The following is a 111,534-nucleotide window of genomic DNA, read 5'->3' as shown; positions in this document are numbered from 1 at the left end:
CGTCATCTACTACCAGTCGAGCCAGCGCCTCACGGCGTTCGAAACTTCACGTGAGGCAGTCCTTCGGACAGCTCGGGATGCCGGCTTCGACGTCGAGAGCGTTGAAGAAGTTGCCCCGGCTATCGAATCCTTCGACGGCCAGCTGTCACAAGTCCGTGATCGCGTCACGAGGAAAGATCAACAACTCCAAGACGCCGAAGGGGAGCTAAGTGATCTTCGTAGCGAAAAGTCGGACCTAGAATCACAGATTACCGACCAGGAAGGCAGGTTTGAGGATCTATTGGAGGCGGCAGATGTCGAATCGATTGATGAGTACGAAGAACAAGTCGACGCCCGGGAGGAATTAGACTCGGATCGACAAACTGCCAAGCAAAGTCTCGTTGATCGATTCGGCACTCCCGATGCCGATGACCCAGACGCAAAAGCAACGGCGTGGGAGCAAGATCTGGCCGAACTCGTGGCTGACGTAGAAGTTGACGACGTGGATGCGGACACCTATGACGAAAGCAGACTCCAGGAACTCGAAGAAAAGGTTGAGCGTCTGGGTGAGGAACTCGACGACCTTCAGGCACAACTTACGGAGCACGACGACAAGATGGATGGCTTCGACCGGCGTGCCCGAGAGCTCAATACTCAGCCGTTTATCGGCCGGAGTCTCGGGCTGGATTCTCGGTCCAAGGACGGGCTCGAAATGCTCGCATCTGACCTGGATACTGTCGTCGACGAAATTGAGGAGGATGCTGAACTGTCGCGTAAAGCACTGGACGTGTTCAATCGGATCGAAGTGCAAGAGGAACAGAAATTGGCGAACTTGTTCGACCCCGATGGGCCGGCCTCCCAAACGTTCGAGCAGGTGACTGGTGGGCGTTACACCGAGGTCGCGTACGATGCCGAGGAGCACGAGATCGTCGTTGAGCGCCGTGACGGTCGAATACTAACGCCAGAGGTGCTGAGCCAGGGCACGAAAGACCAATTGTACTTTGCAACCCGTGTTTCACTTGCCCAGCAACTCCTCGGCAACGAATCCGGGTTCCTCTTGCTCGACGATCCATTCCTCGCGGCCGATCCAGAACGACTCCGACAGGGGTTCGAGACCCTTCAGCAACTCGCCGATGACGGCTGGCAAATTCTCTATCTCACTGCGAAACAGGAAGTCAGCGAAACGATGGTCAACGAGTACGACCTCGTACACACCCAGATGGAATCTCTATCGTCGGCGACCCAATCAGCAGATATCTCCCGCTAACCACTTATCAGAGAACGATACAACCACTCCTCGAATCTAAGTCCCCCGAAACTTCTAATTGGTTCTTGTTCTATTAGTCACAGAGAATGAGCCAGTTCCTCAGCTCGTTTCCCGTCACTGTCCCGGAGGTCCCCGCGAAAGTCTACAGTATCTCTGCGGAACTCCCCGACGACCCGTACTCGGAACTCGATCACTACGAGAACGTTCTCGCTAGTCGAACCTGGGGAAACGCCCATCGCCTCCGAGGAACGGATGGCGACTGGCATCTTGCAGTCTTCGGTCACGACCACGAACCCGAGGAATTAGACGTCGATGGAATCAAGCTACAGCTAGAAGGAGACGTAACTCTCGATGCAGAGAATCCACGCCATCGAAAGGCGCTTGCTCAAGCCCTCAGGGAATCGTTCGGATCATTCCTGACCTCCGTACTAAACTACTGGGAGTACAACGAGTACGCGAACTTCTACGACGATGAACCACATCGAACAGTCAGGGGAGATGATGCAACATATGAGATGTACCGTGGGGTTCGCACGAATATTGACTATCGTGAAGGATCGGGATTCATGCTCAGTGCGGATCCAACTCGAAAATTCCTCGACGAACGAACCCTCGCCGATCGACTTGCTGACCAAGGCGAGTCAGAGATAATCAATCGATTTGGTGGTGGGAAACGGTACTTCTTCTTTGATCGCCCCGAGCCACAGCCTGTTCGTTTGCATACGATTTCCGATGCGACCGTCTCTGACGAGACGATGACTATCGACGGTGAACCGACATCGGTACTCTCCTTCGTCGAAGAGGAGTACGGAAGCGAATACGCCGGGAAAATTGATCCAAGCGAGCTAATCGCCAAAGTCAAGTACAGTCCTGACGGCCGCACGTACGACGCCGCGCCCTCCTTGCTTCGTTTAATTCCGAATCAAGAAGAGGCAACCACACAGGCCTCGACACTCGATGCTGACGAGCGGTGGCGAGAAGTCAAAGAGTGGAAGCGGCCGATCCACTACATTCAGCTCGGTAACCACGACGCGGACGTAGGAGATGCCCCCATCAGTAACAATATAGACACCTTCGATTTCCCCACTCTTGGTTTCGGAGAAGATGTCGTACTCGAGATTGGGGCTTCCGATTTAACCAGTTCCGGGGAAATCACACGGTCCAACTGGGAATACCGCGTTCTCGACTATCTCAAGGAGTTCGGCCCGAAGCGGAAACCGATGGACGAACCGTGGGTGGCAGTACTCCATACAGACTCCACTCGGGAGACAGCCTTCGAGGCCTTCGAGACAATTAGTGACTACCTCGAAACGTATACCGGCGTCAAGCTGAAGGCACATCCAGGTGGCGCGAGCTTCGAAAGCAGAGGCGAATTTGACGAATGGAGAAACGACTTCGCTGACAAGGTTACCGGTGCCTTCGCGTACATGACAGATGACGGACCCTACTATGACGTTATCAACGCTGTTAACGGCAAACCCGTCCAGCATCTCCGACACGAGAACTATCAAAAGGAGCGCAATCGTGACCAGAGTTATTCGCTCCGAAACACCGCAACGGATCTCGCGTCGAAGTTGGGGATCCGCCCCTTCCTCTTAGAGGAGGGCCTCAACGCTGACGTCGCAATCGGGTTGAGCGTAACCGGGGACCAGCAGACGACCGCGTGCTCCGTCACAATCTCCGGCGAGACGGGTGATGTAATCGATTGGACTGATCGCCCACACGGCCGCGGAAACGATCAGGTGACAGATCACGATCTCGCCGAGAAGTTGATCGGCGATGGGATAGTCGCCGCAACTGAGCAGAGTGATAGTCCCATCAACTCGCTCGTAATCCATAGAAACGGTACGTACGGCAACGAAGAACTCGCGGGTATCGAGTCCGCAATTGAGGGCCTGAAGGAAGACGGATATATCGATTCGGACTTCAGCTGGAGTGCAGTTGAACTCCGGGATAGTACGTCGTATCGGCTCTATTCTGAGGATGGGGATAGAGCCTGCCGGACGGGGGCGTACGCTCGTATCGACGAGTCTACGATTCTACTGTCTCCGTCGGGCGGCGAATACACGTACCAAGGAACCCCGCGAACGTTCCAAATCCGGAGGAAAGCAGGGACGGGTGACTTTGATATCGTTGACGTCGGGAAAGACGTGTTCGATCTGTCCTTCTTGGTCTGGTGGTCGCCCGGTTCCAAAATCAGTGACCCGATTACTATTCGCTACCCGAGTCGAATGCACACTCTATTCGAAAACTGCCCTCAGCTTCGGTTCCTCCCGAGTTAATACTCATCGAGCCAGTATTGATTGGCTTTGAGGCGATACTCGAAGTCCGGTGCTTCGTCATAATCAGTCCCATTGAGTAAGTGCTGGCAGAGGTTATCTAGGTCGTCGTTCACGGATTCGGCGTCAGAAACGACAGCGTCCACCAACTGGTCATCGACCCATTGATCATAGAATGACGGCTTTGAGTTGATGGTTCTCTCTAAATGTTCGGTGTATTCATCGCGGACGTGTTCCAGTGACTCAAGGAGTTCGTCAGGGAGATACTCATCCGCGAGTGTCGTAACGACCTCTGCCCTGAGTGCCTCAGGAGGATGGAGGTATTCGTCTTCGACTCTGACGTTCCGAATGATATTGTAGGGTCGACGCGTGAGGAGGTGGTGGAGTTGCGCGCAAACGTAGCTAGGGCCAAAGGCGAAGAACCCTGCGACGTCACAGAAGAGCTCATCGTACCAGTAATCCCAGTTCTCGTAGAAATCCCGCTCTGCACGGGCAGTACTCATCTGGCGTCGAAGCTCGCCGAAGCGCTCGGTGAAGTCGTCAGAGCGTGCCGATTGTTGGTCAGAGCGGGCTGACCGTTGGTCAAGAATCGCGTGTGCGACCTCGTGGGCGAGAATCGGCGTTGTGGGAATAATGTCCTGCCCCCTCGGAATGTAGATGACGTAGTACTCGTTATCGAGGAGAGGGAGGAGCGAATAATTCTCCCGAATTACTGGGAGGCACGTCGCCGTCAGTCCAAAGGAATCCGTAAGTTCGTCACAAATATTCCGGACATGACAAATACGATCTCGAGAGTGGTCGCGGTGATTGGAATACAGTTCCAAGTGTGTGAGAACTAATTCAAGTTCCGCGATGTTGGCTTCGGCGGACAACACTTTCGAGAGGTACCGCTGATAGAGGGGATCTACATCCGGATTCGCTTCGACGTCAGAACGTCGGCGATCGATATCGTCGAAGATTTCGTCTATCTTCGTGAAGCGCGAATCGAACGAATCACTGACCGAGAGATCAGAGAAGCGAGTTATTTCGTCCTGAAGATGATCGAACCGGGCCGTGAGATCACGCTCCCGGTGATCAATAATCCGACGTGGCAACGTAATCTCGCAACTGTTCCGCGTCTTGTTCCGTCGTCTGTTCAGCTAACTCCTCTATGAGTTCTAACGCCTCAATGACGTCTTCAAGGCCGGAATAATATGTTAGGTCGGCTCCGGCCTTGTCCAAGAGTTCCAAGTGTCGGTTGAGACGCTCAATTGCGTATTTATCGATCTCGCCGTAATGCTCTCGTAGTTGCCGAGCCAAGGCGTAGGTGTAGCTGTCTGCTTTCTCTGGATGCTGAAGAGCGTCACGCAACGCCCTGAACACAGCTTCTCCTTCCTCCAGATCTTCCCGAAGTTCACTCGTTCGAGTCTTCGTTACGGTGCCGTCGCTCTGGAGAAGGGCGAGCGCGTAGAGCGCATCATCAGCTTGCTCGCTGAAACGGCGACCAGTATCGTATCGCCGTTTCGATCTCCAGAGACTCATGCATCCAGTAAATTAACTGGGATGCCAAATCAGTTTTGTCCCGGATAGCCACCCAGACGCAATTAGCGGGCGAGCAACAGCCTCATTTGACCGAATTCAGGTCTGTGGACGAAGTTATCGTCGTGAACGCCAGGTTGGGTTAACACATTTATGTGGGCGGTTTGGCCACTCCGAGAAGTCTGAGGGAAAGCCATGACACTATTTGTCTCTCTGATTCGAGCTACTAGAGATGCCGTTTCCGGGGAGATACTGTCGACGTTGGTCTAGTTTCTCTTTTTTGCTTCGCTGGTCATAGTGTCTGTCCAGTACGCTAGGACCGACATCCATGCGATCACTCACGACTTTTTCTGGTATACCGGATTGAAGTGAGTAGGTAATGGCACCTCTCCGAATCGGATGGGGACTCAGCGACGAAGGACAGGCGTGTGCGTATGCTGTCGGCTGAGCCTCACAGTCCTCGATTTCGCGGTCGTGGGGGCACTGTTCATCATAGATGCAGGGCCGCGTATACTGGTACGCGATAGTCCGAGCCCGATTCTTGCTGAGGCGAGATCTCTGTGTGGCAAACAGCGGCTCACGTCCGTAGTCGTCGACGGTGCCTGGATGATTGACTTCCAGCCAATCGTCCAGCACACTACAGACTCTGTCGTTCAGAGCGACGAACCGCTCGCTTGCTTTCCCGTTCTTTAGCGATGTCCCTTGCTCCGGCCGATGGACGAGTTCGAGAAACTGTTCGTCGGCATTGTAGTCTTCCACATCGGTCCCGACGGCTGCCCCGACTCGGAGGCCTGTGTGCCAGAGCACCTCGAACAGAGTGTGCTCCAATCGAGCGTACCGATACTTCTCGAGGTGTTCGAGTACCTTCTCGACTCTCTCCGCACTAAGCATCTCTTCGCGAGCGTCCTCCGCCGTAGTCGTTGGCAAGATGATCTTCTCGTCGAGTCCTGGCTCCACGGCGTCGATGGTCGCACAGAATCGCAGGAACATCCTGAGCGTAGCCAGTTGGCCTTTCATCGTGGCCGTCGCCAAATCGTCCTCGTTCCGTCGCTTCACCCGGAACCTGTGGACGTCTCGTCCGGAGAGGTCGTTGAGGTTCTCGATGCCTTCCTGGTCGCACCACTGGACGAACTGCTTGAGTCGGTAGCGATGCGATTGAATCGTTGCGTCGGCGAGTTCGTGGCTGCGCTCGTCGAGATACATCTCGCGTCCGGTCGCTGGGTCGAGGGGTTCGAGGTCGGTCGTCATGGGTCTATATGGTGAAGGCGACAGACAACGAAATTCAGACCACGCAGTACAGAGACTGAACCACTCTAGAATCGCTTGCTTGCGGGATGGGAGTTTCTGGATTGGCGCCGCCAGGGCCCATAGTTGGATAATTCATGGCTTTGAGGGCATTTAGAGACAATTTTCTATTTTGTGTGGTAGAATATTAGGGGTAGAGAGTCCAATCATGCTGTGGTTGCGGGTCGGTGCTGTCGTGCCTTCGCTGATGACCGACGGGCGACCGTGAGGTAATCTATCGCCGATTGTGGTGTCTCCCCGTCGAAAACGCGACAATGCTGTGATCGCGCTGTTCACACCATTTGCCGCCGGAATGAGTCTTAATCGAGGTAGTCCACCAACGCGAGGGCGTCTTCGACGACTTCGAGCCCGTTTACGCTGGCGAGACGAACGCTGTCGAGGCCAACGGCGAGTTCGGGGACGAGTGATGACGGCCGCGCTCCCGGACACGAAGGATTCTGTTCGCTAGAATCCCGCGTCGAGAAGCTTTGGATCGGCACTTCTCTTCGACTTCCAAATCACAACATCCCTGTCGAGAATCACTCAACTGTTCTCTGTTGCCCACTCGAGCAGTGGCTCCAGACGTCTCCGGACTTCCTCGCCGTCGTCGGTCACCGCGTACTCGACTCGGGGCGGGATTTCGTCGTACTGCGTTCGCGTCACGAGCCCCGCCTCGACGAACTCGTCGAGGCGTTTCGAGATCGTCGACGAGCTGGCGGTCGGGACGTGGGCTTCGATTTCGGCGAACCGGAGCGAGTCGTGGGCGCCGATGACGCTGATCAGTTGCATCGCGTACTTCCGACTCAGCGTGTCGATGACGCCAGTCAGTGGACAGTAACACGTCCCGTCGACGTCACAGCTGGGCGCGGATGGGGTTGTATCTGCCATAGCTTCGGAGCCTCCAACCTACTCCATAGCTTCGGACTCTACAGTATAATTACTTCGCGCTCTAGAGTAACGACGAGATGGTTTCAGCGCACTCCTACGACCTCGTCGTTCTCGGTGGCGGTGCGGCGGCATTTGCTGCAATCACTGAAGCTAGCAACCGAGGGTTCTCCACGGCGATGGTGAACACAGGGCTGCCGCTGGGTGGCACCTGCGTGAACGTCGGTTGCGTGCCGAGCAAACACCTGCTGGCGGTCGGCGAAAACGCCGTGACACCAGCGGAGAACCCGTTCGACGCCGTCCAGTACAGCGACGGCGAACCGGCGGTCGACTGGGCGGCCGCCCTCGACGGAACCGACGAGCTCGTGGAGGAGTTCCGGCAGTCGAACTACGTCGATGTCGCTGAGCATTTCGAGACCGACATCTACGAAGGCTACGGCCAGCTGGTCGACGACACAACCATCAGGGTCGTCGACGGCGCCGACGAGGGCGCACGAATAACCGGCGAGAAAGTGCTCGTCGCGACTGGGAGTTCGCCGTGGGCGCCACCCATCGACGGGCTCGACGACATCGAGTACTACACGAGCGAGACCATCCTCGAGGAGCGCGACCTCCCCGAGAGCATCGTGATGCTTGGTGGCGGGTACATCGCGCTCGAGTGGGGACAGATCCTCCACCGGGTTGGCGTCGACGTGACGATTCTCCAGCGCTCTGACCGAGTGCTGTCGGGGATGGAAGGCCAGCTAGGGCGAGAGATACAACGCGTGTTCGAGGCGGAAGGCATCGAGGTGGTGACTGGCAACGAGTTCCAACGAGTCCGCACGCCAGCAGGCGACGGAGGAACTGAAACGATGCAGTCGGGCGTCGCGGTCGAGACGGTCGTCGACGGCACCACGCGGACAGTCACGGGCGATGCGCTGTTCGTCGCGACCGGCGTCCAGCCCAACAGCGAGGGCATCGGCCTCGAGTCGGTCGGCGTCGAGATGAACGGCGACGGAACAGTCCGGGTCGACGACCACTTTCAGACGACGAACCCGGACGTGTACGCTGCCGGCGATGTAATCGGCGCACCCGAACTGGAGACGGTCGCCGCCAAGGAGGGCAACCACGCCGTCAAGAACGCCTTCGGCGACGAGGACCTCAGCATCGACTACGATGCGGTCCCCGCAGTCGTATTCACCAGTCCCGAGGTCGCAGCCGTTGGCACGACCGAACTGGAGTACATGGACGAGTACGGCACCTGTTCGTGTCGGACCGTCCAGATGGCGGACGTCCCGCGGGCGAAAGCAGTCGAGAACACGGATGGCCTCGTCCAAGTCGTCAAGCACCACGAGACCGACGAGATCGTGGGCGTCCACATGGTCGGGCCGCGTGCCGCCGACATGATTATGGAAGCGACGCTGGCGGTGAAGTTCGGCCTCACGATTGACGACATCATCGACACGGTTCATCCGTTCCCAACGTTCAGCGAGGCATTCAAGCAGGCCTGCCAGGCGTTCCGGCGGGACACCTCGACGATGAGCTGCTGTGTCGAGTGAGGAGCCACGAATCAGGATTCTCCGGGGGTCCAGCCCTCGCTCGGAGACGCGGATAGTGACGGCGGCCGTGCAACCGCGTTGCCGACCCGCGGTGGGGTTTTACCCCGACCGGACCTACTGGGTGCCAGCTTCGATGCTGGAACTCTATCGACTCCCCGGCTGCCCGTACTGTGCAAAAGTCGAGCGCAAGCTCGACGCGCTCGACCTCGACTACAAGGCGCACAACGTGCTCCCGTTCCGCTTCCTCCGGTTCGAGGTGAAATCGGTGAGCGGGCAGTCCGGTGTGCCAGTACTCGTCGATCCCGAACACGGGATCGATGGACTGGCGGAGAGCGACGATATCGTCGCCCACCTCGAGAACACGTACGCCTGACGTGGCTCCGGACGCCTGTCCAGTGCGAAACGACCCCGAAACGGCTCGACCGGAGCTGCCGGCATGAGTGCGTTCAGCATCGCGTTCGCACTCACTGCCGTCGTGGGCGCCCTCCTGGCGTGGATCCTTCATCGTCGACGCGTCGTGGTGGCCGCGGACGAGATTGCAGCCACGCTCCCGTGGTTCGGCATCGTCGGCGTCGCGGTCGCCGTCGGCCGCACGGCACCGTCGTCGAGCCTGTCTGCTGGGTTCCTCAAGAGTCCGACGGTCTACCTCGCGGTGGGGTCGCTCGTCACGGGCCTGTGGCTCGTACTCGATACCGCCGGCGTCGACGACACCTCGAGATGGACGGTCCACAGCGGCGTCCTCGTAGCTATCGGTGCCGCGAGCGGGACATTGCTCGCGGCAGAAGCCATCCAGATGCACGTCCTCGCGTGGAACGTCGTCGCGGTCGTCTTGGCGGTTGCCGTCACCGGACTCGTCCTGCAGACGGTGCCAGACACACGCTGGTCTACGCACGGCTGGCTCGGAACTGGCGTCCTCTTCGCACACGTCCTCGATGCGACGACGACTGGAGTCGGCCTCGAGCGTCTCGGGGCGACCGAACGCAACCCGGTCTCCGCGACCATCATCCAGCTCGGCGACGGCATCGGCCCGTCCGGCGTCGTTCTCTTCCTGTTAGTGAAAGTGATGGTCGCCTCGTTCGTCCTGACGGTCCTCGATACTGACCCCGACCGCGCCGGTCGTGACACCGTCACGTTCCTCGTCGTCGCGGCTGCCGCAGGCCTCGTCCCTGCCGTCCACAACCTCACGCTGTTCGCACTCACGGTCCGTTAGCCTCGCTGGTTCGCTCAGATTCCGTCCACTCGAGACACCGCGTTCTGCGCGACGGAACCGATGACCCGCCGGCCCTAAATGAACTCGGAGTTCTGCGGACCGTTCGTGATGTGGACCTCGAAGGGCTGGGTGCTGACGTCGTCCTGTTCGACGAGATGCCAGTAGGTCTCGGCCATCTCGTCCGGGTCGAGGAACGTCTCTCCGTCGCGGTCGGGGGATTGCTCGCGGACCCGGGGCGAGTCGATCTGGCCGTCGATGACGACGTGTGCGACGTGGACGCCCTCGGGGCCGAACTCCTGTGCGATGTCCATCGCCATGCCGCGGGCGGCGAACTTCGCGGCCGTGAACCCGATTGTCCCACCGAGACTCCGCACCGCGGAGGTCGCGCCGGTGAACACGACTGTGCCGCCGCCCGTCTCGAGCATGTCGCCGACGGCTTCCTGCGAGCAGACGAACGCGCCGCGGCCGTTGACCGCCCACGCCCGCTCGAACTCCTCGACGCTGGCATCCATGAGTCCATTCCAGGCGGCGGCGCTGGCGTGGTTCACCAGGACGTCGACCGGGCCGAATTCTTCGCGAACCGCCTCGAAGCCGTCCCGGATCTGCTCGACGTCGGTGAGGTCGGTCTGGACCGCGAGCCCTTCGCCGGGGTCCGGGAGGTCGTCGGCCAGGTCCGCGATGTAGTCCCGCGACCGGGCGAAGAGTGCGACCCGGCAGCCTTCCGTTGCTAATTTCCGGGCGAGCGATTCACCGAGTCCGGGACCGACACCAGCGATGACTGCCGTGCGAGTCATACCCGACCATACGAGCCGGACCCGCAAAGCCGTACTGACGGTGTCTCTAATTCCGGTCGACAAACGGTCGCCGCATTCGTCACCGCACCGAATACGGCCAGTACGCAATTACGCAGCTCCCTGGCGACGAACTCCCCGTATTGCCGAGTCTCCCAGCACTCACACTCGTCGCCCGCCTGTGGCACTACTTTCCCGGCTCCTGCTCGGCGACGGCTGCGAGCTTCTGCTCGTCCAACTCGTCGAGGAGTGCCATCGCGTCGGCAACCCAGCCGAGGAGTGCGTCGCGGTGCCGCCGTCGCACCTCTTCGATGGCGTGCAGTGTAGACGTAGCGCTGCCCGCCGTCGTCCAGTGACTCCTCGCGGCGCTCGATGACGCCGAGCGACCGAAGCTGGGTGAGTTGCCGAGAGGCAGTGGTGCGGTTGACGTCGAGCGCAGCAGCGATGTCTTCGATGGTCACCTCGTCGCGTTCCATGAGGAGCACGCAGATGTCTACCCCTGTCTCCGAGACGCCAAACACCTGGGTCACGAGCGTCGCCAGGTCGGGCTCTTTGGCGGCGTCGACGGTCACCGGTTCCATAGGCTCGCCACAGCACTCTCGGTGTCGGTCGTCGAGCGCGACGCCCTCACAGTGGGGACAGGCGTACACGGTTACCCCGTCACCGCCGTCCTCGGGCATGACAGTAGCTACATCGGCGTGGAGAGTCAAAGTTCCCGGGCCCGGTCAAAAAAGTGGAATCGTTCGGAGCGCGGGCTAGTTCAGGACGGCGGGGAACGTGAGGACGTTCCGGATGTGGTTCGTCGTGCCGCCCTCGACCTCTTCGCCTGGAATGACCGTTCCGTTAGCCTTCCCCTCGCCCCATTCGGGGTGGGTGATGACGCAACTGAACGTGAACGGGTCCATTCCGGGGATGATCGGACTCCCGGATTCGTAGTGAATCTCGATCGGGTCGCTCCGGCCGCGGATGTTCTCCGGGTCGATGTTGTAGTCGCCGAAGACCAGGAACGAACCGGCCGGGACCGACTTCCCTTCTTCGCCGCCCCACTCGCCGTGGAGGGTCATCTCCTCCTGTATCGACACGAAGTGGCCGCCGTCGCGCACGAGCGCTCCCTCTTCGGAGACTCCCTCTCCCGATATCATGTAGGCCCGGTACTCGGTGTCGAGGTCCTGCATGAACCGGAAGAACTGCGCGCCACCGCCGACGTCGTCGTCGATGGTTTCGACGTTTCCGTCGCCGAGGTCCTCGCCCTCGAACGGGAGGCCGAACGTCTCCTCGAAGAACGCAGCGGCTTCTCTGTCGAGTTCCTGGGCCTCCTCTTCGCTGCGGCCCATGATCTCCGTCTGGAAGAAGTCCCCGCGTTCGATCCGGTCCCAGTCGCCCGTGGTGACACCTTCCGCGATGTACATCAGCGTCTTGTCGAACCCGGCGAGGTCGGGGCTCGCTAGCGTCAGTTCGCCGCTGTAGCCGCCTTCTCCGTCTTGCCCACCTTCGTGTTCGTCGGAACTACCACGCGAACTGGTGGCCGCGGCGTTGCCGCCGGCCGCTGAGAGCCCCACTCCTGCAACCGTCGACGCGATGGCGCCTCGTCGCAGGACCTCGCGGCGGGACAGGACTCCTTCGAGTACGCTCGGTAGTTTCGATTCTTCGCGCTCACCGTTGTCGTTCCGTGCTGTCTCTTGTGACATGAGAGTGGTGTGCTTCGGTGGGGCCGGTCCCCACCGGGCTGACTAAGACCACGACGTATCCGGTGTTTGTTATAAATCGCGATTGTGCGGTACCCCCGCATTGTCGCAGCGCCCGCTCCCTCCTCCGGAACGAGGCGAGCGAAAAATGTATGCAGGTTCTCACTAAGGCGCGAGCGCTGAATCGCTACTCGCGTCTCCCGTAGCGAACCGACACTCACGACACACCGGATTATTGCCACTGGCACGGGAAGACGAGCGCGAGCACCGCTAGGAGTGGCCTTCTTCTGGGGCGGGGCGTCTTTAGCGAGTTCGCTCATACGAGGTCGACGGCTCAATCTGGGTGACTGATAGGTCTCGGGCTGTACGGTCAGTCATCCTGGATTCGTGCAGTCCTCGACGCGCTTCCCCGACCGGGCGGAGAGCGGGACACGATACAACCAGTCACTGCCTTCCCACATCTGTAGTGCATCTCGCAGCGGTTCGAGAATTGCTCTGTGCACTGGCTCGATTTGAAGTGGCCACGATTCCTAGCTTCATGAAATGAACGACCAGATGAGTGCTGCAGAGGGCGTCTCGACGGCCCGGCTGTACGGCGCGAGCATCGGCGTCGTTTCGGGGGTGTACTCGTTGTTTCAGGCGACGACGGGGGCCGGGATGTCGGGAAGTGCGTGGTTCATGGCGGCGCTCGGCGCAGTCGTCCTCGTCCACGGCGTCGTCCTGGTGACGCCGGCGACGTCGGCGCTCGGGCGGGCGAGCGGCCCGTTGATGATCGCCTATTCGGTCCTGATGCTGGTGAACCAGGCGTGGCTGGCGAGCACGTTCGGAGACGGAATGGCCGGTGGCGGGATGAACGACGGCGGGATGATGGACGGCGGGTCGATGAACGACGGCATGCAGAGCGGGATGGACGCGGCGTCAGCGATGGGCGCCGACGCCGGGATGGTGGCGATTGCGGCGTTGATGCTGGCCAGCGGCGTCATCATGACGCGCCGCGAGTCCGGGATGTGACGGCTGCCGGATGCGACTGTAGACGGTCAGAGGAGCGCGGGGTCGACGCGCCGGCCGATCAACAGCAGCGAGGCGACGAGCATCGCGACGGCGAGGGGGACGAGGTACTGGAACCCCGTGATGACGGTGGCGCTTGCCTGGACGCCGACGACGAGCAGTATCGTCGGTCCGCAGCAGGCCGCGCCGGAGAGCAGTGCGGGGACGCCGGCGAGGACGCCAGTCGAGCTCTCCAGTCCGCAGGCTCGGGGCTGGACGAGTCCGAGGTAGGTGAGCGCGAGGTTCGCGCCGACCAGCACGGAGAGGCCGACCGCGAGCGCGGCGTTCAGCGGCGAGAACAGGTACGTGAGTGGGCCGGCGGACACGACGGCGACCGCGCCGTACCGGAAGAAACCGAGGCTGGCGAACGCTCGCGAGAGGTCGTCGGCGACCCGGATGGAGAGGGGGCCGCGGCCGCCCGACGCGAACGTGAGGTCGCCGACCGTGGCGAGGTAGACGAGGAGATAGCCGACGGTTGCGGCGACGAAGACGAGGCGGGCGTCCCGGCGTCTGGCGACGACGCCGAGCGCGGCGCGCGTTCGGGCGAGGACGCTCGGGCCGGCTGGGGTGGGTGACTGGCGCAACTCAGGCATAGAGGCTGGTGTCGGGGTAGAAGCCGTTCCACGCGAACCACATCGCGTCGAACGCGAGCACTCGGTCGAGCGGGAGCGACGTGGGGTCGTGCGTCTCGCCGTCCGCACTCTCGACGGTGCCGTCGTCACGGAATTCGAACGCGCGGTCCTCGGGGTTCCGGTAGACGTAGCCGGTGTCGAGGGCGTCGTCGTAGACAGCCAGTACCGGGGTTCCCGCGAGGTCGCCCGTGACGAGGTGTTCGTTACGGAGGCGGTGTTTCTCGAAGGCGACCGCGCCCTCCGGCGTTCGGGCGCCGAGCACGACGGTCTTCGTCGCGAGGCGGTCGTCGTCGGCCGGCGAGCTGAACATCGGCGCGGACTCGGGTTCGTAGTAGCCCCGCCGGGGGTTGTACGAGCCGTAGGGGTCGCGGTCGTAGTTCTTCGCGAACCCCGTGTCCCGGGAGAGCACCTCGGTGTCGGGGTGCTGGTCACGCCAGCGCCCCCAGGTCGTCCACACGAGCCGGAACTCCCGGAGCGACCGCGTCTCCTCCGGGGAGTTCCACGGCCCGGGGACGCCGGTCGCGAGCACCTGGGGCCACCAAGTCTCGGTCGCCCGGTCGTACATGACGAGGTTGTTGTTCACGAGGCGGCCGGAGACGCCGAAGGTGGTTTCGCCGCGCTCGAACCCCATCGCGGTGCCGGTCAGCGGGCAGTACGTCACGCTCACCGGCCGGCCGGCGACGACGTCGTTGCAGATCTCGTGGGCGACCAGAATCGATTGGGGATACGCGCGGACGTCGCCGTCGACCGCGAGCCCGAACACCGGGTCGCCGGGGTCGAGGTGGTCGTCGGCGTCATCGGCGGATTCGAAGCTCGGGTCGTCGATGGAGGGGATGCCGTCCTTCGGCGGGCCGCCGGAGACTGCCCGGCCCGCGACGTCGCCTGCCGGCCACGGCAGCGGGAGCGCGTCCGGGCGCGACGGTGGTCCCGTCTGGGTGCCACCTGCCGCCGTCGTCTCCTCGCTGGAGGTCGAGGCGCCGCTGGCGTCACCAGTGCCATTCCGCCCGCCGAGACAGCCGGCGAGCGCCGCCGTCCCCACCCCTACGCTCGCGAGGAACGCCCGTCGGGACGATTCCCTGTTCATGTGGTACCGTACAACGTGTACGGCCAAAAGCGCTCCATAACCGCTCGGTAACCCGAAACGGAGCGAATCACCGCTCTCAGACCCCTGCCGAAACGGCGTCGTCGTCACGCACGGCTCCCTCACCGGCTCACCTCGACCCCTCGGCTGACGAGCGAGGACCAGACTGACCGGTTCGGCGTCGCAGTGGTCCGGGTTACCGCTGTCTCACTGGCTTACGCGAGTGTTGGCTGAGGCTTATATCGGTCCCGGTGGTGCGTACAGGTGGACGCCCACTGCGGGTGTCCGAGCGTTCCGCCAGTGTGTGCCGCGATTCACTGTCGTCACACGCCCCGTCCTCACCGTTCCACCTCTCCCCACCGTTTCGCACTGTCGACACGCACACGACCGACCCGAACACCGAAGCCCCGTGGCTCTGTACCCTGTCACTATGAACGAGGAGTTCTCCGGACTCGTCGACCACCTCCAGGACCACGCGGGCGACGCGCTCCAGGCGGTCGTCGTCTATCTTGGCGACGACCACCGAGACCTCTACCGCCGCGAGGACGTCGTGGAACTCCACGGGTCAGAACTGGACGCCGAGGTGCTGGCGGACATCCGATCGGATAAGCGACGCCGCGAGAGCGAGGCCGCGAAAGCGTACGAGGGCAGCCTGCGGGCGACCGTCCGGGTCTTCGACTATCGTGTTGTTCTCAATCTGCCGCGGGACGACGAGTCGGGAACGGTGGTCGTCCTCGACGTGAGCGCGGCGAGCGACCTCGCAGACTTTGTGACTGATATCCGCGCTGACATCTACGACGGGTAGTCGACGCCGCCGGGTTCGCCGTCGCTCGCTACGTCAGTCGTCGTAGGTGTGGAAGGAGACCGCCTGTTCGAGGAGTTCGTCGGGAATCCCTGGTACCTCCTCGCAACGGACCGGCCCTGCCTCCTCGATGGCGTCCGGTTCCCGTGGGAAGTCCCGGAGCGAAAAGTGGACGTCGATGCCGGCTTTCGCACCGTCCGCGAGCGCGATGGGGACCTGGTTGTGGCCGGGCGTCAGGTCGCCGACGGCGTACACGCCGTCGACGGAGGTTTGACCGTGGTCGCCGACCTCCACGGTGCCGTCGTCGTTGATGTCGACGCCGAGTTCGCGCGCCAGCCCGTTGTTGTACTCGGCGCCGTACATCGCGAACCCGCCCTTGTACTCGCGGACGGTGCCGTCTTCGAACTCGAGGGCCTTCAGCCAGCCGTCCTCGCCGTTCTGCACGCCGGTGACGTCCTCGTGGATCACGTCGATGGGGTGGCCGTCGAGCATCGCCGCGGTCTCGTCGCTCCACTCCGGATCCTCGCCGCGGGTGAGCACGTCCACCTCGTCGGTGAAGTTCAGCATGATGCCGGCGACGTGGGCGGTGCTCTCAGCGTGCCCCATCACGTAGACGGACTCGTCGACGAACATGTGGGCGTCACAGTGCAGGCAGTAGTGGAGGCCCCGTCCCGTCCGGGGCAGCGGGGGCTCCGGGCGCACGTCGTTCATGCCGGTCGCCAGCACGACGTACTCCGCCCGGTAGGCCGTGTCGCCGCCGGACAGCTCGAATCGGCCGTCGTCGGTCCGCGAACACGACGACAGCACGTCCCGGACGATGTCACAGCCGTACTCCTCGAGTTGCTCTTTCCCGACGCCGAGGTACTCGTTCCCGCTGGTCTCCTCTCGGACGCCCAGGACGTTGTGGACCTCCTGCATCATCGCCGCCCGGCCGCCGCCGCGGTCGACGAGCGCGGTCCGGTGGCCGAGTCGCGTGCTGTACAGCGCCGCGGTCTGGCCGGCGGGGCCGCCGCCGACGACGACTATCTCGTACTCCTCGACGGACAGGTCGTCTGTCATGTCGTCCTAATCACGGGGCAGCGAGAAAAGGGTAGTTCCGCCGTGCATTCCCGTTGCAACACGGCGGCGGGACGTAGCTGCTCGCTGAGAACTCCGAGGTGCTCTCGGTTCAGGCGTAGAACGCGTCCTCCCCGTGAGCGTCCTGCCAGGCGAACGCGAACAGACGGCGAGAGGGAACGGGGTCGAGGCGACGACCGTCGCTCGCTCGTCCGGTCGCTGGGTCCCACGTCGCGCCGTCTGCGGCCAGGTCGTCGTCGCGGCGCTCGAACGCGAATCCCGGGTCTTCGAAGGCGGAGATGCCGCCGTCAGCGGCTATCACGACGACCGCCAGGCCACCGACGGTGTCCGCGACGACGCCGCCGGCCGCCTCGACGCGCCGGGCGGGGTACCCGACTGCCTCGCCGTCGGCTTCGACACCCAGAACGACGTCTTTCGGGTCGAGGTCCGCCCGGTTCCAGGACCGCTGGCGGCCCTCGCCGCGCATGCCGTACAGCCCGAACGGTTCGCTCTCCGCGTACCGCTCGTAGGGTTCCATGTCGTAGTGCGTTCGCGGCGACTGGGTTCCATCGCGGCCATGGGTCGGCTGGAGGACGACGCCGTTCGGGTTGGCGTCCCGGAACGCTTCGTAGGGGACGAGCGACGCGGGCAGCACGTCGAGTTTCGCGCCCTCGAGGTCGCCCGCGAACGCCTCGCCCGTCGTCTGCTTCCACTCGCTGTCGGTCTGGCGGTCGTACAGGACGAGCGCGTCGTCGGCGAGCTTCCCGGAGACCCCGAACTCCAGCGTCTGGCGGGCGACTGTGCGGTCGTAGACGACGGCGCTCCAGCAGATCGGACACCACGTCACGGCGATCGGCGTTCGGTCGCCGTCAGCGTCGAGGACGTCGTTGACGACCTCGTGGTAGCTCAACAGCCGAATCGGGTACGCGCGCGGCGGGTCGGCGTCGACCACGACGACCTGGTCGCCGGGGTCGCCGAAGTAACTCGGGCCGAACTCGGGGGCGTCGACGCTCGGAATCGCGTCCCGGGGCAGCACCGACTCGACGTGCATATTGGCGCGTACTCGGCCTGCGAGGATAGCCGTTCGGGAACCCGCGGGTTGGGCCGTTACTGGCGCGCTCCCGGGGAGTCGAATCGGTCGAGCTCGGGAGCCGCGAGGACGCGGCGGCGGGGCGGCCGGACACCGGGACTACGGGCCGGCCGCCCGGCAGCCAACGAGAACTGGGGGAAGGGGTCCCCGGGTCAGGCCGCAGACTGGCGCCCTCGGGGAGCAGACGCCACGCCCACAGACGCGTCGCTCGGACAAAAAGCTGAGACAACGGCCGGGTTACGGAGTGAACGGCAGGTAACTGCGGGGGACGGGGCGGTCACTGTTCTGGGGCGTTCGGCCGGTCGCCGGGACGGATGTTCAGCGCGTCTGCGACGGTGTTCGCGGACACCGCAGTGGCGGCGACGGCGAGGAGGCCGACGATGGCCGGGTCGTCGAACCCCGCGTCGCGGAGCGCGTCCACGTCGCCAGCCGAGACGGCGGACGGGTCGGCGGCCACCTGTTCGGCGAACCCGATGGCCGCGCGCTCCCGGTCGTCGAAGGCGTCGGTGTCGCCGCGCGCGACAGCGTCGACGTCGGCGTCCGGGACGCCCACCTGTTCGACGAGCGCCTCGCGATGGCTGGCGACGCAGTACTCGCAGTCGTTCGCGACCGAGACGGCCAGGTAGACGAGTTCCGCGAGCCGTCGGTCCACGCCCGCCGCGTCGACGACGGCGTCGTGGTACCGCTGGCGGGCCGCGAGGACGTCGGAGTTGGTGGCGACGGCCCGCGCGAACAGCGACGGCTCGCCGTACTGGTCGGCGTCCGCCGCGAGCAGTTCGGCCGTCTCCTCGTCGGCGTCGGCCGCAGTGACGTACTCGAGGTGCATCACTCCGAGGACGCGCCCATCGCCCCCTGAACCTTACTGTCCCAGCGTGGGCTCGTCGATTCGACCGGGCCGCCGCGGTCCCGGCTGTTCGGTCGGGGTAGCGGGCCGCGTCCGTTGGCGAGGCACGTCTCCGCTACGGTTCCGTTACGTGGTTACCGGCTGGTTCGCGCGGCCTTTTATGTTACCAAACACTACTGAGTTACTGTAAGTAACTATGACAGGCGTCGAAATCGACACCGAACGCACGGCAGTACTGATCACGGACCCACAGATCGACTTCCTCAAGCCGGAGAGCGTCGTCTGGGAGAAGGTCGGCGAGACGGTCGAGGAGAACGCCGTCGTCGAGAAGCTGCGGCGGCTCCGAGACGCCGCTCGCGCGGGCGACGTCCCCGTCGTCTACTCGCCCCACGAGTACGAGGACGCCGAGTACGACGAGTGGCAGCACCTCAACACCATCGACGAGATCATGTTCGACACCCGGATGTTCGACGTGGCCGGTGACGGCGCGGACTTCGTCCCTGAGCTCGAACCCGACGACAACACATTCGTCCTCTCCCCCCACAAGCAGCTCTCGGGGTTCTGGAGCAACGACGCGCAGATCCAGCTCCGCCAGCGCGGGATCGACACGATCGTCCTCGCGGGCATGAGCGCGAACCTCTGCGTGGAGTCCCACCTCCGGGACGCCGTCGAGAACGGCTTCGAGGTGCTGACGGTCACGGACGCCACAGCGGCCGCCGGCGAGGACGCCCTCGAGGCCGCGCTCACCAACTACGAGTTCATCGCCCACGAGACCGCGACCACCGGCGATGTCGTCGACCGCCTCGAAGCGGCCGCCGACGGCTCGGCCTGACGTCCGGAACGGCTCCACGCGCGGACTGACGACCGGAGTCGACTGTCCGCCACTGCGGCGCCAGCGCGTCCCTACGGGACCTCGCCGGGCATCGACCCCTCGTACCAGCGGCCGGTCTCGGCGCCGCACTCCTGACAGCGCGCCGCGACCGCCGCCCCGTCACCCGCCTCCTCCAACTCGGACTCCGTCTCCGCATCGCACTCGGCACAGTGCCGGAGCTTCCGCTGCTCGCCGTATTCGAGCGGCGCGCCCAGCGTCAACGCCCGGACGCGCTCGCTGCCCCGGTTCCAGCCGCGCTGGAACTCCCCCGGACCGAACCGCACGATCTCTCCCGCGTCGACAGTTACCGGGCCGTCCTCGGTGTCGAACGTCGCGGTGCCCGACTGCACGTAGAACAGCTCCTCTTGGATCTCGTGGTTGTGATAGGCGAACGCGAAGCTGTCGCCGGGCTCCAGCTCGTAGTAGTTGACCGCGACGTCGGTCGCGCCCAGCGCGTCGGTGAGCTGGCGCATCACCGCCGCCGGCTGCACGCTGTTCTCGACGTCCGCGATGGTGACTCGCTCCATACGGGGCGTCCGCGGGCCAGTCGAATAAAACGCCACCAGCCGGCAGCCGTCCCGCCGCCGTCACCACGGCAGCACGACGAACTCGCCCGTGGCCGCGGCGCGCACGCCGAGGTAGAACGCGGTGCCGAGCGCCGCGCTCGCGACCACGACCAGGTCGGGGTCGCGCCGCGGCATCGCGTGCCCCACGACCGGGATGTCGGCGAGCTCGGGCCGGGTGACGACACGATTCATCACCGTGCCGAAGCCGGCCACCAGCACGGGACCAGCGACAACGCTGTTGACGGCAGTGACGAACTGGCTGGTCGCGGCGTCGCTCAACTCGACGGTGGCGACGGGCCCGACGACGGACGCGGGGGCCGGGAGCACTGCGACAGCGCCGCCGTAGTTCGCGTACAGGAACAGTGTGCTGCCGCCGACGAGGGCGGCGAGCCTGACGCGCCCGCGGTGGACGGTGGGTAGTGCGCGCGGCAGGACGAACACGCCGAGCAGGAACACGGCGTTCATGCCAGCCCACGGGCCGAAGTCCTGCATCGCCAGTGGCAGCCCCGTGGCGAGGATGCCGACGCTGAACCAGTCGAGGCTCAACAGCCGGCTGCTCGGACACGACCCCGCGAGGACTTCGGCGCGGTGTCCCGGGTGGAGCAGGTGGGCGACGACCCGCGTCAGGAGGAACGTCGGCACGAGCAACACGTAGGCCGCCAGCCGGACCTGGAGGCCGGCCGCCGTCCCCGCGGCGCCGATGGCGATCGCCGTCGAGAAGTCCACGACGCCGTTCACGAACCAGAACGTGAGCACGGACGGCGCGAACAGGCAGCCGTTCAGGATGGCCGCGAGGTAGCCCGCCGAGTACGAGAACTCCTGGTCGAGGAGGTCGCGGAACGCGGCCGCAACGTTCCTCGCCGTCCCGATGGCCGACCGGATTCCGGACGCCGGTGGGGCTCGCAGCTCAGTCATCGCTGGACGGAGCCGACGTTCGCCGCGGCCCTGACGGGTCCGGTCGCCCGTTTGTCCCAGCCACGCCGAATCAGTTCGCGGCGTCCTCGAACGCCGACTCGACGACTTTGCTCAGCGTCGGGTGGGAGTGAATCGTGTCGGCGACGTCGTCGACGGTGAGGCCGTGCCGCATCGCGACGACGGCCTCGTGGAGCAGGGCAGACGCGTCGCGACCGAGTGCGTGGGCGCCGAGGATCTCGCCGCTCCCGGGGTCGGCGAGCACCTTCACGAAGCCGGCGTCGAGTTTCTTCGCGCGCCCCATCGCCGAGTCGGCGTGGTCGGCGCGCCCGACGACGTACGGCGCGTCCGCGGCCGCGAGGTCGGCCTCCGTCGCGCCGACACCCGCGACCTGCGGGTCGGTGAACACCGTGTGGGGCATCGCCGAGAGGTCCAGCGCGCGTCGTTCACCGTGGACGACGTTCGCGACGGTGTGCCGAGTCTCGTAGTCGCCCGAGTGTTTGAACATGCCGTTGTCGGCGATGTCGCCCTGCGCCCAGACGCCCCGGGCGGACGTCTCCAGGTAGTCGTCGGTCTCGACGAACCCCCGGTCGTCGACGTCGACGCCGGCCGCCTCGAGGTTCAGGGTGTCGCTGTTCGGCCGGCGGCCGAGCGCCACCAGCACTTCGTCGCCCTCGACAGTTCGGGTGTCGCCGTCCGCGGTTTCCGCGTGGACGGCGTAACCCTCAGCGGCCTCCTCGACGGCCGTCACCCGGTGGCCCGTGTAGACATCGTGCCGGTCGGCTGCAATATCAGTGAACGCTTCGCCCACGGCGTCGTCCTCGCGGGGCAGCAGCGAGTCCTCCATCTCCAGGACGGTCACGTCGGTGCCGAACGCGTCGAAGGCGTACCCGAGTTCGACGGCGATGTAGCCGCCGCCGAGGACAACCATGCTCTCCGGAACGTCTCGGCGGTAAAGCGCGTCCTTACTGGTCATGTAGTCGATGTCGTCGAGACCGTCGATGGGCGGAACCATCGGACGACTGCCGGCGGCGACCACAACCTTCTCGGCACTTACCTCGTCACCACCGAGCTCCACGGTGCGCTCGTCGACGAACCGGGTGTACTCGTCGAACAGCGTGAGGTTCGGTTTCTCTCGGTAGCGCTCCTCCATCCCGTCTGCGATGCCGCCGAGAAGGTCGTCCATCTCGTCGACGACGGCCGCGTGGTCGACGCCGTGCACGGACGCGTCCACGTGAAACTTCCCCGCTGCCCGGACGTCGCTGATGGCGTCCGCAGCCTGGATGAGCATCTTCGAGGGGTTGCAGCCCCGGTTGAGGCACGTCCCACCGAGCGGCCCCGGCTCCACGAGTGCGGTGTCGAGGCCGGCGTCCGCGGCCGCGGCGGCGACGTTGTTCCCGGTCCCGCCGCCGACCACGAGCACGTCGAAGTCTGATGTCATGTCGTCCCGGACGGGGCCGACAGGCAAAACCTCTCAGCGTAAGTGTAAGCCGGTTGCACACACGCGATTCCTACACCACAGCCCCCGCGGACAGCCTGCTGTGCTACCGTGTCAGTCTTCGGCGGAGTCCTCCCAGAAGACGTCGGGGAGGTCGCTGTCGGGGTTCTCGGCGAGGTAGTCCCGCTTGGTGAGGTTCGCGTCCTCGATGAGCTCCGCGGCCTCGCCGGCCCACACGTAGAACCCGACGAGCGTCTCCCGGCGCATCCGGTCGAGGTCTACCGAATGATAGACGTTGACGACGCCGCCGCCCTCGCGGTTGAGCTCGGACTGCTTGAGGAGGCCCAGGTCGACGAGCGTGTTCAGGTACCGGGTCACCGTGCTGCGCTCGTAGCCGAGCTGGTCGGCGACCTCGGTGGCCGACAGCGGCCCCTCGCCGATGACGCACAGGCAGATGTCGAGGCCCGCCTTCGGCAGGCCGAACGCCTCCAGCAACACCTGCTTGACGTCCGGCGGCTCGACCCGCATCGAGACGTCGGTCACGCGCTCCATCGGCGTGTCGTGACAGGACATCGGCGGGTCGTCGCTGCCGATGGTGAGCACCACGTTGTCGCAGTCGCGGCACTCGTAGATGTCGTAGCGGCTCGACGCCGGGTCGTACTCCACCTCTTCGGGAATCTGTGCGGACGGGTCGTCGGTGCCGTCGTCGCCGCGGGGGTTAGCCATCGCTTCTCGAAGCCTCCATTCGTGCGGGAGAACGGACTCACCGGGAATAAATACCCGCCTCGGACCCCGTCACCCAGGAACCCGCCGGGCCGTCCGTTCTCCCTCGCTGCGACCACGAGCCGGCTGTCACGCTCAGCGTCACTCGCCGTTGGCGCGACCACCGACGCCACTAACCTCGAAGCGCGCACCGCCATCCGCGCTGTCGGTCGCCACGACGTCCCACCCGTGGTCGTCGGCGATGCTGGCGACGATTGCGAGGCCGAGGCCGGTCCCCGTGTCGTCCTCGGTGACACCGCGGTCGAAGAGGGCATCCCGTCCCTCGGACGGCAGCCCAGTCCCGTCGTCGGCGACGAAGAAGCCGTCCGGCATGTCACCGACGGTGACCGTCACGTCTTCACCGCCGTGTTCGACGGCGTTTCGGAAGAGGTTCGCGAGTAACTGTTTCACGCGGGACGGGTCTGCCGCGATGGCCTGGCCGGTTTCGACGGATAGCGAAGCCGTAGGTGCGTTGGCTAGCCGCCAGGCTTCCCGGGACTGCGACGCCAGGTCGACCGCCTCGATCGTTTCTACCGTCTCGCCCTGGCGGGCGACGACGAGCACATCATCTACGAGGGCGTTCATGCGCTCGGCCGCGTTCCGGATCGCCTCGAAGTGCTCCGGGTCGCCGGTCTCTTCGGCGAGGTCCACGCGTCCGGAGACGACGTTCAGGGGGTTCCGGAGGTCGTGTGAGAGCACGCTCGCGAACTGGTCGAGGCGCTCGACCTCCGCCTCGAGCTCGCGCTCGTATGCGACGCGCTCGGAGACGTCTCTGAGCATCGCCACCATCCACGTCGATTCGCCCCCACCACCACTACTGACGTCCAGAGACGCTCCCGAGATTTCGGTCGGGACCGTCTCGCCGGCCTTCGTGACGCAGGCCAGATCGTCCGTCCACCCGGAGCCGTCCCTGAGGACGTCCCTGAGGAACTCGTCTCTGACCTCCTCGAAGTCCTCGGGATGGATGTCTTCCGGGTCCAGGTCGAGCAACTCCTCGCGCGTGTACCCCAGTAGCTCGCAGGCGGCGGGGTTGACGTCGACGAACCGTTCGGTGTCGAAGTCGACGACCATCACGGCGTCGTTGCTGTGCTCGAACACCTTCCGGTAGAGTTCGTCGACGGGTGGGCGGGCGGAATTCTCCCGGTCACAGTACGGGTCGGGATCTTCGGACATCTCTGACCAGGCTCTGACTATCTTGACCTGGGAACGCTCATAAAAGCTCTGCGGGTGTGGGAGCCTCCTGCTCACCCGTTCTGGTTCGGATTTTCTCTCGAAACTGTGCCGTCTTGTACGATTCCGGGGCGTGATTGATAATCTGGAATCGTATCAGGGCTAAGTCGGCTGTAGACGGTCAGTTCAGGACTCGGGGACAGAACTCGTGAGGTCAGGCAGTCGAAATAGGGACGAGATGGGGACGTGTTAGTCGTTTTTGATGTCTTTTAGCTGGTTGACGAGGTCGTCCGTGGAGGCTTTCGTCTCGAAGTGGACGTCACCATCGTGGTCGTTTTCGTGGACATTGACTCCCTTGTCCTCGTCTGTATCTACGCTCTGGTCTTTTTGCTCAGACTCGTCGTAGCTACCAAAACCCATACGCCTGCATTCGTGGCTCTCCGCAAAAGTTGAGAGATGTGGATTTTGAGTTCTCCTGGGCTGGGGAAAGCCGAATTTTACTAGTGAATACCTCCTCTCCTACCAAGAACACAGAATCGAGTGGTGGAGAGGTTAGATAAACAACCGCTCCGATATGGGATTGAGCGACCTCGTCGTCTCCTACCAGAGTTGAGTGATATTCCGTCGAAGCGAGACGAGAAGGGAATCCTCGCCAAACTCCTTGATGGTCTCTTGAACTGCGTTGACACTCGGGTCGGAGGCAGAGAGTTTGTTCTGCCGAACCCTTCGCATCAGATGCTTGGCGAAAGATTCAGCCGCTGAAACGGTCGATTCCTTCGATTCGTACGAGTCAATCAGGTAATTGTGGCGGACGTTCGTCGGCGTGTCCGTCGAGAGACGAAGTTGGTGGGCGTTGCTGACTTCCGGATCCGAGACGACTTCGACCGTAAACATCGTTCCGGTAGCTGTCCGGAAGCGGAATTTGATGGCCCCATCCGACTGTTCAGCGTGTTCGGCGACGCGCCAGTCTGGGGGGAGGTCGAACTCGGAATCTCTCATGACTGGAATGTGGTCGTTGACTGGTAGTCGAATACCGGCTTGTCGGCCCCTGACTCCTGAACGCGGAGGACGCCATCGACGTGTTCGGAGAGCGTAGCAATCGTGTCCGTGTCGTGGTTCGTGTAGTCGAGTCCGAACAGACAGAGACCGTCCGATGACCGATGCGCCCGGAAATCGTCGAGAACCGCCGAGAGACGTGTCGGCGGATTCGCATCTAGAAGTGGGGAGAGTGACCGGACGATGAGGTGGCGGCGGCCTGGGGACGATGGTGCGGTGTCAGTGTGATCAGCGAGCGCGACGAGAAGCCGTTCTAGGTCACGCGGTCCGGTGGTCGAACGAACGGGAACTTCGTCGTACGGTGCTCCATACGCGGGACGGTCACCTGTCGTATCTATCAGTTTGAGAGCGGGCCGCTCACTAACGGCTGCCCGACCAGCAAAGGATTTGACTGCCCGTGTTGGGGAGGTGGCTGTTGTGATGATGACCGCAGTATCCGAGCCTGTTCCGAAGGTGGCGAGCGCGTCTAAGGTCACGCAGTACTCAGTCGGTGCCCCATCAGTAAGGACGAGAACCGTTACACCGGTTTCGAATACGTCGGGAAACCGCTTGGCCTGCCCGTCATGAGAGGTAGTGAAGCCGCCCTCCATCGTGCTCACCGACCCCCGCGTAGTTGTTCATCGTTCGTCGGTTGGGCGAGCTTCGCCAATGTCCGTTCCGAGTAGTAGCGCGCTCCATAGGTCAGGCAGCTTGTAATTTCGATGGTGTCGGCTGACGTTGTCAAATGCGGTAGCTCCGTAGAGGGGATCGTTCGTTCGGTGAGTGTGCTACCACAGTCCGAGCAGGGAAGGTCTATTTTGTTCATGGGTGAGAGCGGTTCGGTCGAGTCCCGTCGTAGCACCCTCGGACGAGCCGGAGCGAAGTCGCCGCAATGGGGAGACGACCAGCGGTGGTGAATCCCGCGGCGTGGCGGACCGATAGGGGCGAAGAAAGGCCGGGACGACCCCGAATCATTACTGCTTTGGCAGCCCGTTTTTAAATAGATTTCGTATAATCTGGACGCACATCGACAATCAGGAGGCTGAGTTCCAATATCGCAACGCCTAAGGACGAGAATCGCGAAGGTTGGACTGAGACACACTCCCTAGTTGCGAGACTGGGTAATTATGGTGTCCGATGACGCCAATTTGGCCGAGGACTTCGCCGTCCGCGTTTCGGTGAACGAAGTCATCCACGGCCGCCATCCGTGGACTTGCCTTCCTGCAGGTTCGGCCGGGTGTCTGCTCCCCGGCTCGAGCCACCTGCTTTCTGACCTCAATATTGGCACGAACACAAGCGAATAGCTGCTCAGTGTATGCTGGTAATCAGGGCGACAGTGGCCCTCACTCGTCCGTGGCGCTGTTGAGCCAGGTCAGTGCGAGTGGCTGCCTCGAGTGAACTGGCCGGAGAACGCGCGCTGGACGACCTCCGGGAGCGCGGGGTGGACGTGAATCGACTCCCGGATGTCCTGGACGGTGCCGGAGCCGGCTTTCATCGCGACGACGACCTCCTGGATGAGCGTCGAGGCGTCCGGGCCGACGATGTGGCAGCCGAGAATCTCGCCGTCGAGGTCGATGAGGACTTTCACGAAGCCCTCGGCGTGCATCGCGTCACCGCGGCCCGTATCCTCGAACGCGTGAGTGTTCGTGGCGTACTCTCGGCCCGCTTGCTGGAGCTCTGACTCCGTCGCACCCACACCGGCCACTTCTGGCGACCCGAACACGGCGAACGGCATCGCCGAGTAGTCGACCGGCGTCAGCTCGTCGTCGAATATGTTCAGCGTGACAGTCCTCGCCTCGTGGTTGGCGTTGTGCTTCAGCAGGTACTCGCCGACGATGTCGCCGAGCGCCCAGACGCCGTCGGCGTCCGTCCGGAGGTACTCGTCTGTCTCGACGAACCCCGCCTCGTCCGTCTCGATGCTCGTGTTCTCGAGGGCGAGGGTGTCGGTGTTCGGCCTGCGGCCGGCCGCGACGAGCAGCTCGTCGCCCGTCACGCGCACCGGCTCTGCCTCCGCCACGATCCCCCCGTTGTCGCCGTACTCGTACTCGCGAGCCTCGACGGTGATCTCGCCGTCCCCCTCCGATACACTGGTGACTTCGTGGCCGGTATGGACGTCGAAGCGGTCGGCGTAGCGCTCGGTGAACGCCTCGGCGACCTCCTGGTCGGCCGACGGGAGGAGATTCGGACGCCGACCCACGATGGTCACGTCGGTCCCGAACGTTCCGAAGAAGTGCCCGAGCTCCGCCGCGATGTACCCCCCGCCGACGACGACGAGACTGTCCGGGCGCTCCGTCAGTGTGAGCGCTTCGGTACTCGTGAGGTAATCGACGCCCTCGATGCCATCGATGGGCGGAATCGCGGGGCGCGTTCCTGCCGCGACGAGTATCGTGTCGGCCCGCAGCGTGGCACCGTCGTCCTCACCACCGTGGACCTCGACGGTGTGGTCGTCGACGAATCGGGCTTCGCCGTCGAACAGCTCGTGGGCGTCAGAGGACTCCAGCCCGCGCCGGATCGAGTCCGAGTCGCCGTGGACGTCTTCGGTCACTTCGCGGACGATGTCGGCGAACGCGACGTCCTCGACGGACGCCTCGATGCCGAACTCGCCGGCGCGGTCGATAGTCTCCAGCACGTCGGCGTGATAGAGGAGCTGCTTCGAGGGGATGCACCCCCGGTTCAAACACGTCCCCCCGATGCGTCCTTTCTCGACGATCGCGACCGACTGGCCCTGATTCGCCGCGACGTTCGCCACGTCCAGGCCCGAGCCGGTCCCGATTACGAGGAAGTCAAATTCCTGCATGGCCCCCGGTACGCTCGCTGACGTCATCAAAGACCGGTAACCAGTGGGTTACTCTTCCGCCGGACACGAACTGTCTCGGTCGAGACCGGCCGGCTCCGCTGTGTCCGACTCTCGTCTGTATCCTGTCCGTCTTCTCGGGTGTGCAGTAGGCTCGAACCTACGCGCATGTTTTTATTACGTAGATGCACAACCCAGCGTGGTAGAGATGGGGTCCGTGGGGAAAACTGACAGATCTGGGTCGGAGGCGAAGCACGGCCACGCACAGAGGAGTCGATACCGTGTCCTGCTCGTTCTCGCTGTTGCCGAACTGCTGGCGATGACGCTCTGGTTCAGCGCGTCAGCAGTCGGTCCGGAACTCGCGTCGCTCTGGAGCCTCTCGAGCGCTGAAACTGCATGGTTGACCAACGCCGTGCAACTCGGGTTCGTCGTCGGTGCCGTGCTTTCGGCGACGCTCACGCTCTCGGATACGATTCCGCCGCGGTACCTCTTTGCCGTCTCGGCCGTCGTCGGCGCAGGCGCGACTGCGCTCATTGCGCTCGCCGTGTCGTCGTTCCTTCCGGCGGTTCTCCTGCGATTCTTGACCGGTGCCGCTCTCGCCGGCGTGTATCCGACCGGAATGAAGATCATGGCCGGCTGGTTCCGGGAGGGGCGCGGGTTGGCTATCGGCACGCTCGTCGGCGCGCTCACAATCGGTTCGGCACTGCCGCATCTGCTTCGAGCAGTTGGTGGCGTCGACCGTCCACGCCTCGTCCTCCTGGGGGCGAGTGCCCTCGCAGTCGTCAGTAGTGTGCTCGTGCTCTTCGTCCGCCCCGGTCCCCACCAAGCGCCGGCAGCGCCATTCGACCCCGGCGCCGTTCGTCGGATGCTCGGTGACCGCGGGACGATGCTCGCAAACCTCGGGTACTTCGGTCACATGTGGGAGTTGTACGCCGTCTGGGCGTGGATTCCAGTGTACATCACTGCGAGTTTCGCTGCCAGCGGTGACCCGGCGCCGACACTCGCTGCCCTGCTCGCATTCGCGACGATTGCGATAGGCGGTATCGGTGCCCTGGTCGCCGGTGTGTTCGCGGACCGGATCGGGCGGACGAGTGTCACGAGTGGCAGTATGATCGTCAGCGGCAGTGCCTGTGTCGGCGCCGGCTTCGTGTTCGGTGGGCCCTTGCTCGTTCTCGTGCCGTTCCTGTTGGTCTGGGGGTTCGTCATCGTCGCCGACTCCGCGCAGTTCTCGGCGGCCGTCTCGGAACTCGCCGAGGACAGTTACGTCGGGTCGGCCCTGACGCTGCAGACTGCCGTCGGATTCCTGCTCACGGTGGGGTCGATCCAGGTCACGCCGATTATTGCCGATGCCGTCGGCTGGCAGTGGGCGTTCGCGCCACTGGTCGTCGGGCCGCTCGTCGGGACTGTCGCAATGCTGTGGCTCCGACGACTCCCCGAGGCGGCCGCACTGGCTGGCGGTCGCGGATGATGCTGCGCTCCGCTCGGCTTGCCTGGGTGACTCGACGCTGCTTCCCGAGACGCGACCAGACAGAGAGTGACCCGTGTCCGCTCCGTACGCCACACTGCTCCAGGGGGGCACGCACTCCCGTCAGAGTAGTCCGAGGCCGCCACCGACCAGTCGAACACCAACCACTGTGAGCAGTCCGAGCACGACGAGTCTGCGTGAGCGTTCGCTCGCGATGGTCCGGAGACGTTTCCCGACAGCGACGCCGACGACTGCCGGGAGCGCCGCAGCGATGGACGCTCCCAGAACGGCACTACTCGGATAGAGCCCGAGCACGCCAGCGACCACGACTCGAATCCCGTTGAGTCCCAGGAACACGAGGGCGACAACGCCGACGAACAGCCCGTGTGAGAGGTCGAAGCTCCGGAGGTACGCGATGAGCTGGACGCCGACGTTCGTCCCGCCGAACAGGAGCCCCGAAACACTGCCGACGCCGACCATCCCGAGCCGCGTCCGGCTGACTGCCCCCGCGTTCCCTGAGGACCACTGGGGCAGCGGAATCCGCTGTTGCGTGGTCGCGACGAATCCGAGTGTCAGAACCCCGAGACCGACACGCAGGGGGCTACTCGGGATGCTATTGAGGGCTATCATGCCGACGACCGTGCCGACCAGCGCCGCACCGACGAGTGGCGCGAACCGCCGGCTACAGGTCCGGAGTTCGTCCCCGGAGAGGTCCCCGACCAGCGAAAGGTTGACCGCGAGAATCGGGACGATCATGAACACGACCGCCGTCGCCGGGTCGATCGTCGTCGCGAGCGCCATCGTCCCGACGAGGGCGAACCCGAAGCCGGCGAGCCCGTTCGTCGCCCCGGCGATCACGATGACGAGCGTCAGCAGCGCGAGGGTCGGCCACCCGAGAGCCGAAATCATCCGTCGGCGCTCGCGAATCGCTCGTAGAGGACGGGGAGCGTCCCGTAGCTGACGGCGTTCCGGACGAGCGCCTCGGTCGTCGTGTACTCGTCGGTCCCGTGGGCCGTCTGCGTGCCGAACCCGAACTCGACCGTCGGAATCCCGCTGTGTCGGAGGGCCTTGGCGTCGCCGCCGCCGGTCGCGCTGCGTCGGTAGACCTGCTCGTCGACGACGTGCTCGGCCGCGTTCGCGCTCGCTTCGACGATGGGGCTCCCGAGCGGTTCGTAGGAACCACGGGTCCACGAGATGTCCGTGATCTCGATGCCGTCCATCCCGGTCAAACAGTTCCGTATGCCGCCGAGTGCCGCTCTCGTGTCGACACCGGCAGTCAATCGGATATCGACGCTCGCGGACGCCGACGCCGGTACCGTGTTGATTGCCGTGCCGCCCTCGATGACGCCGAGGTTGATGGTCGGGTACCTGTACAGCCGGCGGGTGGCGTCGGCCCCGGCCTCGGGTTCGTAGAAGCCGACCGACTCTTCGATGATGTCGTCCATCGACGCGTCGACCGGCTGCTCCTGCTGTCCGAAGTCGCCCCGCAACTGGTCGATGGCCGCTGTCAGTCGGTCGATCGCGTTCTCCCCGATCATCGGCCGCGAGCCGTGGGCGGCCGTCCCGGACGCCTCGAGGGTGAGCCAGATGTTGCCGCGGTCGGCGACCGAGACGGAGTACCGACCGTTGCGAGCGGTCGTCTCGCCGACGACGCAGGCGTCGGGGGCGAAGTCGCTGGTGTCCAGGAGCGTCGTGAGGCCGGCGTCGCCGCCCGTCTCCTCGTCGCTCACGAACGCGAACTGGAGTGTCACTGGCGGCTTCGTCCCGGTTCGAGCGTACGCGAGTGCGACCTGTAGCATCGCAGCGACGGCGCCTTTCATGTCGGTCGTGCCGCGCCCGTAGATGCGATCCCCGTCTCTCTCGCCGAGCGGGTCGTACGTCCAGTCGCTCTCGTCGAACGGGACGGTGTCCAGGTGGCCGTTGAAACACAGCGTTCGGTCGGTCCGGCCGGGGAGCGTCGCGAGCAGATTCGGCTTCTCGGGGTCGACCTCGAACCGTTCGACGGCCAACGACGGTTCGTCGAGCGCACGCTTCAGCCACTCGACGATCTCGACCGTTCCTCCGGGTGGATTCTGCGTGTCGTGACCGACCAGTGTCTCGGTGAGCGCGAAGAGCTCACTGCGATTGGCGGAGAGGTACTCGGCGACGGCCGTCGGGAGGTCGGACGAATTCATCGTTGTGGGGGCTGGTTAGCGCTCCTCCCGGACCCACTCCTCGAGCGTGAAGTCGTCGTAGTCGGTGCGATCGACGACCGCCCAGTCGTCCCGGTCCCACTCCGGGAAGTAGGCGTCGCCGTCGTACTCACCCGGGACCCGACTGAGCACCATCCGGTCGACGGCGGACTGGAACAGGTCGTAGATGCCGGCCCCGCCGATGACGTAGGCGCGGTCGAATCCGAGCGACTCGACGACCGCGACCGCGTCGTCTACCCCCGACGCGTGGTGGGCCGAATCGACGTCGTACTCGGATTGCGACCGGCTCAACACGATTTGCGCCGTCCCGGGGAGGTCGGCCCGCATCGAGTCGAACGTCCGCCGGCCGAGAATCACGGGCCAGTCCGCGATCCGGTTCCGGTACTGGCGTTTGTCTGCCGGGATGCTCTGCCAGGGTATCTCGCCGTCTCGGCCGATGACGCCGTTCTCTGCCACCGCTGCGACTGATATCAGTTCCATTGTATGCTGTTGTCGGTCGTCACGCGCAGTCCAGTTCGCAGTCGTAGGACCGGCTGTAGATCCAGTAGCCGTCCGTAGCTGGCGCCATCGGCGACGCGTACTCCAGAGACAGTTTCGGATCGTCGGTGCGGTCCAGCGTCTCGACGAAGCGCCACTGGCCTGCCGGCTCGGCGACGTCGATGCGATACTGCCACACGTGGATCTGCTCGTCCATCACGTGAATCCCGTAACTGTCCGGAATGACGTCGGTCTGGTTCGGGGTGTCGTCCGGGGTGGTCGCGTCACTGCTCATGCGACCACGTACTGCTCGGGTGGGTTTGTCGTCGTCGCACGTGGGACGTCCTCGCACACACCTGCGATAGCTTTATGCCACATCAGTAGTCCCCGACGCCGGCGTACTCGACACCGGTCAGTTCGGCGACGTCCTTCTTCCAGGTCGTCAGGTCGCGGCGGTCGAAGCCGGCGAGGCTGTCGTGGCCACAGGCACGCGCCAGGACCTTCATCAGAGAGACAGTCGCCTCGAAGTAGTTCCGCAGCCCGTCGGCAGCCGACTCCACGACCAGGCGGTCCCGGAGTCCCTCCTTCTGTGTGGCGATGCCGACCGGGCAGTTGTTCGAGTCACAGGCCCGCATCCCGAGACAGCCGATCGCCTGCATCGCCGCGTTGGCGACGGCGACGCCGTCCGCGCCCAGCGCCATCGCCTTCACGAAGTCCGACTCCGTGCGCAGGCCGCCGGTCGCGATCAGGGTGACGTCCGACGCGCCCCGGTCGTCGAGGTGGCGGCGAGCGCGCGCGATGGCGGGCATCGTCGGCACGGAGATGTTGTCCTTGAAGACGTCCGGCGCCGCCCCCGTGCCGCCGCCGCGGCCGTCGAGGATGACGTAGTCGGCGCCCGCCTCGAGCGCGAAGTCGAGGTCGTCCTCGACGTGCTGGGCCGAGAGCTTGAACCCGACCGGGATGCCGCCGCCGACGTCGCGCACGCGGTCCGCCATTTCGGCGAAGTCCTCGGGCATCCGCAGGTCCGGGAACCGGGCCGGGCTGACCGCGTCGGTGCCCGGTTCGAGGTCGCGGACCTCCGCGATCCGCCCCTGGACCTTCTCGCCCGGCAGGTGACCCCCGGTCCCGGTCTTCGCGCCCTGGCCGGCCTTGAAGTGGAACGCCTGGACGTCCGCGACCTTCTCGATGTCCCAGCCGAACTTCCCGGAGGCGTACTCGTAGACGTACCGCGAGTTCGCGTCCCGTTCCTCGGGCAGCATCCCGCCCTCGCCCGAGCAGACGCCGGTGCCGGCGCGCTCGGCGCCCGTCGAGATGGCGACTTTCGCCTCCTCGCTGAGCGCACCGAAGCTCATGTCGCTGACGAAGACGGGGATCTCCAGTTCGAGTGGGTTCTCGGCGTTCGGGCCGACCACCAGACTGGTGTCGACGGGCGCCTCGTCGTCCAGCGGCGTGCGCGCGAGCTGCGCCGTCAACAGCTGGAGGTCGTCCCAGGACGGCAGCTCGTCCCGGGGGACGCCCATCGCAGACACGTCGCCGTGCTCGCCGATGCCCTCCGCGCCCAGCTGGGCGAGTTCCTGGATGTAGTGGGTGTGGGGTTCCTTCTCGGGGTCGGGGTCGCCGTAGAACTCGGGGTTGGTCGCGCTGTCCGCCTCCTCGGGGTCCAGGTCGTCGTACGGCTGGGGGTTGTCCGCGGCCCAGTCGGCGACCTCCGCGGCGTCGACGTAGACGGCGTCGTCCCCTTCGTCGACCCACGCCGTGAACGTCTCGAGCTGTTCGGAGTTGTCGTACTCGCTAATGCCCGTGTCGTACCGGTAGTCCCAGCCGTGGACGCCGCAGATGAGGTTCTGTCCCTCCACGTGGCCGTCGCCGAGCAGCACGCCCCGGTGGAGACACCGGCCGTACAGCACCGATACATCGTCGTCGTACCGCACCACGACGAGGTCGACGCCCGCTGCCTTCGCGTGGGCCGGCTCGCGGTCCGGGAGGTCACTCCAGGTCGCGACCCGCTCGGGGTCGCCGGCGTCCGAAGGCCTCATCGCTGCCTCCGCGCCGCAACTGGCGCGCCTCGATTCGCATGCTGTCGGTGCCGGACGTGGGCGTCGATATCGCGAGTCATGAGTAGTGAACGGGGCGGCTGGGGCGCGGGGGACCGAGTTCCGGCACACGGGGGGTGCCGGGGTGGCCCCAGCCACGTGAGACACGCGACCCCGGACGTAAATCCGTCGCGCGACCGTGCAACCCAGTACCACAGTCGACCCGAAGTTATGTAGGGCTGGTTGCGGAGTGGTAGCCAACACGATGTCACGGCCGCGACCCGCCGCTTCGGCGTCCGCGGAGGGCCGACGACGGTGACCGACTGCACGTACCAGTACGCCGCCGACGGGACCGAGCGGACGTGTCCCCGTCCGTCGGCGGACGGCCACGACCGGTGCGTGTTCCACCTCTCGCCCGCCGAACGCGAGGCCGACGGGCCCGACGCCCCGACGCTCCGCGAGGCGTTCCTGGCGGACGTCGACGCCGACGACCCGGCGCGACGCGAGTACGTCGGCGTGCACGTCCGGGACCTCGACCTGTCCGCGCTCGTCGTCGACGGCCACGACGTCGGCCCCGTCGCGTTCCGCGACGTCACCGTCGAGGGAACCCTCGACCTCTCCGGGGCCGTGCTCGCCCATCCGCTGGTCGTCGAGGACTCCCGGGTCGGTCACCTCGACGCCTCGGACGCGACCTTCGAGATGGACGTCACGGTCGACGAGTCGACGCTCGGCGCCGCCACCGACCTGTCGACGTGCGTCCGCGCGAAACGCGCGTCCTTCGAGCGCAGCCTGCGCCTGCACGCCACCCGGCTCGAGGGGAGCGCCGAGTTCGCGGCGGCCAGCGTCGACGGCTGGCTGAACGTCGACGGCGTTACCGTCGCGGGCCGCGCGCACTTCCCGCGGGTCGTCGTCGACACCGCGCAGTTCGCCGCGACGACCTTCGCAGCGGGCGCCGAGTTCGCGGGGGCCGACTGCGAGACCGCCACCTTCGACGGCGTCACGGTCCCGGAGGGCGCGACACTGGACCTCTCGGCGGCGTCGATCTCGCGGCTGCGGGTCCTCCCCGACGACTCGACCGACTGCCTGCTGGCGGACGCCGACGTCGCGGCCGGGTGGCTCGGGCAGCCCGAGGACACGGCCGCCTTCTACGACCTCACGGACGCGACGGTCGGCGACGTGGACCTGGACTGCGACCCGGAGACGTTCGACCGCTACCGGTTCTACCGGACGCGCTTCGACGGCTTCCCGTTCGCGTCCTACCGCGGCGTCCTCCGGGCGAACCGGTGGCGTATCCACGAGTACGCCGGCGACCCGGCCACCGAGACGGACGTCGAGAGCCTCGAGCGGACGTACCTGGAGGCCAAACAGGGCGCGTCCGGCATCGGCGACGGCGAGACGGCGTCGCTGTTCTTCGTCGAGGAGCTACGCTACCAGCGGCGGCGATACGCCGCCCACGCACTCGACCCGTCGCACTCGACGTGGCATCGTGGGGACGCCGTGGTGCGCTGGCTGACCAACGTTTTCCTGGACGCCGTCGCCGGGTTCGGCGAGCGCCCGCAGCGCACCGTCGCACTATCGGCCGCCGTCATCTTGGCCAGCGCCCTGGTGTACCCCGCGACGGCCGGGCTCGCAGCCGGCAGCGACGTCGTGCGGTACGCGACTCACGGGCCCTCGGCAGTCGTTGACGGCCTCTACTTCAGCGTCGTGACGTTCGCGACGCTGGGGCTCGGCGACGTCCACCCGGTCGGGTCGCTCGGCCGGTTCGTCGCCGCGTCGGAGGGGCTGGCCGGCGCGCTGCTGACCGCCATTTTCGTGTTCTCGCTGGGGCGCCGCGTGACGCGGTAGCGTCGGCGCCGTCAGTCGTCCTCGCCTGTCGTCTCTCCCATCCCGAGCTTGGACAGCACGACCGGCATCAGCAGGCCCTGGACGACGATGCTGAGCGCGGCGACGCCGAACACCATCGCGCGCAACTGCCCCAGGAACGGCACGCCCTCGGGCAGCGACAGCACCAGCGCGACCGGCACCACGGTGTGGAGGCCGCCCCAGACCATGACGTGCTGGCAGTAGCCGGGGACGGGCCGGCTGCCAGCGAGGTTCGTCGCCGTCACCAGCGGGTAGATGGTCGCCGCGCGCGTCGCGACGACCAGCACGGCCGCCAGGGCGACGACGTCGGCGTGCGCGACGAGGCTGTCGAACCCGACCTCGGCGCCGATGAGGACGTAGAGGACGGTGGTCGCCATGAAGGAGGCGGTCGTCCACACCTGCTGGACGTGATACTCGCTGGTGCTCATCTTGTGGTGGGTCTCCTCGTGGGCGCCTGCCAGCAGGCCGGCGCCGACCACTGCGAGGATGCCGCTGACGCCGAGGGCGTGCTCGGCGAGCAGGAAGCTGCCGTAGGCGACCAGCACCGTCAACAGGAGGACGCTCATCTCGTCCTCGAGGCGCCGCATCACGGCGTGGGCGGCGTAGCCGACGGCGGCACCGAGCAGGAACCCGCCGCCGCCGACGACGGCGACCTCGACGAGGACGCCGATGAGCCCCGCGGGCGTCGCGAGGCCGGCGACGGAGCCGGAGGACTCGAAGGCGGCGACCAGCGTGGTGAACAGCACGACCGCGACGCCGTCGTTGAACAGGCTCTCGCCCTCGATGGTGACCGCGAGGCGCTCGGAGACGTCCAGCTCCTCGAAGATCGACAGCACGGCCGCGGGGTCCGTGGGCAGGACGATGGTCGCGAACAGCAGCGACACGAGCAGGGGGAACCCGAACGCGACGGTTCCGGCGGCGCCCAGGATGCCGACCGCTAGCGGCAGGCCGACGACGGTCAGTACCGCGACGAGGCCGGCGTTCGCCCACAGCCGCCGGACGTCCAGCGTCGTCGTGCCGTGGAAGATGACGGCCGGCAGGAACACCATCAGTATCAGGTCCGGCGTGAGCTCGAGGCCGAACGACAGGCCGAGCGCCGACACGGCGACGCCGACGGACACGAGCACGCTCGCGAACGCGACCCGGTCGCGGCCCGCGACGAGCAGGCGGACGGCGAACGCCACCGCGAACACGGCGAGGACGCTCACGAGCGTGGCCGCGAGCCCGCTCATAGTGGCTGCCCGCTGGACTGGGGCGTGGTGCGTTCGGGCGCCCCGAACGCGGCCGACTGGGTGCCGGTCACACCGGGTCGGAGTCGGTCGGGATCTCGACCAGCGACGGGCCGTCGTGGGCGATTGCTTCTCGAAGTGCGTCGTCGAGGTCGTCGGCGTCCTCGACGTAGACGCCGTGGCCGCCGCAGTTGTCCGCGAACTCGGCGAACCCGGGGTTGACGAGGTCGGTCTGCCAGACGTCCCAGCCGCCCGTGCGTTGCTCCTTGCTGATCTTCCCGAGCTCGTCGTCGTTCAGGAGGACGTGCGTGAGGTCCATGTCGTACTTCACGGCGGTCGTGAACTCGCTCATGTACTGGCCGAAGCCGCCGTCGCTGGACACCGAGACCACGTCACGGCCCGCGAACTGCGAGCAGGGCTCCTGGGTGGCCGCCCACGCGCCGAGTGCGGCGGGGAACGCGAACCCGATGGAGCCGAGGTAGCCGGACATCAGGACGGACTGGTCCTCCGGCTCGAAGTACCGACCGAACGCGTACGTGTTGTTGCCGACGTCGACCGGCACGATGGCGTCGTCCGGCACGAGTCGACTCATCGCGTCGAACACCGTGGCGTAGTTGATGCCGCGCTCGGGGGGCTGGGCGCGCCGCGTCGCCTTCTCCTCGCGCCAGATCGCCCAGCGGTCGACGAGCTCGTCGCGCTGGCTCTCGGCGGCGAGGTCCTCGCCCAGGCGCTCGTGGAGCTCGTCGACGGTCACGCCGATCTCGCCCCAGACGGGGACGTCGACGCTGTGGAACTTCCCCAGTGTCATCGCGTCGTAGTCGACGTGGATGGTGGGCTTGTACTCGGCAATCCCCGTGTGGTTCGAGAAGCTCGCACCGAACACCGCCAGCAAGTCCGCCTCGTTCATGAAGTGGCTCGCGATGGGCGTCCCCGACCGGCCGAGCACCCCGCCCGCCAGCGGGTGGGAGTCCGGTATCTGACCTTTCGCCTTGAACGTCGTGACGACCGGGCAGTCCAGGCGCTCGGCGAGCTCGACGACGCCGTCCATATCGAAGCGCGCCCCGTGCCCGACCACGACGACGGGTCGCTCGGCCGTTTCGAGCAGGCCGACCGCATCCTCGAGGGCGTCCTCGGGCGGCGCGATGTCGCGGTCGGTGATGCGGCCCGCCGGGTCGCCGGGGTCGGCGCCTTCGGCGGACTGGGTCTGGATCTCGTCCGGGAAGACGAGGTGGGAGACGCCGTCCTCGAGGATGGCGGTCTTGGCGGCCCGGGTCGCGAGCTCCGCGTGCTGGCTGTCCGCCAGCATCGTCGCTTCGAACTCGGCGACGTCGCCGTAGGCGGCCTCCAGGTCGAGTTCCTGGAAGTTCCCGGTTCCCAAGACCTGTGACTCGACCTGGCCGGTGAGCGCGATCGTGGGGGCGCCGTCGACGTGCGCGTCCCAGAGCCCGGTGAGCATGTTCGTGGCGCCCGGTCCAGCGATAGAGAAGCACGCTGCCGGCCGACCCGTCAGTTTGCCGTACGCAGAGGCAGCGAACGCTGCGGCACCCTCGTGGCGGACGCCGTAGTAGTCCATGTTTCCGTTCTCGGCTTCACGGCGGAGTGCGTCCGCCAGACCGAGATTGGAGTGGCCGACGATGCCCCAGACCTGGCGGACACCCCAGTTGACGAGGGTCTCGGCAACCACGTCGGAGACCGTGCGTTCGTGGTCGTCTGCCTCGGGAAAGCCGACGTAGATCCCGTCTTCACGCTCCTCGACGGGGTACGTCTGCACGCAGTCGTCGTGGGGGCCGGGCGTTTCACCGGTCAGCGGGTCGAAATCCCACCCGTGCCAGGGACACCGCAGCAGCCCGGTCTCGATCGACCCCTCGCCGAGCGGGCCGCCCTGGTGGGGGCAGTTGTTGTCGAGAGCGGCGTACTCGCCGTCATAGTGGGTGACGGCGACGGTGGTGTCCCCGCAGTTGACCGCCTCGACGCGGCCCTCGGGGAGGTCGTCGTGGTCGAGGGCCTTGTGCCAGGTCGTCGGTTCCGAGACGTCGTCTGTACTCATGACGAGTCAATCGTGGTCGACCGACGTAAACGACGCTGCGGGTGTTCAGTCGCGGTACGCAGCCAGCAAACAGTTAAGTGCGATGCTCGGGCTGGTGCCCCGTTACTGTTCGATACGGACGGTAATCCGGTCTCCCTCCTGGAGGACGTACTCGCTGGGCTGGACCGACTCGCCGTTCACTGCCACCGTCACGTCCGTCCCCGAGTCGGCGTCCCGGTACGTCGTGCCGTCGTAGGTGACGGTGTCGGTCGTCACGTCGATGTCGAGGGTCGCCATCGCGTACTCGAGGGTGACCTGGCGGGCGTGGACGTGCCAGCGCGTCCCGCCGCCGCCCTCGAAGTGGAACGCCTCGCTCTGCAGCTGGTACCGGTCCCGGCTGAAGTCGACCTGGTCGCCAGCGATGACGACCTCTATGGTACCGTGGTAGTGGACGGTCCGGAGATCGGTCGGCTGGACTGCCGCGTCCACGCTCCCTGTCGAGCCGCCACCACCCGTGGTCGTGACCCAGGCGGCAACGATGACGGCGACGCCACCGAGGACGACGAGGCCGATAACCAGTGGCCCCGTCGGGACGTCGAGACCACTGTTGTCGTCCGTGCGGCCGGCCACGCGCCGCTGGTCGATGGTCCCGAGGTCGTCGGCGTGGTCGGCAACCAGGTGGTCGAGGTACGCGTCTTCGTCGTCGAACTCCGCTTCGCAGTACCGGCAGTCCGGCACGCTCACCGCACCCCGGAGACGGCTCTACGCGCCGGTCCCAGAGGGACTTCGACGACCGAGGAGTCGACCGGTTCCATGGCCCCTGTTACTTGGTCGCACGTAATCAACCTCGCACAAGCAGCGGGGAGAGCCGGATGTCTCGAGCGTTGGCAGTAGTTCTATGCAAGGGTGGCGAGTAGCCGGGGCCGTGAACGTCCGGCAAGTCATCCCTCGGGACGCGATTCCGAGCGTCGACGCCCCCGAGTTCGGCGCGACTTACGACGGCGACGGCGAGGACGACGTGGTCGTCCTCGATACGTGCGACCCGGCACGGGCGTACCCCGTGCGGTACCTGAACTACCACGAGATCGTCAACGACGTAGTGGACGGCGACCCGGTCGCAGTGACGTGGTGTCCGCTGTGTGGTAGCGCTGTCGTCTACGACAGACGTGTGAACGGGCAAACGCTCGAGTTCGGCGTCTCCGGAAAGCTCGCTGACGACGATCTTGTCATGTACGACCGCCAGACCGAGAGCGAGTGGAAGCAGTCGCTCGGCGAATGTATCCGCGGCGAACTCCAGGACACATCGCTCACGGTGCGGCCAGCGTCACTGGGTTCCTGGCAGGAATTCCGCGAGACGTACCCAGACGGCGTCGTGCTACAGGCACCGGGTGGCGAAAGCGAAGCCGCGAGCGACGGCGATGAACCTGCGTCGATCGACTACGACGAGTCGCCGTACGACGAGTACGTCGACGGCGAGGGGTTCGGACTCGCTGCACACCGCGGCACCAGCGACAGCCGCGAGTGGAACCGAGACGACCTGGCCCCGAAGACAGTCGTACTCGGGGTCGAACAGGGCGCCGACGCAGTCGGCTATCCACTTCCCGACGTGCGAGATGCCGGAGGCGTCGTGACCGACCACGTCGGCGACCGGTCGATCGTCGTGTTTGCGACTGCCGATGGCATCCACGCGTACGAAGACCCCGGCTACGAGTTCGATCTGGAGGAGGGCGACATCGTCGGTGACGGCACGTCGTGGAACGTAGCGACAGGACGCAGCGCGGATGGTCGACGACTCGAACGCGTCCCGTCACGTCGGTTGTTCGCGTTCGCGTGGCAGGACGACCACGGCGAAGACGCGTTTTACCACCACGACGCGTGAGGTGCGTCGACGGCCGTTTTCCGAGCAGTTACCGCACTTGGTTGGAGTCGTAAGTAAAGTGGAGCTATCGAACAACAGTTACCGGAGCCGGTGAGCGACGGAACACTTTCTGCGCGACGTTCCCCACGAACAATCGGTCGGCAAGCGATCCACTGTGACTCCCGATCACGACGGTATCGAAGTCAGCCGCTCGGTTGACGATTGCTTTCGCTGGACTCCCCCACATCACGTCCGTCTCGATCTCTTTGTCCTGTTCTTGCGCAATCTCACGCGCTCGGTCAAGGACTGCTGATGCATGCTCTTCCGCTGCTTCCTCAAGATTATCCTCAATTGCAAGTCCCATCGCTTTCCCCATCATCGGCGAGGGTTCACCCACAATATGTAAGACCGTGATCTCCGCATTTGGATGGGCCTCAAGCGCGTATTCAAGCGCGTGTTCAGCCATCTCCGACTCGTCCATCGGAACGAGAACCCGGGAAATCATACGTGAACTACAGCAGCCAACAGCATAAACCACTGGTTAGACAGTCTCAGATGAACCGCTCAGTGGAATCGTAACAGATACGCGAACGTCACCAGAATGGTATCACATGGTTTCGCTGCTATTACTTGTTGCACTCGTTGCTGCGGTCTTTGTCGGATTCAATATTGGTGGGTCATCGACGGGCGTCGCGTGGGGGCCGCCCGTCGGGGCGAACATCATGAGCAAGACCGGAGCAGCCGCCCTGATGACGGGGTTCGTCTTCCTCGGTGGCTGGACGGTCGGGCGAAACGTCATCGATACACTCGGCGGTGACCTCGTCCCACAGACAATATTCTCTCCCGCAGCGAGCATCGTCGTCCTGGCGTTCATCGGACTCGGCATGCTGTTCGCCAACCTCTACGGTGTTCCCGTTTCGACCTCGATGACGGCGGTCGGGGCGATTGCCGGCCTCGGACTCGCAACTGGCGAACTCGATTATGGCGTCCTCGGCTCGATCATGGTCTGGTGGGCCATCGCACCAGTCCTCGGGTTCTGGTTCGGTGTCATCTTCGGTCGGTATCTCTACGACTATCTCGACCAGAAGGTCGCCCTCGAACAATCCAGCGGCCCGCTTCTCACGCTCAACCGGTCGGGAGTCCTACCGACACCGAAACTGGGGCCTGGAACCACCCCGCGTGAAGCAGTCAGCACGGTCGTGGTAATCGGCATCGCCTGTTACATGTCGTTCAGTGCTGGGGCGAGCAACGTCGCGAACGCGGTTGCACCACTCGTCGGTGGTGACTTGATCGGTGTCAATAATGCCGTCATCCTCGGGACTGTCGCAATCGGGATTGGTGCATTCACCATCGCACGACGGACGATGGAGTCAGTCGGGAACGACCTCACTGAGCTGCCATTACTGGCTGCGACTATCGTGATGGTCGTCGCTGCGAGTATCACGACTGTGGCCTCGGCCCTCGGCATCCCGATGAGCCTCGCTCTCTCGACGGTCATGTGCATCGTCGGTCTGGGGTGGGGGCGAGCAACCCGGCCAACGGGAGCTGGTGACCTCGTGAAAGGAAATATTGAAACCGATATTTCGGTGGATGCAATTACCCACGAGACGGGTGACGAAGTCTCTCGGGTTGGCGAAGAAGAGCCCGGGGGTGTGCAAGACGCCCAGCAGTTGTTCGACCCCTCCTCAGTCGTTCGATTCGTTGCGTTCTGGATTATCGGGCCCTCGATCGCTACCGCACTTTCCTACGTAGCGTTCCTTCTTCTGCCGATTGCAGGAACCACCTGATGCTAAAGAAGCGGTCCTACTTACCAGGGCATTCGATTCGGTCTACAGTGGAATGATTTCCTCGTGAATCGTTCTATGATACCTTTCAGTGGCATCGAAACGCGCGAGCGCCTGTGGCTGCGGGACGACGACATCACGGAACTTCTCGCTCTGATTCGTTTCGCGAACGGAGGGGGTGAACCGGTCAGCGATGGACTTTGCCGGGGCACTGGTGGTCGATCCGGTCGACGACTGCGTTGGCGGGGTTACGGTCGACATCCGGCGTCTCCTCGCTATCTGCATAGTCAGCGAGGATGTCACGGAGCCGGTCGTACTCGAAGGCGGTGAATCGGTAGTCGCCGGCTTCGATTTTCTCCAGAATGACGAGTTCGACGACTGGTCCGGGGCTGTCGTCGTCTTCGAGAGCGTCTTCGACGTAATCGAGGACGGCGCTGTGGATTGCCCACTGTTTCGCTGGCGCGAAGTCGAGTGGCGCGTCGGATGCGGTGTCGATTTTATCTGACATTGTAGTTTCTCCTCCCCCTAGTTACCTACATTTATTCTATGGGGCCCGACTCACGTAAACCTGGGACAACTGCTTCGATACCACGTTACCGGACAGTGAGTTCCCAAATAGGGTCCAAACCGAGCACACGAACGCGGGCAGACACCCCGAAGGTGGAAAAAGAGACCGCCGCGAGAACTACTGTGGCGGCTCGTCGGTCTCCCCGGGGACGCCGCGTCCGCGGTAGAAGTCGCCGGCCCACGCTCCGATCCAGATGTCCTGGTTCGCCGTGTACAGCGCCCAGGCGGTTGTGAACCGGTCCTCGACGATCGACCACTCGTCGCTCTCGGCGTCGTACTCGACGGCGTCGTTGTACACCGCTGCCTGCCCGTACTCGCCGCCCGCTGCCGGCGGCAGCGGGAGGGTGTACTCGGCCGATTCGTCGCGGCTCTGCGGCCGCTCGGCGCGCTGCAGGCGCCCGCGATTGAACGTTTGGTTGAAGTACCGGGCGTACGTCGACTGGACGTCGCGGTCGAGGAGGACGTCCGCGGCGTTGATGCCGCCGGTCACGTCGCCGGCGTCTCGCGAGGTGATGCGGTACGTCGCGTCGTCGACGCCGGACGCGAACGTGCCGGCGTCCTCGTTCCAGAGCTCCTCGAGCATGAACGTCAGGGTGTCCTCCGCGAGCCCGGCGTGGTCGATGCCGTCGAGCTGTGACGCCCAGAGGAGTCCCTGCGTGATTGCGCCCTGGGTCGCCGCCTGGTTCTCGGCGCCGCCCGTGACGCGGCCGCCGTCCTCGACGTGTGCCTCGACTTCGCTCGCCAGCGCGTTCGCGTACTCGGCAGCCTGCGACCGCAGGTCGTCGCTGCCGGCCTGCGTGCCGTACCAGCCCACGGCGGACAGCATCTGGCCGAGGTCCCGCGCAGACCCCATCTCGACGACGTTCGCGGGCTCGAACAGACCCATCGTCGCCTGTGCCATGCCGTCAGTCAGCTGCTGGATCTTGGGTGCGGGAATCAGTGGCTCGGGATTCACGTAGCCGAACCAGCCGTTCTGTGCGAGGCTGTTCAGTCCCGAGAGGAACCACAGCATCGCCGAGTGGTGGTTCGGGCGAGAGGTGTCGTCGACCACGGTGCCGTCGCCCGGCCGGAACTCCGAGACGAGCTCCATCGACTCGCCTTTCGTGAGCGCGCCGTTGCCCTCCGGGCCGCCCGCGATGAGCGTCGCGTTCACGCCGATCTGGGCGAGCGTCGACAGCAGCTGGGCGCGGAACTTCGCCGCAATCTCCGGCGGGAGTGTCTCGAAGTGCTCCTGGAAGTTCTTCGCCCACGTCACGCCCTTGAGGTGCGTCCACGCCAGCGAGGAGGGGCTCACGACCTTCGAGGACTCGGCCATGTCCCACGTGAGCGTGGCGGCGTCCGGGCGGCCGTCGCCCGCGTCGAAGACGGGTTGCTCAGTGAAGTGCGGGTCGCCCTCCGTGAACGCCGCCATGTTCAGGTTCGGGTTCCGGATGGGCGGCTTGTCGGTGTCGGCCTGCTCGAGCATCGCGGGGAGGCGCTGATTGAACTGCTCGCGCTGCTGGTCGTTGTGCGGGAACAGGACGCCGTTCCCGCTCATCGCGATGTTCGTGCTCATGTTGTACAGCGAGTACCAGTACGAGTCCCAGGTGGCGTCCGACCACGCGTATGCGGCGCCTGTGTCGCCGCCGTCGCCCTCGGTGATGCCCGCTACCTCGAAGAGCCGTGCGAGGCTGTCGGCAGCCGCGGACTGTTCGACCTCGCCGGGGGCGGCGGTGCCCGGGCCGCCCTGCGGTGCTTCGACCACCACCAGGCCCACCATGCCGAGCCCCTCGTGTGGACGACAGTAGTAGTTGTAGGCGCCCGGCGTCTCGAACGTGTGCTCGAACGTGCCGCCGGCCGACAGCGTGCCGGAGTCGAACCCCGACGCCTCGTCGGGGATGCGCAGCGTCTTGTCGTTGTCGGGGTGGTAGGCGGTCGCGGAGTGGCTCCCTTCAGCGACGTTCCACGTCACGGTCGCACCCTGTTCGACCCAGGCGACGGCCGGCGTGAAGACGTTCTGGCCTGCGCCCTGGTCGGCGTCGAGGACCGTCGCGTCGACGGTGGCCGACGCCTGGAGGTCGTCGGGGCTGCCGAGCTGGTCGGCGCCGGGGGGCGCGTCTCCGCCGGTGGTAGTCGTCGTCGTGTCCGCGGTGGTGGGTTCGCCTGTGGTCGCCCCGTCACCTGCGTCGTTCGCATCAGTATCGCCCGCTGGGCTGTTGCAGCCCGCGAGTAGCCCGAAGAGCGTGGCGCCGCTCGCGCCGAGGAGAGTTCGTCTGTTGAGGTCGTCAATTCCCATGTTCGAGTGTTTGCTAGAGACACTCATTACCTTCAGCGAACCACTGGCTCACGGGGTGAGCAACCGGTTACCGACTCGTGGTTCGGCAGAGAACGCAGTCCATTCCAGTGCGAACGATGTGGCTGTCGCGTCGAAGAAGTCGTTCGGCAGCCTCTCGTCTGAGAGACGAACCCGGTACCGTCTGGAAGCAGAACTACGCCGCAGTGCGGTACGGCGGCTCCGGGATGGTTGGAGGCCTTAGATGGCCGAGGCGTCGGTGTTCTCGGGGTCTGGTTCGGTGAGGTGTTCGAGTCCCCAGTCGCGCATCGCTGTGATGACCGGTTCGAGCGACTGCCCGTGCTCGGTCAGGGAGTACTGGACGCGGACCGGTTTTTCGCTGAGAACCTCGCGGTCGACCAACCCCTTCTCCTCTAGGTCGTCGAGGCTGTCCGAGAGCACTTTGCTGGAGATGCCGTCGACGTCGGCTTTCAGCTCGTTGAATCCCGATTCACCGTTCGACAGCAGACGGTGGACGATGACTGGATGCCACTTCTTCCCGATGAGCGAGGATGTCGTCGTGACCGGACACCACTCCTCGCCGGCACACCAGACGGCGAGTTCGCCCGCCGAGTCGCCGGTGTCGTCTGTCATACCTATCTCTTCGGTCGCCGACGACTTAGTAGTTACCCTAAGAAACTTAGTTACGGAACACAATCCACATCGGCCACGGGGTCGGGCGCCGCTCTGCCGACTCGTCACCGGTTCATTCCGTTCCATCCAGGTCTACCACGACGACGCCCTCGACGTCCATCGCTGCAACTGCCGCACCGGCCCGGGTGACGCGAACCTCCCCCTCGCCGTCGCGACTAGCGAGCCCACAGTCCACGAGGTTACTGACCTGCCTACGGACTGCGTGACAGTCTGCGTCCAGCGCCGTTGCGAGGTCGGCCACCGTCGTCGTTCGAGGTGGTCTATCCTCGCTCTGCGTTGCGAGCGCGTCGAGTACCGCCGCCCGACTCAGCGCCATCGGTCACTCGCTCCCTCGGTATCGCTGTCCGTCCACTGGTCCGGAATCACGGCCATCACTCCTCGACCGTCCGGCTGATGTCCAGCTTATACGATTCCAAGAGATCCCGGCCGAGCAACACGGGATAGGTCATGTCTGTGCGGTCCGCGACGCTCGCCGTGACCGTCCGCCACTCGCCGCTCACGCGCACGTCGAGGTCCACCAGCGGTCGAGTCTCCGTCCCACGTGCGGACCCCGACCGCACCGACGTCGTGCCGACCAGCGGTCCCGCCCCGACGCGGCCCGCCAGCTCGGCGTCGACGCTCGTTCGCCGGGCTCCCGAGTCGGACTTCGCGACTGCCTCCGCCGCACCGTCGCAGCCGCTGACTGCGACTCGTGTCGTGTACCCGAGTACGTCGTCCCCGCCGCCGTTGCTCTCATCGGCTGTAGGCTTGCAGTCCGGCACCGAGTCGTCGAGCGTCGACGCCAGGTCGGCGACGGCGTCAGGGTCGACGCGACCGCCACCCTGTTCGATTGCCAACTGCGCGATGTACGGTGCCACGGACACGCCGGTCGCCTCGAACAGGCCCTTGAACCCCGCAGTGACGTTCACCTCCAGGACGTACCACTCCCCGCCGTCCAGCATCAGGTCCACGCCGGCCACGTCGAGGTCGAGGACGTCCGCGGCCTCGACGGCCAATCGCCGCGGCTCGGCGCCGAGATCGTCGGTCGCGTCCTCGACGTCGCCGCCGAGCGCCACGTTCGTCCGCCAGTCCCCGTCGGGTGCGTACCGCCGCATCGCCGCCACCACCTCGCCGTCGACGACGTAGACGCGGAGGTCCGACGGCCGGTCGCGGCTCTCGTCGAGGAGCGCCTGCACGAACGACTGCTCGCCGCCGATAGTCGGACCGACAGCCTCGTCCGGGGAGACGATGGCCATCTGTCGGCCGTTCGTCCCGACTGTCTGCTTGTGCGCGGCGTCCTCGAGGTGGTCTGTCCACGCGTCGAACGTCTGTGGTGACCGGCCGAAGTACGCGTCGGGAATCGGGAGCCCCGCCGCGGCGAGCTTCGCGCCGGCGCGGAACTTGTGGAGCGCGTCCGTGACCGCTGCCGTCGCGTTCAGCGTCGGCGTCCCGTCTTCGTACAGCGCCGCGAGTTCGAGGTCCTCGAGGAGGCTGTCGCTCTTCGTGAGCAGCAGGCGGTTGACGAGGACGTCGACGGCGGGCGTACGGTGGACCGTCCCGTCCTCGATACGGGACGCCACGTTCTCGTCGCGGAGCCAGACGGGGTCGTGGCCGAGCGCTCGGACGGCGTTCAGGATCGCCTTCGTCTCCTTGCTGTTGTGGGTGCTGAGAACGCCGACCCGGACGCCGTGGCCGTCAGCTGTGGCCTCCGCTCGGTCGGTCACCTGTGCGTCGGCCGCGCGCTGTCTCGCTGTCGTGTCGGTTGGTGTGCCAGCCATGGGGACGCCTCCTGTCGACAGTCGCGACGCGCCGCCTTATCCACAGTGCGAGTGTGTAACACGGTTGCACCCTCGGTGCTGGTTTCAATGTGGCTGCCGACTGCGTTCGACACACCATGACCACCGAACCTGCGACACCCTTCACCTACGAGGGCGGCGCGGTGCAGCCGGGCGAGACCGAACAGTTCCGGTATCCCGTCAGCGAGACGTACCTCGGCGACCCGGTCCGCATCCCCGTCACCGTCATCAACGGCAGCCACGGCGGACCGACGGTGTTCCTCTCGGCGGCCATCCACGGCGACGAACTGAACGGTATCGAAGTGGTCCGCGAGGTCGCTCACGAGTGGGAGCACGAGCACATCCACGGCACCCTGGTCTGCCTGCCCGTGTTGAACGTCCAGGGGTTCGTCACCCAGCAGCGGTACTTCCCCGTCTACGACAGGGACCTCAACCGGGCGTTCCCGGGGAAGGAGGGGTCCACGAGCACGCGGCGGGTCGCCGCCACGATCTTCGAGAACTTCATCGAGCCCTGCGACTACGGCCTCGACTTCCACACCTCCACGCGTGGCCGCACCAACTTGTTCCACGTCCGCGCCGACATGGGCGACGACGAGGTCGCGCGGCTCGCGCAGGCGTTCGGGTCGAGTGTCATCATGGACGGCGAGGGCTCCGAGGGGATGTTGCGCACCGAGGCGACGAAGGCCGGCATCCCCACCATTACCATCGAGATGGGGGAAGCCCACCGGTTCGAACGGTCGTTCATCGACGACGCGCTCGCGGGCGTCCGGAGCGTCCTCGCCGAGTATGGCGTCTACCCCCAGGAGACGGTGCGCTGGCCGGGCTGGCGCACCGTTATCTCGGGCTGGGACGAGAAGACGTGGCTGCGCGCGGACGACGGCGGCATCGTGGAGATGCGATACGACCACGGCGATCTCGTCCGGGAGGACGCGGTTATCTGTCGCATCACGAATCCGTTCAAGACCGACGTCACCGAGGTGAGGGCGCCGTTCACGGGCGTGCTCGTCGGCGTGCTGGAGAACCCCGTCGTCTACCCCGGGAACCCGCTCTGTCACTTCGTCAAAGTCGACGAGCGAACGCAACAGATAATCGAGTCGCGGACAGATTCGGGCGAAGCCGAATAGGGAGTGAACGGGACGTAACTTACTCACGCAGACGTTCGCTAAGTGGTAACACGCCCCGACGTGAAGCTAGCGGTATGGCGAGTCAGCCCAACGAGACCACCAGCGGCCCAGTGGCAATCGAGACCGTCGACGAGTTCGAAACCGCCCTCGCGACCGACGACCGCGTACTCGCGTACTTCTACGCGGACTGGTGTGGCCCGTGCACCATCGCCGCACCCATCGTAGAGACAGTAGCTGCGACAGTCGAAACACCAATCCTCACCGTCGACGTGGAAGCGCTCCCAACGGTCGCCGTCGACCACAGCGTCCGGTCGATCCCCACGTTCGTCGTCTACGAGGACGGTATGGCCGCTGAACGAATGAGTGGCGTCCACGAGGCGGCGGCGCTCCGGGCGGCGCTCGAAAACTAGCGCTGTGATTCCAGGCTGTCGGCCGCGTCGGCGAGCCGACGCGCGTCCCCGCGGGCCGCTTCGAGGTCAGTCTGGAGGCCGTCGACCGTCCGCATCGCGTCCATCATCGAGTTCGCGACCTCGCTGGCGCGGTCGGCCTGGGACTGCGTGGCCGCCGCGATGTCGTCGACGCCTTCAGAGGTTCTATCGACGAACTCCTCGATGCGGCCCAGGTCCTCGATGACAGCCTGCACGTCGTCGGCCGCTTCGCTGGTCGCGCTGTTCACGGTCCCGAGGCTGTCGACCGTCTCGTCGAGTTCGCCCTGCACGTCGTCGACGATGTCCTCGATCTCGTGGGCCTGGGCCTCCGAGCGCTCTGCGAGCTCCTTGACCTCGTCGGCCACGACGGCGAATCCGTCGCCGTCTTCGCCGACGCGGGATGCCTCGATGGAGGCGTTGATCGCGAGCATGTTCGTCTGCTCGGCAATCGTGTGGATGACGTCGAGGAGCTCGGCGACTTCGGCGAACGAATCCTGGAGCGCGTCGACGTCGTCAGCCAGTTCGGCAATCGCCCCCTCGGACTGCTCGATCTGCGTGAGTGCCTTGCCCGCGGTCTCCTCAGCGTCGCGGACGACCGACTCGGTCTCGTCGCTCACCTGATTGATGTCGGCGGCGCTCCGCGACACTGAGTCGATGTCCTCGCCGAGCTCACCGAGCGTTCCAGACGTCACCGTCAGCGACGCGGAGTGGTCGTCGACGGTGTCGACGAGTGTCGAGAGACGGTCGTGGGCCCCGGGCGCCGTCTCGGCGACGGTGTCGAGTTCGTCCTCGACTGCTCGTTTGAACGCACGTAGTTCCGCCAGTTCGTCGTGGTGTGGGTCGTCTCCGGTGTCGACGCCCTCGTCGCCGACGGAGTGGCTTGCCATTGTTGTCGGGATTCTGGCGCACGCGACAATAAGTCCGTACTAACCGAACTCTCACCGGGTTACGGGACGCTACACGGCTTACCTGCGGCTCACTGCTGATTTTATGTCGAACTGACCCGACGGTCGACGTGCATGAGCGACGACCAACACGCCTGTGACTGTGGCGCGACGTTCGACACCCTCGACGAGCTGAAACAGCACGCCAAGGAGAACCACCCCGAAGCGTACGAGGAGAACTTCTCGGACTGACGAGCAGCCCGACGACTGACGGTCCCACCATCCTCGCCGCCATCCTCATCATCCGGCGCTCCCCTGCCGGGTGGGGGCGGCTCGCTGCCGATTGCCCAGCCGTTGCTGTGGGAACGCGCCGGCCCGCGTTGCCATCGGCTACCAGTTGGTTACTCCGTAACCAGTCGCTCAACGCACACTTATGCCAGTGGGTGGCCACGAAGGTAACTAGAGGTAACCCAAGCGGTTCTCCGGTGCGGAACCGAGAACCGCCGACCGGGTGCCCGGAGTACACACCAATGGTCACACTCATCGACGGCCTGGCAGGCGGCATCGTTGCGACAATCATAATGACGGCGTTCATGATGACGCTCGGAGACGACTCACCACCGCCGACGGCGGCATTCTACGCGAAGTACGTCGGGAACGGCAGCCCGGACGACTACATGCCACAGGGCATGTTCCTCCACATGATGTACGGCATCGGCGCGGGCGTCGCATTCGCCGCAATCGGCGTCGCCGGGCTTTTCCTGTTGACCCCGGTCGACCTCACGAACGGCGTCCTCAACGGGCTCGCCTACGGCTTCGTGCTGTTCGTCGGCGCCGCCGTCTTCTGGATGAACATCGTCCTCGACATGGACCCGGAACCCGCGGACGTCGCCCAGTTCCTGTTCTTCCACCTCGTCTACGGCGCCGTGCTCGGCGCCTGGGTCGGTGCCGGCGTCCTCGCGTGAGCACCCGGCACCCGGTTCGCGACCGAACCCCGGTTTCGTCGAGGTAAGTCCGTAACCGGACGGTTCGCGAACAGTAAAGCTGGGAACTTGCGCTCGTTCTCGTATGGCCCCTCGGACGACCGACCGGTCGCCGATTCCGGCACAGCACCCGCCATTACAATACCAGACCGCGGACCGTAGCCCCGGAGGTGGAGGCGGTGCTTTCTGAAGGCAGTGAGGCACCGGATTTCCAGCTCCCAGGAACCACCACGGACCCGACCGACGACGCGGTCCGCCGGCACCGCCTCGTCGACGCGCTCGAGGACGGCCCGGTCGTCCTGAGCTTCTACCTCTTCGACTTCCACCCCGCGTGTACGGACCACATGTGTTCGCTGCACGATCTCGCCTGGGTCGACCTGGAGGAGGACGTCACCGTCTTCGGCGTCTCCACGGACAAGTCGTTCAGCCACGGTGCGTTCGCCGAACGCGAGGGGCTGGCGTTCACGTTGCTCTCCGACAGCGACGGAACGGTCGCCGAGACCTACGACGTTCTCTACGACGAGTTCCGGGACCACAAGCGCGTCTCGAAGCGCTCCGTGTTCGTCATCGACACCGATCGGACCGTCCGCTACGCCTGGGCGACTGACGACCCCAGCGAACAGCCGGACTGGGGGCCCGTTCGGGAGACGCTCGCGACGCTCGGGGGCGACTTCTGAATCGGGACTCACCGGACGGTAAGCACGTAACGGCGGGGTTGGCTGAGGATTAAGCCGGTTGCCGGGAACTGTCGCGTATGCTCCAGTCGGTAGCGGCCCCGCTCGCACTCTCGGGGTTCCCCGTCGAGACGTTCCTCACGCACTGGTGGATCTTCCCCGTCTCGGTGGTGTTCTCGACAGTCGCGCTCGCGTCGGGGGTCTCCGGGGCGCTGTTCTTCAGTCCGTTCTTCATGCTGGGGGTCGGGCTGGCACCCGCACAGGCCATCGGCGCCGGCCTCCTCACCGAGGTGTTCGGGATGGGCAACGGCCTCCGGTCGTACGTTGGCCAGGGCGTCGTCGACTTCTCGACCGCGAAATATCTCCTGGCGGCCGCGCTGCCGGCGGTCGTCGTTGGCGCACTCGCCGCCCACTACGTCCCGACGACACTCCTGAAGGTCCTGTTCGGGGTCGGGTTACTCGCGCTCGGCGGCTTCCTGGTCTACTACGAGCCGACTGAGGACTGCGAGCCCGGCGAGTGCGAGGGGTCGTACCTCCGTCGGAAGAACGACGGCCGGGGCACGACGGTCGTCGAGGCCGCCGACGGCGAGCGCTTCGAGTACGACACCTGCTGGCGGCCGCCGGGCGTCGGGCTGGCGGGCGTCGGCGCGTTCGTCACGGGCCTCATCAGCGCCGGGCTCCCCGAAATCGTGACGACCCAGCTCGTCGTCCGGTGCCGCGTCCCGCCCCGGGTCGCCATCGGCACGAGCGTCTTCGTGCTCGCCATCACGGCCTCGGTCGGCGCCACGGTCCACGCGCTGTCTGCGACGCCGGTCTGGTGGGTGGTCGCGTGGTCGATTCCGGGCGTCCTCGTCGGCGGCCAGATCGGCACTCGCGTCGGCAAGTACCTGCCCAGCGACCTGATGGAGACTGGTCTCGGCGTCGTGTTCGGTCTCGTGGGCGCGCTCGTGCTCGGCGTCGAACTGCTCGCGTGACGCACGCAGGTGGCAGTTCGCCCTGGCCGCCAGCAGCGTGGCGCTTACCTCCCGCTCACGTTCTTACTACACGGTTGTCTCAGCGTTATGATACTGGGGCGCTTGGGTGACAGTGGGCACACTACCCCGTGCCTGCGAGTGTCAGAGGCGTGTCCCGGTGGCGCCTGTCGACCCCTCGCCCCGACAGCGCTCGGGGGTGTACCCCTGGCGCCACGCTCCCTCTCGGAGAGCTAATTAATTCTTTCGCGGGACTGTAGCTGCGCTCACCGACCGCTTCAGGTTGAATAGCTCCCGTTTCCGTCCTCCGGAAATGAGCTCCGACAGTCGTCCTATGCGTCGAGACGTCTCACGTATCGACGACCCGCGGCCGGACGGCGAAATCCCCGACGAGGCGTTCGACGCCGTCCGCGACGTGCTCGGGCACAAGTGGCACCTCCGCATCGTCTCCCACCTCCTCGACGCGGAGCCACTCCGGTTCAGTTCGCTGAACGACCGCATCGACGCCGTCTCGTCGAAAGTCCTCTCGGAGAGTCTGTCTCGCCTCGAAGCAGACGACGTCGTGGACCGTCGCGTCGTCTCGGACAAGCCGCTCAGTGTTGAATACACCCTCACTGAATCCGGAGCTGCGCTCCAGCCAGTGGTTGAAGCCGCCGTCGACTGGGGACTGACTCACGGGGCCACGAGCTACCGGTGATGCGTTCTGTCTATCTCCGGACAGCCACTACACAGCTCCGGACGGATGCCGACGGCACGACTCTCGACTCGGCGCCGGGCCAGCGCTCGGCTGTCGCACCAACGCTTTGGTCGCCCCGGTGGCAGTACTCGGCACGATGACAGAGAACAGCCGCTGCCCGGACGGCACACCCCGGTTCTACACGGAATCAGGCACCCGAGTCCCAGTCGTCACCGCGACCGAGATGCGTGCCGTCGACCGGGTCGCGGTCGAAGATCTCGGGCTCCAGTTGCTCCAGATGATGGAGAACGCCGGGCGCGGGCTGGCGGCCGTCGTCCACCGGCAGTCTCCGAGTGGTGCCGTCGTGGTGGCCGGAAACGGTGGGAACGGCGGTGGCGGGATGGCTAGTGCCCGCCACCTCGCGAACCACGGCGTGGAGGTGCGCGTGGTCCTCGATAGGGAGCCCGCCTCGCTGTCGGGCGCCGCAGCGGTCCAGCACCGGATCCTCGACGAGATGGGCGTTCCCGTGGCTGTCGCGTCAGCCGAACGCTCCGGGAGTGTCCTCGGTGACGTGGACAGGTCTACGCTCGTCGTCGATTCGCTCGTCGGGTACGGGCTCGACGGTGCGCTCCGTGAGCCGGCGGCCGCTATCGTGGACCGGGTCAACGATATCGACGCCTCGGTGGTGTCTCTCGACGTGCCATCTGGTATCGACGCGACGACTGGGGAACAACTGGGCGTCGCTGTCGACCCGGACGTCGTAGTGACGCTCGCTCTCCCGAAAACCGGGCTCGCGTCGTCGTGGCTTCACGAATCGCCGGGAGCAGACGTCTTGCTGCTCGACATCGGCATCCCGGCGACAGTCTTCGAACGAGTCGGCGTCGAGTACCAGTCCCCGTTCGTGGGTGGTGTCGGTGATACTGTGGCGCTCTCCGCCGAATGGGAGTCGTGACCCGTCCCCGGCTGAGGTTCGAACACCGGTTCGGGCGGCTCAAAAGCCGATGCATTGGTGCCGGCTTTGGAACAGTACTGGCCGTCTCGGCGAAAGGAGCGAGAACGGCCACGACGATTGGTTACTTAAGGTAACCTCGCGTTGTGTGGAGTACAATGGCGAAGGCAGCAGTCATCATCCTGGCAGGCACGGACGGACACGAGAACCTCGGCCGCCTCGCAAACGGGCTGGAAGCAGCCAAGGAGTTCGCGGAGAACCCCGAGGACGACGTCGAGCTGATCTTCGACGGCGCCGGCACCCAGTGGATTCCGGAACTCGAAGACGAGGACAGCGACTACCACGAACTCTACCAAGCCGTCAAGGACGACACGTCGGCCTGTGACTTCTGTTCGGGTGCCTTTGGCGTCGAGGACGCCGTCGCCGACTCAGGTGTCGACGTCCTCGACGACCACGACGGCCACCCGAGCGTCAGGTCGCTCGTCGACGACGAGTACGAGATCATCACCTTCTGAGGCGGATCCCCTGACCCCGCCCGTTTCGGTCGGGGCTATGTCGACGCGCTACTCTTCGAAGGTCTCGACGGTGAGTCTCTCGACCGAGTGGAAGTCCTCGTCTGCAGTCAACACCGCTTCGTTGTAGGTGAGACCGGTGGCGGCGATGGCGGCGTCGTGGGAGCCGAGGTTCGGCTTGTCGTCGGCCGCTCTATGTTCGCCCTGGAGGACGCCAGCGCGGCGCGCGATGTTCTCGTCGAGCGGGACGACCGGCTTGTTCGCGAGGAGTCGCTCGTAGTCGCGGCTGTTCTGGTGGCTGTTGTCGCCGTAGCCGACGCTCAGGTAGAGTTCCTGCACGACGACGGTCGGGATGCGTGCCGGGACTTGGTCCGCCTCCAGCGCCGCTGCTGCTTCGAGAGCGTTCTGGTCGCCGGCCCGCAGCGAGATGCAGAAACTGGTGTCGAGAATCATCCAGCTACTGCTCCAGGAGATTCTGCACGTCGTGCTCGTCCTCCTCGTCGCTGGCCTCGACGAGCGCGCGGTGCTCGTCGGCGTCGTAGTCGTCGGGAGCGTCTTCTGCGAAGTCCAAGAGCGTGTAGTCGCTGGTCAGTCGGTCGATGACGTCCGAGAACGACTCGCCCTCCCGCTTGTGGGCCTCCAGTCGCTCGTAGAGGTCGTCGTCGACTCGGATGTGTCTCGTCCCCATGTTGTTAACGTCTGTTAACGAGATGCTTCAGTCTTGTGCCAGTACGGAGAACCGTCGTTCCGCAGAATCGCTCTACCTGCGTGATGGAGAGTCGAGGAACGTTGCGATCTGAAGCGCTCCCGGGAGCGCTCGACGGCGTCGCGAGCGCGGTCAGCGTCGTTCTCGGCCCACGCGCCGACGTTAATCGGCTCTGCGTCGTCGGCGAGCCGGCTGAGGAACTCGTCCCTCGTCTCGCCGTCGCGTTTGAGCCACGTGAGCTTGCGCTTGGTTTCGTCGCTGACGCGGATGCTCGTACTCACGGTTTGCTGGATAATGCGACGGCTCTGATTCTGAATCGGCCGGAACGAAGCGCCGCGAGCGCATCAGGAGGTTCGGGCGTCGAAGTCGGCGAAACGGTTAACAGTATCACTCACGTATTACGTCCGTATGTCTGAAGCTTCTACGGGGGGCGAGGAGGAAGACGAGATTGTCACGGTGAATTTCAAAACCACGCAGTCATTCCTCACCGAGATCGACGAGGCCTGGCAAGGTCGCGGTTTCAACAGTCGGAGCGAGTTCATTCGGTACACGCTCCGAGATGCAGTCGAGAACCCGACGTTCGACCGTGATGAGCTCATCGCACTGCTCGCCGCCGAGGAAGACAGCCGCAAGGGCAAGACGATGGATGCCGAACAAGCGCGTGAGACGTTCGGAACAAGCGATGAGTGACGAGGAGTGGACATGGGAACTCTCCTCGACCGCGCGGACCGACCTTGACGCATTCTCCCCCGAGGAGCAGGAACGGATCCTCGACAAACTTGATGAAATCGTCACCTCCCCGTGGCGCGACCCGCCGGACTACGGCGAGCCACTGCAAAACAGTCCCCACAAAAAAATCCGAGTTGGCGGATTTCGACTCGCCGTGACATTCCGACAGAGCGAAACGCGGCTCGTCATTGCCCGAATCAAGCGTCGTGGGGGCGCATATACAGCAGACGACGACTGATCAGAGCCATTGGAACGTGCGTTCCCGATGTTTATTCGCAGTGATACATCTCGGTCTGGTCGCTGGGTTGGGGTCGGTCGCTATCGAGATACATCATATAAGCGACAGACTGGAATTCAAATCACGCAGTACAGCTCCTAAGCGGCATTAGAATCGCTTGCTAGCGGGATGGGACTTTCTGGATTGGCGCCGCCAGGGCCCATCCACTCCCTCGACGGTTCTTCCTCACATCGAAAAACGGGTAGAAGCACCGCCACCCGTCGACGAATCGACTCCCGGGTTATCGAAATCCGTTACCGGGCGGTGTTTCGACCAGCCAGCCGAGAAGCGTAATCTCGACCACGCCCGAGAGGACGAGGCAGAGGGAGAAACAGACCCGGAGCAGGTGGCGTCAGGGCCGCCGGATTCGGTGGGCGCGGTCAGGCGGTCGTTCTGGTCGACGAGGGGCGGTGTCGCCGTTTCGCGTCGTCGCTATGAGCCCGGCTCTTCGTCGACGCGCTCGGGGCCGTCTTCGCCGTCGGTCTGTTCCGCCGCTCCCGTCGAGTGCATCGCTCGTTCGAGGAATGCGTCGGGACGCTCGACGTGGGGCTGGACGTCCGAGTCGTCGAAGACCTCTAGCTGTGCGTCCGCCGCTTCGGCGAGTTCCCGGCCGTCTTCGAGCGGCGAGATGGTGGCTTCCCGGCCCCACGCCAGCGTCACTGGGACGTCGAGGTCGGCCAGCGTCGCGCCGAGGTCCGTGTCGACGTCGAGGAAGCCGCCGAAGAACGAGGCGGCGGCGAACCGGGCGCCGGGCTGGTGGGTGGTCTGCCAGTGGTAGTCGACGACATCGTCGGTGACGACGTCGGTGTCGTCGTAGCCGTGGTCCGCGTTGAAGTACCGGATGGCGCGCTTGCTCGTCGCGAGATTGAACAGCGCGGTTCCGAGCAGCGGCGTCCGGACGAGCGACCGGACGAGCGGCCGTTTGCCGGGGAAGCTGGTCGCGGTGGGGGAGATCAGGACGAGTTCGGCGGCCGGCGCGCCGTCCGCGACGGATTCGGCCGCGTAGGCGCCCGAGTGCGACGACGCGACGACGGTCGGGTCGTCGGCAACGTCCCGGAGGAAGTCGCCGACGAACGTCGTGTAGTGGTCGGCCGTGTACTGGATGGGCGGCCGGTCGGAGCGACCGAACCCCGGCAGGTCGGGTGCGACGACGTGGTAGTCGTCCGCGAGCGCGTCGGAGACGTGCCGGAACTCGAAGCTGGACCCGGCGGCGTTCAGCCCGTGCAGCAACACGAGGTCGGGGTCTACTGGGTCGCCGGCCTCGGTGTACGCGACGTCGAACCCGCGCCAGCGGTACGTCGCCTCGCGACCGTCCAGCGGCGCTTCGAGGTCGCCCGCTCGCCACGCGAGCAGCCTGTTCGCGGCGGCGAGGACGCCAGTCCCTGCGAGCACTGAACCGACGACGGACCGGAGTTTCATACCGCAGTAGAGGGACGCTGTGGGCTTATCACTTGCTGCCAGCCCGGCGTCAGGTCTCGCCGAGTAGACCCACTGCTGTCAGCGCTCCGGGGGTCGGGGTGGAGCGCGCGCCGGCGTGGCACTCGAACCGTTATCAGCCTCCGCGTCCAACTGGCGGCCATGGAACTGACGTCCGTCGCCGCGCTCGCCGAGAACCGCGTCATCGGGCGGGACGGCGAGCTGCCGTGGCGGAGCATCGAGGCGGACAAGCGGCAGTACCGCGAGCGAATCGCCGACGACCCGGTGATTCTGGGCCGGGTGACCTTCGAGTCGATGCTGGACGACCTCCCGGGCAGCGCGCAGGTCGTGCTCAGCCGGTCACAGCGAGAGTTCGACGTGGAGACGGCCCACCACGCGTCGGGCGTGGAGGACGCAGTCGACGTGGTCGGGTCGCTGGGCGCGGACCGCGCGTTCGTCATCGGCGGCGCCGGCGTCTACGAGCTCTTCCAGCCGCACGTGGACCGGATGGTGCTCAGCAGGGTCCACGGCGAGTACGACGGCGACACGTACTTCCCCGACTGGGACCGCGACAGCTGGCGACTCGCCGACAGCGAGGCGTTCGACCGGTTCACGCTCGAGGAGTGGGTGCGAGACCCGTCGTGACCGGCGGCTGAGGGGCGACCCGGGAGTTACCTCGCGGTTATCGAGTGCTTTTGCCCGTCCGAGACATACGTTACCACATGAGACGGCGCACAACCCGGCGGGCGGTTCTCGCGGGATTCGGCGCCGGCGTCGCTGGAGCCGCCGGCTGCCTCGGGCGCGGGCCGGCGGCCGGCGGCTCCGGGTCGACTTCGACGGAGTCGACACCGACGACGTCGACCGGTCGGGCTGGGCCGCCGACCAGCGACGCCGCGCTCCCACTGCCGTCGTCACCCGCGTCGATTCGGGAGCAGGCGGTGTCGGGCGGTCCACCGAAAGACGGCATTCCCTCCATCGACGACCCTGCCTTCGAGAGTGCCGACGAGGCCGCGGGCCGATTCGACCCCGGCGACCCGGTGTTCGGTCTCACGAGGGGCGGCGAGGCGCGGGCGTACCCCCAGTCGATTCTCGTCTCCCACGAGATCTGCAACGACGTCGTCGCGGGGGAGCCCGTGAGCGTCACGTACTGTCCGCTGACCGGCACCGCGATGGGCTTCGAGCGCGGCGACACGACGTTCGGCGTCTCCGGCCGGCTCGTCAACAACAACCTCATCATGTACGACCGGGCCACGGAGACGTGGTGGCCGCAGGTGCTTGCCACCGCCGTCCCCGGCCCGTGGAACGAGGAGCCCGAAACCCGGTCGCTGGCGGAGTTCCGGGTCGTCTGGACGACGTGGGAGCGCTGGTCGTCGACACACCCGGACACGACCGTGCTCTCCCGGGACACCGGATTCGCGAAGAACTACGACCGCGACCCGTACGGCTCGTACAACCCCCGTCGGGGGTACTACGCGCCCGAGTCGTCGCCGATGTTCGCGTCGCTGTCCGACGACGACACCCTGCCGCCGAAGGCCGTCGTGCTGGGCGCCCGGACGCCGGAGGGCGCGGTCGCGTTCGGGAAGGACCGACTGCGGGACGACCGCCTCGTCGCCGGTGACCTCGCCGGAACGCCCGTGCTGGCCGTCTACGACGACGCCCTGGACACCGGCTACGTGTACCGGAACCCCGACGAGCGCGACTTCGAGTACGACGCCGACGACGGAACGGTCGAGGGCCCGGAAGGCGAGGTCCACGACCCGGATTCGCTCCCGCTTGACCGCGTGCTGGCGTTCGACGCGATGTGGTTCGCGTGGATCGGTTTCTACCCGGACACCGAACGCTATGTCCAGTAGCGCTGCGACGCCGACGGCGACCCGCGACGGGCCGGGCGTGCTCGCCCGGACGCGCGCCGCGCTCGGCGTCCTCGGTCGCCGGTGGGACGCCCGGGCGGTGTTCGCCCTGGCGGCCGTCGGCTACTTCCTCGTCTACCTCGCCACCGTCGGCGACCTCTCGGTCGCCACCGGCAGCAGCAGCGGTCCGCTGTCGGTCCGGGTCGCCGACGACCTCTCCCGGGCGGTGGCGAGCCTCGGGTTCTTCCGGTTCGGCGCCGTCGCCGTCGTCGCCGCCGGCCCGGTCACCTACCTGTTCTCGCCGCTGAACGCCGCGCTCGCCGCCGTCCTCTCGGTGCTCGTCGGCGCGAACTTCGCGCTGACGTACCTCGGACTCGTCCAGCCGCGGGCCTGCGGGCTGGAGAGCTCCACCGGCGTCCTCGCCGGGATTCCGGCGCTGCTCTCCGGCGCGGCCTGCTGTGGACCGACGATTCTGCTCGTCGTCGGCGTGCAGGCCAGCGCCACCGTCATCACCGGCTTCCAGTATCTCGTCCCCGTCGCCGTCGCGATGCTCGTCGGGTCGCTGCTGCTCGTCGGCCGCGAGGTCGACCCCGAACTGCTGTAGGTTCGGGGCCGCCTGCGGTGTTACGTCGGGTCGTAGAAGCTGTCTGGGCCGTGGTCGTCCTGCCACGCGAACGCGAACAGCCGCCGGGACGGCACGCGGTCGAGGCGCCGGCCGTCGCTCGCTCGCCCGGTCGCCGGGTTCCAGACGGCACCGTCGCCGTCGAACCCGGCCGCGTCGTCGTCGTCGCCCTCCTCGCTCTCACGTCCGCCCCCGTCGCCGTCGCTCGACGCGAACGCGATTCCGGGGTCGGCGTAGGCGTGGACGCCAGCGGACTCGGTGGCGAACACGACGACGTCCTCGCCGCCGACGGTCGCGCGGACGACGCCGCCGGCGTCCCGGACGCGTGCCATCGGGAAGCCGACGGCGTCGTCGCCGAGTTCGACGCCGAGAACGACGCTCTTCGGGTCGAGGTCGTCGCTGCGGTCCCAGTCTCGCTCGCCGCTGCCGCTCCCCCGGTGGACGGCCAGCCCGAACCCCTCCCCGGTGACGTAGTCGTTGTAGGGGGCGTCGTCGTAGTCGATCGGCTCCGGGTCGTCGCCGTCGCCCGCGGCCTCGCTCTGGCCGCCCGGCGGCTGGAGCACGACGCCCTCCGGGTGAGCGTTCCGGAACTCCCGGTAGGAGACCATCGACGCCGGCCGGACCGACAGCGACGCCCCCTCGAGGTCGCCGGCGATGCACTCGCCGCTGGACTGCTTCCACTCGCTGCCCGTCTCCCGGTCGTACATGACGAGATCGTCGTCGGCGAGCTTCCCCGACACCCCGAACTCCAGCACGCGGTCCTCGCTGTCGTCGTCGACCTCGCGGTCGTAGACGACGGCGCTCCCGCAGAGCGGACACCACGTCACGGCCACCGGGTCCGCGGCGCCGCTCTCGCCGCCGGACTCGCCCGGCGCGACGCCGATGTCGTCGTTGACGATCTCGTGGTAGTTCAGGTACCGCGTCGGGTACGCGCGGGCCCCGGACGCAGCCTCGACGACCACGACCGTGTCCGCGGCGCCGCCGTCGTACTGCTGGCCGAACGTCGGGTCGTCGACGCTCGGAATCGCGTCCCGGGGAATGACCTGTCGAACGTGCACGCGTCACGATACCGGCTTCCGGACTTAATACCACTCGCTGCCGTGTCGGTTCGACCAGCTACCACCCCGGAGTATTTGGTGTGTCGGCGGACAGGCGTCGATATGGTCTCGAACACGCGCCTGTACGGCGCTGCCATCGCGTTCGCGTCCGGCCTGTACTCGCTGTGGAGCGCGACGACCGCGTCCCGGATGGCCGCCAGTGGCTGGCTGATGAGCGTGCTCGGCGTCGTCGTCGTCGCCCACGGCGCCGTCCTCCTGACCGGGTACGCCGACCGGCTCGGAAGCGCCAGCGGCCCCCTGATGGTCGCGTACGCCGCCGTGATGCTGCTGAATCAGGCGCTGCTGGGGGCCGGGCTGCTGGCCGACGGCAGCGGGTCGGGGATGTCCGACGGTTCGGGAATGACCGGCGGTATGGGGTCCGGGGGCGGCATGGGCGGCAGCACGGCGACCGCCGGCATGGGGTGGGACGCCGGAATGGTCGCGCTAGCTGCGCTCATGCTCGTCAGCGGCGTCGTCATGACGCGGAGCGCGGGGTCGAGAACGAGTGAGAGCGGGATGTAGGGCCCGTGGGGGTCAGGCCATCGGGGCTTCGGTCGCCTGCTGTTCGCTGCCCTCGCGGTCGAGGGATTCGAGGTAGGTTTCGGCGTCGAGAGCGGCCATGCTGCCGGTGCCGGCCGACGTGATGGCCTGCCGGTACCGGGGGTCGGCGACGTCGCCCGCGGCGAACACGCCGTCGACGGCCGTCCGGGCGGTCGGCCGGCCGTTCTCGTCGCGTTCGGTGTGGAGGTAGCCGTCGTCGTCGCGCTCCACGCCGGTGCCGTCGAGGAAGCCCGTGTTGGGCGTGTGGCCGACGGCGTAGAAGACGCCGCCGACGTCGACGGTCTCCGTCTCGACGTCGACTCCGTTCGCGGCCTTCTCGCGGGGGTGGCCGTCGGGGTGACAGACGAGCGTCGCGTCCGTCACGCCCGTCTCCTGGGAGCCGTGGATGGCGTCCAGCTCGGTGTTCCACCGGAAGTCGACGGCGTCGTGGTCGCGGGCGCGGTCGGCCATGATCTCGGACGCACGCAGCTCCTCGCGCCGGTGGACGACGGTGACGCTGTCGGCGAACTTCGCGAGGAACAGCGCCTCCTCCATCGCGCTGTCGCCGCCGCCGACGACCAGCACGTCGTCGCCGCGGTGGAACGCGCCGTCGCAGGTCGCGCACGTCGAGAGGCCGTGGCCCATCAGTTCGTCCTCGTTCTCGGCGCCGACCCAGCGCGCGCTGGCGCCGGTGGCGACGACGAGCGCGCGCGTCCGGAGCGTCTCACCGTCGGCGAGCTCGAGAGCGAACGGCTGCCCGCCGTCGAGGTCGGCGGCCACGATGCGGCCGTGGCGGAACTCGGCGCCGAACTCGCGGGCCTGGTCTTTGCCGCGCTGGACGAGCTCCATGCCGCCGACGCCCTCGGGGAACCCGAGGAAGTTCTCGACGTCGGTGGTCAGGGTGAGCTGGCCGCCGGGTTCGTCGCCCTCGAGGACGAGCGGGTCGAGGTCGGCGCGCGCGGCGTAGACGGCCGCGGAGAGGCCGGCGACGCCCGACCCGGCGACCACGAGGTCTCGGACTGTCTCGCCGGACATCTACTCCGTGTACTGGCCGACGAGCGACCGCAACTGGTCCTCGCGCTGGACGCCGACGATCTCCTCGACCTGTTCGCCGTCGCTGAACAGGACGAGGGTGGGGACGCCGCGGACGCCGTACTCGGCGGCCAGCGGCTGGTTGGCGTCGACGTCGACTTTGGCGACGGCGGCGTCGGTCTCGGCGGCGATGGTCTCGACGACCGGTTCGAGCATCTGGCAGGGACCACACCAGTCCGCGTAGAAGTCGACGAGCACGACGTCGTGGTCGTCGACGGCGGCGTCGAGGGCAGCGGTGCCGTCGACGTGGACGGGTTCGGTGGGGGTCGGTGCGGTCGCGTCGGCTGCGGTGTCAGTTGACATCGACTCGACGTAGGCACCAGCGGTAATTAAGGGTTTTGGGAAAACTACACAATACTACTAGGCGGGCGTCGAGTGCTCATGGCGACCACGGCAACGGCTGGTCTGGGGAACGTGACCCCTCGACACTCGCGTGAGGAAATGGGTACCAGAGAGAGACCGCAGGAGAGACGGCGGGCGGGAGTGCGAACTCGAGCGCGAGAGCGCCGGAGCACGGAACGACGCCGCGGCCGGCCGGCTCAGTCCCCGACCGGAGGGGCGCTGGCGTCCTGCTCGCCCTCGTACTTCGTTTCGAACTCCTGGATGAGCTGCCCCATCTTTGCGTACCAGTCGTTGAGGAGTCGCTGCATGTTGTCGGCGATTTCGGCGGGGTCGGTCGGCTTGTAGACGTGGTAGTAGCCGCCCTGGTCGTAGTTGACCTGCTCTTTCTGGATGAAGCCGGCCGTGAGGAGTCGCTGGACCGCGCGGTAGGCGGTCGAGCGCTCGCGGTCGACGTGGTCGGCGATCTCGTCGACCGTCAGCGGCTCTCCGGTGCCGACGAGTGTCTGGAAGACCTCGCGGTCGAGCTGTTTGAGCCCGTGGAAGCACTCGAGGAGCCCCTCGCACTCCATGTCCCGCCGGAGCTGTTCGGACATCGAATCTGGCATCGTTATCGGGTGTGCGTACGCACCTCGCCGGTAAAAGACTTGTGTAGATTCCGTACAATTCCACGGGCGTGGGACGACCGACCACCGAATTCGGTTGGCCGGTGGCGGCCCGTCAGTCCGCGGTGCTGGGCGTCGGCGACGACTCCTCCTCGCGGAGCGCGCGAATCGAACTCACGACCACGGCGCCGGCGACCAGCGCCGCCGCGCCGAGGATGATGACCAGCGACACCTGCCGGAGCACCGGGATATCCGCGAAGTTCCCGATCTTCCGGACGGCGACGGCGAGCGCGCCGAGCAGCAACATCACGCCGAAGTACACCTTGATCTCGTCCTCGTCGACGATGCTGGTGGCGGCGGCGCCGACCCGCGCGCCGAGCGCGCTACCGGCGAGCAGCGGTGCCACGATGGAGAGGTCGACGGCGCCGTCCATGGCGTACAGGAAGCTCCCGATGCCGCCCGAGAACACGATCTCGAACAGGTCGGTGCCGACGGCGATGGGGACCGGGACGCCGATGAGGTAGAACAGCGCGGGCATGCGGATGAAACCGCCGCCGACGCCGAGGAACCCCGACAGCAGGCCCGTGGCGAACGCCACCGCCAGAATCATCCACAGCGAGACGGTGATGCCGCCCTGCAGGCTAATCATCGGTGGCACGCGGTAGGACTGGATAGTCTTCGCGATGTCGGGGACGTCGTCGGCGTCGACCTCGCCGTCGGCGTCGTGTTCGAGGCCGCCGCCGCCGTCGCCCTTCGTCGCCTGGTAGGTGATGAACGCCCCGATACCGCCGAGCAGGCCGACGTAGATGACGCTGACGACGGTGTCGGCCAGCCCGATGGACTGGAGGTAGTGCAGGCCGATCTTCCCGACTTCGATGCCGGCCGTGGTGCCGGCGATCATCAGCACGCCGAGTTTGTAGTCGACCTGCCCGAGGTCGCGGTGTTTCAGGGTCGCGATGACGGACGTGGCGAACACGAATGCGAGCCCTGAGGCCACGGCGACGTCGGTCTCGTAGCCCATCACCATCAGCGCGGGCGTGACGAGGAACGACCCGCCCATCCCGAAGAAGCCAAAGAGGAGGCCGACGAGCAGTCCGAACCCCGTGAACAGGGCGAGGGTGGTGGCGGCGACGCCGAACAGCTCCGCGGTCATCGGCCGCTCACCGCGTCGACGAGCGCGGGGCCGAGGAACCGCTCGAGCCCGCCGTAGACGACGTACAGTACGATTGCTTCGAGCAGGACGAGTCCAACGACGGTCGCGGCGCCGGTCACGCCGGTCGCGTTACCGAGTTCGAGCACTGACTGTCACCTCCTGCGGTATTGCGTGAGTCATGAATTTCTACTCGACTCCGGCTAACTGGCTACGCTATTTAATGGTTTTGGGATTGTAGTACAATACTATCTGGTGCAGTACTCCATACGTTACGAGCAACGTACACGGCCCACGGTGCGGACACGACCGCACGAAAGCGACGGACAGCGCCACCGCTCAGGGGCGGTCTGCGGTGCCAGCGCGCGCACGGGACCGGGCCCGTCCGAACGCGAACGGAAGTCGGTAGCTGTGTGAGAACCAGACAGAGTTACAGCGCGAGCGCCGCGACGCCGTACCCGAGCACGAACGCGAGTACGAACGACCCCGCCCACGCGCCGACGGTGAGCCCGACCTTGCGAGCGCTCACGGCATCGCCGCCGCCGACGGCGGCGCCGGCGCCGATGATGGCGCTCACCACGATTTCGTTGAACGAGACGGGCACGCCCAGCAGGACGGCGACCTGCGCGACGAGAAACGACGGCACGAGCGCGGCGATCGAGCGCCGCGGCCCCAGCGAGGAGTAGTCCTGGGCCAGCGACTTGATCATCCGCGGCGCACCGGTCCACGAGCCGACCAGCATCCCGAACCCGCCGCCGACCAGCACCGCCGTCAGGGACGCCACGCCGCCGACGTCGTCGAGGATGGGCAACAGCGGTCCGACAGCCAGCCCGACCTGACTGCCGCCAGCGGAGAACGCCACCAGCGACCCCATCGTCAGTAGCACCCGCCGCAGTCCGCCCCGCAAGTCGCGGCCGACGTCCCAGGAGACGACGGCGGCGACGGTGCCCGCCACGGCCACCGAGACGAGGACTGCCGCGAGCAGGCCGTCGACCGGGAGCGCTCGTGTCGCCACTCCGGCGACCGAGTCCGGCGTGCTGCCGGGGCCGAGGTACGCGAACTCGACGTTGGCGAGGACGGCGCCGACCAGTCCCGCGAGCAGCGCGACGCTGTACCGCTCCGGGACGTCCGTCCGGGGGAGCACGCTCGCGATGGCGTACGCGATGCCGCCGCCGACGAACGGTGTCGCCACCCAGACGGCGGCGATCTGCTGGTACTTCCCCCAGACCGGCGTCCCGCCGAGCGCGAGGCCGACGCCGACGACCGACCCCGTGACGGTGAACGCCGTCGCTATCGGGTAGCCGGTCACGATGCCGACGGCCATCAGCCCGGCGCCGACGAACAGCACGAGAATCACGCCGGTCGCGGGGAGGCTGACGCCGCCGACGAGGCCGCTGCCGACGGCTTCCGAGACGTTTGCGCCCTGCACGACGGCGCCGGCGAAGCCGAAGACGCCGACGACGAACGCCGCCCGCATCGTCGAGACGGCGTTGGCACCGACGGCGGGCGCGAACGGCGTCGCGCCGCTGGACCCGGCGCCGATGACCCACGCCATGAACAGGCTAGCGAGACCGGCGACGACGAACAGAGCGAGTGTGGAGGGCTCCATCAGTAGGTGGGGAAGTGGGTGATTGCGGCGGGGTAGCGCGGTATCAGTCTGCGCCCGCTGGCGCGGCGTCGGAGGCAGTCGCGCGACTCCGGTAGACTCCCTGGGCGTACGCGCCGAGGAACATCCCGGCGAGCGCCCAGAGGATGGTGACGTTGCCGACGCCGAGGCTCGCGTAGGCGGCGCCCGGACAGATGCCCGAGAGCCCCCAGCCGACGCCGAAGATGGCGCCACCGACGAGGACGTTCCGGTCGAACGGCTTCAGGCGGCGCTCGTACCGGTCGCCCGTCAGGGGCGCCCGGTCGCGAATCCGGGGCATCACCGCGAAGGCGATTCCCGAGACCACCGCCGCGCCGAACATCACGAACAGCAGCCCGAAGTCCTCGAACTGGAGGAAGTCCAGGACGACTTCCGGACGTGCCATCTGACTGAATCCGAGTCCGAACCCGAACACGATGCCGCCGAGGAATATCAGCGGCTTGAACAGCGGATGTCGGTCGTCGCTCACGTGTCGCTCCCTCCTGTCGCTCCCGCTCGCGCGGTTCGAGACGCTCGCTGCTCACGGCTCACGTCCGTTCGCCGTTCGCTCTCCGAGGGGCTCACCCCGTTCGCGCCTCGCTGTGCTCGCGTCTCGCGCATTACGGGCTCACCCCCAGAGCGGCGACGACCTGAGCGGTCCCGATGGCGACGGCGAGGAACGTCGCGACGCCGACCAGCGACGTCTTCGACGCCGAGCCGACGCCGCAGACGCCGTGGCCGGACGTACAGCCCTTGCCGACGCGGGTGCCGACGCCGACGAGGATGCCGCCGAGGAACAGCCGCCACGGCTGGACGGTCGTCGACCAGAGCGTCACGCCCGCGACCTCGTACAGCTCGCCCGTGCTACCGGTCTCGTACAGCGACGTGGTGACGACGCCGGACTGCACCGTGGCGGCGAACAGCGTCCCGCCGAGGACGATGCCGAGCGTGAACAGCACGCGCCAGTCCCGGGAGCCGACGTACTGCTGGAACCGCGACTGGTCGGAGACGTACGACAGCGTCGACTCGAGGAACGTGCTCGCGCCGGCGGGGATACCGGTGCCGACGTAGATGACGAGCGCGCCGAGGCCGACCAGCAGGCCGCCGACGGCGTACCGGCTGATGCCGTTGGGGAACAGCTCGGCGGCTGACAGCAGCGGGACTGGGTCAGCGACCATCGGCGTGGTCAGTCACCCGCGAGCGAGTCCTGGCTCGCGGCGCAGTTGTTCGGGCCGAGTTCGAGCGTGAACGCTTCCTCGTCGTCGACCGAGTGCTGGCCGAGGTTCGTCGCGATGATGTCCTCGTAGTTCGCCGGCCGCGGCGGCATGTCGGAGAGGACGAGGTCGACGAAGTCGTCCTCGTCCATCGTGAGTGCGTCCATGTCCTCGACGAGCTCGCCGATGGGGGCGGTGTAGGTGTCGTCGTCGGCCGCCTCGGCGGCGTCGCTGAAGTGTGCGCCACCGACGAGCGTGTCGTCGGGCAGCGTGAGGACGCGCTCCTGAAGGGACTCGTAGAGCTGGCGGGCGGCGTCCGGCGCGCCGTCGTCGCCCTCCTCGAGGTCGGGGCGGGCGACGCTCTCGACGAACAGGCCGTCGCCGGTCGCGAGCAGGCTGTCGCCGAGCAGGTAGGAGGTCATCCCGGACGTGTGGCCGGGCGTGGCGACGGTCTCGACGGTGGCGTCGCCGACCGTGAACGTGTCGCCGTCTGCGGCGGTCGTGAGGTCGTTGGCGTACGTGACGCCGCGTTCGACGGCTGCCTCGGGGATGACGCCTTCGACGCCTTCGTCGTCGAGGTCGCGCACGCCCGAGATGTGGTCGGCGTGGATGTGGGTGTCCAGCGCGTACTGGAGGTCGACGCCGAGGTCGTCGGCGTCGTCGAGGTACCGGTCGGTGAACGCGCGCAGGGGGTCGACGATGGCGGCCTCGCCGTCGTCGTAGAGCAGGTAGCCCAGACAGCCCGAGGACGGGCGCTGGTACTGCAGCAGCGTGCCGGGGCCGTCGTAGCGGTCGACTTCGACGGCCTCGTAGATGCCCGCCCAGCCGTTCATGCCCTCGTCGAGGTGGTCGACGTCGTAGCCGCGCTCCGCGAGCGTGCCCGCGACGTATTCGCTGGCGCCGCCCTTCGCGCAGAGCACGGTGACCTCGCGGTCGTCGGGAATCTGTTCGAGGACGTCGTCGTCGATTTCCTCGTCGAGGAACTCGTAGTAGGGGACGTTGATGGACTCGACGGTGGGGCCGTCGATGTGCCACTCCTCGTACTCGCTTTCCATGCGAGCGTCCAGCAGCGTCACGTCGTCGCCGGCGTCGATGCTGTCTTTGAGCGTCTCCGGCGCGAGCGAGTCGACCTCGACGTCGGGGGTCGGGAAGTCTTCCGGGTTCATGTCGTGCACTCCCGGCTACCGGATGGACGCACAAAAGAGTTTGCATAGAAATCCACAAAGCGCACAATACAATTGGAGCGGTAGAAACGCAGAACGACTGTGGATGTCTCGAATAGGGTGCTTTGTACGCATTTTGGCCCACCTCACGCTGCCTCGGATGTTCGACGAGTGCACAAGAAACGACATTCTTTTACCTGCCGCAATAATATTGTGCGTTAGCTCCAATACAGACCAACGGAGCAGATTACCCATGACTGACGCATTCGACATCTCGGAGACGCTCGACGTGAAAGGCGAATCGTGCCCCATGCCGGTCGTCAAGACCAAGGCCGCAATCGACGACCTCGGCGCCGACGAGGTCCTGGAGGTCGTCGCGACCGACTCGGGCAGCATGAGCGACATCGACGGCTGGGCGACCGGCACCGAGGACGTCCAGCTCCTCGACCAGGTCGAGGACGGCGACGTCTACAGACACTACGTCGAGAAGACGGCCTGAGATGAGCGCTGACACACCCGACGCCAGCGAGGAGGACGCGCCCACGCGAGCCGAGCTCGCGGCGCGCGTCGACGAACTCGAAGCCCAGCTCGACGCCGCTACCGAGGGCGACGACGGCCAGAAGAAGATGTCCATCATCGCGACGAAGGGCACCCTCGACATGGCCTACCCGCCGCTCATCCTCGCGAGCACCGCGGCCGCCTTCGGCTACGACGTCACCGTCTTCCACACCTTCTGGGGGCTGGACATCCTCCACGAGGAGAAGACCGACGACCTCAAGCTGAGCTCCGTCGGCAACCCCAACATGCCGGTGCCGAACGTCGTCGGTGCGCTCCCGGGCATGGACCGCGTCACCACCGCGATGATGGAACAGAAAATCGAGGACAACGACACCGCGACCATCGAGGAACTCCTCGAGACCAGCCTCGAGATGGGCGTGGAGTTCCAGGCCTGCCAGATGACCATCGAACTGATGGACTACGACGAGGACGACTTCTACGACGGCGTCACGACGGGCGTCGGCGCCGCCACCGCCCTCCAGGACATGGCCGAAGCCGACATCCAGCTGTTGGTCTGACCCCTCGCTCCCACACCCGACGCCCCACCCTACCCCACTTCTCCCGGTCTCTCGGCCCGAGCAGCGGCCCTACTCCCACTCGGCAGCGAGCGCGTCGACCAGCCGGTCGACTTCCGCCGCCGTGTTGACGGCGTGAATCGACGCCCGAACGGCCGCCGGCTCCGGGAGCGCGCGCACGACGACGTCGTCTTCGCGGAGCCGCTGGACCGTCGCTTCGGGGTCGTCGACGTCGACGGTGACGAGCCCGGTCTCCGGCGACGCCGGACTCAGCAGCCGGTCGTCTGGCACCGACTCGGCGAACCGGCCGGCGAGCTCCTGGACCCGGTCTTGGATGCTGTCGACGCCGACCTCGTCGACGACGTCGACGGCCTCGCGGAGCGCGACGTGCGGCGCGGGGTTCGCGGACCCGACTTCGAAGCGGCGCGCGCCCGCCGCGAACGCGAAGTCGTCGGCGGTCGGCGTCTCGACGCTCCGCCAGCCGACGGTCCGGGGAGCCAGCGTCTCGGCGACCTCGCGGTCGACGTGGAGGAAGCCGCCGCCCCAGACGCCGAGCAGCCACTTGTGGCCGGCGGCGGCGACGGCGTCCGCGCCCCACTCGGTGACGTCCAGCGGGCGCTGCCCGGGCACCTGGACGGCGTCCACGAGCGCGAGCGCGCCGGCGTCGTGCGCGATGTCGACCAGCTCCTGCACGGGGAGGACGGTGCCGTGGGTCCACGTGACCGCGCTGAAGCACGCGAGCGTCGCGCCGTCGACGGCGTCGGCGAAGTCCTCCGGGTCGAGGCGGCCGTCCTCGGTCTCGACGACGCGGACCTCGACGCCCTCCCGTTCGAGGCGCTGCCAGGGGAGGACGCCGGCGGGGTGTTCGAGGTCCGTGCGCACGACGACGTCGCCGGGCGACCAGTCGATGGCGGTCGCGACGGCGTTGATGCCGGCGGTCGTGCTCTCCGTGAGCGCGATCTCGTCGGCGTCGCTCGCGCCGACGAAGTCGGCGACCCGTTCGCGGGTCTCGTCGTAGGCGGCGAACGCCGACTCGTAGGGGTCGCCCTCGGCGGGCACGTCGTACTCGTGGCTGCGGACGAACTCGTCGGCGGCCTCGACGACGTACTGTGGGCTCGGGCCGTGCGCGCCGAAGTTGAAGTAGTCCGTCGACTGGAGGGCGGGCACGTCGGCGCGGAGCTCGGTGGGGTTCACTGCGTCGCCACCTCCGGCGCTGCGGCGTCCTCGATTCGTGAGTCGTCGACAGCGGCGTCGTGCCGGCAGTCGCGGCCAGTCGGTGTCATGCCGGGGACTACACGGCCGACGGTGAATAATCTTGGGTAGAAAATACAATACTGGGCTGGCGGGCGGACGAGCGCGCGGAACCCCGCGGTCAGTCCGGCGAGTCGCCAGCCTCGGCGGCGCCGATGGCTCGCGCGACGGCGACCAGGTAGCCCAGTCCGCGCTGGACGTCCGGGTCCCGCGAGGCCTTCAGCAGCCCGACGGTCCCGACGCGCTCCGGCGGTTCGCCCTCGGCGTCACCGAGCCCCGACAGCACCGTCTCGAGGCCATCCCGGGTGTCGTCGTCTGCGGCGGTCTCGGCGACCTCGCCGAGCGACGAGCCCGTGCCCGCCAGCGACCGCACCATCTCGTCGTCGAGCGCCGACGTCAGCAGCGACGCGACACCCGCGAGTTCGACCAGTTCGTCCAGCGCGCCGGTCCGCTGCAGCGCCAGCAGGGACTCGAGCGCGTCCTCGAGTTCCGCGCCGTTCTGGCCGACCGTCTCCGCCAGCGCCGCCGTCTCGTCGGTCGCGAGGCCGTCGGCGGACTCCGCCAGCGTCGACGACGTGTCTGCGACCTCCCGCACCATCTCGTCTGTGAGCGCGCCCTCGCCGAGCGCGAGCACGTCCAGCAGCTCGTTCACGGCGTCCAGCCGCTCGACGAACGCCGCCACAGCCTCCGGGTTCTCGGCAACGACGGCCTCCAGGTCGGCCGCCGACTCGGACTCGACGGCGGCCGTCTCGGTGGCTTCCCCCGTCATCGTCAGAGCAGCCCCCGTGCCGTCAGCCAGTAGGACTCGTTGTACGCCAGCTTCGACCAGTGCAGCTTCTCCGAGGGCGGCGCCGGCGACGGCGGCGTCTCGTAGTCGAACTCCACGAACGAGGCGGCGTCCATCCCCGTTTCGACGAAACACAGCGTCTTCCCGTCGTACGTCGCCGTGGCCGGCCGGCCCCTGACCTCGCTGGCGAGGCGCTGCCCGACGACGCCCGCCTGGTAGTGCGCGACGCTGCCGGCGTTCGGCACGCCCGTGTCGGCGGTGTCGCCGATCGCGTAGACGTCCTCGGCTGCCTCGGCTTCCAGCGTGTGTCTGTCGACGTCCACCCAGCCGTCGTCGCCCAGCCCCGCGTCGGCGACGAGGTCGACGCCGCTGTGGGGCGGGATGCCCACCAGCAGGTCGTAGTCAAGTTCGGTGCCCTCCATCGACGTGATGGTCTCTGCCTCCGGGTCGACTGACTCGGCGTTGAAGAACGTCTCGACCTCGATGTCCCGCTCCTCCATGATAGGCTGGGCCCACTCGGCGATGTGCGGGTTGCCGTGCACGCGCTGGATGGGGTACGTGTACGTGATGTCGACGTCCTCACGCAGGCCGCGCTCTCGGAACCAGTCGTCGGCCATGAACACGAACTCCAGCGGAGCGGCCGGACACATGTGGGGGGTGCCGACGACGCTCAACACGAGGTGTCCCTCGGTGAACGACAGCAGCTCCTCGCGAAGCGTCTCTGCGCCGGCCTCGCTGTAGTAGTCGTGTGCGCCCTCGGCGAGCCCGGGGACCCGGTCCGGTTCGAGCGTCGACCCGGTCGCGAGCACGAGGTAGTCGTACTCGATGGGGTCGACGGCCTCCCGGGCACTCAGCCGTTTCGCGTCGGTGTCGACGTCGGTGACCCGGTCGATGCGGACGTCGACGCGGTCGTCGACGAGTTCGTCGAGCGGCCGGCGGCCGTCGGCCGGCTCGCGCTGACCGAACGGGACGTACAGCCAGACGGGCTTGTAGACGTGGTCGGGGTCGTCGTTGAGGAGCGTCACCTCGACGCTCCCGTCGTCGATCTCCGGACCGAGGTGGTCCGCGAGGTCGTTCGCGAGCACGGTGCCGCCGGTGCCGCCGCCGAGGACGACGATGTGGTCGGTCATGCTTTCTCCACGTAGAACACGCTGTGGTCGTCGCGCTCTTCGACGGCGAGCAGGTCGTTGCCGGCCTCCTCGGCCCACTCCGGGACGTCCGTATGGGACTGGTCGTTGTCGCTGTACAGCGCGACGACGGCCCCGGAGTCGACGCTCCGTATCTTCCCGATGAGGTCCATCAGTGGCCCGGGGCAGGCGGCGCCGCGGGCGTCGACGGTCTCGTCGGGCTTGATGTCGGGTGCAGTCATGGTCTGTCTGGGGCTACGGCCGGCCCCGTATTAATATTGTGCGTAGGTTCCAATACAATGGAAAACCGGGGTCGCGGGACGCAGTGCGTGTCCGGTCACACCGCGTCTGCCCCTCGCCCCGCCTGCTACCGCTCGAACCGGAGCGCGTAGTGGTACGGCGGCAGCGAGACGTGCGCCCGCTCGGTGAACCCGGCGACGCCCTCAACAGCCGCCCGGGTCTCGTCCGGCGAGAGCCGGCAGTCCGTCGGCGGCCCTCGTGGCTCGCCGAGCACCGTCGTCTCCGCTCGCGGCCGCGCGGCCCAGTTCACGACGACGAACTGGCCGCCCGGCGCCAGCGCTTCGGCTGCCGCCCGAACGACCCGCCCGCGGTCGTCGACGCCGTGGAACGCGTTCGCGAGTATCACTCGGTCAACCGGCTCGGGGAGCACGTCACCGAGCGACCGGGCGTCCCCCCGAACGGGGTGCAGCGTCTCCACGCCCTGTCGGTCGGCCAGCGTCTCGAGTTCGGCGAGCAGCGACTCGTCGACGTCGACGGCGTACACTGGCGCCGGCGCCGCGATTCTGGCGGCGGGCAGCGCGAAGTAGCCGTTCCCGCAGCCGACCTCGGCCACCGAGTCGCCCGCCTCGACGCCGAGGTCGCGCAGCGTCTCGCCCGGCGCCGGCCACAGCCGCCCCCACCAGTCCCAGTCCGGCTGGCCGGTGTGCTCGAAGGACTCCACGGTCACCGACCCCCTCGCGCGCCGCCCCGGGGTCGCCCAGTTACCGGCGGACAGCCGACAGTACTGGTAGCTGTATTGTCTTTCATACGCAATCCTATCCGGTACGGGGGTTTAATTCTGTCTCGTGCGCCCGGCCGTCCAACTCACTGTGCCGTCCGAGGTCGCCGGCGGTCAGTCGTGCTCGGCGACCCACCGACCAGGCAGCGCGGCGTACGTCAGCGCGTTCCCGGCGAGCGCGTCCACGGTGGTGTACTCGTCGACGGCGTGGACCGTGTCGGTGCCGAGCGCGAACTCCACGGTCGGAATGCCGGCGTTCCGCAACTGCTTGGCGTCGCCGCCGCCCGTGGCGCTCCGGCGGAACACGCGCTCGCCGATTGCGGCCTCGGCGGTCGACGCCACCGCCTCCACCAGCGGGCTGTCCACCGGCTCGACGGTGCCGACGCTCCACGAGACGTCCGCCACGGAGACGCCCTCGCAGCCGGCGACGCACTCCCGGATGTCGCCCAGCACCTCGGCGGTGTCCACGCCGGCGGTCAGCCTGACGTCGATTTCCGCCCACGCGGACTCCGGGACGCTGTTGACGGCGTCGCCGCCGTGCAGCGTCCCGAGGTTGATGCTGGGCGTGGTGAACAGCCTGCGCGCAGTCGCCTCGCCCATCGCCGGCGCGTAGTACTCGACGGACTCCGCGAGGACCGCCTCGACGGCCGGGTCGAGGGACAGCTCGCGGCCGCCGAAGCGCTCCCTGAGCTCCTCGACGGCGGCGTACAGCCGGTCGATGGCGTTGTCGCCGAGCACCGGCCGAGAGCCGTGTGCGCCCTCGCCGTCGGCGTCGAGGGTCAGCCAGATGCTGCCGCGGTCCGCGACTGTCACCGAGTGCCGGCCGTCCTCGCAGGTCGGCTCCCCGATGACACAGGCGTCGGCGTCCAGGTGGTCGCCCGCGAGCAGCGCCGGCAGGCCGGCGTCGCCCCCGACCTCCTCGTCGCTGACGAACGCGAACACGAGGTCCGCGGGCGGCTCGCCGTCGCTCTCGGCGTGCGCGCGCAGCGCCAGCAGCATCGCCGCCAGCGACCCTTTCATGTCGGTCGCGCCCCGGCCGTAGACCCGGTCGCCGTCGCGCTCGCCGAGCGGGTCGTGCGTCCAGTCCTCGGCGTCGAACGGCACCGTGTCGAGGTGGCCGTCGTACAGCAGCGTCCGGTCGCCGGCGCCGGGCAGCGTCACGACGAGGTTCGGCTTCGCCGGGTCGACGGCGACCCGTTCGACGTCGACGGGCAGGTCGGCGACGTAGTCGGCGACGAAGCCGGCGAGCTCCCGGGTGTCGCCGGGCGGATTCTGGGTGTCGACGGCGAGCAGGTCGAGCGCGAGCGCGACCAGGTCCTCGCGGTGCTCGCGGACGTACGCCGTCACGTCACTGGCCCGGTCGCCGTCGCCGAGGTCGCCCGCGCTCTGGTCGCTCACGGTGGTCAGGTGTAGGCCTCGACGGTCGTCCGGAGCCGGGACTCGTCCTGCGCGCCGACCAGCCGCTCGACGGGCTGCCCGTCCGCGAACAGGACGAGGGTGGGGACGCCGCGGACGCCGTACTCGGCGGCCAGCGGCTGGTTGGCGTCGACGTCGACCTTGGCGACGGCGGCGTCGGTCTCGGCGGCGACGGTCTCGACGACCGGCTCGAGCATCTGGCAGGGCCCACACCAGTCCGCGTAGAAGTCGGCCAGCACCACGTCGTGGGCCTCCAGCAGCGAGTCGAGGCCGGCAGCGCCGTCGACGGACTGCGGCACGTCCGGCGTGCCGGCGCCGGTGTCCGTCTCGTCGTCTCCCTCGTCGAACCGGCCGTCGGCCGCTCGCTCCTGCAGCTCCGCGAGCTTCTGTTCGCGAATCTCCGCGAGTTCGGCGTCGTCTGTCATTGGTCGGCAGTAGGGCGGCCGCCGCCTTATTCGTTGTGCACATAATACACAATACTGAGTCGCGGGCGGACTGGCTCGTAGCGCCCGGCTCACCCCGTTTCTCACGTTCGGTCGGTCGCACGTGGCGGTTCGAGTGCGCTGGCGCGAGACGGCCAGCGGGTACTCGTACCCCAAGAGTATTTGCTCGTCTCGCCCAATACTAACCAGAATGGTGCTCCCTATCGACCCTGCAGAGATCGACCCGGACGACGTCGGTGAACAGCAGACCACCCTCGAGATGGACCACGAGGAAGCCATCGAGTACGTCCGCGACGTCTTCACGGAGGCCGGCTTCGGCGTCCCCGTGGAGTTCTCGCCCTCGGAGATGCTCAACGAGAAGGTCGACGCGGACCGCGACCCCTACTACGTGCTCGGCGCCTGCAACCCCGAGGTCGCCGACCGCGCGCTCGACGCGACGGACAACCGCCTCGGCGCCCTGATGCCGTGCAACGTCGTCGTCTGGGAGGAGGAGCCCGGCCGTCAGCGCGTCTACCACGTCTCCATCATGCGCATCGCGCGACTCGTCGGCCTCGCGCCCGACGACGACGAGATGGCGGACATCGTCGCCACCACCGGCGAGATTGTCGACGAAGCGTTCGAGAACCTCTGATGGGATTCCACACCTTCGACGCCTCGCGCGCGGACAAACTCGAGCGGCCGGAGCGCCGCTACCGGTTCCTCTCCGCCGAGGAACTGGTCGGCGCGCTCGCGCTCGACTCCGAGGACGCCGTCGCCGACCTCGGGAGCGGCACGGGCTTCTTCACCGACGACGTCGCCCCGCACGCCGGCCGCGTTCACGCCGTCGACGTGCAGGAAGCGATGCACGACTACTACCGGGAGAAAGGCGTCCCCGAGAACGTCGACCTCGTCACGAGCGGCGTCGGCGACCTGCCGTTCGCGGACGGTGCGCTGGACGCCGCGTTCTCGACGATGACGTACCACGAGTTCGCCGGCGACGACGCCCTCGCCGAGATTGCTCGCGTGCTCGCGCCCGGCGGCCGGCTGGTCGTCGTCGACTGGGCGGCCTCCGGGAGCGGTGAGGCCGGACCGCCGGTCGACGAGCGCTTCGACGCCGCGACGGCGGCCGACGCGCTCCGCGACCACGGCTTCGACGTCGGCCGCGAGGCGGTCCGCCCCGAGACGTTCGTCCTCGAGGCCGCCGCTCCCGCCGGCGACTGACCCGCCGACCGGCCGGCGCCGCTGTCGCGGCGAACTTGGCCGCGTGTTCGGTTCGTTCTCCATTCCTGCCGACTCGCCAACACCCAGGGAGCAGCCGCTCACAGGACCACACGCGCATGTCCGAGACTAACTCTCACGACCACGAGCACGGCCACTTCCACGAACACGTCGACGAGAGCGTCGACGCCCACGACGACTGGGCGCGCCGGCGACGAGAGGGCATCCCGACCGACGAGCGCCTGCTCGTCGTCGCCTGCATGGACGAACGCATCCCCGTCGAGGACGCGCTCGGCATCGAGCTCGGGGACGCCCAGATCTACCGCAACGCCGGCGGGAAGGTGACCGACGACGTGGTGCGGTCGGCGGCGCTCACCACGCAGTTCTTCGACACCGAGGAGATCATCGTCGTCAACCACACCGACTGCGGGATGATGAGCGCGCCCGACGACGCCGTCGTCGAGGGACTGGAAGCCGCAGCGGGCGGCGACCTCGACGGCGTGGACCTCGACCCGGCGCTGCCCGAACTCTCCCTCGGCGACGCCTCGGTCGCCGACTGGGTGCGGATGACCGACGACATCGACGAGGCCTGTGCCGCTCAGGTCCGGTACCTCGAGGAACACCCGCTGGTGGACGCAGAGGTCAACGGCTACGTCTACGAGGTCGAGTCGGGCCGGCTCCGGTACCCCGGGGGCCGGGTCGCCGAGGAGATCAGCACGCGCGTCGAGGAGTAGCGCTCTCGGCGCCGACTGCGGCGGCACTCCCACCCGGTTTCGACAAACGTAGTAACCTAGTTTTATTATCGTCGAACAACTGGGCCAGGGTATGAGCGCTACGCAACTGGACGCCCCCGCAGGCGTCCTGTCGTCCGTGCGGAACATCGAGTCGGACCGCCGCAAACTCGTCTACCTCTACCTCGCCGTGCAGGGCGGCGCCACCCTCGAAGAACTCAAAGCCGACCTCGAACTGCCGCTGCTCACGCTGCTGCGCGTGCTCCCCGACCTCCGCGAGAACGAGCTCGTCGCCGAGCACGACGACGGTCGCTGGGTCGCCCAGCAGGCCTGACCGGCGTCCCGCCCGTTCTCCGCGTCAGTTCACGTCCGACAGCGGCCCGAAGTCGTCGACCGGCAGCACCGAGTAGTCGATGGTCAGCGTGTCCTGGGTCGCGCGGATCTTCCCGACGAACGCCGAAATCTCCTCGAGGCCGCCCTCCAGGACGAACAGCTCCATGCAGTGGTGGCTGCCGACGTGGCTGTGGAAGTTCGACGCCACGAGGTCCTCGTGCTCGTGGCGCAGGTGCATCATCTTCTCTTCGACGTTCGTCGTCTCGTAGTCGAAGACGACGGTGACCACGCCCATCAGCTCGCGGCCCTCCAGTTTCTTGTCCTCGAACTCGCCCAGGAGGTTCCGGCTGGCCTCCCGGACGACCTCGCTGCGGCCCGTGTAGCCGTGGTCCTCGGCGAAGTCGTCGAGTCGTTCGAGCAGTTCTTCCGGCATAGAGACGCTGACGACGCTCATGTAACAACACGGGCGCCGCGAGTTGTTAAAATATGCTATCATACCCGCCGTCTGGGCGGGGTAGTTACTAGTGGAGCGTCCCCTCGCGGACGTGGTCGTCGTGCGCGAACAGCGCGTACCCGACCTCGGCGGCCGAGTACCCCGACTCCGCTGCGATCTCCCGGATGGGCCGAATCATCGCCACGTAGTCGGCGCTGTCGAAACTCTCCTTCCGGCCGTCGAGGTACCCCTTCCGCTCGAGGGACGCCCACACCCGAGTGTCCACGACGGCGTGGCGTTCCGGGTCGACGGCCGCCAGCACGCAGGACGCCGTCGGCGCCTTGAACCCCGACAGCCCGGTCAGCAGCTGTATCTTCGAGAAGTCGCCCTCGACGTCGAGGACGTTGCTCGTGACCTCACGGCAGCGGTCCTCGGGATTCTTCTCGACGTGGTACGCGCTGCGCGTCGAGGACTCGTAAGCGACGTCGTACAGCTGGCTGCGCGTCAGGTAGCCCTGCTCGCGGTAGGCCGCCCCGAACTCGTCGAGGCGCTCGGGGAGTACGCCCTGCGTGTCGGCGTACCGTTGCAGGTTCTCGGCGACGAACTCCTCCATGGCGGGGGGTTGCCGGCGGCAGGGCGTAAAGCCACTGCCGCCGACCGGTCGGTGGGAACCGAGCCCCGAGTTAGTAATACAATCGGTCTCAGTTGTTAAGAACGAACAACTATCACCCGGTTCGTAGCAGCGGACTTCATAACGGAGCGGTCCCTAGCCCCGGACAATGACTTCCAGCGAACAGCCGACCGGCGCCGGCGACGGCGCAGTCGAGTTGCGACTCGACGTCCCCGACATGGACTGCGCGTCCTGCGCGGGGAAAGTCGAGGACGCACTCGACGGCGTCGACGGCGTCACCGGCCACGAGGAACAGCCGACGACGGGGTCGACGGTCGTGACCTACGACGAGTCGACGACCAGCGAGGCCGACGTCGTCGCGGCCGTCGAGGCCGCCGGCTACGAGGTCACCGGCACCGGCAGCGACCGGGACACCGACCGCGCCGACGTCTGGACGAGCCCCCGCGCGCTGAAGACGTGGGCGGGCGGCGTCTTCGTCGCCGTCGGCCTCCTCTTCGAGTTCGTGCTCGGGGACGCCAACGCGCTCCTCGCGACGCTGGCCGGCAGCGAACTGCACGTCGCCGACGCGCTGTTCCTCGCGGCGGTCGCGCTCGGCGGCCAGGAGATCATCCGCGGCGGCGTGCGGTCGACGCGCGCGCTCCGCATGGACATCGACTTCCTGATGTCGGTGGCCATCCTCGGCGCGCTCGTCGCCAGCCTCGCGTTCGGCGAGTCCCTGTACTTCGAGGCCGCGACGCTCGCGGTGCTGTTCAGTATCGCCGAACTCCTCGAGGGGTACGCGATGGACCGCGCCCGGCAGTCCCTGCGGGAGCTGATGGAGCTGTCGCCGGACGAGGCGACTGTCAAACGCGAGGACGGCTCCGAGGAGACGGTGCCGGTCGAGGCCGTCTCGGTCGGGGACCGGGTCGTGATACGGCCCGGAGAGAAGATTCCGACCGACGGCATCGTCGTCGACGGCGAGAGCGCCGTCGACCAGTCCCCGGTCACGGGCGAGTCCGTCCCCGTCGAGAAGGTCGACGGCGACGACGTCTACGCCGGCACCGTCAACGAGACCGGCTACCTCGAGGTCGAGGTCACGTCGGCGGCCGGCGACGACACGCTCTCCCGCATCGTCGAACTGGTCGAGGACGCCCAGTCCAACCAGACCGAACGCGAGCAGTTCGTCGAGCGCTTCGCCGCGAAGTACACGCCCGCAGTCGTCGGGTTCGCGGTTCTCACCACGCTCGGGACGCCGTTCGTCTTCGGCGTCTCGTGGCCGACCGCCGTCGTCTACGGGCTGACGCTGCTCGTGCTCGCCTGCCCCTGTGCGTTCGTCATCTCTACGCCCGTCTCTGTGGTCTCCGGCATCACGAGCGCCGCGAAACACGGCGTCCTCGTGAAGGGTGGCAACCACCTCGAGGCTATGGGGAGCGTCGACGCCGTCGCGTTCGACAAGACGGGCACGCTCACCACCGGCGACCTCGCCGTGACCGACGTCGTCCCCCTGAACGGCAACAGCGAGGCGGACGTGCTGGCGTGCGCTCGCGGCCTCGAATCCCGCAGCGAACACCCCATCGCCGACGCCATCGTCGACGAGGCGGACGACGCCGGCGTCGAGGCGCCCGCGGTCGACGGCTTCGAGAGCGTCACCGGCAAGGGCGTGCGCGCGGACCTCGACGGCGAACCCCACGTCGCGGGGAAGCCCGGACTGTTCGAGGAGCTCGGCTTCGACCTCTCGCACGTCCACGCCACCACGGACGGCGGCGTCGTCACGCAGGCAGCCCGCGAGCGCTGCGAGCGCAACGACTGCGTCGACCTCCTCGACGAGACCGTCCCGGGCCTCCAGGCCGAGGGGAAGACGGTCGTGCTCGTCGGGAGCGACGACGAACTGGAGGGCGTCGTCGCCGTCGCCGACGAGGTCCGGCCGGGCGCGACGGAAGCCGTCGCACGCCTCCGCGAGCTCGGCGTCGAGCGCACCGTCATGCTCACCGGCGACAACGAGCGCACCGCCCGAGCGGTGGGCGACGAGGTCGGCGTCGACGAGGTGCGGGCCGAACTCCTCCCCGACGAGAAGGTCGCCGCCGTCGAGGAGCTGGTCGCCGAGTACGGCGACGTCGCGATGGTCGGCGACGGCATCAACGACGCGCCCGCGCTCGCCACCGCCACCGTCGGCGTCGCGATGGGCGCCGCCGGCACCGACACCGCCCTCGAGACGGCGGACGTCGCGCTGATGGGCGACGACATCGCGAAACTTCCCTACCTCTACGAGCTCGCCGGCGACGCCAGCGGCGTCATCCGGCAGAACGTCTGGGCGAGCCTCGGCGTGAAGGCCGCGCTCGCGCTCGCGGTGCCGTTCGGCCTCGTCCCCATCTGGCTGGCCGTGCTCGCCGGCGACGCCGGCATGACTGTCGGCGTCACCGGGAACGCCATGCGGCTCTCCCGGGTCGAACCCTGACCGGCGGACTCACGCGATTCCGAGGACGTTCAGCTCGAAGACGGCGAGGTAGAACTGGCCGAGGCCGGCCAGCACCATCACGACGCCGGCCAGTCGCTGGACGCTGCCGGCGTGCGCGCCGAGGTCCCGCCACGCGTCGACGCCGGCGCCGGCCAGCAGCGTGACGCCGACCAGCGGCGCCGCCACCCCGCCGGCGTAGGCGCCGAGCACTGCGGTGGCGCCGGCCGCCGGGAGTGCGAGCACCTGCGCGACGACGCCGACGAACAGCGGGACGACGCAGCCCGCCGCCGCGACGGCGTAGACGGCGCCGAACGCTCCGAACCCGAGCACGGACGTGGGGCGCTCGGGCAACGGGACCCGCACCTCGGGGCTGCGCCCGGTCAGGACGAGTGCGCCGAAGGCGACCAGCCCGAGCCCGATGACCGGCTCGAGCACCGGGAGGGCGTCTCTGGCCGGCTGGCCGACCGCCAGCACGAGCCCGGCGACGGCCGCTATCGCGGTGACGGCGCCGACTGCGGCGGCGACAGCGGCCGCCACTACGGCCGTGTCGCTGTCGCTCTCCGCGACGTAGAAGCCGACGTACCCCGGCAGCAGCGGGAACGCACACGGCGCGAAGAACGTCGCGACGCCGGTCCCCGCAGCGAACGCGGCGGCGCCCACGACCGAGGCGCTGGCGGTCATGCGTCGAGGTCGTCGAGGTCGTCCCGGAGGTCGCTCGCCGCGGCGACGCCGCTGTACTCGGCGACGATTCGGCCGTCGGCGTCGGCGACGGCGACGAACGGCAGCGCGCTCGCGCCGAACGCCGCCAGCAGCTCGCTCCCGGGGTCGATGCCGACGGACCACGCCCCGCCGTGCTCGCGCCACCAGTCCGCGATGTCCTCGCGGGTCAGCGTGTCGCCGACGCGCTCGTTGGTTACCGAGACGAACGCCACATCGAGGTAGTCCTCGCGGACCGCCCGGAGCTCGGCGAGCTGTTCGTCGCAGGGCGCACACCACGTCGCGAACAGGTCGACGACGGTCGGCGTCCCCGGCTGCGGGACGGTCGCGGTGCCAGCCGTCGACCCGGGCGCGTCGAGGGTCTCGACCTCCAGAGGTAGTCCGGCCGGGCCGCCGTCGCCCTCGCCGGGGCGAGGCACCCCGTTCCGGGCGACCCAGAGGCTGGTGCCGGTCAGCCCCGCGCCCGCCAGCGCCCCGAGCACCCGGCGTCGCTTCACGCCTGCCTCACCGCCGCGAGGTCGTCCAGTATCTGGTCCTCGTTCGGCGCCTTCGACCGGTAGGCCCGCTCCACGTAGCCGTCGCCGTTCACGAGGAACGTCAGCGCCGAGTGCGTGAACATGTACATCTCCATGTCCTCCGGGTGCGTGCGCTCGAACGTCACGCCGAACGCCTCCGAGACCACCGTCTCGGCGCGCTCCGGGCTCTCCGGCCGGAGGAACGTCCAGCTGTCGGCGTCGACGTCGACGTTCATCTCGCCGGCGTACGCCCGGAGGCGGTCGACGGTGTCTCGCTCGGGGTCGAAGGTCACCGGTAGCAGCGACACCTCGCCGGCGTACCCCTCGTTGGCAGCGTGCGTCTGGACGTTCCGCATCGTCGAGATCAGCACCGGGCAGACCGTGTTGCAGTGGCTGTAGAAGAACGTGTACAGCGCCGGCTGTGTCACGTCCCGCGTGGAGACCTCACCGCCAAGGAGCGGCGCCGGGAGTGTCACGTCGGGGACGCGCTCGCCCCACGCCGGGTAGGGGAGGTCCTCGCTGTCGTACCGTCTGTCTGGCTCGCTCAACACCGTCGGCGTGTCGTCGCCGCCCCCGAGCGCGCCGAGGCAGCCGGCCGTCCCGGCCACCGCGGCGCTCCCGGCGAGCGACAGGTAGGTTCGTCGGCGCATTGTCGTGTCCTCGTGGCTGCTCGCCGCCCGCACCGGATGGTCGACTCGGTCGCGGTGTCCCCGGCGCTCGGTGTTTCGTCGCCGAACCCCGGAACGAACGCGCCGCCACCGGCCCGCAGGACGCACCGGCGGCTGGCGCCCGTCCGACACGGAGCGGCAATCGCACTGCCGTCCACGTCCGCCCGGAATCCCGGGGCGACCCTACATCCTGTTGCGATTCTCACGCTGCGGGAATCCGCAGCGGGCGGTCCCGCCGGTCTGACAAGACATTTACCGTCCGGGTACGCAGGGGAAGCCGCCGGGTAGGGGTACCCGAGTTCTTTCCGGGGGTCGGGGAGCCAGCGGTAGCGCTGTCCTCGCCCCTACCCGTCGGCCAGCCAGGACACGAGGTCGTCGGCGTGGTCGGTGAGCACGAGGTAGTGGCCGGCGTTCTCGTGGACGGTGAGCTCGGCACCCGGGACCGTGTCGGCCACCTGCTGTGCGACAGACACGGGCACCGTCTGGTCGAACGCACCGTGCACGACCCGGGTCGGCACGGGCACGTGTCCGAGGTCGAACCCCCAGTCGCGGCCGAGCGCGGCGAACTCCGTCGCCACGCCACGGGGGCCGTTCCGGACGCACTCCCGGGCGTCCGACAGCAGGACGCGACCGGTCTCCCCCAGCCGCGGGTCCGCGAGGTCGCCGTCCCGGGGGTCGCCGACGACGTCGGTGAACCGCGTGGCGTCCGCGACCTGCCGACAGAACAGCCACGCCAGCGGCCGCACGAGGTGCGCCGAGAACCGGCCGACGCCGGTCGCGGCGCGCACGAACCCGTCGAGTTCGCTCGCCAGCGCCGGCGGCGGCGAGCCACTCGCGACGACGCAGCGCGTTACGCGCTCCGGCGTGCAGGCGGCGCAGGCGAGCGCGTGCGGCCCGCCCGCGGAGAACCCGGCGACGGCGTAGTCGTCGAGGCCGGCGGTGTCCGCCAGTGCGGCGACGTCGTCGGCCCAGTCGGCCAGCGGGCGGACGCCGGCGTCGGCGGACCGGCCGATTCCGGGGCGGTCCGGTGCGAGCACGCGGACGCCGTGCTCGCTGGCGGCGTCTCCCAGGAGGCTCCCCTGCACGCGTGACCCCGGGAGCCCGTGACAGAACACGACCGGGGTGCCGTCGGGGTCGCCGTACTGGGCGTACGCGAGCGTCCGGCCGTCGCCGAGGGTGACAGTCTCCGTCCCCTCGACTGTCTGCACCTGGCCAGTCGCCATCGAGTGTGCATGTCGATGGCGCGGCTTAAGGTTTGGTACTCGGTGCTTACTCGCTCACGAGCCCCGAGACGGCGCCGGCTCTCCCGGCGCAGCGGACCGGGTAGCTCTGGTCGCTCGTAGCGGCGTCTGGCGCCTAGTACTCGCCGAGGTCGACGAGCCGCTCGGCGATGCGGTGCGCACCCCGGGCGGCCGCCGTCTCCGGCCGGTCGGCGGTCGTCGCCTCGACCTCGCGGCCGACCTCCTCGCTCAGCCGGTCCTCGAACTCGCCGACGATGCCGGGGATGCAGGCCATCCCGCCGGTCAACACCACGGGGTTGTCCAGCGCCTGCTGGTAGACCTTCATGTAGTCGTTGGCGAACTCCGGCATGAAGATGTTCGCGACCTCGTTGACCGCGTCGTCGACGAACTCGTCGACGGCGTCCATCACGGCGTCCTCGATGGTGAACTCGTAGGTGCCGCCGCCGGGCTGCTGGATGATGTCGCTGAACGGCTCGTAGTCCTCGAAGTCGGCGTGGTCCTCCTTGTACTCGCGGGCGGTCGTGAGGTCGATGTTCACGCGGCCCTGTGTCTCCTCCTCGACGTAGTTCGCGATGCGCCGGTCGACCTCGCTGCCCGTGACGGCGCCCGTCGAGAACGGCGCGAGCTGTTCGCCGCGGCGGTAGGCGCACGCTTCGAGGTTCGTCGACCCCATGTTGACGGCGACGAACGTGTCCTCGATGGCGTCGAGACCGTCGCCGAGGGCGGGAACCGCGCCACAGAGGCTCTCCGGGTAGGACGCCACGCGGCGTTCGCCGACGGGGCCGTCCTCGATGATCTCGGCGAGGCGTGCTAGCCCCGCTTCGTTGTCGATGGTCGGGATGGCGTACACGACCACGGAGTCCGCGCTGAGACCGTTGGCGGCCGCGAACTCCTCGAAGAACCGCTTGGCGAGCCCGGTCGTCTCCTCGTCCTCGGGCAGCCCCGAGCGCAGCATGTACCGGACGCGGTCCGGGTACTCGGTCGCCGCCTCCTCGCCGTAGATGACGTGTTCCTCGCCGGTGAGCGCGTCGTCGTAGGTCGCCAGGCAGGTCAGCGTCTGCGTGACGTCAGGGTCACTGGCGTCGCCGGCCGCGACCACGGTTCGCGTGCTCCCGACTTTCACGCCGAGCGCGGACGGCTGGTCGCCGAACTCCATCTCTTCAGCAGCGCTGCGTTCCTCGCCGTCGTCGCCGCCGTCGTCGGTCGCCTCGTCTTCGTCGGACATGTGTGCTCGTTGACCCGCTGAGTGGAAAGGTCTTCTTGCCGCCCACCCCCACCCACACCGTGATAATTACCCACACAGTTCTTGTGGGTCGCCGCCGAACCGAGTGCCATGAGCAGCGAGCCGAGTTACGCGCCGGACGCGCTCGCGAGCGAACTGGTCAGTGCCTGCCGCACCACCGTCGGCGACCAGCTGCGGAGCGTCGCGTACTTCGACGCCAGCGGCGAGGAACAGATATACCTCCGCGACGACCTCGAACCCGACGCCGACATCGTCGGGTTCGCCGACCAGGAACGCCAGGGGTTCCGCTCGCAGACGGTGTACGGCGGCTCCGAACTCGGGGAGTACCAGTACACGATGCGGGCGTTCGACCGCGGCTACCTCACGCGCGTCATCGAGGACGGCCACGGCGCGTTCGTCACCACCGACGAACTCCCCATCGACCACTTCGACGAACTCGCGTCGGCGGTCCGTAGCGTGCTCGCCGCCCACGCCAGCGGCAGTGAGACCACGTAGCGGTGGGTCACGTTCTCACCCGAGGCAGTCGGGCAATTAGTACGGGCGATACCCCACATGGCAGGACCGTGGCGATACCCGACCGTGGGCTCGCAGAGAACAGTAAGTATTTGAAATAACGGTGATGCTTGTTATCCAATGAATCCGTCGACGGCACGCGACCGAGCGGACGACGTCCTCGACACCGTACGAGCCGCCGTAATCGCCGAGGACCGCTTCCTCGAGACGGTGATCACCGCGTTGCTCGCCGACGGCCACGTGCTGATGGAAGACGTTCCCGGAACTGGGAAGACGCTCACCGCCCAGAGCGTCGCGACGGCGCTCGGCCTGGAGTTCAGCCGCATCCAGTTCACGCCGGACCTGCTCCCGGCGGACATCACGGGGTCGAACATCTACAACGAGGCCGAGGGGACCTTCGAGTTCCAGCCCGGCCCGATCTTCGCGAACGTCGTGCTCGCCGACGAAATCAATCGCGCCCCACCGAAGACGCAGGCCGCGCTCCTCGAGGCGATGGGCGAGGGACAGGTGAGCGTGAACGGCACGACCCACGAGCTACCGAGCCCGTTTTTCGTCATCGCGACCCAGAACCCCGTCGAGCAGGAGGGGACGTTCGGGCTCCCCGAAGCCCAGCGCGACCGGTTCATGGTGAAGACGAGCATGGGGTACCCGGACCTCGACGGCGAACTGGAGCTGGTCGACCGTCGCGCGAACCGGTTCGAGCACGTCCCGAGCGTGACGCCGGTCCTCGACGGCGTCGACACGGTCTCACAGCTCCAGCACGTCCCGGAGACCGTCGAGGTCGAACAGCGGTTACGCGAGTACCTCGTCCGGCTCGGCCGCGAGACGCGCGAGGACAGCCGCGTCGACGTGGGTGTGAGTCCCCGGGGCATCCAGAAGCTCTTCGAGGCGGTTCGGGCCCGTGCCACGCTCGCGGGCCGCGAGTTCGTCGTCCCGGACGACATCAAGGAGATGGCCGTCCCAGTGCTTCAACACCGGCTCGTGCTCACGCCGGAGGCGAGCGCGAGCGGCGCCGAGAACACGGCGATCGTCGAGGACACCCTCGACCAGCTCGACGTGCCAGCAGTCACCGACGGGGAACATGCCTGAGAGCGGGCTCCGGACCGCCGGCCAGCCCGGATACGAGTGCCGCGAGTCGACCGGCGTGACCACAGCGTGGACGGAGGCGCCCGGCGACGATGAGTGACAGCTCCGGCACCAGGCTCACCGAACCCGGCGAGTCTCGAGACTGGGGGCGGGCGACCCTCACGGTGCTCGTCGTGGTCGCCATCGTGCTCGCGACTGGCCTGACACCCGTGCTCGGGTCACTCACCGGCGGAACACCAGTCAGCGCCGTCCTGCCCGGGTCTGGACAGTCGGACAGCGCGCAGGAAGGACCGCTCGGGCCCGGCTCGGACGCCGCCGGAGGCGGCCCGATGGGGAACGGGACTGACGGCGGCGGCGGCACGAGTGAGGGAGCGAGCGGTTCGGCCGGTAGTGGCGGCACAGGTGAGGGAGCGAGCGGTTCGGCCGGGTCGTCGGGCGGGACGAACGGCGGCGCCCCGGGTGCTGGGGGCAGTGCCGGGTCGCAACTTGGCGCACTGACACCCGGCGAGCAGACCGGGGTCGGCGGCAGTCTCTCCCCGGGGAACGACTCGGCGTTCCAGTCCCTGAACGACGAGGTCCACTTCGTCGTGCGGGCGAGCCGACCGGCGTACTGGCGGACGAACGCGTACGACCGGTACACGGGGGGCGGCTGGCAGCAGTCCGGGGGTGCGACGGCGTACGACACGCCCCTCGACACTGCCCGCACGGACACCCGCGTCGTCCAGCAGGTCCGACTCGAACAGGCGGCAACGGCGCTCCCGACAGCGTGGCAGCCGCGCCGCGTCGACAGTCCCGCGCCGCTCGAAGTGACGCCAGCACGCGCAGTGCAGGCTCCAGACGCGCTGCCGGCGGGAACGGAGTACACGGCAATCAGCTACCGGCCGCCGCGTGACCCGTCGGTGCTGCGTGCGACCGGCGGCGACGACCCGCCTGCGCTCCACGAGCAGTACACGCAGTTGCCGGCAGCGGAACGCGACGCGCTCGACCCGGCCGCCAGCGACATCACGGCGGGCGCGTCCTCGCGGTACGAGGCCGCAACGCAGGTCGAAACGTGGCTCGAGACGACGAAGAACTACTCGCTGTCTGTCCCGGAGCCGTCGAACGACGGCGTCGCCAGCCAGTTCGTCACCGAGATGGACGCCGGCTACTGCGAGTACTTCGCAACCGGCATGACGGCGCTGCTGCGTGCCGAGGACATACCCGCGCGCTACGTCGTCGGCTACTCGCCCGGTCAACAGACCGGCCCGAACGAGTACACGGTCCGCGCGATGCACGCGCACGCCTGGGTCGAGGTCTACTTCGACGGCGTCGGCTGGGTCCGCTTCGACCCGACGCCCGCCAGCGAGCGGCTCGACGAGCAGTCTCGCGCGGTCGGCACCGGCGGCGGCGCAGGCGGCGACGGGAACGCCAGTACGGGGGCCGTGGCCGGGTCGCCGGGCGAGAGTGCGCCGACTGCGGGCGACGGCGAGTCGTCGATGAGCGGTAACGGTGGCGGTAGTGGTGGCAGCGGTGAGGGCGGGACCCAGTCTGGCGGGGGCGGCGGTGAGAGCGGGACCCAGTCGGGGAGCGGGACGGACCAGTCCGGCGGGGGCTCCTCGGAGTCGGGCGGCGACAGCGAGCAGGGGCAATCCGGGACGACGGACGGTGGCGACACCGGGGGGACGACGGACGACGGCACGACGACCGGCGAGAACAGTCCGTCAGACTCGGACGACGACTCCGACGCGCCGCAGAACGACACCGAGTCACCGGACGCCGACGACGACGACGGCGGCGACGACACCGACGACGAGCGGCTGCCGCCACTGAAGGTCTCCCTCGACCCCGAGCCGGTCCCCGGAGCGACAGTCACCGTTACGGTTACCCGTAACGACACGGCAGTCGAGGGCGCAGACGTCGCGTTCAACGGTGACCACGTCGGCGCCACGAACGCCAGCGGCGCCGTCACGGGGACCGTCCCGTACACTGCAGAGCTGAACGTCTCAGTCACCCCGCCTCCGGGGCCGCCCGACGCGGAGCGCGCCGCGACCCGGCCTCCCGACCCGGCCCAGACCGAGACGAGCTACCGGCCTCGCGACCTCCGGACCGGTACGGAGACGACCAGAAACACGAGCACCCGTACAGCGCAGGTCCGGGGGTACGCGGACCGGCAGGAAGCCGGGAACAACACCACCCAGCAGTACCGCCTCGACACGGACGCGTCGGTGTCCGTGCTCGGGCAGCGGGTCACCGGGAGTGACGTCCGCGTCGTCGGCGCTGTCGGCGACGTCCCGCTCCGGAACGCCACTGTCTATGTCGACGGCTCGCGGGTCGCTGCGACGAACCGGTCCGGCGTCGCGACACTCACGCTCCCCGAGACGCCCGGTCCCGCGACGGTCCGGGTCGAACGCGGCGAGGTCGCCGGCAACACGACACTCACGCTCGAGGCGCTGGACGTGGAAGCGACCCCGAGCGCGCCGCTCGCGCTCCCGTTCACGGCGGTCGACGTCTCGGTGACGCTCAACGGCTCGGCCGTCCCCGGCGCGCCGGTCACGCTCGACGGCCGACGGGTCGGCACCACGAACGAGGACGGCACCCTCACGACGCGCCTGCCACTGGCCGACACGGCGACAGTCCGCGTGACCCGGTACGAACAGACGACGACCGCGACCATCGAGGGACTGTACCGGAACACCGCGGCCGCTGGCGTCGCAATCGGACTGCTGGCGGGCGCGCTCGCGTTCGCGAAGCGCCGCTACGGCGTGAGCGTCCGCTCTGCGCTCGCTCGCCTCCTCGGCGTCGCGGTGGCCCTCGTCCGGGGGACCATCACCCTCGCTGTCGGCGCCGCAATCGGCGTCGCCTCGTGGCTCGCCCGTGGCGTCCGCGCGGTCCGGGACGTGACCCTCGCCGTGCTCGCGACGCTGCGCGGGAAGCTCTCACCGCGGGCGCTCGCCGCGGCACTCGTCGCGTGGCTGCGGCGGTCCCGCGAGCGCGCGGTCACCCGGACGGCAGCTGCCACCGACAGCGTCTCGAACGTCGCTCGAGCCATCCAGGGCAGCGAGGAGTCACAGCCGGACTCGGACTACCGGACGTTCCGGAACGCGTGGAACGCGTTCCTCACCCACGTCACCGTCCGCCGGCCCAGTCAGTACACGCCGGGGGAACTCGCGACCCACGCTGTCACTCGCGACGACCTGCCGGCGGACGCCGTCCGGACGCTCCGCGACGAGTTCCGCGCCGTCGAATACGGCCGCCGCGAACCGTCGGCCCGCCTGGAACACGTCGAGACAGCGAGTCGCGCCATCGAGACGGCGGCTACCGCGGACGCCGACCAGACCGACGAGACCACCGGCGGAGACGGGGGTGACGAGTAGTGCGGTTCCGGACCCTGACCGCGGGCGGCGTCGGCGTCCTCGCCCTCGCCCTCGGGCTCACGTTCACGTTCGCGCCGGAGACCGCGCTACGGATTCCCGGGCTGGTGCCCGCCCGGGACGCACTCCGGGCGGTCAGTCCGGGGCAGCTCCTCACCGGGCTCGGCGCCGTCCTCTCGCTGTACGCGGTCGGCGCGAGCTGGCTCGGTGGCGGGCGAACCTCACCGACGTCAGGCGCGGAGTCCCGGTACGTGAGCGTCCGGGAACAGCCGCCCGAGCGCGTCGTCGACGACGGCCGGACGCCGGTCGGCGACACGGTCGACGCCGACCTGAACGCCAGCGAGGTCAGCGAGTACGGGGCGGCAGACGCACGCGCCCTCCTCTACGAGACGGCCCACGCGACCCTCGCGGTGACGACCGACGACCCGGAGCGCGCGCTGGCCACCGGCTCGTGGACGGACGACCAGCGAGCCGCGGCGTTCCTCTCGGGCACCGACGACGTCGACCACACCGTCTGGAGCCGCCTCCGGTTCTGGCTGGACCCGCGCCGGGAGCGGGCGCGGCGCGTCCGCGCCGCGGCGCGCGAGGTCGAGGCGCTCGGCGACACCGTCTCGGAGGGTGATGCCCGATGACCGCCGCGGTCACCCGGACGCCACGCTGGCAGACGACCAGCGTCGCCGCGCTCCTCCTGGTCGCGGTCGGCTTCCTGTTCGCGGCGCCGCTCGTGGTCGCCGGTGCTGTCGTTCCGGTCGCGTTCGCGGCCTACGACGCCCTCTCGTCGGTTCCCGCGGGGGCGGAGCTCCGGGCCACCCGGGACATCGACCCGCCGGCCGCCAGCCCGGGCGACCACGTGACGGTCACCCTCTCGGTGACCAACACGGGCGACGCAACCGTCCCGGATCTGCGGGTCGTCGACGGCGTTCCCGGCGAACTCGCCGTCGTCGACGGCACGCCGCGGCTCGCGACGCCGCTGCGCGCGGGCGCCACGGCGACGACCACCTACGACGTCGTCGCGAAACGGGGCGCCCACGAGTTCGACACGCCGGTCGCGAGCGGCCGGTCGTTCGCCGGCAGCGACCGCGCCACGGTGACCCTCGACCCCGACGGCGACGCGAGCCTCGAGGGACTGCGCGCGATCGACTCCCCGCCCACGCACACACCCATCCACCGCGCCGGCACACAGCCGACCGACCAGGGCGGCCCCGGCCTCGAGTTCTACCGCACACGCGAGTACCAGCACGGCGACCCGCTGGACCGCCTCAACTGGCGCCAGTACGCCAAGACGGGCGAGCTCGCGACCGTCGAGTTCCGCGAGGAACACGCCACACGGACCGTGCTCGTCGTCGATGCGCGCACGCCGACTCGGGTCAGCCCCTCGCCCGGCCACCCGACCGCGACAGAACTCGACGCCTACGTCGGCGCCCGCCTCCACAGCGCACTGACGGCGATGGACGTCGAGACGATTCTCACGGCAGTCGGGCTGCCGGACGGCGCCGTGTCGACTCCCACGCCGGACGCCCTCCCGTGGGCGGCGACGGATACGCCTGCAGACGCCGCAGACGTCCTCGACGCCGCCGAAGCGGTCGCCACACAGAACCGGGCTGTCACGTCCACGGACCCCCAGCCGCCGGAGGAGGACGTGTTCGACATCTCGATGCCGGCGGCCGGCGACGCGCTCCGTCGCCGGCTGCCACCGCGCGCGGAAGTCGTCGTCGTCTCCCCCCTGCTCGACGACTGGGCGCTGGAACTCGTCGGCGGCCTCCAGCCGTACGGGTACCCCGTGACAGTCGTGAGTCCGGACGTCACGCACAGCACGACGAGCGCGGGGTCGGTCCTCTCACTGCACCGCAGCCTCCGGCGCAAACTGCTGGCCGACGCCGGCCACTCGGTGGTCGACTGGCACCCCGATACGCCCGTCGACACCACGCTCGAACGCTCCCTCGCCACGCTACACAGCTGACATGTCTCCCTCATCCCAGCCGACGACCGTCGACGAGTCCACGTGGCGTCCCACGAGATACGGGACCGGTATCACGGTCTGCGTCACGACAGCGCTGACCGCGCTCGTCGCGCTCGCGCTCGACCAGGTGGTCCCGCTCGCTGCGGGATGGACCGCAGCCCTCTCGCTGACGGCCGGACTGTGGCTCGCCACACGACCGACCCGACGCGTCCCCGCTCGCTATCTCGCCAGCCTCCTCGTGGCGCCGCTCGGGGTCGCCGCGGTCGGTGGACTCGCGTACACCGCGGTCGTCGTGGGGAGCGCGCAGTTCCCGCCGTCGACCCCCGCCGGGACCGCGAGTGCGGCGCTCGCGGTCGTCGCACAGGTCGTCGTCGCCGCCGGCCTGCTGACGGCCGTCGTCGGCGCCGCCAGCACCATCGGGGGCCTCGTCACCCGGCGAGGCCTCCGGTCGCTCTGGCGGGTCACCCTTCCCACCCTCTTCGCCCCGCTGCTGGCCGCGACCGTCCTCACAGCAGCCGCCGTCGTCGGCGACACCGCCCTCACGAGTGGCGGTCGGACTGTCGGGACGGCGGCCGCGAACGCGGTCGACACCGCGACGTCGTTCTTCCGCTCGCCGCCAGCGGGGAAACCGAACCTCTCCTCGCTGCTGCTTCTCGCGTTCGCCGCCGCCACCACGCTCAGCCGAACCCTCGGGTCGCTCCCGCTGGAACTGGGACTGGACGACGACCAGATAGACGCGGTGTCCGAGTTTCGGGGCGCCCTGCGGACCGTCAGCTGGGTTCTCACACTGGCAATCCTCGTCGGGGTCTTCGTCGACCTCCTCCTCCGGGACCCGCAGTTCCGCGGGCAACTCGACCAGTCGGTCTACCAGTACCTCGTCGCCGGGACGCAGGTCGAACCACTCCGGGACGCGCTGGCGGCCGTAACCGTCGGCTGTCTCGGCTTGCTCGCGGTCAGCTACGCTCTCAAACGGGTCGCCCGGACCACGTCGAGAGCCTCCCTCGAGGGGTACGGGCCGCTGCTCGGCGGCGCGACCATCACGGCCGCGACGTTCGCGGTCACCGGCCCGCTGGTGCAGCGAGTCCAGGCCGCCGTCGTCGCCGCGCTCCCGCCGGCACTGACGCCGCGGTACCAGCAACTCTCGGAGGGCGTCCTCGGGTTCTACGGCCCGCACGCGGTGACGACCGTCGGACTGTCGCTCGTCGTCGGGAGCACGGTCGCCGTCGTCACCGCCATCTGGGTCGGGATGTGGCTCCGCCTCTTGCCCTCGAAGACCACCGGTCCCGCGCTCGCGGGAGCCGGACTGTTCGTCGCGACCACGTTCGCCGGCGTCACCGGGTCGCTCCCGGCGTGGCTGTTCTTCGCCGGAATCGTCGGCAGCTTCGTCGCCTGGGACAGCGGGCACTTCGCGTGGCAGCTCGGCCGGGAGGTCGGCCGCCAGACGCCCACCCGGAACGTCGAAGCGGTCCACCTCGCGGGCACCCTCGCGGTCGGCGTCCTCGCCACGGGCGCCGCGCTCGGTGTGCGGCGATACGCCACCACCATCTCGTTCGTCGACCCGACGACGATACCGGCCGCGCTCGCCGGTTCGGCCGCCGCTATCTTCCTCCTCGTCGTCGCCCTCCGGTGACGCTGGGGGCTACTGCCAGAGCTCGTCGGCGGCGTCGCCGAACAGGCCGTCGAGAATCTCGGGCGTCGTCGGGTGGTACGCGCGGTCGGGAATCTCGCGGACGTCCATCTCCGCCTCCAGCACCACCTGCATCGTCTTCGCCATCACGTCGGCGTGGTAGTGGAGGCCGTGGTAGCCCAGAACCGTGCCGTCGTCGGCGTCGACGACCAGCCGGGCCGCGCCGCGGGCGGCGTCTTTCGTCTTGAACACGCCGTCGCTGGACGCGTCGCGCTGGCTGGTCACCACGTCGTGGCCGGCCTCACGGGCTTCCGCTGCGGTCAGGCCGAGCGACGCGAACGGGAAGACGCCGAGCCCCGAGAACATCACCTTGTGGGGGAGCGGGTCGTACGTCTCCAGCGTCCCGCCGTGTTCGGCGGCGAGGATGTTCCGGCCCGCGGCGTACCCCTCCTCTTTGGCGTTGTGCAGCAACATCCGGTCGCCCATCGCGTCGCCGACGACGAACACGCGGTCGTCGTCACGGGACTGCATCGTCGCGGCGTCCACCCAGTCCGGCCCGGGTTCGAGGCTGGTCCGGTCGACGCCGGCCGGGTACGCCGGCGTCCGGCCAGTGAACAGGAACAGCTGGTCGCCCTCGGCCGTCGACCCGTCGTCGAGGTGGACGCGCACGCCGCCGTCTTCGGTCGCCTCGACCTCCTCCTCGTAGACCTCGGTCCGGATGTCGACGCCGAACTCCTCGCGGTACTGGTCGAGGAGCTCCTCGCCGAACGCCGGGTGGTACTCGTCCAGCGGCCGGTCGTCGTGCTCGATGACCGTGAGGTCCATGTCGGCGGCCTCGGAGAGGTACGGCACGAGCTCGACGCCGACGTACCCGAACCCCATCACGACGCCGGAGTCCGGGAACTCGGTGGCGTCCAGCACGTCCCGGCTGCCCATCCAGTCGACGTCGTCGACGCCGGGCAGGTCGGGGACGTTCAGGTCCGAGCCGGTCGCCACGACGACGTAGTCGGCCTCGACCGTCTCGCCGCCGACCCTGAGCGTGCGGTCGTCGACGAACTGGGCGGTGTCGTGGTGGAAGGTGACGTTCTCGCGCTCGGCCATCTCCTCGACGGCCGCCCGCCGGTGTTCGGCGAACCCGAGCACGTGGTCGTCTTTCGTCTCCACGACGGCTTCGAGGTCGACGTCCGGCGCGTCGCCGACGAGCCGGTGGTCGTGGCGCGCCTGATAGCGGTGGGCGCCCGCCGACAGCACTTCCTTCGACGGCATACAGCCCCGGAGGATGCAGAGCCCGCCGCCGGGCTCGCCGTCGTCTACGAGCGTCAGCTCCACGTCTTCGTCGACGAGCTCCTCGGCGGCCGCCACGCCGGCGCTCCCGTACGCACCGACGATGGCGACGTGTGGTCGGGTCATACCCCTACCTCGACTACCCGTGGTGAAATGGTTTCGGCACAGCGCGGCGCTCGCCGCCTCCCGGCGACCGTACTGCCGCGAGCACGGCCAGTACTTCCCGCTACACCAAGCGTAAGACCGTGGGACGCCTACGTGTGGCCGATGCGGGAAGTGACCCTGCGGGTGCGTCACCACGGCGAACCGGAGAGCGACGTGAGCGCTGACTACCCCAGCGTGACACTCCGGTCGGTCTCCTCGCTGTCCGGGAGCGCTGCCGAACGCAAACGAATCGTCCAGCTGCGTGGCCCCGCCGACGACGTCGAGGGGTTCCTCGGGGCGTTCGCCGACGCCGACCCGGTTCTGGACGTCGAACGCCTCTCGCCGCTGGACAACGACCGCGTGTTCGTCGCCGTCACCTACGACAGCTACCAGTGGGACTCCATCGCCCAGCGGCTCGCCGACCACGGCGTCCACTACCGGGTGGGGACCACCATTCGGGCGGGCTGGGAGCACTGGACGCTGTACCTCGGCGAGGACGACGACCTCGGCGCGGTCGTCGACTCGCTGGAGGCGGCTGGCAACGACACGGAACTGGTGCGGGACGTCTCCCTGAACGAACTCGACGGCGAGGAGCACCTGGCGCTCTCCCGGATGCTGGAGGACCTGACCGACCGCCAGCGGGAGGTTCTCGCCATCGCGACCGGGATGGGGTACTACGACGAGGGTTCGGACGTGCGCGTCGAGGACATCGCCGACGAGGTCGGGCTCGCTGGGACGACCACCTGGGAGCACCTGTCGCGCGCCGAGGAGAAGGTGATGGCCGAGGTCGGCGAGTATCTCTCCGCTCGTGGCCACTGAGTGGCTGGCAGTCGTTCTCCCGGACTGCAGTTGTTTGGTGGTGTCTCGCACGGCCTGGGGTCCACGCCAAATATAACCGGGTCACCGCTATTCCCACTGGAGTGACCTCCAGTAGACGATGACCGAGACGTACGCAGCCGGTGATTGGGGATGACCGGCACAGACGGGGAGGAGGAGGAGGAGGAGAGCGTCGACCACGCGGCACGCGCTCGCGACCACCTCGGCTTCTCGCGGTGGTGGCTCGTGCTCGCGGCTGCCGGCATGATGGCGGTCGTCGGCCCCTACCAGTACGTCTGGAGCAGCCTCCGCGGGCCGGTCGCGCGCCAGCTCGGCATCGAGGCCGCCGCGCTCTCGACGGTGTTCACGCTGTTCGTCGTCGTGCAGGCCGGCAGCCAGTTCCCGGTCGGCTGGTGGCGCGACCGCCACGGCCCCCGCGGGGTCGCCGTCGTCGCCGCGTTCCTCGCCGGCGGCGGCTACCTCGGGCTGTCGGTCGCCGGGACTGTCTGGCAGATCTACCTCGCGTACTCGCTGGGCGCGCTCGGCGTCGGCATCGTCTACACCGTCGCCGTCAACACCGCGCTCAAGTGGTTCCCGGACCGCCGCGGTCTCACCTCCGGCGTGGGCACGATGGCGTTCGCCGGCGGCAGCGCGGCGCTGGTCCCGTACGTCCGCGCCAACACCGGCCCGAACCTCCCCGCCGAAGCCTACGTCGGCGTCCTCCAGAACGTCGGCCTGCTCATCTTCGCGGTCGTGCTCGCCGGCGCGCTCGTGCTCCGCGACCCGCCCGAGGGCTGGCGGTCGGACGGCGACAGCGTCGACTACGCCGGTCCCCAGTTCTCGTGGCGGGAGATGCTGCGCACGTGGCAGTTCTGGCTGATGTACGTCATGTTCGTTGCCGTCTCCGGCGCCGGCCTGATGCTCACCGAGAAGATCGTCGCCTACGCCGACCACCTCGGGCTCGCCGGCCTCATCGCGACCGCCGCCGCCACCCTGCTGCCGCTGGCGGGCGGCGTCGGCAGGCTCGTCCTCGGGGGCGTCAGCGACCGCCTCGACCGCACGAACGCGATGGCGGCGACGTTCACGATTCTGGGGCTCGGCCTGTTCGCCGTCGTGTTCTTCGGCATCCGGGGCGAGGGCGCGGCGTTCGTCGCCGCCGTCGTCGTCGCGACGTTCTTCTGGAGCCCCCAGTACACGCTGTTCCCGAGCGTCGTCGGCGACTACTACGGCGAACAGCACTCCAGCGCGAACTACGCCCTGCTGTACTCCGGGAAGATGTGGGGCGGCGTCTTCGGCGGCACCGTCACGGGTGCGTTCGTCGTCTCGCTGGGCTGGAACAACACCTTCCTGCTCGGCGGCGTCCTCGCCGTCGTCGCCGGCGTCGCCGCGCTCCTCCTCGAAGCACCGGAGCCCCCGGCGGCGGCCGACGACTCGGGTCCGCCGGCGACTGCCGGTGACGCGGCGTCCTCGTCTGACGCGGACCCGGCACCGAGCTCGTCGGGCGACGCCTGACTGTGGACTCGCGCCGCACCCTCACGAACGCCGGATATATCCGGCAGAGTGTTTTCCACGGGTTCCCACCACTGTCGTGGCATGCAGACACCGGATCTCGACCGGTTCTCGTCCCGACGCTCGACCGTCTACGGGCAGCGAGGCGTGGTCGCCACCAGTCAGCCGCTCGCCGCACAGACAGGCGTCTCCGTCATGGAAGACGGCGGGAACGCCTTCGACGCCGCGGTCGCCACGGCCGCCGCCCTGAACGTCGTCGAACCGACCTCGACCGGTCTCGGCGGCGACGTGTTCGCGCTCTACCGCACCGCCGACGGCGACGTCGGCGCGATGCGGTCCTGCGGGCACGCGCCCGCCGAGGCCACCATCGAGAACGTCCGCGAGGCGCTCGCCGACGAGCAGGACGTCGACGACCCCGCGGACGCCGAGATGCCGATGACCGGCCCGCACACCGTCACCGTCCCCGGCACCGCCCGGGGCTGGGAGGCGACCGTCGAGCGCTTCGGCGAGAAGGACCTCGGCGAGGCCCTCCAGCCCGCCATCCGGTACGCCACCGAGGGCTACCCGGTCTCGGAGGGCATCGCGTCCGCGTGGGACTACGGCGAGGAACTGTTCGAGCACGACAACGCCGTCGACGCCTTCCTGTTCGACGGCGAGAGCCCGGACGTCGGCCAGACGGTGACGCTCCCGAAGCTCGGCGAGTCGCTGCGCCGCATCGCAGAGGAGGGCGCAGACGTCGTCTACGAGGGCGACATCGCCGAGGAGATCGCCGACGAGGTCCAGTCCCGCGGCGGCTTCCTCACCGTCGACGACCTCGCGGACTTCGAGGTCGAGTGGCCCGACCCCGTCTCCACGACGTACAACGGCGCCGAAGTGTTCGAACTCCCGCCGAACAATCAGGGCCTCATCGCTCTGGAGGCGCTGAATATCGCCGAGGAGCTCGGCGCCGGCGACCACCCCATCGACTCCCCGGAGCGCGTCCACTACTTCGCGGAGGCGATGAAGCTCGCGTTCGAGGACGGCCACCACTACATCACCGACCCCGAGTTCGAGGACCACCCGCCGCTCGCCTCTGAAGACTGGGCCGCTAAGCGCGCCGAGCACGTCGGCGAGACGAACAACGACGACGTCTCCTTCGGCGTGCCGAACGCCGGCGACGCCGAGGACGCCGACACCGTCCTGCTCACCGTCGCCGACGACGAGGGCAACCTCGTCTCCTTCATCAACTCTCGGTTCGCCGGCTTCGGCTCCGGTCTCGTGGCGGGCGACACCGGTATCGCGCTCCAGAACCGCGGGTCGTCGTTCTCGCTGGACCGCGAGGACCCGAACCGCCTCGAACCCGGCAAGCGGCCGTTCCACACCCTGATTCCGGCGCTCGCGCGCTTCGACGAGGACGACTGGGCGGCGTTCGGCGTGATGGGCGGCTTCATGCAGCCCCAGGGCCACGCCCAGGTCGTCTCGAACATCGTCGACTACGACCTCCCGCTGCAGGCCGCCCTCGACCGCCCGCGCTGGCGGTACCGCGAGGACGGCGAGCTCGCGCTCGAACCGCACTTCGACTCGAACGTCGCCGCCAAGCTCGTCCGGAAGGAACACGACGTCCGCACGCTCACGCCGGAGCTGTTCGGCGGCGCCCAGATCGTGCGCAACGACAACGGCACGCTCTCGGCCGCCACCGAACCCCGGAAAGACGGCAACGCGCAGGGGTTCTAGACGGAGAACAGCGGCACAGCGTACGCGATTCTACCCCTACCGGTCGATACCCGACCCGCTCTCCGACAGCACCGACTCCACTTCGTCGCGCGTGACCAGCGCCACGTCGCCGGGGATCGTGCGCTTCAGCGCGGCCGTCGCGGCGCCCCACGCCAGCGCGTCTTCGACGTCCCCGCCGTCCACCCGGGAGGCGAGGTAGCCGCCGACGAACGCGTCCCCGGTCCCGACCGGGTCGTGGGTCTCCGTCTCGAAGGTCGGCTGCTCGAAGCCGTCGCCGTTGCGCACCGCGAGCGCGCCCTCGTCGCCGCGCGTGACGACGACGGTGCCGAACGCGAACTCGTCGGCGAGCCCGCGAGCGATGGCCTCGGCGTCGCCCTCGCGGGCGAGGACGTTCCGGGCGTCGCGCTCGGCGACGAACAGCACGTCCACGTCCGGGAACAGCGACTCGAGGGTCGCACGGGCCTCCTCGGGGCTCCACAGCTTGCTCCGGTAGTTCACGTCGAAGGTCGCCGTCGTGCCGGTCTCCTGGGCGAGGCCCAGGAGGTCGGCGGTCGTCTCCGCGAGCGTCTCCGAGAGCGCGGGCGTGATGCCCGACGTGTGCAGGTAGCCCGCGCGCTCGACGAACTCGGTCGCCAGCTCGTCGGCGGTCGCGGTCGTCACGGCGGCGTCCTGCCGGTCGTAGACGACACCCGTCCCCCGCGGTTCGCCCGCCTGCTCGAGGAAGTAGACGCCCTGCCGGAGGTCGTCGTCGTCGCTCCACACGACCTCGGGGCTGGTGCCCTGCGCCCGGAGCGCGGCCGCGACCTTCCGGCCGAGCGGCGAGTCCGGCAGCTTCGACAGCCACGCCGTCTCCGCGCCGAGGCGGTCGGCGTTCACCGCGACGTTGCTCTCCGCGCCCGCCGCGCGGAGGTCGAGTTCGCCGGCCTGCTCGATGCGCTCGTGGCCGGGCGGCGACAGCCGCAGCATCGTCTCCCCGAACGTCACCAGGTCCATGCCCGCCCGTACGCCCGCCGGGGCTTAGTTCCCCGCGTCCTCGCGGCGCCGGCCGGCGTGCCCGGGGTAGTCCCGTTCGAAGCGCTCGGCGAGTTCGTCGCCGTCGACCTCGACGACCGTCGGCCGGCCGTGCGGGCACGCGTAGGGGTTCTCGCAGGCGTCGAGTTCGTCCAGCAGGTCCACGACCGACCCCTCGGTCAGCGACGTGTTTCCCTTGACGGCCGGCGAGCACGCGAGGTCCGCGAGCAGCGCGTCCGCGGCGTCAGCGACCGGCGTCCCGCCGGCGTCTGCGAGGAACGCCGAGAGCACGTCCCGCGCGAGCTCGGGGTCGAGCGCGTCCGAGAGGACTGCGGGGACCGCGGTCACGCGGGCCGTCCGCCCGGCGAGTTCGGCGTCGAAGCCGAGCTCGCGGAGACCGCCGAGCGCCGACTCGAAGACCGCCGCCTCGCCCGCCGTCAGTTCGAGTTCGACCGGCGCCACGAGCGCCTGCGACGTGCCGTCGAGTCGCGCCCGCAGCCGCTCGTAGTGCACGCGCTCGTCGGCGGCGTGCTGGTCGACGAGGACGAGGCCGTCGTCGGCCTCCGCGACGACGTACGTGCCGTGGAGCTGTCCGAGCACGCGCAGGTCCGGGAGGCTCTCGCGCTCCGGTGCCGGACCGGTCTCGTCCGGCCCCTCGCCACTCGTCTCCGTCGGCAGCCGGGCGTTCTCGGCGGGCGCGTCGAAGCTACTCTCCCGGGTCTCACTCCCGGAACCCCGGTGCTCGCGCGTGGCGTCGGCCGGCCCGGAGTCGGCGGTCGACCGGTCGCCGCTACCGCCGCTCGTCGACCCGGCGCTCCCGCTGGCCTCGAATTCAGGCGCCGACGACTCGCCGGGCGTGCCGGACGCCCCTGCTCCCTGTCCGTCCTCGTCGCCCCGACTCGCAGCGTCCTCGGGCTCGGACACTCCGGCGTCTGCGTCGGCTGTCGTGCGCTCGGGCGAAATCTCGGTGTCGCCGGGCTTCGACGCGCCCCGGGGCGCGCCCGATCGCACGAGCCCCGCGTCCAGCAGGGCGTCCCGAACGGCCGACTCGACGGCGGCGCGCACGCCGGCCTCGTCCTCGAAGCGGACTTCGAGCTTCCGGGGGTGGACGTTGGCGTCGACGCCGTCGCAGTCGACGAACAGCACCGCGAACGGGTAGCGGTCGGGGGCGAGCTGGCCGCCGTAGCCGTCGAGGACGGCCTCCCGGAGCACGGTGTCGGTGACCGCGCGGCCGTTCACGAACGTCGCGAGGTACTCCCGGGTCGAGCGCGTGACCTCGGGGTCCGAGACGTAGCCGTGGACGCGCCGGACACTCCCGCCCTCGGGTTCGGCGTCGACCTCGCGCAGCGACTGGGCGACCTCGCGGCCGTAGACGGCGAGCGCGGCGTCCCGGACGTCCCCGGTCCCCGTGGTCGCGAACACCTCGCGGCCGTCGTGGGTCAGCGAGACCGCCACGTCCGGGTTCGCCAGCGCGTACCGGGTCACCGCTCGATTGACGTGCCCGAACTCGGTCGCGGCGCGCTTGAGGTACTTCCGGCGAGCCGGGGTCTCCCCGAACAGGTCGTCGACCTCGACGGTGGTCCCGGCCGGCCGCCCCGCCGGCTCCACGTCGCCGACGTCGCCGTGGTCGACGGTGATTCGGGCGCCCGAGTCCCCGGCGTCCCGCGGCCGGGTGGTCACCGTCATCTGCGAGACGGAGCCGATTGTGTACAGCGCTTCGCCCCGGAACCCCAGCGTCGCAACGCCGTCCAGCCCGTCGGCGTCCTCGAGCTTGCTAGTCGTGTGCTGTCGGACCGCCACCCGGAGGTCGTCGCCGGTCATCCCCCGGCCGTCGTCCGCGACCACGACCCGGTCTGTGCCGCCGGCGTCGACGCTCACGTCCACGCTGGAGGCGCCCGCGTCGAGGCTGTTCTCCACGAGCTCCTTGACGACGCTGGCCGGTCGCTCGACCACCTCGCCCGCGGCAATCTGGGCGACCGTCGCGTCGTCGAGTGCCGCAATCCGGCCGGCGGCTTCCTCCCCAGCCCCGCCGGCTCCACCGTCGTCGCTCATACCCGCAGGCAGGCGCGGCTGGCGTATCAATCCCCCGACGCGCGCCCGGACGGCGGCGCGGGCAGTAGTTGAGCCGACCCGAACAAATATCACGAACGTCGGTGAACGTCGAGACGAGATGCAGCGTCCACTCCTCGTCACGGACTTTCTCGACCGCGCGCGCAAGTACTACGGCGACGAGACTGCCGTCGTCGCGACCACGGGCCAGCAGTACACGTACAGCGAGCTCGGCGACCGCGCGGACCGCTTCTCGGCGGTCCTGCAGTCGGCGGGCGTCGACCCCGGTGACCGGGTCGCCGTTCTCGACCCGAACACGCACTACCACCTCGAAGCCGCCTACGGCACGATGCAGGCCGGCGGCATCCACACGCCGCTGAACTACCGGCTGACGCCCGAGGACTTCGAGTACATCCTCAACGACGCGGGCGTGTCGGCCATCTACGCCGACCACGAGTACGCCGAGAAGGTCGAAGCCGTCCGCGAGTCGGTGCCGACGGAGACGTTCGTCACGAACGACGCCGACGCCGTCGACGGCGACTGGCAGAGCTTCGACGACCTGCTCGCGGACGTCGACCCCGACGGCTACGACCGCCCCGAGATGGACGAGAGCGACGTCGTCACCATCAACTACACGTCCGGCACCACCGGCGACCCGAAGGGCGTCTGCCGCACGCACCGCAACGAGACGCTGCACGCCTTCCTCGTCTCCTACCACCAGAACGTCCGGGACACCGACACCTACCTCTGGACGCTGCCGATGTTCCACGTCAACGGCTGGGGCCACATCTACGCCGTCACCGGGGCCGGCGGCACCCACGTCTGCACTCGCGGGGTCGACGCCGAGTCCATCTTCGAGACGGTCCGCGAGGAGGACGTCTCCTACCTCTGTGCGGCGCCGACGGTGCTGAACATGCTCCAGAACTACTACGACGACCACGACGTCCCGACGACGGGCGACGCCGACGTCCGGGCGGCGACGGCGGGCAGCGCGCCGCCCGAAGCCACCATCCGGACCGTCGAGGACGAGTTCGGCTGGGACCTCGTACACGTCTACGGCGCCACCGAGACCGGCCCCCTCATCACGACCTCGGAGGCCGGCCGCCTGCTCGACGACGAACACCGGTACTCGCTGAAGAAACGCCAGGGCATCGGCTTCCTCGGCACCGAGGTTCGGGTCGTCGACGAGGACGGCGAGGACGTCCCCTGGGACGACGAGACCATCGGCGAGATCGTCGTCTCCGGCAACCAGGTGATGGACGGCTACTGGAACAAGCCCAAAGCCACCGAGGAGGCGTTCAACGAACGCGCGGAGGGCTACTACCACATGGGCGACTTCGCCGTCGTCGACGAGCACGGCTTCGTCTCCATCCAGGACCGCAAGAAGGACATCATCATCTCCGGCGGCGAGAACATCTCCTCCATCGAACTGGAGGACGCCCTCTTCGAGCACGACGCCGTCGGCGAGGTCGCGGTCGTCCCCTCCCCGCACGAGGACTGGGGAGAGACGCCGAAGGCGTTCGTCGTCCCCGCCTCCGGCGACCCCGAGGACCCGGGCGTGGCGAAGACGGACCTCGTCGAGTTCACCCGTGAGAATCTCGCCTCCTACAAGGCCGTCCGCCGCGTCGAGTTCGTCGACTCGCTGCCGACGACGGCCACCGGCAAAGTCCAGAAGTACGAGCTCCGCGAGCAGGAGTTCGAGGACGAGGAGTCGATGGTCGGGCAGGGGTAGCCCGCAGTCGTGGTCGGGCTCGTGGCGTCACTTCTCGACGGGGGGTAAGGTGGCGCCGGTCGTGTCTTCGACGCTGACCGAGAACGCCCACAGCCTGCTCTCGAACCGGAAGAAGACGTGCATCGCCTCGTTCGCGTGGTTCGTGAGCCGGTCGGCGAAGGCCCTCGCGTCCGCCTCGTCGTCACCGGAGAACTCGCGGCAGACCTTCCACTCGCTGTCTGTCACGACCGCCATCGCGACCTCGTGCTCTCCGGGTGGGAGTTCGTCCGCTTCGACCACGTTCTCGGGCCGCGGGTCGTACGCGCTCTCGCTCACGGGGCGCGCGCAGAGTTCCGTCCCGTTCGGCATGTCCATACCGACCCCGAGGGACCTCGCGCAGCCCGCCACCACGCTCGCACCCGCAGTTCCGACCGCCGCGAGCACCCGCCGTCGCCGAGTCGCCTCCATCGCTGCCCGAACCGTCAGCGCGCCGTCACAAGTGTCTGGTGGCTCAGTCTTCCAGTTTCGACTGCCACTCCTGCACTCGCGAGAGCAACTCCACCGGCGTCGTCTCAGCCACGTCCACGTCCGAGAGCTCCGCGAGCACCGCCTCGGTCTCGGGGTCGAGCCCGTCGCTCTCACCGTCCGCCTCGTCGCCGTCGGCGCTGCCGCCGCCAGCGCCGCCCGTCCCTCGGCCGTCGGCGCCGACGAACTCGCCGCTCCCGACGTCGAAGACGGCCTGCACGGACCCGCCGGCCGACCCCTTCGCTTCGACGGCCTGTTCGTCCCGCAGCCGGTCGAGGACGTCCCGCGAGCGCTCCACGACGGGGTCCGGGACGCCCGCGAGGTCGGCGACGTGGACGCCGTACGACCGGTCGGTCGCGCCCTCCCGCACCGTCCGGAGGAAGGTGACGTCACCGTCCCGTTCCTCTGCCGCCACGTGGACGTTCGCCACGTCGGCGAGGTGGTCGGCGAGCGCGGTGAGTTCGTGGTAGTGCGTGGCGAACAGGCTCTTCGCGCGGACCTCGTTGTGGAGGTACTCCGTTGCCGCCCACGCGATGGAGATGCCGTCGTAGGTCGCCGTCCCCCGCCCGACCTCGTCCAGAATCACGAGCGAGTCCTCGCTGGCGGCGTGGAGGATGCGGGACAGCTCCTGCATCTCCACCATGAACGTCGACCGGCCGCCGGCGAGCTCGTCCAGCGCGCCCACCCGGGTGTAGATGCCGTCCACGAGCCCGATTCGGGCCGCGTCCGCCGGGACGAAGCTCCCGACCTGGGCGAGCAGGACGACCAGCGCGACCTGCCGCATGTACGTCGACTTCCCACTCATGTTCGGCCCCGTCACCACCTGGAAGCGCCGGCCGTCGCCGAAGGTGGCGTCGTTCGGAACGAACTCGGTGGTCTGCTCGACGACCGGGTGGCGGCCCGCCTCGACGGCGAGGTCGTCGCCCTCGACCAGCTCGGGACGGACCCAGCGGTTCGCGGCGGCGTGCTCGGCGAGACTCGCCAGCGCGTCCAGCTCGGCGAGCGCGCGGCCGGCGTCCTGCAGCAGTGCGGCGCGCTCCCCGACCCAGTCCCGGAGCTCCGCGAACAGCTCGCGTTCGAGGTCGGCGCGCTCGGCCTCCACGCGCAGAATCTCGCGTTCCCGACTCTCCAGCTCCTCGGTGGTGTACCGCGTGGAGTTCTTCAGTTGTTTCACCTCGCGGTACTCGCCGTCCTCGCCGTCGGGGACGGCGTCGGTCTCGCTGTTCCCGACCTGCACGTAGTGGCCGTCGGTCTTGTTCCGGTCGACCTGCAGGTGCGTGACGCCCAGCCGGTCTTTCTCGCGGCTGGCGAGGCCGTCTAGCCACTCCCGGTGCTCGCGGTACTCGGCCAGCAGCTCGTCCAGCTCGTCGTCGTAGCCCTCACACAGCAGCCCGCCCTCCGAGAGCGTCTTCGGGGGGTCCTCGGCGAGCGCGCCAGCCAGCTCTTCGCGGACCCCTGCCGCCGCCTCGCGGTCGACGCGCGCCAGCACGCCCCGGGCGGGCGAGTCCGCGAGCTCGGGCGTGGTCGAGAGCGCGTCCGCGACGTCGGGGAGCAACGCGAGCGTGTCCCGAATCCGCAGCAGGTCGGTGGCGTCGGCGCGGCCGCTGGCCGCCCGGCTCGCCAGCCGCTCGAGGTCGTAGGCGTCACCGAGCACGTCCCGCAGCGCGTCCCGGGCGAGCGCCGCGTCCGCCAGCGCGCCGACGGCGGTCTGCCGGCGCTGCAGTTCGGCGCGGTCGCGGGTCGGCCGGGTGAGCCACGCCTCCAGCCGGCGCCCGCCGGCCGCCGACGCGGTGTGGTCGACAGTCGCCAGCAGCGAGCCGTCGCTGCCGCCCGTCATCGTCTCCGTCAGTTCGAGGTTGCGCTGCGTGGTCGCGTCGAGTTCGACGTGGTCGTCGGCGCCGAACGGCTGGATGCGCGTCAGCGACGCCAGCACGCCGGCGTCCGTGTCGCCGACGTAGCCGACGGCCGCGCCCGCCGCCCGAACCGTCGGGCCGTCGGCGTCGACGTTGAGGCTCTCGATGGCGCCGCCGCCGAACTGCTCGCGGACGGCGTGGGCGGCCCGTCCCGCGTCGAACGCGCCGGCGTCGTGCAGCGTCAGCGTCGCGTCCGTCCGCTCCCGGAGCACGCCGAGGAAGTCGTCGTCGCCCCGGAGTTCGGGGCCGGGCAGCACCTCGGCGGGCGCGAACCGGTAGAGCTCGGTGACCGCCCCCGCCCGGCTGTCGGCGCCCGCCACGCGGAACTGGCCGGTCGTCACGTCGACGAACGCCAGCCCCCAGTCGCCGCCGCCGTCGTCGCTGCCCCGGCCGGCTGCCTCGCGCACGACCGCCGCGAGGTACCGGGCGTCGCTGTCCGTCGACTCGAGGAGGGTGCCCGGCGTCACCACGCGCTCGACGCTTCGCTCGATGTCGCCGGCGTCGTCCTCGGACTGCTCGGCGACGGCCACCCGGTAGCCGCGCTCCACGAGCGCCGCGAGGTACGGCGTCAGGTCGTCGACGGGAACGCCCGCCATCGGGTACGAGGAGCCGTGGCTGGCCTTCTCGGAGACTTTGAGGTCCAGCGTCTCCGCGACGGTCCGCGCGTCCTCCGCGAAGAACTCGTAGAAGTCCCCGACCTGCATCGCCAGCAGGTCGGCGTCGGTCCCCTCCTTCAGGTCGAGGAACTCCTCGACTATCCCCACCGCGCTCCCGCCTCCGTTCGCATCACGGTGGGTCGGTCGCGGCCGCGAGCAAGAAGGCTTGCGGTGTCCGCCGCTCGCGGCCCCGCGGCGCTGCACGCGGTGTGACTCACCGCAATCTGTTAGTGGCTGCTGGCCCGACTGTGAGACGTGACTGCCGCCCGACGCGCTCTCGCGCTCTGCCTCGTCCTCCTCGTCGCCGGCTGCGTGGCGCCGACCGCGAACGCGCCCGGACCGTCGCCGGTGGCCGACGACGCCGCGACCGACTCGCCGGCGACGACCACGACCGCGGAGTCCACGCCGGGCGACGCCCCCGAGCACGTCGTCGTGGACGGCGACCTCTCCGTGGACGCGAACCAGACGTTCGACCGCGTCGCGGCGTTACTGGACGCCGACTACGCGCCCACCAGAGTGGTGGTCGAGGACCTTTCGGGCCGCCGGACCGCCTCCTTCGACGGCGTGCCGTTCTTCTCGGCCTTCGGCGTGACCGACCCCGAAGACGCCGGCGCCGGCCCCGCCGGGCTGACGACGCTGGACGCGATGGTGTACGTGTCGCCGGCGGCGGCCGACTCGGCGCGCGTCGAACAGGTGCTCGCCCACGAGTTCGTGCACGTCGCGCAGGTCCGCGAGGACATGGTGCCGTGGTTCGGCGGACTGGCGCCCGCGCCCGCCAGCGTCGACGAGCAGTTCGTCCGGCGCGCACTCGTCGAGGGCGCCGCCGTCTACGTGACCGACGCGTACACGCGAGCCCACCAGCCCGGCACCGGACTCCAGTCCGCCGAACTGGCGGCGGCGTACGCCGACGCGGGCGCAGCCGGCCGGTTCCTCTTCGGCCAGTACCACTTCGGGTTCCAGTACGTCGACGCCACGCTCCAGGACCCCGCCGAGCTCCCCGACCTCTACGAGGACCCGCCGAAGACGTCCGAGCAGGTGCTACACCCCGGCAGCGAGGACGCACCGGTCGCGCTGAACGTCACCGTCGACGCCGAGTCGTTCGACCGCCTGCAGTCCCAGACCAGCCGCGCGGGCGAGTTCCTCACCCGGGTCGTGTTGCGCCAGACCACTCGTCGCTCGACCGCCCGCGAGGCGGCCGCCGGCTGGGGGAACGACGACGTGGTCGCTTTCGACACCCCGAACGGGTCGTCGGTCGCGTGGGTGACCCGCTGGGACACCACCGAGGACGCCGACGAGTTCGCGGCCGCCGCGCGCACGCTCGACGACCAGCCCAGCGAGGTCGCGTACCGGACCGAGCGCGTGGACGAGGACACCGTCGTCGTGTTCGCCGGCACCGAGCAGTTCGTGGAGACGGCCGAGGCGTCCGGGAACGTGACGATAGCCGCTTGAGGCGACCTACTCGCCGTACTGTTCTCTCGTCGCCTGATATGCCGGCCACAGCGGGTCGGCGTCCGGTTCCGCCAGCGGCTCGCCGTCGACGGTGACGCCAGCGCCGGCCTCGACCGTCCCGACCTCGGCCGCCGGAATCCCCTCGTCGTCGAGCGCCGCGAGCACGGCGTCGACGCTCCCGGGGTCGACGGCCGCAACCACGGTGCCCTCGCTGGACGCCGTCCACGGGTCCATCCCGAAGTGCTCGCAGACAGCGTCGACGCCCGGCAGCACGGGGACGGCGTCGCGCTCGACTGCCAGCCTGACATTGCTCGCGGCGGCGAGCTCGTGGAGGCCGTTGGCGAGTCCGCGCTCGGTCGCGTCGTGCATCGCTGTCACGTCGCCGGCGGCCGCCATCGTCAGGGCGTCCCGGACGGGGCTGGCGTCGTCGAATCGCGCCCGGGCCGCCGCAGCCGCCGCCTCGCCGATGGGGAGGTCGTCGCCGAACAGCACGCCCAGCAGGCCCGTGGTCTCGACGGCCGGCCCCTTCGTCACGACCACGTGGTCCCCCGGCCGGGCGCCCGTC

At 68.0% G+C, this 111,534-nt stretch carries 114 protein-coding genes and 1 pseudogene (2 of these 115 running past the window's edge); 45 read left to right on the top strand and 70 right to left on the bottom strand.

Annotation, left to right across the window (positions count from 1 at the left end):
• A protein-coding gene (locus tag LT971_RS09800) for an ATP-binding protein (protein ID WP_237006749.1) crosses the window boundary here: on the top strand, positions 1-1,246 show its 3' portion. The gene continues 1,112 nt to the left of window position 1, outside the view; only the last 1,246 of its 2,358 coding nucleotides appear in the window; its start codon lies off the left edge, out of view; its stop codon occupies positions 1,244-1,246.
• An 86-nt stretch (positions 1,247-1,332) separates the two neighbouring features.
• Positions 1,333-3,528, top strand: a complete 2,196-nt coding sequence (locus LT971_RS09795) for an argonaute/piwi family protein (protein WP_237006748.1) — start codon at positions 1,333-1,335, stop codon at positions 3,526-3,528.
• Here the strand turns inward: LT971_RS09795 and LT971_RS09790 are convergent.
• The 3 genes from LT971_RS09790 to LT971_RS09780 form a co-directional block, all read right to left on the bottom strand.
• Complete coding sequence (locus tag LT971_RS09790; protein WP_237006747.1) at positions 3,525-4,619, bottom strand: hypothetical protein; 1,095 nt, start codon at positions 4,617-4,619, stop codon at positions 3,525-3,527. The genes LT971_RS09795 and LT971_RS09790 overlap by 4 nt on opposite strands.
• A complete protein-coding gene (locus tag LT971_RS09785) occupies positions 4,600-5,046 on the bottom strand; it encodes a hypothetical protein (protein WP_237006746.1) in 447 nt (148 codons plus the stop codon). Before LT971_RS09785 ends, LT971_RS09790 begins: the two co-directional genes overlap by 20 nt.
• 198 nt (positions 5,047-5,244) lie before the next feature.
• Positions 5,245-6,291 carry a tyrosine-type recombinase/integrase gene (locus LT971_RS09780; protein WP_237006745.1) on the bottom strand — a complete coding sequence of 349 codons (1,047 nt, stop codon included), beginning with the start codon at positions 6,289-6,291 and terminating at the stop codon, positions 5,245-5,247.
• Between the two features lie 359 nt (positions 6,292-6,650).
• Here LT971_RS09780 and LT971_RS16560 point away from each other — a divergent pair.
• Positions 6,651-6,755, top strand: a pseudogene (locus LT971_RS16560) (AbrB/MazE/SpoVT family DNA-binding domain-containing protein); the annotation flags it as partial.
• Positions 6,756-6,870: 115 nt separating this feature from the next.
• Here the strand turns inward: LT971_RS16560 and LT971_RS09775 are convergent.
• Entirely contained in the window at positions 6,871-7,215 is a 345-nt protein-coding gene (locus tag LT971_RS09775) for a winged helix-turn-helix transcriptional regulator (protein ID WP_237006744.1), read from the bottom strand.
• A 77-nt stretch (positions 7,216-7,292) separates the two neighbouring features.
• Here LT971_RS09775 and merA point away from each other — a divergent pair, with 77 nt between their 5' ends.
• The 3 genes from merA (at position 7,293) to LT971_RS09760 (ending at position 9,960) form a co-directional block, all read left to right on the top strand.
• Positions 7,293-8,750: a mercury(II) reductase gene (merA, locus tag LT971_RS09770; protein WP_237006743.1), complete on the top strand. Its 1,458-nt coding sequence runs from the start codon at positions 7,293-7,295 to the stop codon at positions 8,748-8,750.
• A 133-nt stretch (positions 8,751-8,883) separates the two neighbouring features.
• Positions 8,884-9,123, top strand: coding sequence for a glutathione S-transferase N-terminal domain-containing protein (locus LT971_RS09765; RefSeq protein ID WP_237006742.1), 240 nt, complete (start codon positions 8,884-8,886; stop codon positions 9,121-9,123).
• Between the two features lie 63 nt (positions 9,124-9,186).
• Positions 9,187-9,960, top strand: coding sequence for a DUF63 family protein (locus LT971_RS09760; RefSeq protein ID WP_237006741.1), 774 nt, complete (start codon positions 9,187-9,189; stop codon positions 9,958-9,960).
• A gap of 74 nt (positions 9,961-10,034) precedes the next feature.
• On the opposite strand, the gene LT971_RS09755 is transcribed toward LT971_RS09760, so the two are convergent.
• The 3 genes from LT971_RS09755 to LT971_RS09745 form a co-directional block, all read right to left on the bottom strand.
• Positions 10,035-10,754 (bottom strand): SDR family NAD(P)-dependent oxidoreductase, encoded by a 720-nt coding sequence (locus LT971_RS09755; protein ID WP_237006740.1) that lies wholly within the window; start codon positions 10,752-10,754, stop codon positions 10,035-10,037.
• Complete coding sequence (locus LT971_RS09750) at positions 10,751-11,431, bottom strand: helix-turn-helix domain-containing protein (protein ID WP_237006739.1); 681 nt, start codon at positions 11,429-11,431, stop codon at positions 10,751-10,753. The genes LT971_RS09755 and LT971_RS09750 overlap by 4 nt, the downstream gene beginning before the upstream one ends.
• Positions 11,432-11,506: 75 nt before the next feature.
• Positions 11,507-12,439: a hypothetical protein gene (locus LT971_RS09745; RefSeq protein WP_237006738.1), complete on the bottom strand. Its 933-nt coding sequence runs from the start codon at positions 12,437-12,439 to the stop codon at positions 11,507-11,509.
• A 540-nt stretch (positions 12,440-12,979) separates the two neighbouring features.
• Here LT971_RS09745 and LT971_RS09740 point away from each other — a divergent pair.
• Complete coding sequence (locus tag LT971_RS09740; protein ID WP_237006737.1) at positions 12,980-13,447, top strand: hypothetical protein; 468 nt, start codon at positions 12,980-12,982, stop codon at positions 13,445-13,447.
• 26 nt (positions 13,448-13,473) lie between these two features.
• On the opposite strand, the gene LT971_RS09735 is transcribed toward LT971_RS09740, so the two are convergent.
• Together LT971_RS09735 and LT971_RS09730 are read right to left on the bottom strand one after the other, a co-directional pair.
• Positions 13,474-14,076, bottom strand: coding sequence for a hypothetical protein (locus LT971_RS09735; protein WP_237006736.1), 603 nt, complete (start codon positions 14,074-14,076; stop codon positions 13,474-13,476).
• Entirely contained in the window at positions 14,069-15,199 is a 1,131-nt protein-coding gene (locus LT971_RS09730) for a DUF3179 domain-containing protein (protein WP_237006735.1), read from the bottom strand. Before LT971_RS09730 ends, LT971_RS09735 begins: the two co-directional genes overlap by 8 nt.
• 427 nt (positions 15,200-15,626) lie before the next feature.
• On the opposite strand from LT971_RS09730, the gene LT971_RS09725 reads away from it, so the two are divergent.
• Positions 15,627-16,001 (top strand): DUF7522 family protein, encoded by a 375-nt coding sequence (locus LT971_RS09725; protein WP_237006734.1) that lies wholly within the window; start codon positions 15,627-15,629, stop codon positions 15,999-16,001.
• Between the two features lie 33 nt (positions 16,002-16,034).
• On the opposite strand, the gene LT971_RS09720 is transcribed toward LT971_RS09725, so the two are convergent.
• The 3 genes from LT971_RS09720 to LT971_RS09710 form a co-directional block, all read right to left on the bottom strand.
• Complete coding sequence (locus LT971_RS09720; protein WP_237006733.1) at positions 16,035-17,057, bottom strand: NAD(P)/FAD-dependent oxidoreductase; 1,023 nt, start codon at positions 17,055-17,057, stop codon at positions 16,035-16,037.
• A gap of 109 nt (positions 17,058-17,166) precedes the next feature.
• Positions 17,167-18,105 (bottom strand): DUF3179 domain-containing (seleno)protein, encoded by a 939-nt coding sequence (locus LT971_RS09715; RefSeq protein ID WP_237006732.1) that lies wholly within the window; start codon positions 18,103-18,105, stop codon positions 17,167-17,169.
• Between the two features lie 316 nt (positions 18,106-18,421).
• A complete protein-coding gene (locus LT971_RS09710; RefSeq protein WP_237006731.1) occupies positions 18,422-18,970 on the bottom strand; it encodes a carboxymuconolactone decarboxylase family protein in 549 nt (182 codons plus the stop codon).
• Positions 18,971-19,184: 214 nt separating this feature from the next.
• Between LT971_RS09710 and LT971_RS09705 the strand changes: the two genes are divergently transcribed.
• Entirely contained in the window at positions 19,185-19,820 is a 636-nt protein-coding gene (locus LT971_RS09705; protein WP_237006730.1) for a cysteine hydrolase family protein, read from the top strand.
• A 71-nt stretch (positions 19,821-19,891) separates the two neighbouring features.
• Here LT971_RS09705 and LT971_RS09700 read toward each other — a convergent pair whose 3' ends face one another.
• The 9 genes from LT971_RS09700 to LT971_RS09660 form a co-directional block, all read right to left on the bottom strand.
• On the bottom strand, positions 19,892-20,386 hold the full coding sequence (locus tag LT971_RS09700) for a cupin domain-containing protein (protein ID WP_237006729.1): 495 nt from the start codon (positions 20,384-20,386) through the stop codon (positions 19,892-19,894).
• A gap of 60 nt (positions 20,387-20,446) precedes the next feature.
• Positions 20,447-21,340 carry a hypothetical protein gene (locus LT971_RS09695; RefSeq protein ID WP_237006728.1) on the bottom strand — a complete coding sequence of 298 codons (894 nt, stop codon included), beginning with the start codon at positions 21,338-21,340 and terminating at the stop codon, positions 20,447-20,449.
• Positions 21,341-21,410: 70 nt separating this feature from the next.
• Positions 21,411-22,778, bottom strand: a complete 1,368-nt coding sequence (locus LT971_RS09690) for a dihydrolipoyl dehydrogenase family protein (protein ID WP_237006727.1) — start codon at positions 22,776-22,778, stop codon at positions 21,411-21,413.
• A gap of 111 nt (positions 22,779-22,889) precedes the next feature.
• Entirely contained in the window at positions 22,890-23,501 is a 612-nt protein-coding gene (locus tag LT971_RS09685; protein ID WP_237006726.1) for a helix-turn-helix domain-containing protein, read from the bottom strand.
• Positions 23,502-23,639: 138 nt separating this feature from the next.
• The gene (locus LT971_RS09680; RefSeq protein WP_237006725.1) at positions 23,640-24,710 is read right to left on the bottom strand and encodes a two-component system sensor histidine kinase NtrB; all 1,071 of its coding nucleotides are present in this window, start codon (positions 24,708-24,710) and stop codon (positions 23,640-23,642) included.
• A 246-nt stretch (positions 24,711-24,956) separates the two neighbouring features.
• The gene (locus tag LT971_RS09675) at positions 24,957-25,127 is read right to left on the bottom strand and encodes a DUF5786 family protein (RefSeq protein WP_237006724.1); all 171 of its coding nucleotides are present in this window, start codon (positions 25,125-25,127) and stop codon (positions 24,957-24,959) included.
• Between the two features lie 180 nt (positions 25,128-25,307).
• The gene (locus tag LT971_RS09670) at positions 25,308-25,706 is read right to left on the bottom strand and encodes a hypothetical protein (protein WP_237006723.1); all 399 of its coding nucleotides are present in this window, start codon (positions 25,704-25,706) and stop codon (positions 25,308-25,310) included.
• Positions 25,703-26,353, bottom strand: a complete 651-nt coding sequence (locus LT971_RS09665) for a DUF7504 family protein (protein ID WP_237006722.1) — start codon at positions 26,351-26,353, stop codon at positions 25,703-25,705. Before LT971_RS09665 ends, LT971_RS09670 begins: the two co-directional genes overlap by 4 nt.
• Before the next feature lie 761 nt (positions 26,354-27,114).
• Positions 27,115-28,539: a dihydrolipoyl dehydrogenase gene (locus LT971_RS09660; protein WP_237006721.1), complete on the bottom strand. Its 1,425-nt coding sequence runs from the start codon at positions 28,537-28,539 to the stop codon at positions 27,115-27,117.
• Positions 28,540-28,582: 43 nt separating this feature from the next.
• Between LT971_RS09660 and LT971_RS09655 the strand changes: the two genes are divergently transcribed.
• A complete protein-coding gene (locus tag LT971_RS09655; RefSeq protein WP_237006720.1) occupies positions 28,583-30,004 on the top strand; it encodes an MFS transporter in 1,422 nt (473 codons plus the stop codon).
• 120 nt (positions 30,005-30,124) lie between these two features.
• On the opposite strand, the gene LT971_RS09650 is transcribed toward LT971_RS09655, so the two are convergent.
• The 5 genes from LT971_RS09650 to LT971_RS09630 form a co-directional block, all read right to left on the bottom strand.
• Positions 30,125-30,910: a sulfite exporter TauE/SafE family protein gene (locus LT971_RS09650; RefSeq protein WP_237006719.1), complete on the bottom strand. Its 786-nt coding sequence runs from the start codon at positions 30,908-30,910 to the stop codon at positions 30,125-30,127.
• A complete protein-coding gene (locus tag LT971_RS09645; RefSeq protein WP_237006718.1) occupies positions 30,907-32,175 on the bottom strand; it encodes a M20 family metallopeptidase in 1,269 nt (422 codons plus the stop codon). Before LT971_RS09645 ends, LT971_RS09650 begins: the two co-directional genes overlap by 4 nt.
• Positions 32,176-32,190: 15 nt before the next feature.
• Positions 32,191-32,673, bottom strand: coding sequence for a dihydrofolate reductase (locus LT971_RS09640; RefSeq protein ID WP_237006717.1), 483 nt, complete (start codon positions 32,671-32,673; stop codon positions 32,191-32,193).
• A 19-nt stretch (positions 32,674-32,692) separates the two neighbouring features.
• Positions 32,693-32,965, bottom strand: coding sequence for a hypothetical protein (locus LT971_RS09635; RefSeq protein WP_237006716.1), 273 nt, complete (start codon positions 32,963-32,965; stop codon positions 32,693-32,695).
• A gap of 82 nt (positions 32,966-33,047) precedes the next feature.
• Positions 33,048-34,706: a glutamate synthase-related protein gene (locus LT971_RS09630; RefSeq protein WP_237006715.1), complete on the bottom strand. Its 1,659-nt coding sequence runs from the start codon at positions 34,704-34,706 to the stop codon at positions 33,048-33,050.
• A gap of 312 nt (positions 34,707-35,018) precedes the next feature.
• On the opposite strand from LT971_RS09630, the gene LT971_RS09625 reads away from it, so the two are divergent.
• Entirely contained in the window at positions 35,019-36,548 is a 1,530-nt protein-coding gene (locus LT971_RS09625; RefSeq protein WP_237006714.1) for a potassium channel family protein, read from the top strand.
• A gap of 11 nt (positions 36,549-36,559) precedes the next feature.
• Here LT971_RS09625 and LT971_RS09620 read toward each other — a convergent pair whose 3' ends face one another.
• From LT971_RS09620 to LT971_RS09610, 3 genes are all read right to left on the bottom strand, one after another.
• Entirely contained in the window at positions 36,560-37,798 is a 1,239-nt protein-coding gene (locus tag LT971_RS09620; protein ID WP_237006713.1) for a cation:proton antiporter, read from the bottom strand.
• Positions 37,799-37,865: 67 nt separating this feature from the next.
• On the bottom strand, positions 37,866-39,842 hold the full coding sequence (locus tag LT971_RS09615) for a thiamine pyrophosphate-binding protein (protein ID WP_237006712.1): 1,977 nt from the start codon (positions 39,840-39,842) through the stop codon (positions 37,866-37,868).
• A 102-nt stretch (positions 39,843-39,944) separates the two neighbouring features.
• Positions 39,945-40,565, bottom strand: coding sequence for a C2H2-type zinc finger protein (locus tag LT971_RS09610; RefSeq protein WP_237006711.1), 621 nt, complete (start codon positions 40,563-40,565; stop codon positions 39,945-39,947).
• A gap of 181 nt (positions 40,566-40,746) precedes the next feature.
• Here LT971_RS09610 and LT971_RS09605 point away from each other — a divergent pair, with 181 nt between their 5' ends.
• Positions 40,747-41,700: a DUF3179 domain-containing (seleno)protein gene (locus LT971_RS09605; RefSeq protein WP_237006710.1), complete on the top strand. Its 954-nt coding sequence runs from the start codon at positions 40,747-40,749 to the stop codon at positions 41,698-41,700.
• Positions 41,701-41,764: 64 nt separating this feature from the next.
• Here LT971_RS09605 and LT971_RS09600 read toward each other — a convergent pair whose 3' ends face one another.
• Positions 41,765-42,184: a universal stress protein gene (locus LT971_RS09600; protein ID WP_237006709.1), complete on the bottom strand. Its 420-nt coding sequence runs from the start codon at positions 42,182-42,184 to the stop codon at positions 41,765-41,767.
• Between the two features lie 106 nt (positions 42,185-42,290).
• Here LT971_RS09600 and LT971_RS09595 point away from each other — a divergent pair, with 106 nt between their 5' ends.
• On the top strand, positions 42,291-43,466 hold the full coding sequence (locus tag LT971_RS09595; protein WP_237006708.1) for an inorganic phosphate transporter: 1,176 nt from the start codon (positions 42,291-42,293) through the stop codon (positions 43,464-43,466).
• A gap of 184 nt (positions 43,467-43,650) precedes the next feature.
• On the opposite strand, the gene LT971_RS09590 is transcribed toward LT971_RS09595, so the two are convergent.
• The 5 genes from LT971_RS09590 to LT971_RS09570 form a co-directional block, all read right to left on the bottom strand.
• Positions 43,651-43,971, bottom strand: a complete 321-nt coding sequence (locus LT971_RS09590; protein ID WP_237006707.1) for a DUF7853 family protein — start codon at positions 43,969-43,971, stop codon at positions 43,651-43,653.
• Between the two features lie 177 nt (positions 43,972-44,148).
• Complete coding sequence (locus tag LT971_RS09585; RefSeq protein ID WP_237006706.1) at positions 44,149-46,305, bottom strand: cupredoxin domain-containing protein; 2,157 nt, start codon at positions 46,303-46,305, stop codon at positions 44,149-44,151.
• Between the two features lie 237 nt (positions 46,306-46,542).
• Positions 46,543-46,935 carry a winged helix-turn-helix transcriptional regulator gene (locus LT971_RS09580; protein WP_237006705.1) on the bottom strand — a complete coding sequence of 131 codons (393 nt, stop codon included), beginning with the start codon at positions 46,933-46,935 and terminating at the stop codon, positions 46,543-46,545.
• A 112-nt stretch (positions 46,936-47,047) separates the two neighbouring features.
• Positions 47,048-47,311, bottom strand: a complete 264-nt coding sequence (locus tag LT971_RS09575) for a helix-turn-helix domain-containing protein (protein ID WP_237006704.1) — start codon at positions 47,309-47,311, stop codon at positions 47,048-47,050.
• Between the two features lie 55 nt (positions 47,312-47,366).
• The gene (locus LT971_RS09570) at positions 47,367-48,752 is read right to left on the bottom strand and encodes an ATP-grasp domain-containing protein (protein ID WP_237006703.1); all 1,386 of its coding nucleotides are present in this window, start codon (positions 48,750-48,752) and stop codon (positions 47,367-47,369) included.
• Positions 48,753-48,868: 116 nt separating this feature from the next.
• On the opposite strand from LT971_RS09570, the gene LT971_RS09565 reads away from it, so the two are divergent.
• Together LT971_RS09565 and LT971_RS09560 are read left to right on the top strand one after the other, a co-directional pair.
• The gene (locus LT971_RS09565) at positions 48,869-49,894 is read left to right on the top strand and encodes a succinylglutamate desuccinylase/aspartoacylase family protein (RefSeq protein WP_237006702.1); all 1,026 of its coding nucleotides are present in this window, start codon (positions 48,869-48,871) and stop codon (positions 49,892-49,894) included.
• A gap of 74 nt (positions 49,895-49,968) precedes the next feature.
• Positions 49,969-50,304, top strand: a complete 336-nt coding sequence (locus LT971_RS09560) for a thioredoxin family protein (RefSeq protein ID WP_237006701.1) — start codon at positions 49,969-49,971, stop codon at positions 50,302-50,304.
• Here LT971_RS09560 and LT971_RS09555 read toward each other — a convergent pair.
• Positions 50,301-51,209 carry a methyl-accepting chemotaxis protein gene (locus LT971_RS09555; RefSeq protein WP_237006700.1) on the bottom strand — a complete coding sequence of 303 codons (909 nt, stop codon included), beginning with the start codon at positions 51,207-51,209 and terminating at the stop codon, positions 50,301-50,303. The genes LT971_RS09560 and LT971_RS09555 overlap by 4 nt on opposite strands.
• A 527-nt stretch (positions 51,210-51,736) precedes the next feature.
• Between LT971_RS09555 and LT971_RS09550 the strand changes: the two genes are divergently transcribed.
• From LT971_RS09550 to LT971_RS09525, 6 genes are all read left to right on the top strand, one after another.
• Entirely contained in the window at positions 51,737-52,171 is a 435-nt protein-coding gene (locus LT971_RS09550; RefSeq protein WP_237006699.1) for a hypothetical protein, read from the top strand.
• A gap of 197 nt (positions 52,172-52,368) precedes the next feature.
• On the top strand, positions 52,369-52,866 hold the full coding sequence (locus LT971_RS09545) for a redoxin domain-containing protein (protein ID WP_237006698.1): 498 nt from the start codon (positions 52,369-52,371) through the stop codon (positions 52,864-52,866).
• A 77-nt stretch (positions 52,867-52,943) separates the two neighbouring features.
• Positions 52,944-53,837 (top strand): sulfite exporter TauE/SafE family protein, encoded by an 894-nt coding sequence (locus LT971_RS09540; RefSeq protein ID WP_237006697.1) that lies wholly within the window; start codon positions 52,944-52,946, stop codon positions 53,835-53,837.
• A 331-nt stretch (positions 53,838-54,168) separates the two neighbouring features.
• Positions 54,169-54,531, top strand: coding sequence for a winged helix-turn-helix transcriptional regulator (locus LT971_RS09535; protein WP_237006696.1), 363 nt, complete (start codon positions 54,169-54,171; stop codon positions 54,529-54,531).
• Positions 54,532-54,667: 136 nt separating this feature from the next.
• Complete coding sequence (locus LT971_RS09530) at positions 54,668-55,462, top strand: NAD(P)H-hydrate epimerase (protein WP_237006695.1); 795 nt, start codon at positions 54,668-54,670, stop codon at positions 55,460-55,462.
• Positions 55,463-55,617: 155 nt separating this feature from the next.
• On the top strand, positions 55,618-55,974 hold the full coding sequence (locus LT971_RS09525; protein WP_237006694.1) for a hypothetical protein: 357 nt from the start codon (positions 55,618-55,620) through the stop codon (positions 55,972-55,974).
• Positions 55,975-56,022: 48 nt separating this feature from the next.
• Here LT971_RS09525 and LT971_RS09520 read toward each other — a convergent pair whose 3' ends face one another.
• The 3 genes from LT971_RS09520 to LT971_RS09510 are packed head-to-tail and all read right to left on the bottom strand — an operon-like array spanning position 56,023 to position 56,958.
• Positions 56,023-56,424 (bottom strand): PIN domain-containing protein, encoded by a 402-nt coding sequence (locus LT971_RS09520; protein WP_237006693.1) that lies wholly within the window; start codon positions 56,422-56,424, stop codon positions 56,023-56,025.
• A gap of 4 nt (positions 56,425-56,428) precedes the next feature.
• Positions 56,429-56,659 carry an antitoxin VapB family protein gene (locus LT971_RS09515; protein ID WP_237006692.1) on the bottom strand — a complete coding sequence of 77 codons (231 nt, stop codon included), beginning with the start codon at positions 56,657-56,659 and terminating at the stop codon, positions 56,429-56,431.
• A gap of 14 nt (positions 56,660-56,673) precedes the next feature.
• Complete coding sequence (locus LT971_RS09510; RefSeq protein WP_237006691.1) at positions 56,674-56,958, bottom strand: DUF7557 family protein; 285 nt, start codon at positions 56,956-56,958, stop codon at positions 56,674-56,676.
• 127 nt (positions 56,959-57,085) lie between these two features.
• Here LT971_RS09510 and LT971_RS09505 point away from each other — a divergent pair, with 127 nt between their 5' ends.
• Complete coding sequence (locus LT971_RS09505) at positions 57,086-57,367, top strand: ribbon-helix-helix domain-containing protein (protein WP_237006690.1); 282 nt, start codon at positions 57,086-57,088, stop codon at positions 57,365-57,367.
• Complete coding sequence (locus tag LT971_RS09500) at positions 57,360-57,644, top strand: type II toxin-antitoxin system RelE family toxin (protein WP_237006689.1); 285 nt, start codon at positions 57,360-57,362, stop codon at positions 57,642-57,644. Before LT971_RS09505 ends, LT971_RS09500 begins: the two co-directional genes overlap by 8 nt.
• A 471-nt stretch (positions 57,645-58,115) precedes the next feature.
• Here LT971_RS09500 and LT971_RS09495 read toward each other — a convergent pair whose 3' ends face one another.
• Positions 58,116-59,102, bottom strand: coding sequence for an alpha/beta fold hydrolase (locus tag LT971_RS09495; protein WP_237006688.1), 987 nt, complete (start codon positions 59,100-59,102; stop codon positions 58,116-58,118).
• 159 nt (positions 59,103-59,261) lie between these two features.
• Between LT971_RS09495 and LT971_RS09490 the strand changes: the two genes are divergently transcribed.
• From LT971_RS09490 to LT971_RS09480, 3 genes are all read left to right on the top strand, one after another.
• The gene (locus LT971_RS09490; protein WP_237006687.1) at positions 59,262-59,744 is read left to right on the top strand and encodes a dihydrofolate reductase; all 483 of its coding nucleotides are present in this window, start codon (positions 59,262-59,264) and stop codon (positions 59,742-59,744) included.
• A gap of 77 nt (positions 59,745-59,821) precedes the next feature.
• Positions 59,822-60,952: a DUF3179 domain-containing protein gene (locus LT971_RS09485; RefSeq protein ID WP_237006686.1), complete on the top strand. Its 1,131-nt coding sequence runs from the start codon at positions 59,822-59,824 to the stop codon at positions 60,950-60,952.
• A complete protein-coding gene (locus LT971_RS09480) occupies positions 60,942-61,553 on the top strand; it encodes a hypothetical protein (protein ID WP_237006685.1) in 612 nt (203 codons plus the stop codon). Before LT971_RS09485 ends, LT971_RS09480 begins: the two co-directional genes overlap by 11 nt.
• 20 nt (positions 61,554-61,573) lie before the next feature.
• Here the strand turns inward: LT971_RS09480 and LT971_RS09475 are convergent, their stop codons facing one another.
• Positions 61,574-62,629, bottom strand: coding sequence for a DUF3179 domain-containing (seleno)protein (locus tag LT971_RS09475; RefSeq protein WP_237006684.1), 1,056 nt, complete (start codon positions 62,627-62,629; stop codon positions 61,574-61,576).
• Positions 62,630-62,731: 102 nt separating this feature from the next.
• On the opposite strand from LT971_RS09475, the gene LT971_RS09470 reads away from it, so the two are divergent.
• On the top strand, positions 62,732-63,190 hold the full coding sequence (locus tag LT971_RS09470; RefSeq protein WP_237006683.1) for a hypothetical protein: 459 nt from the start codon (positions 62,732-62,734) through the stop codon (positions 63,188-63,190).
• A gap of 12 nt (positions 63,191-63,202) precedes the next feature.
• Here the strand turns inward: LT971_RS09470 and LT971_RS09465 are convergent, their stop codons facing one another.
• The 9 genes from LT971_RS09465 to LT971_RS09425 form a co-directional block, all read right to left on the bottom strand.
• Positions 63,203-64,243, bottom strand: coding sequence for an NAD(P)/FAD-dependent oxidoreductase (locus LT971_RS09465; RefSeq protein WP_237006682.1), 1,041 nt, complete (start codon positions 64,241-64,243; stop codon positions 63,203-63,205).
• Positions 64,244-64,603: a thioredoxin gene (gene trxA / locus LT971_RS09460; protein ID WP_237006681.1), complete on the bottom strand. Its 360-nt coding sequence runs from the start codon at positions 64,601-64,603 to the stop codon at positions 64,244-64,246. It lies immediately after the preceding gene.
• Between the two features lie 236 nt (positions 64,604-64,839).
• Positions 64,840-65,247: a helix-turn-helix domain-containing protein gene (locus tag LT971_RS09455; protein WP_237006680.1), complete on the bottom strand. Its 408-nt coding sequence runs from the start codon at positions 65,245-65,247 to the stop codon at positions 64,840-64,842.
• Positions 65,248-65,359: 112 nt separating this feature from the next.
• Positions 65,360-66,397, bottom strand: a complete 1,038-nt coding sequence (locus LT971_RS09450) for a sulfite exporter TauE/SafE family protein (RefSeq protein ID WP_237006679.1) — start codon at positions 66,395-66,397, stop codon at positions 65,360-65,362.
• Complete coding sequence (locus LT971_RS09445) at positions 66,394-66,543, bottom strand: DUF7512 family protein (protein ID WP_237006678.1); 150 nt, start codon at positions 66,541-66,543, stop codon at positions 66,394-66,396. The genes LT971_RS09450 and LT971_RS09445 overlap by 4 nt, the downstream gene beginning before the upstream one ends.
• Before the next feature lie 281 nt (positions 66,544-66,824).
• Entirely contained in the window at positions 66,825-68,003 is a 1,179-nt protein-coding gene (locus tag LT971_RS09440) for an inorganic phosphate transporter (protein WP_237006677.1), read from the bottom strand.
• A 43-nt stretch (positions 68,004-68,046) separates the two neighbouring features.
• Entirely contained in the window at positions 68,047-68,508 is a 462-nt protein-coding gene (locus LT971_RS09435; RefSeq protein ID WP_237006676.1) for a DUF6691 family protein, read from the bottom strand.
• Positions 68,509-68,638: 130 nt separating this feature from the next.
• The gene (locus LT971_RS09430) at positions 68,639-69,196 is read right to left on the bottom strand and encodes a YeeE/YedE family protein (protein WP_237006675.1); all 558 of its coding nucleotides are present in this window, start codon (positions 69,194-69,196) and stop codon (positions 68,639-68,641) included.
• Between the two features lie 8 nt (positions 69,197-69,204).
• Positions 69,205-70,398 (bottom strand): MBL fold metallo-hydrolase, encoded by a 1,194-nt coding sequence (locus tag LT971_RS09425; RefSeq protein ID WP_237006674.1) that lies wholly within the window; start codon positions 70,396-70,398, stop codon positions 69,205-69,207.
• Between the two features lie 250 nt (positions 70,399-70,648).
• On the opposite strand from LT971_RS09425, the gene LT971_RS09420 reads away from it, so the two are divergent.
• Both LT971_RS09420 and LT971_RS09415 read left to right on the top strand, forming a co-directional pair.
• Entirely contained in the window at positions 70,649-70,894 is a 246-nt protein-coding gene (locus LT971_RS09420) for a sulfurtransferase TusA family protein (protein ID WP_237006673.1), read from the top strand.
• A gap of 1 nt (position 70,895) precedes the next feature.
• Positions 70,896-71,471: a DsrE/DsrF/DrsH-like family protein gene (locus LT971_RS09415; protein WP_237006672.1), complete on the top strand. Its 576-nt coding sequence runs from the start codon at positions 70,896-70,898 to the stop codon at positions 71,469-71,471.
• A 69-nt stretch (positions 71,472-71,540) separates the two neighbouring features.
• Here the strand turns inward: LT971_RS09415 and LT971_RS09410 are convergent, their stop codons facing one another.
• From LT971_RS09410 to trxA (LT971_RS09380), 7 genes are all read right to left on the bottom strand, one after another.
• Entirely contained in the window at positions 71,541-72,662 is a 1,122-nt protein-coding gene (locus tag LT971_RS09410; protein WP_237006671.1) for an aminotransferase class V-fold PLP-dependent enzyme, read from the bottom strand.
• A gap of 178 nt (positions 72,663-72,840) precedes the next feature.
• On the bottom strand, positions 72,841-73,488 hold the full coding sequence (locus tag LT971_RS09405; RefSeq protein ID WP_237006670.1) for a helical membrane plugin domain-containing protein: 648 nt from the start codon (positions 73,486-73,488) through the stop codon (positions 72,841-72,843).
• Between the two features lie 2 nt (positions 73,489-73,490).
• Entirely contained in the window at positions 73,491-74,636 is a 1,146-nt protein-coding gene (locus LT971_RS09400; RefSeq protein ID WP_237006669.1) for an NAD(P)/FAD-dependent oxidoreductase, read from the bottom strand.
• Positions 74,633-74,875 carry a sulfurtransferase TusA family protein gene (locus tag LT971_RS09395; protein WP_237006668.1) on the bottom strand — a complete coding sequence of 81 codons (243 nt, stop codon included), beginning with the start codon at positions 74,873-74,875 and terminating at the stop codon, positions 74,633-74,635. The genes LT971_RS09400 and LT971_RS09395 overlap by 4 nt, the downstream gene beginning before the upstream one ends.
• Before the next feature lie 125 nt (positions 74,876-75,000).
• On the bottom strand, positions 75,001-75,594 hold the full coding sequence (locus LT971_RS09390) for a class I SAM-dependent methyltransferase (RefSeq protein ID WP_425293277.1): 594 nt from the start codon (positions 75,592-75,594) through the stop codon (positions 75,001-75,003).
• A gap of 171 nt (positions 75,595-75,765) precedes the next feature.
• Positions 75,766-77,049 carry a M20 family metallopeptidase gene (locus LT971_RS09385; protein WP_237006666.1) on the bottom strand — a complete coding sequence of 428 codons (1,284 nt, stop codon included), beginning with the start codon at positions 77,047-77,049 and terminating at the stop codon, positions 75,766-75,768.
• A 5-nt stretch (positions 77,050-77,054) separates the two neighbouring features.
• Positions 77,055-77,492, bottom strand: a complete 438-nt coding sequence (gene trxA / locus LT971_RS09380; RefSeq protein WP_237006665.1) for a thioredoxin — start codon at positions 77,490-77,492, stop codon at positions 77,055-77,057.
• Positions 77,493-77,700: 208 nt separating this feature from the next.
• Here trxA (LT971_RS09380) and LT971_RS09375 point away from each other — a divergent pair, with 208 nt between their 5' ends.
• From LT971_RS09375 to LT971_RS09360, 4 genes are all read left to right on the top strand, one after another.
• The gene (locus LT971_RS09375; protein WP_237006664.1) at positions 77,701-78,141 is read left to right on the top strand and encodes a DUF302 domain-containing protein; all 441 of its coding nucleotides are present in this window, start codon (positions 77,701-77,703) and stop codon (positions 78,139-78,141) included.
• Positions 78,141-78,710 carry a class I SAM-dependent methyltransferase gene (locus LT971_RS09370; protein WP_237006663.1) on the top strand — a complete coding sequence of 190 codons (570 nt, stop codon included), beginning with the start codon at positions 78,141-78,143 and terminating at the stop codon, positions 78,708-78,710. The genes LT971_RS09375 and LT971_RS09370 overlap by 1 nt, the downstream gene beginning before the upstream one ends.
• A gap of 116 nt (positions 78,711-78,826) precedes the next feature.
• On the top strand, positions 78,827-79,441 hold the full coding sequence (locus LT971_RS09365; protein WP_237006662.1) for a beta-class carbonic anhydrase: 615 nt from the start codon (positions 78,827-78,829) through the stop codon (positions 79,439-79,441).
• Between the two features lie 91 nt (positions 79,442-79,532).
• Complete coding sequence (locus LT971_RS09360; protein ID WP_237006661.1) at positions 79,533-79,772, top strand: hypothetical protein; 240 nt, start codon at positions 79,533-79,535, stop codon at positions 79,770-79,772.
• Between the two features lie 24 nt (positions 79,773-79,796).
• Here LT971_RS09360 and nikR read toward each other — a convergent pair whose 3' ends face one another.
• Together nikR and LT971_RS09350 are read right to left on the bottom strand one after the other, a co-directional pair.
• On the bottom strand, positions 79,797-80,225 hold the full coding sequence (nikR, locus tag LT971_RS09355; RefSeq protein ID WP_237006660.1) for a nickel-responsive transcriptional regulator NikR: 429 nt from the start codon (positions 80,223-80,225) through the stop codon (positions 79,797-79,799).
• A 67-nt stretch (positions 80,226-80,292) separates the two neighbouring features.
• Complete coding sequence (locus LT971_RS09350; RefSeq protein ID WP_237006659.1) at positions 80,293-80,817, bottom strand: hypothetical protein; 525 nt, start codon at positions 80,815-80,817, stop codon at positions 80,293-80,295.
• Positions 80,818-80,983: 166 nt separating this feature from the next.
• Between LT971_RS09350 and LT971_RS09345 the strand changes: the two genes are divergently transcribed.
• Entirely contained in the window at positions 80,984-83,269 is a 2,286-nt protein-coding gene (locus LT971_RS09345) for a heavy metal translocating P-type ATPase (RefSeq protein ID WP_237006658.1), read from the top strand.
• A gap of 9 nt (positions 83,270-83,278) precedes the next feature.
• On the opposite strand, the gene LT971_RS09340 is transcribed toward LT971_RS09345, so the two are convergent.
• The 5 genes from LT971_RS09340 to LT971_RS09320 form a co-directional block, all read right to left on the bottom strand.
• Positions 83,279-83,950 carry a cytochrome c biogenesis protein CcdA gene (locus LT971_RS09340; RefSeq protein ID WP_237006657.1) on the bottom strand — a complete coding sequence of 224 codons (672 nt, stop codon included), beginning with the start codon at positions 83,948-83,950 and terminating at the stop codon, positions 83,279-83,281.
• A complete protein-coding gene (locus LT971_RS09335; RefSeq protein WP_237006656.1) occupies positions 83,947-84,483 on the bottom strand; it encodes a TlpA family protein disulfide reductase in 537 nt (178 codons plus the stop codon). The genes LT971_RS09340 and LT971_RS09335 overlap by 4 nt, the downstream gene beginning before the upstream one ends.
• The gene (locus LT971_RS09330) at positions 84,480-85,151 is read right to left on the bottom strand and encodes an SCO family protein (RefSeq protein WP_237006655.1); all 672 of its coding nucleotides are present in this window, start codon (positions 85,149-85,151) and stop codon (positions 84,480-84,482) included. The genes LT971_RS09335 and LT971_RS09330 overlap by 4 nt, the downstream gene beginning before the upstream one ends.
• A 362-nt stretch (positions 85,152-85,513) precedes the next feature.
• The gene (locus tag LT971_RS09325; RefSeq protein WP_237006654.1) at positions 85,514-86,392 is read right to left on the bottom strand and encodes an alpha/beta fold hydrolase; all 879 of its coding nucleotides are present in this window, start codon (positions 86,390-86,392) and stop codon (positions 85,514-85,516) included.
• Positions 86,393-86,525: 133 nt separating this feature from the next.
• The gene (locus LT971_RS09320; protein ID WP_237006653.1) at positions 86,526-87,635 is read right to left on the bottom strand and encodes an actin-like salactin; all 1,110 of its coding nucleotides are present in this window, start codon (positions 87,633-87,635) and stop codon (positions 86,526-86,528) included.
• A gap of 108 nt (positions 87,636-87,743) precedes the next feature.
• Between LT971_RS09320 and LT971_RS09315 the strand changes: the two genes are divergently transcribed.
• From LT971_RS09315 to LT971_RS09290, 6 genes are all read left to right on the top strand, one after another.
• On the top strand, positions 87,744-88,148 hold the full coding sequence (locus LT971_RS09315; RefSeq protein WP_237006652.1) for a DUF7522 family protein: 405 nt from the start codon (positions 87,744-87,746) through the stop codon (positions 88,146-88,148).
• A 138-nt stretch (positions 88,149-88,286) separates the two neighbouring features.
• Positions 88,287-89,255, top strand: coding sequence for an AAA family ATPase (locus tag LT971_RS09310; protein WP_237006651.1), 969 nt, complete (start codon positions 88,287-88,289; stop codon positions 89,253-89,255).
• A gap of 89 nt (positions 89,256-89,344) precedes the next feature.
• Positions 89,345-92,605, top strand: coding sequence for a transglutaminase TgpA family protein (locus LT971_RS09305; protein WP_237006650.1), 3,261 nt, complete (start codon positions 89,345-89,347; stop codon positions 92,603-92,605).
• Complete coding sequence (locus LT971_RS09300) at positions 92,605-93,234, top strand: DUF7269 family protein (RefSeq protein ID WP_237006649.1); 630 nt, start codon at positions 92,605-92,607, stop codon at positions 93,232-93,234. Before LT971_RS09305 ends, LT971_RS09300 begins: the two co-directional genes overlap by 1 nt.
• On the top strand, positions 93,231-94,562 hold the full coding sequence (locus LT971_RS09295; RefSeq protein ID WP_237006648.1) for a DUF58 domain-containing protein: 1,332 nt from the start codon (positions 93,231-93,233) through the stop codon (positions 94,560-94,562). Before LT971_RS09300 ends, LT971_RS09295 begins: the two co-directional genes overlap by 4 nt.
• Before the next feature lies 1 nt (position 94,563).
• On the top strand, positions 94,564-96,192 hold the full coding sequence (locus LT971_RS09290) for a DUF7519 family protein (RefSeq protein WP_237006647.1): 1,629 nt from the start codon (positions 94,564-94,566) through the stop codon (positions 96,190-96,192).
• Between the two features lie 9 nt (positions 96,193-96,201).
• Here LT971_RS09290 and LT971_RS09285 read toward each other — a convergent pair whose 3' ends face one another.
• Positions 96,202-97,599, bottom strand: a complete 1,398-nt coding sequence (locus LT971_RS09285) for a dihydrolipoyl dehydrogenase family protein (RefSeq protein WP_237006646.1) — start codon at positions 97,597-97,599, stop codon at positions 96,202-96,204.
• A 141-nt stretch (positions 97,600-97,740) separates the two neighbouring features.
• Here LT971_RS09285 and LT971_RS09280 point away from each other — a divergent pair, with 141 nt between their 5' ends.
• The 3 genes from LT971_RS09280 (at position 97,741) to LT971_RS09270 (ending at position 101,655) form a co-directional block, all read left to right on the top strand.
• Entirely contained in the window at positions 97,741-98,436 is a 696-nt protein-coding gene (locus LT971_RS09280; protein WP_237006645.1) for a helix-turn-helix domain-containing protein, read from the top strand.
• 150 nt (positions 98,437-98,586) lie between these two features.
• The gene (locus LT971_RS09275; RefSeq protein ID WP_237006644.1) at positions 98,587-99,945 is read left to right on the top strand and encodes an OFA family MFS transporter; all 1,359 of its coding nucleotides are present in this window, start codon (positions 98,587-98,589) and stop codon (positions 99,943-99,945) included.
• A gap of 81 nt (positions 99,946-100,026) precedes the next feature.
• Positions 100,027-101,655, top strand: coding sequence for a gamma-glutamyltransferase family protein (locus tag LT971_RS09270; RefSeq protein WP_237006643.1), 1,629 nt, complete (start codon positions 100,027-100,029; stop codon positions 101,653-101,655).
• A 36-nt stretch (positions 101,656-101,691) separates the two neighbouring features.
• Here the strand turns inward: LT971_RS09270 and kdgK1 are convergent, their stop codons facing one another.
• Positions 101,692-102,648, bottom strand: a complete 957-nt coding sequence (gene kdgK1 / locus LT971_RS09265; protein ID WP_237006642.1) for a bifunctional 2-dehydro-3-deoxygluconokinase/2-dehydro-3-deoxygalactonokinase — start codon at positions 102,646-102,648, stop codon at positions 101,692-101,694.
• Between the two features lie 24 nt (positions 102,649-102,672).
• On the bottom strand, positions 102,673-104,718 hold the full coding sequence (gene mutL / locus LT971_RS09260) for a DNA mismatch repair endonuclease MutL (RefSeq protein WP_237006641.1): 2,046 nt from the start codon (positions 104,716-104,718) through the stop codon (positions 102,673-102,675).
• A gap of 118 nt (positions 104,719-104,836) precedes the next feature.
• Between mutL and LT971_RS09255 the strand changes: the two genes are divergently transcribed.
• A complete protein-coding gene (locus LT971_RS09255; protein ID WP_237006640.1) occupies positions 104,837-106,447 on the top strand; it encodes a long-chain-fatty-acid--CoA ligase in 1,611 nt (536 codons plus the stop codon).
• A 27-nt stretch (positions 106,448-106,474) separates the two neighbouring features.
• Here the strand turns inward: LT971_RS09255 and LT971_RS09250 are convergent, their stop codons facing one another.
• Positions 106,475-106,801: a hypothetical protein gene (locus tag LT971_RS09250; RefSeq protein WP_237006639.1), complete on the bottom strand. Its 327-nt coding sequence runs from the start codon at positions 106,799-106,801 to the stop codon at positions 106,475-106,477.
• A gap of 136 nt (positions 106,802-106,937) precedes the next feature.
• Positions 106,938-109,628 carry a DNA mismatch repair protein MutS gene (gene mutS, locus LT971_RS09245; RefSeq protein WP_237006638.1) on the bottom strand — a complete coding sequence of 897 codons (2,691 nt, stop codon included), beginning with the start codon at positions 109,626-109,628 and terminating at the stop codon, positions 106,938-106,940.
• A gap of 147 nt (positions 109,629-109,775) precedes the next feature.
• Between mutS and LT971_RS09240 the strand changes: the two genes are divergently transcribed.
• Positions 109,776-110,969 (top strand): hypothetical protein, encoded by a 1,194-nt coding sequence (locus LT971_RS09240; RefSeq protein ID WP_237006637.1) that lies wholly within the window; start codon positions 109,776-109,778, stop codon positions 110,967-110,969.
• A 6-nt stretch (positions 110,970-110,975) separates the two neighbouring features.
• On the opposite strand, the gene LT971_RS09235 is transcribed toward LT971_RS09240, so the two are convergent.
• Positions 110,976-111,534 carry the 3' portion of an AIR synthase family protein gene (locus tag LT971_RS09235; RefSeq protein ID WP_237006636.1) on the bottom strand. Its footprint extends 455 nt past the window's final position, so 559 of the gene's 1,014 nt are visible here — the last part of the coding sequence; the start codon falls outside the window, past its right edge — the gene reads right to left on this strand; the stop codon is at positions 110,976-110,978.

The organism is Halobacterium rubrum, assembly GCF_021729015.1.
Taxonomy (GTDB): Archaea; Halobacteriota; Halobacteria; order Halobacteriales; family Halobacteriaceae; genus Halobacterium; species Halobacterium rubrum.
This window is presented reverse-complemented; position numbering and strand designations above follow the sequence as displayed.

Coding starts and splice junctions, on each gene's coding strand:
- LT971_RS09470 (WP_237006683.1), top strand. CDS start 62,732: ATGGTCTCGAACACGCGCCTGTACGGCGCTGCCATCGCGTTCGCGTCC.
- LT971_RS09350 (WP_237006659.1), bottom strand. CDS start 80,817: ATGGAGGAGTTCGTCGCCGAGAACCTGCAACGGTACGCCGACACGCAG.
- LT971_RS09315 (WP_237006652.1), top strand. CDS start 87,744: ATGAGCAGCGAGCCGAGTTACGCGCCGGACGCGCTCGCGAGCGAACTG.
- LT971_RS09320 (WP_237006653.1), bottom strand. CDS start 87,635: ATGTCCGACGAAGACGAGGCGACCGACGACGGCGGCGACGACGGCGAG.
- LT971_RS09255 (WP_237006640.1), top strand. CDS start 104,837: ATGCAGCGTCCACTCCTCGTCACGGACTTTCTCGACCGCGCGCGCAAG.
- LT971_RS09430 (WP_237006675.1), bottom strand. CDS start 69,196: ATGGTCGCTGACCCAGTCCCGCTGCTGTCAGCCGCCGAGCTGTTCCCC.
- LT971_RS09490 (WP_237006687.1), top strand. CDS start 59,262: ATGGAACTGACGTCCGTCGCCGCGCTCGCCGAGAACCGCGTCATCGGG.
- LT971_RS09725 (WP_237006734.1), top strand. CDS start 15,627: ATGAACGAGGAGTTCTCCGGACTCGTCGACCACCTCCAGGACCACGCG.
- LT971_RS09585 (WP_237006706.1), bottom strand. CDS start 46,305: ATGGGAATTGACGACCTCAACAGACGAACTCTCCTCGGCGCGAGCGGC.
- LT971_RS09620 (WP_237006713.1), bottom strand. CDS start 37,798: ATGAGCGGGCTCGCGGCCACGCTCGTGAGCGTCCTCGCCGTGTTCGCG.
- LT971_RS09275 (WP_237006644.1), top strand. CDS start 98,587: ATGACCGGCACAGACGGGGAGGAGGAGGAGGAGGAGAGCGTCGACCAC.
- LT971_RS09580 (WP_237006705.1), bottom strand. CDS start 46,935: ATGACAGACGACACCGGCGACTCGGCGGGCGAACTCGCCGTCTGGTGT.
- LT971_RS09560 (WP_237006701.1), top strand. CDS start 49,969: ATGGCGAGTCAGCCCAACGAGACCACCAGCGGCCCAGTGGCAATCGAG.
- LT971_RS09550 (WP_237006699.1), top strand. CDS start 51,737: ATGGTCACACTCATCGACGGCCTGGCAGGCGGCATCGTTGCGACAATC.
- LT971_RS09270 (WP_237006643.1), top strand. CDS start 100,027: ATGCAGACACCGGATCTCGACCGGTTCTCGTCCCGACGCTCGACCGTC.
- LT971_RS09295 (WP_237006648.1), top strand. CDS start 93,231: ATGACCGCCGCGGTCACCCGGACGCCACGCTGGCAGACGACCAGCGTC.
- LT971_RS09720 (WP_237006733.1), bottom strand. CDS start 17,057: ATGACAGACGACCTGTCCGTCGAGGAGTACGAGATAGTCGTCGTCGGC.
- LT971_RS09690 (WP_237006727.1), bottom strand. CDS start 22,778: ATGACATCAGACTTCGACGTGCTCGTGGTCGGCGGCGGGACCGGGAAC.
- LT971_RS09710 (WP_237006731.1), bottom strand. CDS start 18,970: ATGCACCTCGAGTACGTCACTGCGGCCGACGCCGACGAGGAGACGGCC.
- LT971_RS09405 (WP_237006670.1), bottom strand. CDS start 73,488: ATGACGGGGGAAGCCACCGAGACGGCCGCCGTCGAGTCCGAGTCGGCG.
- LT971_RS09695 (WP_237006728.1), bottom strand. CDS start 21,340: ATGACTGAGCTGCGAGCCCCACCGGCGTCCGGAATCCGGTCGGCCATC.
- trxA (WP_237006665.1), bottom strand. CDS start 77,492: ATGACAGACGACGCCGAACTCGCGGAGATTCGCGAACAGAAGCTCGCG.
- LT971_RS09735 (WP_237006736.1), bottom strand. CDS start 14,076: ATGCCTGAGTTGCGCCAGTCACCCACCCCAGCCGGCCCGAGCGTCCTC.
- LT971_RS09670 (WP_237006723.1), bottom strand. CDS start 25,706: ATGAGAGATTCCGAGTTCGACCTCCCCCCAGACTGGCGCGTCGCCGAA.
- LT971_RS09480 (WP_237006685.1), top strand. CDS start 60,942: ATGTCCAGTAGCGCTGCGACGCCGACGGCGACCCGCGACGGGCCGGGC.
- LT971_RS09400 (WP_237006669.1), bottom strand. CDS start 74,636: ATGACCGACCACATCGTCGTCCTCGGCGGCGGCACCGGCGGCACCGTG.
- LT971_RS09415 (WP_237006672.1), top strand. CDS start 70,896: ATGAGCGCTGACACACCCGACGCCAGCGAGGAGGACGCGCCCACGCGA.
- LT971_RS09685 (WP_237006726.1), bottom strand. CDS start 23,501: ATGGCTAACCCCCGCGGCGACGACGGCACCGACGACCCGTCCGCACAG.
- kdgK1 (WP_237006642.1), bottom strand. CDS start 102,648: ATGGACCTGGTGACGTTCGGGGAGACGATGCTGCGGCTGTCGCCGCCC.
- LT971_RS09565 (WP_237006702.1), top strand. CDS start 48,869: ATGACCACCGAACCTGCGACACCCTTCACCTACGAGGGCGGCGCGGTG.
- LT971_RS09290 (WP_237006647.1), top strand. CDS start 94,564: ATGTCTCCCTCATCCCAGCCGACGACCGTCGACGAGTCCACGTGGCGT.
- nikR (WP_237006660.1), bottom strand. CDS start 80,225: ATGAGCGTCGTCAGCGTCTCTATGCCGGAAGAACTGCTCGAACGACTC.
- LT971_RS09525 (WP_237006694.1), top strand. CDS start 55,618: ATGGCGAAGGCAGCAGTCATCATCCTGGCAGGCACGGACGGACACGAG.
- LT971_RS09700 (WP_237006729.1), bottom strand. CDS start 20,386: ATGGAGCGAGTCACCATCGCGGACGTCGAGAACAGCGTGCAGCCGGCG.
- LT971_RS09360 (WP_237006661.1), top strand. CDS start 79,533: ATGAGCGCTACGCAACTGGACGCCCCCGCAGGCGTCCTGTCGTCCGTG.
- trxA (WP_237006681.1), bottom strand. CDS start 64,603: ATGTCAACTGACACCGCAGCCGACGCGACCGCACCGACCCCCACCGAA.
- LT971_RS09535 (WP_237006696.1), top strand. CDS start 54,169: ATGCGTCGAGACGTCTCACGTATCGACGACCCGCGGCCGGACGGCGAA.
- LT971_RS09375 (WP_237006664.1), top strand. CDS start 77,701: ATGGTGCTCCCTATCGACCCTGCAGAGATCGACCCGGACGACGTCGGT.
- LT971_RS09395 (WP_237006668.1), bottom strand. CDS start 74,875: ATGACTGCACCCGACATCAAGCCCGACGAGACCGTCGACGCCCGCGGC.
- LT971_RS09575 (WP_237006704.1), bottom strand. CDS start 47,311: ATGGCGCTGAGTCGGGCGGCGGTACTCGACGCGCTCGCAACGCAGAGC.
- LT971_RS09630 (WP_237006715.1), bottom strand. CDS start 34,706: ATGAGGCCTTCGGACGCCGGCGACCCCGAGCGGGTCGCGACCTGGAGT.
- LT971_RS09745 (WP_237006738.1), bottom strand. CDS start 12,439: ATGTCACAAGAGACAGCACGGAACGACAACGGTGAGCGCGAAGAATCG.
- LT971_RS09340 (WP_237006657.1), bottom strand. CDS start 83,950: ATGACCGCCAGCGCCTCGGTCGTGGGCGCCGCCGCGTTCGCTGCGGGG.
- LT971_RS09495 (WP_237006688.1), bottom strand. CDS start 59,102: ATGAAACTCCGGTCCGTCGTCGGTTCAGTGCTCGCAGGGACTGGCGTC.
- LT971_RS09330 (WP_237006655.1), bottom strand. CDS start 85,151: ATGCGCCGACGAACCTACCTGTCGCTCGCCGGGAGCGCCGCGGTGGCC.
- LT971_RS09285 (WP_237006646.1), bottom strand. CDS start 97,599: ATGACCCGACCACACGTCGCCATCGTCGGTGCGTACGGGAGCGCCGGC.
- LT971_RS09420 (WP_237006673.1), top strand. CDS start 70,649: ATGACTGACGCATTCGACATCTCGGAGACGCTCGACGTGAAAGGCGAA.
- LT971_RS09250 (WP_237006639.1), bottom strand. CDS start 106,801: ATGGACATGCCGAACGGGACGGAACTCTGCGCGCGCCCCGTGAGCGAG.
- LT971_RS09465 (WP_237006682.1), bottom strand. CDS start 64,243: ATGTCCGGCGAGACAGTCCGAGACCTCGTGGTCGCCGGGTCGGGCGTC.
- LT971_RS09750 (WP_237006739.1), bottom strand. CDS start 11,431: ATGCCCGAGGACGGCGGTGACGGGGTAACCGTGTACGCCTGTCCCCAC.
- LT971_RS09780 (WP_237006745.1), bottom strand. CDS start 6,291: ATGACGACCGACCTCGAACCCCTCGACCCAGCGACCGGACGCGAGATG.
- LT971_RS09425 (WP_237006674.1), bottom strand. CDS start 70,398: ATGAACCCGGAAGACTTCCCGACCCCCGACGTCGAGGTCGACTCGCTC.
- LT971_RS09485 (WP_237006686.1), top strand. CDS start 59,822: ATGAGACGGCGCACAACCCGGCGGGCGGTTCTCGCGGGATTCGGCGCC.
- LT971_RS09730 (WP_237006735.1), bottom strand. CDS start 15,199: ATGAACAGGGAATCGTCCCGACGGGCGTTCCTCGCGAGCGTAGGGGTG.
- LT971_RS09310 (WP_237006651.1), top strand. CDS start 88,287: ATGAATCCGTCGACGGCACGCGACCGAGCGGACGACGTCCTCGACACC.
- LT971_RS09705 (WP_237006730.1), top strand. CDS start 19,185: ATGACAGGCGTCGAAATCGACACCGAACGCACGGCAGTACTGATCACG.
- LT971_RS09590 (WP_237006707.1), bottom strand. CDS start 43,971: ATGTCAGATAAAATCGACACCGCATCCGACGCGCCACTCGACTTCGCG.
- LT971_RS09675 (WP_237006724.1), bottom strand. CDS start 25,127: ATGGGTTTTGGTAGCTACGACGAGTCTGAGCAAAAAGACCAGAGCGTA.
- LT971_RS09450 (WP_237006679.1), bottom strand. CDS start 66,397: ATGACCGCGGAGCTGTTCGGCGTCGCCGCCACCACCCTCGCCCTGTTC.
- LT971_RS09305 (WP_237006650.1), top strand. CDS start 89,345: ATGAGTGACAGCTCCGGCACCAGGCTCACCGAACCCGGCGAGTCTCGA.
- LT971_RS09795 (WP_237006748.1), top strand. CDS start 1,333: ATGAGCCAGTTCCTCAGCTCGTTTCCCGTCACTGTCCCGGAGGTCCCC.
- LT971_RS09370 (WP_237006663.1), top strand. CDS start 78,141: ATGGGATTCCACACCTTCGACGCCTCGCGCGCGGACAAACTCGAGCGG.
- LT971_RS09520 (WP_237006693.1), bottom strand. CDS start 56,424: ATGATTCTCGACACCAGTTTCTGCATCTCGCTGCGGGCCGGCGACCAG.
- LT971_RS09755 (WP_237006740.1), bottom strand. CDS start 10,754: ATGACTCGCACGGCAGTCATCGCTGGTGTCGGTCCCGGACTCGGTGAA.
- LT971_RS09785 (WP_237006746.1), bottom strand. CDS start 5,046: ATGAGTCTCTGGAGATCGAAACGGCGATACGATACTGGTCGCCGTTTC.
- LT971_RS09650 (WP_237006719.1), bottom strand. CDS start 30,910: ATGATTTCGGCTCTCGGGTGGCCGACCCTCGCGCTGCTGACGCTCGTC.
- LT971_RS09635 (WP_237006716.1), bottom strand. CDS start 32,965: ATGAGCAGTGACGCGACCACCCCGGACGACACCCCGAACCAGACCGAC.
- LT971_RS09540 (WP_237006697.1), top strand. CDS start 52,944: ATGCTCCAGTCGGTAGCGGCCCCGCTCGCACTCTCGGGGTTCCCCGTC.
- LT971_RS09665 (WP_237006722.1), bottom strand. CDS start 26,353: ATGGAGGGCGGCTTCACTACCTCTCATGACGGGCAGGCCAAGCGGTTT.
- LT971_RS09740 (WP_237006737.1), top strand. CDS start 12,980: ATGAACGACCAGATGAGTGCTGCAGAGGGCGTCTCGACGGCCCGGCTG.
- LT971_RS09455 (WP_237006680.1), bottom strand. CDS start 65,247: ATGCCAGATTCGATGTCCGAACAGCTCCGGCGGGACATGGAGTGCGAG.
- LT971_RS09515 (WP_237006692.1), bottom strand. CDS start 56,659: ATGGGGACGAGACACATCCGAGTCGACGACGACCTCTACGAGCGACTG.
- LT971_RS09640 (WP_237006717.1), bottom strand. CDS start 32,673: ATGGAACTGATATCAGTCGCAGCGGTGGCAGAGAACGGCGTCATCGGC.
- LT971_RS09505 (WP_237006690.1), top strand. CDS start 57,086: ATGTCTGAAGCTTCTACGGGGGGCGAGGAGGAAGACGAGATTGTCACG.
- LT971_RS09715 (WP_237006732.1), bottom strand. CDS start 18,105: ATGCACGTCGAGTCGGTGCTGCCCCGGGACGCGATTCCGAGCGTCGAC.
- LT971_RS09615 (WP_237006712.1), bottom strand. CDS start 39,842: ATGAGTACAGACGACGTCTCGGAACCGACGACCTGGCACAAGGCCCTC.
- LT971_RS09530 (WP_237006695.1), top strand. CDS start 54,668: ATGACAGAGAACAGCCGCTGCCCGGACGGCACACCCCGGTTCTACACG.
- mutL (WP_237006641.1), bottom strand. CDS start 104,718: ATGAGCGACGACGGTGGAGCCGGCGGGGCTGGGGAGGAAGCCGCCGGC.
- LT971_RS09345 (WP_237006658.1), top strand. CDS start 80,984: ATGACTTCCAGCGAACAGCCGACCGGCGCCGGCGACGGCGCAGTCGAG.
- LT971_RS09600 (WP_237006709.1), bottom strand. CDS start 42,184: ATGATTTCCCGGGTTCTCGTTCCGATGGACGAGTCGGAGATGGCTGAA.
- LT971_RS09325 (WP_237006654.1), bottom strand. CDS start 86,392: ATGGCGACTGGCCAGGTGCAGACAGTCGAGGGGACGGAGACTGTCACC.
- LT971_RS09500 (WP_237006689.1), top strand. CDS start 57,360: ATGAGTGACGAGGAGTGGACATGGGAACTCTCCTCGACCGCGCGGACC.
- LT971_RS09555 (WP_237006700.1), bottom strand. CDS start 51,209: ATGGCAAGCCACTCCGTCGGCGACGAGGGCGTCGACACCGGAGACGAC.
- LT971_RS09660 (WP_237006721.1), bottom strand. CDS start 28,539: ATGCAGGAATTTGACTTCCTCGTAATCGGGACCGGCTCGGGCCTGGAC.
- LT971_RS09680 (WP_237006725.1), bottom strand. CDS start 24,710: ATGTCCGAAGATCCCGACCCGTACTGTGACCGGGAGAATTCCGCCCGC.
- LT971_RS09570 (WP_237006703.1), bottom strand. CDS start 48,752: ATGGCTGGCACACCAACCGACACGACAGCGAGACAGCGCGCGGCCGAC.
- LT971_RS09365 (WP_237006662.1), top strand. CDS start 78,827: ATGTCCGAGACTAACTCTCACGACCACGAGCACGGCCACTTCCACGAA.
- LT971_RS09765 (WP_237006742.1), top strand. CDS start 8,884: ATGCTGGAACTCTATCGACTCCCCGGCTGCCCGTACTGTGCAAAAGTC.
- LT971_RS09595 (WP_237006708.1), top strand. CDS start 42,291: ATGGTTTCGCTGCTATTACTTGTTGCACTCGTTGCTGCGGTCTTTGTC.
- merA (WP_237006743.1), top strand. CDS start 7,293: ATGGTTTCAGCGCACTCCTACGACCTCGTCGTTCTCGGTGGCGGTGCG.
- LT971_RS09760 (WP_237006741.1), top strand. CDS start 9,187: ATGAGTGCGTTCAGCATCGCGTTCGCACTCACTGCCGTCGTGGGCGCC.
- LT971_RS09440 (WP_237006677.1), bottom strand. CDS start 68,003: ATGGAGCCCTCCACACTCGCTCTGTTCGTCGTCGCCGGTCTCGCTAGC.
- LT971_RS09280 (WP_237006645.1), top strand. CDS start 97,741: ATGCGGGAAGTGACCCTGCGGGTGCGTCACCACGGCGAACCGGAGAGC.
- LT971_RS09645 (WP_237006718.1), bottom strand. CDS start 32,175: ATGAATTCGTCCGACCTCCCGACGGCCGTCGCCGAGTACCTCTCCGCC.
- LT971_RS09775 (WP_237006744.1), bottom strand. CDS start 7,215: ATGGCAGATACAACCCCATCCGCGCCCAGCTGTGACGTCGACGGGACG.